Here is a 94254-nt window from a genome sequence, read left to right as displayed (position 1 = left end):
TTTGAGCTGGTCGCTTCYTCWCGTTCCGGGTGTTTGAGCTGGTCGCTTCTTCACGTTCCGSGTGTTTGAGCTGGTCGCTTCYTCACGTTCCGSGTGTTTGAGCTGGTCGATTCCCCACATCCCGCGTGTTTGAGCTGGGTGTGATCTGGGTTTGACCGAATCACCGGGAGTCTGATGCTGCCCGCTTGTCGGTGAGTCGCGAGGCCCGACGTCGGCACCCAGGCTGGGTGTCGACGTCTGGGCTTTCGCTCTTGTGCGGCTGAGGGAGGGTTTGGTTGAAGGGGGTGGGGTGTGAGGGAGGGTTTGGTTGAAGGGGGTGGGGTGTGAGGGAGGGTTGGGGTGTAGGGGGTGGGGTGTGAGGGAGGGTTGGGGTGTAGGGGGTGGGAGAATGGTGGAGGTGCCGGCTGCATGCCCCACCACCCCAGTGCTAATACAGCGGGGCTCCTCGGAACAGGATGCCTGCGCGAACCACTACGAAATGGATGACCCATGCCCTCGCCCTCCGGCTCCAGCACGCTGAGCAAGCCTGCACCCCGCTTCGCCTCGATCGGATCACCGTACTTCGGCATCATGCTTGCCGTCATGGCCGTGGTGCTGATCCTGTCCAATATCGGCGCCTCGAAGGGTGTGGTGCTCGGACCGATCATCACCGATGGCGGGTTCTTCCTGTTCCCGCTGGCCTACATCCTGGGCGATGTCATGAGCGAGGTCTACGGCTTCAAAGTGGCACGCAAGGCCATCATCACTTCCTTTGCCCTCTCGGTGTTCGCATCCCTCTGCTACTGGGTGATCATCATCCTTCCCGGCTTCAACGACGACTACGGAACCGCCAAGCAGGCCGCCATCGAGGGCGCACTCGGCCCGGTGCCGCAGATCGTGCTCGCGTCGCTGCTTGCCTTCCTGGCCGGCCAGACCATCAACTCGTGGATCCTTGTGAAGATGAAGGCACGCACGGGTGAGAAGAGCCTGTGGGCCCGCCTCATGGGCTCCTCGGTGGTGGGCGAGTTCGTGGACACCCTGATTTTCTGCAGCATCGCGGCGTCGGTCATCGGCATCACCGACGCCGGCTCGTTCGTCAACTACGTCCTGGTGGGCTTCGTCTACAAGACCGCCGTGGAGTTCCTGTTCGTGCCGGTCACCGTGCTGGTCGTCGGCTGGATCAAGAAGCGCGAGCCGAGCTACGGAGTTAGCTGAGTTCGCCGGAACAGCGCTGCGGACGCTAGGGCTGTGCGAGATCGCCGGACACGAGCGGCGATCTCGCACAGATCCCCCTTCCCGCACAGTCCAGGCGATCTCGCGAACCAGCACGAGGGCGGTCCTCGCGGCCGGCGTTGAGCTCACCGACGGAGGGCTTTCAGGACGCGCGCTTTGAACTCCTGCTCCTGAAACAGGTCCCGCCACTCCACCCGGATAAAGAACCAGCCGTCCTCGACGAGTGCTTTCTCCCGGCGTCGTTCCTCGAAGATCACACGATCCGTACGGGCGTACTTGAAGTACTTCACCTCTCCGTCGAACTCCAGGGCCACCTTCTCCTTCTTCCACGCAAAGTCCATCCGGTAGCGGCCGACCCGGCTTTGCACCTCTACCTGCGACTCGGGCATCGGCAACTTGAGCCGCTGGAGGAGATCACGGCACAGCGTCTCACCTGCGGATTCGGAGGCGGGGTCAGCATTGGCCAAGCATCTCCGCAGGGTCGTGACTCCTCGGCGTCCCGTTGAGGCACCGGCGCACGCCATCATGAGAAGCCTGTCGGCTCCGAGCCGAAGCGCATGATCCATGATGATCAGGGCCTGCGGGTAGCTCAGGGTCATGGCACAGTCCACCACCGTTCGTTCCAGGTCCGTTACGGGTAGGTACTCCACGGTGACGATCTGGGAGGCCGGCAACCGCAGCCTGTGGCCGCGGACATCCTTGCCAAGCCGGCCGCTGGAGGGGTTGGTGGGAAGAATGACATGGATCAGCTGGTCCACGTTCCATAGGAACAAGCCGTGCAGGCGGGCCGCGGAAGTATGGCTGTAGACGAAGTCCCCTTTGGACGTGACGAGCGTTCCGTGAGCATGCGCGTGAATCAGTTGTTTACCGCGGGCGTCGACGGGCTGTTTGTCCCACGCCGCCTTTCGGACGTAGCATCCCCGGCGTACACGGAGAAGCTCACCCCTCCGGACCAATCCGGCGATTGCGCGTGAACCAAGTCCCAGTTCGTTGAGTTGCTGTGTGCGCCACAGTGTTCCCAGTTGGGGGAGGGTCGGCATAAGTTTCTGGCTCATGTAACCAGCCTTGGCCGCGCGTCCGCCCCAAGACAGCCCCTGCTGCCGCTATGTGGAAAACGCTTGAGATCGCTGTAGTCATGCCGACGACGCGGGAGCTGTGCGAGGTCGCGGCTCAGCTCCAGGGATTTGGAACCGGACTAGCGATTTGGCACCGGTCCCGCGATCTCGGCGCGCCAGCGGGAGCGCGCCAGCGGGCGTCGGGCCGGGAGCGAGCGCAACCCCGGCCTACGAGTAGTAGCGCCCCAGCGTCTCGGCCTTGAACTCAAAGAAGTCCCCGGATTCGATGGCAAGGCGGGCATCGTCCACCATCTTCACCACGAACCGCTCGTTGTGGATGGAGATCAGCGTTGCCGAGATCATTTCCTTGGCCTTGAACAGGTGGTGGATGTACGCGCGGGAGTAATTCACGCACGTGTAGCAGTCACAGCCGTCCTGGAGGGGTCCGAAGTCCGTCTTGTAGCGGGCTCCCGACAAGTTGAAGCGCCCGAACGGAGTGTAGAACGCGGAGTTCCGGGCCACACGGGTGGGGGAGACGCAGTCGAACGTGTCGGCGCCGTTCTCAATGGCCGTAAAGATGTCGTCCGGCTCGGAGATGCCCAGCAGATGCCGCGGCTTGTCCTCGGGAAGTTCCTCGTTGCACCAGCGGACGATCGTGCCCAGGTTTTCCTTCTCCAGCGCACCGCCGATTCCGTAGCCGTCGAAGGGCATGGCACCGAGGTCCTGGCAAGCCTTGCGGCGAAGGTCCTCATACTGGGCGCCCTGGATCACGCCGAACAGTGCCTGGTACGGCTTGCCCACGCGGGACGCGGTCAGTGAAGCGTGCTCTTCCAAACACCGCAGCGCCCACAAACGGGTCCGCTCCAGTGACTCTTCCTGGTACGGCCGCGAATTTTGCAGCGTGGTGAGCTCGTCAAAGGCGAACATGATGTCCGCGCCGATCTGGTGCTGAACCTGCATGGAGATCTCGGGGGAGAAGCGGTGCCGGTCCCCGTTCAGGTGCGACTTGAACCAGACGCCGTCATCGTCAATGTGCGCCAGCCGCTCCTTGCCGGGAGCCACGGCGTCATCGGGGCCGGAAGAATCCACGTTCTTCATGTCGATGACCTTCTTGAACCCCGAGCCCAGGCTCATCACCTGGAATCCGCCGGAGTCGGTGAAGGTGGGCCCGGACCAGTTCATGAACGCGCCCAGCCCGCCGGCGGCGTCGAGGATTTTGGGCCCGGGCTGCAGGTACAGGTGGTAGGCGTTGGCAAGGACGGCCTGGGCGCCGAGCTCGGCGATGGACTCAGGCAGCACCGCTTTGACGGTGGCTTTGGTCCCGACGGCGATGAACGCGGGCGTCTGGATGGTCCCGTGCGGCGTGGTGATGGTCCCGGTGCGGCCCAGGAAGGCGCCGCCGTTGGCGTCCACTTGAGCGTCCGACGGCGAGCACGTCTCAGTCAGGCGCGTGCCCACCGAGAAGGAGAACTCGGATTGCCGGTCGGACAAACCGGGCAGCGCAGGGGAAGAAGCAGGAGCAGGAACTGAAGCTGGCACGCTACCAAGTGTGCCAGCTTTACCGTGGGTAACCTGCCCGGGTAAGGCTACTACCCGTAGTTTTCAGCTTTCCAGTTGTCCCACGACGAACGGATGTCCGCCAAGGTGTGGGCCCCCAGATCGTACGTGGAGGCAATCACCATGGAGCCGCCGTCGGGCCTTTTCTCCGGAATTGGCAGCTGCTCGGCGACGATCAATAGCCCATCCCCGTGCTCGGCGTAGCTGTGGACGGTGAGGCCAACCTGGTGCCGGCTCTTGAACCAGACCTTGCCGGAGATCTTCTCACCCGTCGCGAGGGTGAGCGAGTACTCCTCCCCAACGGGCGGCAAATCTCCGAGCCCCAGCTTCTCGATCGCGGGGCCGCCTTTGCCCGGCAGCGAGACGAAGTGCGTCCGCCGGTGCCCGTGCGGGTGCCGTTCCAGGGCGAAGCGCAGCTGGTGCAGGAACGTGAGCCAGCCTTGCGTGATGTCCTCGTCCCAGTCAGCCCACTCGGAATCGTGGTCAAGGGCGACCCTGGTGATTCTTACTTCCGTGCCGCCGGAGACGGGGTGGAGTTCAAAGATGTCCCCGCCGTTGACGGTGAGGCTGGTGTGATCGGGTCCTTCCACAACGTCCGTGTTGAAGTAGATTTGCTTGATTTCGTCGGCGAGATCGTCGGCTTCCCAACCGTGCCATTGGGCAACCAACGACGGTTCGCGCAGCATGGTCCAAACCTGCTGCGCATCGGCATTAACCACAACGCTCAGATTGTTCGTCATGGCCCCGAATCTACCGCCGTTGGCGCCCACATAACAGGTCTTGAATTTCCCGGAAAACGGCTTAGGCGCGGACCGATTCCAGTTCGTTTGCGATCCTTCGGGCCAGCTCGTCCTCGCCAATGGTCTTGGACCCGCCGTGGGCGCGCAGGAACATCAGCGCTTCGAGGCGCAGGAAGCGCCATTCGCGTTCGGCTTCGTGGTTGCCGTTGTCGATCGCGCGGAAGATTTCCTTGTCATAAAGGTTGGGTTCGTTGAGCGAGCGCTGCCGCACCCTGGCGTTGATCCGGGCCTTGAACGGGTCCTCTTCCTGGGACTCCGGTGCCCGGAGCAGCTTCTCGTAGACGGCGGCGCGTTCAGGCTGGCCGGCCTCGCGGCAGATGAAACTGGACAACGCCAAAGCACGCTCGATCGACGCCCACCGGTCCAGGTTTCCATCGAACGGCAGAACGTTCAGCAGATCCGCGACCTCCAAAGCGTGGTCCGGATCCCGCAGCACAATGCACAGATCGAATGCGAGGTTGCTGAGGTCCCGGAGGCAGCTTCCGGATTTGGTGTTGATGCCCTTCGCGAGCCGGTCTGCGAGCACTTGCACGCCGTTTTTGCCCTTGTGGTTGGCCGCGGCGGCGCTCACCACAGCTTCCGGGGTTCCTTCGGGTTCGGGAATGAGCGCGAGTTCTTCAGCACTCGGTCCGGTGTAGGCGGGCGGCGTTTCCGGGCGTGGAGGCACGACGACGGCGGGTCCGGCGGGAGCATCGGCGTCGGCTTCGGAGGAGGTGCTGGAGTCCGCAGCGTCGGCGTCGGCTTCGGAAGCGGTGCCGGAGTCGGGCCCGGGCGAGTCGGCCGTGCCGGCGTCGCCGGCGTCCGCGCTTGAGTCGGCCGGTGCCCCGTCGCCCACAGGAACACTGGACCCGACAGCGATCCGCACCGTGCCGCCGTCGTCCATTGCCAGGCGCAGCAAAGCGGCAACGCCGTAGTCATCGTTCTCGACGTCGATACTGACGATTTCCTGGGCCGGCCCGTCACCGGGTGGGAACACAAAATCCCCGGGCCGCAGGTCCCCAGCCTGCTTCTCTCTGTACTGCTGTGTGGCTGGGCTGTGAGTCATCGGAAGTCCTTTGGTTCTCTTGGGGTCCGCCGTCCAGTCTACAAAGACGCGCTGCTGCCGGGGCCGGGACCCGCTACAGGATCACGCCCGAGAATGCCAAAGCCTGCCGCACGAGGTTGCCCCGGCCGCCGTCGAATTCCTGCTGGACGTTCTCGCTCAGCACTTCCTGAGGCGTCATCCAGGTCAGTTCCAGGGCGTCCTGGCGCGGATCGCATTCTCCGGTCACCGGGATGACATAGGCCAGGGAGACGGCGTGCTGGCGGTCGTCCGTGAAGCCTGTCTGGGACGGCGCCGGGAAGTATTCGGCCACCGTGAAGGGGACCGGGCTGATGGGCAGCTGCGGGAAGGCCAGGGGACCGAGGTCCTTTTCCATGTGCCGTAGAAGCGCCGCGCGGATGGTTTCGCGGTAAAGGACGCGGCCGGAGACGAGGTAGCGCACCATGTTGCCATCGGCGTCGCCCTGCAGGAGCGTGCCAACCTCGTTTACGTATCCGAGCGGATCCAGCCGGACGGGGACGGCCTCCACGTAGACCATGGGGAGGCGGCCGCGGGCTTCGAAGAGGTCCTCATCAGAAAGCCAGCCTGGATACGGGTCCGGTGTACGTACGCTCATGGTTAAGTTCTACCGCATCCCCGGCCGAAGTTCCGTGGAGGCATTCCGGTTGCCGGGGCCGTTACGCTCTCGGCTGTATTACGGATGGGAGCCGGGGGCCTTCTCCACCACAATCGACGCCGGCGCGGAACCGCCCACGGCATCCGGATTGGCCACGTACAGGACGTCCTCGCTGATCCTCGCCTCGATGTCCGCTGCCTTCAGCCGTCCCAGCAAGGGTTCCAGGTCGCCGTCGTATTCGAACGCGAGGTCGCCGTTGGTGCTGTCCGCGCCGTGGATAACCCGCAGGACGCCGCCGTTCTTTGTGGTGAAGGAGGCCGATTCGTCGTCGTCGGCGCGTGGGCGTGCGCCGATGTTCCGGAGGTCGCCGGCGGCCAGGGCCACCAGCGGGCTGACCCAGGTCGCCACGACAGTGAGGGCGGGATCAGCGTCGGCGGACGTGGCCCAGGAGCCATCAGCGGCATGCGTGGCCGGGAAGGCGAAGAACTCGAATCCGTCGTCCGACGAGATCCGGACGGCAGGCCCGTCGGGGCCATGGTGGACTTCGGCCTGCGTGCCGTCGTCGTCGGTACGCCGCGCGAACTCTTCCAGGTCTCCTGCCTCGACGCTGAAGACCGTGCTGCCATCCAAGGGGTGTCCGTGCTCCACACGCCCCAGGGCGACGCGCCCGGAACCGGCGTCGAACTCCAACCAGTCACCGTCCTCGACGGTCACCACCAAACCCAGAACCCGCATGAGTACGGACCACTGTTCCGGACGGGACGTGTAATGGATGGGGCGTGCGCGCAACATTGGTCCTCCAGGTTCTGGGCGTCGTTCCAAGCCTATTCCGCGTGCCCGTATCGGGTCCCGCCCTTTCACCAGCAGAATGGGACCATGCCCATTGAGCTTGAGGAATTGGTAGTCAAAGACGGCACGGCCTGGCGCGCCTGGCTGGCTGAACACGCAGCAGAGAGCCCTGGCGTGTGGTTGATCCTGCACAAAAAGGGCGGCAACGTCACGGAACTGGACTACGACGCCGCCCTGGACGAGGCCCTGTGTTTCGGTTGGATCGACGGGCAGTCCAGGAGCCGGGACGCCGAAAGCTACTTCCAGCGCATGACCCCGCGGGGTCGCCGCAGCATCTGGTCCGCGCGGAATGTGGGCCATATTGCCCGGCTCGAAGCCGAGGGCAGGATGACCGACGCCGGCCGCGCCGCCGTCGACGCTGCGAAAGCCGACGGCCGCTGGGAGGCTGCCTACGCCGGCCCTGCCGACTCCGTGGTTCCGGACGACCTCGCCGCTGCCATCGCTGAAGTTCCCGAAGCACAGGCCATGTTCGACGTCCTCACGTCCCAGAACCGCTTCGCCCTGATCCACCGCACCAACCTGGTCAAGCGGGCCGATACCCGGGCGCGCAAAATCGCCGGGTTCGTGGAGATGCTGTCCCGCCACGAAACGCCTTATCCGCAAAAGAAAAAGCCGGCAACACCCCCGAAGCCCGCCGGCTAAAGCGTGGCGGCGGCCTCGAAAGTCATCCAGGCCTGCAGTTGGGTGGAAAGTTCGACGGCGGCACCCGCCGGATAGGTCTCGGTCGCCGGACTCAGGGGGTTGGGGGAGAAAAGCAACGGAGTGTGTCCTGTCGGCGTGCCGCGCACCAATTCCGGTGCTTCACGGCGGCCTGTCCAAAAGGCCCCGGCGGTGGCGAGGACCAGTTCGCGGGCAACCGTGCGCGCCTCCAGGGGAAGCCGTTCGTCCCGTCCCGCCAAAGCGAGGTAGCGGACCAGGATCCCGGTGAACAGGCCGCCGTCGCCGGTTCCATCGCCTCGGATCACCCGGGTGCCGGGAACCGTCAACTCCCGGTTAGTGGCCGCCACCAGCTGCGCTGCCCGTTCAAGGTTGTCCGGGCCGCCGAGTTCCAGCAGCGCCCCAAGAACCGGGCCTTGGTTGTAGGTGTACACGGCTTCCTCCAGGACGGGTTCACCGTTCCTGATCCGGATCCCGTCCTGATAAACGCCGCGTTCGGGATGAAGCAGCCTGGAATTGAGCCAGCCCACCAGGGCCTGTGCCCGCTCGCGGCGGCCGGTCCGGGCGAAATACAGGGCCACGGGTGCGGTAGCAGGTGTGTTTTTGAAGTCCCTCTTGGTACTCCAGAACGTCCCGCCGCCCAGGTCATCAGTGGACGCAGAATCGAACTGCAGCGTCAATCGTTTTTGGACGTAAGCATTGCGCCGGCGACCCGGCTTCCGGGTCTCCTCCGCGAGCCTTTCGAGCCTGAGCGTTGAGAGGGCGAGCCATGCCATGTCGTCGTAGTAGTGGTTCTCGAACCTGAACAGGTTCCTTAGCCGGATAGTGGTGACCAGCCGGGAAGCGAGCCTTCCGGCGCTCGGGCGGGACCCGCCGTCGAACCTTGTTTTCCTGGCGAGCTCCCGGCGACCCGTGTCCACCAGGCAATCCACATAATGTGCCTGCCACCAGTAGTGCCAGGGGCCCAGCAGGCTGCGGAGCGTGTTCCCCGGGATCCTGATGGCGCCGATGTGCGTGCCGGGCAGGAACAGCAGCCGCCGCCCGAAGCTGCGGGTCACGGAACGGGCTGCCTGGTCGGCGCGGCCGGCCCAATCGGCATCATCCGGGGTGGGGAGCGGTTGGTTGTCGAGGGCATCGTGCACGGGCATGGGAACAGCCTATCCGGGGACCGGGTGTGCACTGGCTCACAATTCCAGTTAACATGCATTAACGGATTTGGGTTCTGCATCAAGGAGGATGGATGGACATCAACGGCACGGTGGCACTGGTCACTGGAGGAGCTTCAGGTTTGGGCGCTGCCACCGCAAAGCGCCTGTTCGACGCCGGAGCATCAGTAGTCCTGCTGGACCTGCCCCAGTCCGCCGGCGAGGCCTACGCGGCGGAACTCAACGCCGGGAGCAGCGGAGGCAAGGCGGTCTTCGCTCCTGCGGACGTCACCAACGAGGCCCAGGTCCAGGCCGCCGTGGACGCGGCGACATCACTGGGGCCGCTGCGCATCGTGGTCAACTGCGCCGGTATCGCAACGCCGGGAAAGGTCCTCGGCCGGGACGGCGTCCTGCCCTTGGAGACCTTCAACAAAGTGATCCAAATAAACCTCATCGGCACGTTCAACGTGATCCGGCTGGCAGCTGCTGCCATGGTGGAAACAGAACCGGTGACCACCGGGCTGGGTGGTCCCGAACGCGGCGTCATCATCAACACCGCATCCGTGGCGGCCTTCGAAGGCCAGATCGGTCAGCCCGCCTACGCCGCCTCCAAGGGAGCGGTGGCTGCCATGACGCTGCCGCTGGCGCGCGAGCTGGCGCGCTCGCTGATTCGGGTGGACACCATTGCCCCGGGCATCTTTGAAACACCCATGATGGCCGGACTTCCCCAAGCGGCCCAGGACTCGCTGGGCCAGCAGGTCCCGCACCCCGCACGCCTGGGCCGGGCCGCCGAATACGCCAACCTGGCCGCGCACATCGTGGAAAACGCCATGTTGAACGGTGAAACCATCCGCCTGGATGGGGCCATCCGGATGGGCATCAAATGATGGGCGACTACAGCGGCACACCGGTAACGGCGGGATCCTCAGGTGGCACCCAGGCGTCAGCAGCGGATCTTCCCACAGCGGACTTCTTCGACTTCGAGTCGCTCCTGAGCGTCCAGGAACAGCGGAAACTCAACGAACTCCGGGCGTTTCTCGCCTCCGAGATCGCGCCGTACGCCGGGCAATGGTGGGAGAAAGCGGAATTTCCGGAGCATATCCTGCCGAAGCTAGCCGCGCTGCGGCTCAGCGCGCCGGCCCAGCGGGGGTATACCCATCTTTTCGCCGGCCTGGTCATCGCGGAGATGACGCGCGTCGACACCTCGATCGCCACTTTCTTCATGGTCCACCACGATCTCTTCGTCGAGTCCCTGTACGACTTCGGCAGCGACTCCCAGCAGGACCGCTACCTCGACGACGCCTCGAACCTCCGCACCACAGGCGCCTTTGCGCTCACCGAACCGGACCACGGTTCCGACGTCGCCGGTGGCATGGAAACCAGGGCCCGCCGCGTGGCACGCCCAGCGTCCGACGGCGGCGACTACTGGGTGCTCAACGGCGCCAAGCGCTGGATCGGCAACGGGACGTTCTGCGATTACATGCTGGTATGGGCCAAGGACGAAGCCGACGGAGCCGTGCGGGCATTCATCGTGGACGCTTCGTTGCCCGGCATCACCAGGAGCCGGATCGAGAACAAAATCGCACTCCGGACCGTGCAGAACGCCGACATCGTCTTCAGGGACGTGGAAGTGGCCGAGGCAGACAGGTTCTCAGGCATCAGCAGCTTTGCCGACACCAACCACCTTCTGCGCGGCTCCCGCATCATGGTCGCCTGGCAGGCGGTAGGCCAGCAGTTGGCCGCCTTCGACGTCGCCCGGCAGTACGCCGTCGAGCGCTTGCAGTTTGGAAAGCCGCTGGCCAGGTTCCAGCTCATCCAGCAGCACCTGGTGGAAATGCTCGGTAACGCGGTGGCCAGCATGGGGATGATGGTCCGCATAGCCCAACTGCAGGAGGATATCTTCACTGACGCGCAGGGTCTCCGGCACGGTGGTGCGGATATGGCCCAAGTGGCGCTCGCGAAGGCCTACTGCAGTGCGCGGATGCGCGAAACCGTGGCGCGGGGCCGTTCCATCCTGGGCGGGAACGGCATCGTCACCGATTACCGAATGGCCAAGATCTTCGCTGACGCCGAGGCAATCTACACCTACGAAGGCTCCTATGAGATCAACTCGCTGATCGTTGGCCGCGCCGTGACGGGCGTTTCTGCTATCGCCTAGGCCCAGGCCGGAGCCGGGGCTGCCTAGGCCTGGGGGACCTTCTCACCGGCCTCCACCCGGACATCGATCGAATTTCCCCGGACAGGCATGGGGCAGGTGCCGTATGGGGTGAAGGCGCTGGGGTAGTTGATGGCACGGTTGAAATCGATCACCACCGAGCCGTCAGGCCGGGGCCGGGGAATGAAGACCTTGCGCCACTCGTCCGTTGTGTCGCCATTGGTTTCATCGTGGAACGTGACGTTGAGCGCGCCGAGCTTCTCCGCCTCGGCATGGAGCCGGATCCCGTGCCCAATGCCGGGGACATGGAAAACAACCTCGCCCACGGAGCGGTGCACGCCGTCCACCAGGGGGTTGGCCGTTCCGATGGGGACGTCCTGGGGTTCTTCATACGGCTCGAAGCGGCCAGTGACCACCCAGTCAGGGTTGTAGTCGTAGGTCGGCACGCCCGTGAACTCTGTCAGGACCGGAGATGCGTCATCCCGGGTCCGGATGGCGTACTTGTCGGCACGCATGGCCAGCTCAACCACTACCTGCTTGCCGTCTGCGCCTCCGTACTGGACCCACATCAGGGATTCTTCGTCTTCCAAGACCGCGCTGATGGTGCCGTCCACCTTGTCACCGCTGGCCACCAATGTGAGGCCGTCTGCGGCGCTGGCAGTCAGAAATGCTGTTGTTCCGTCAGTGGACCAGAGCCCGGGCGCGAGCTCAACCTCGGACGGTTCTTCGGCCAGCCACTGGAAGGAGGTCAGGGTCAGCCAGCCATGCCCTGTGGAAAGCGCTGAGTTACGGCCCTCACGGAACCGCTCCCATCGGGCGATCCGCGGGTCGGTTGCTGTGGCAGATGAACTCATGGCTCTCCTTGGCTGGCCGTGGGGCGTTGGTGCACTTTCCTCAACCATGCACCGGGCTGCGGCATTCCCCGAATTCCTGTCTCCGGCACACGGCGTTGGAACGGCTCGCGCTGGCCCCCAACCCATGCCAGCGCGAGCCGCGTTTGATGGTCGATCCCCGGAGAGCCCGGGAACGATCCATCAGAGGGTGAGTGGCCGTACCGCGCATTTCATGACGCGATGGAACCCGGGGTCTTAGTTCGATTCGAAGAAAGAGACCACCGGGGCTTTGGAGGGGACGGCCGTTGATACTGCCGCCGTACCTCCTGCCAGTGGATAGAACTTGATGCGCGACGGCCTGAGGGCGCCGTCACCGACCTCCTCCATGGCTGTTCTGCATTTCATCACCCGGGCGAGGTTGCCTTCACTGAGCGGAAAGAGAACATGGACAGCGGAGTCCAAGTACATGGCTGTGGCGCCTGTTCCACCCAGTTGCGCCTTGACGACCTCCCCTATGAGGGCCAGCAACGTCCAGCAATGACTGCGGGTTTCCTGCGGGCCGGGAACCGAGATGACGGCCAGTGCGTGTGCCCCCTGACATTCAGTGGCGATCCCGGACACTTCATGGATGCGTCGCTGAAAATGGGCTTTGCTGGCCAGGCCCGTGTACACGTCGGTGCAGGAAATGGGCGGGGCCGTCTCAGCAACTTCCGCCCAGCCTTCTGCCAATGATTGGAGGGCATCGATGTCCAGGGATTGTTTGGCCGCAGTAAAAAGTGCCCTGAAATCCGTCATGGTCTCGCCGATGCTCACGCCGTTCCTCGCTCTGGCGGCGCCCAGGGATTTTGCTGAGGTTGCCGGAACCGCCGCGCTTGTGGCGAGGGATGTCACCACGGAGCGGACCTCCGGCTGAAACCAATCCGAGCGGAAACGCCAGCCGGCCTGATAGCTGGTGCTTTGCCATCTGCGCAGCAGAAGGTGCCGCGCAAAGGTGCATTCGCCCAGTGATTTTGTGCGGAACGATGTCATATTCGAGCAGTGCACTTTTCGGGCGTTTCGTGACGAAACAGCTCCAAGAGATCGTTGGTAAACATTGTGGACAAATTCGCGTCACGACTCCCGGGCGACCCCCACTTCATATGTATGGGCAGGGTTCATTACGTTTTGGGGGCGCTTAGATGGCACGGCGGTCACGCTCGAGCAACAAATCAAACCGCGGAGTCAACGACGATGGACATCTGATTGAGCTGGTCCGCAGCGGGGATATGTCGGCCTTTAACCACCTGTATGAGCGGCACGTAGCCATTGCCTCCACCGTTGCCAAGCGCAATGTGGACAATCCGAGCGATGCTGAAGATGTCGTGGCCGAGGCCTTCCAATCAGTTCTTCAGAGCCTGGTGGCCGGCAAAGGCCCGGACACATTCTTCCGGGCATATCTGTTGTCCACGGTGACCCGGTTGTCGCATCAGCAGAATCGTAAGAGCAGCAGGGTTGTTCCCAGCGGGGATGATTCGGTGCTGGACCAGACCATGGCCGAGCCCGATGCCGCCGTCCAGGCTTTCGAGTCGAGCACGGTGGCCCGGGCGTTCCGCTCATTGCCGGAACGGTGGCAGGCAGTCCTGTGGTACCTGGACGTTGAACGCATGAAACCGGCGGCTGTTGCGCCAATACTGGGAGTGTCGGCCAACGCCGTTTCCGCTTTGGCTGTACGAGCCCGTGAAGGTCTGCGGAGACAGTACCTGCAGTTCCACCTTGACGAAAAAGCCGAGGGCGCCTGCGCGGAGTTTGTCACGAAGCTCGGCTACTTCATTCGCGGCGGCCTCTCCAGCGGTGCCGAGGCCAAAGTCCGCGGACACTTGCGCGGCTGTGCAAAATGCACGGCAGCCCTCGCCGAGCTGAACGATGTCCAAGGAACCATGCGTGCCGTCCTTCTGCCCTTGATCACGGGCATCCCGCTTGCAGCATGGGTGGGGAAAGGTGCCGGACTTGGGATGCTGGGCGGGATTCTGCCGGTCAAGGGTTTCCTTGCCGTGCCTGCGCTTGCGCAGCCGGCGGTCATGGCACTCTCCACTGCTGCCGCCGTTGGATTGGTGCTCGGTGCCGTGGGAATCGTCGACCTCATTTCGCCCGATGCTTCATTGGAGCCCCGGGCCCTTGAAACCGGCGCTGTGCATGTGGATCCCAGTCCATGGCCCTTCACACCCCCGCCCCCACCTACACCCACTACCGCGCCCACACCTGCCCCTGCTCCCGTGGAAGAGCAACCGGTACCCGTCACTTCCCCTGAACCGGTGGCGACGCCTGCTCCGGTGCCGACGCCGTCCGCCGCCACCGCGCCCAAGCCGCCTTCGCCGTCGCTGGCCGTTGTCGGCGGTTCAGCGAAATGGGTCACTACGACGGATCGGAACGGCGCGAAGACTTCCAGCGTTTCAAGCTGGGATATCGCTTTCACCGCGTCAGGCACACAACCCCTGGGTAATGGCAAAGTCGTCATTGCGCTGGAAAACGGTGACCTGATCCAAGCCAGGTCCGTTGCGGCTCCTGATGGTTGGTCGTGTTCGGCAGCAAGTTCCAATGCTGTCTCCTGTGTAACGGATTCAGTCCAGAGGAGCGACCTCCACTTCCATCTGGAGTCCGCCCCCAAAGTGCCCAATACCGGCGGAGTGCTCAGGTACTCCCTCAGCGGCACGGGGCTCACGCCGGCCAACTTTGCCTGCGAGTACTGAGGGGAGTTGCGATGGTGCGGGTGTTGGTGACAGGCGTTGGCGGTTCGGCCGGGCTTTCTTTGTCCCGTCAGTTGCGGGACCAAGGACACTGGGTTTTGGGCGTTGACATGCGGCGGGTCCACGCTTCGGCGGCAGATGCTTTGGCAGTGGTTTCGCCAGTCGACGCACCGGCGTATTTGTGGGAGCTGCGCGGACTCGTGGCGGCCCACGGGATCGAGTTGGTCATCCCTACGGTGAACGCGGAGCTGCTCACCGCCTCGGTTGCCCGGGAAGGCTTCGCACCCGGGGTGGAGGTGCTGATCGCCGATCCGGCTCCGATGTCCATCGCGCACGACAAATACCTGACGATGGGATGCCTTGCCACCGCGGGGGTGGGAGTTCCCGATTTCGGGTTGCCGGGGGACTTCAGCTCCATGAACGAGGCCATGGCCAGGATGGGCGGATGCCTGGTGGTGAAGCCAAGGGTTTCGCGTGGTGGCCGGGAGGCGCGGGTGTTGAAAAGACACAGCGACGGCGGCCGGAACGCCGAACGGTTTTGGCGTTCCCTGGATGACTCCTGGCTTGTTCAACGCTGTGCCTCCGGAACCGGATACGCGTCAATGGTTCACAGAGATGGAGCAAGCCATGACCACGACACCCTTGTGGTGGTCCTGGAGAAATCCAAGCTCACCCGCGGACGTTCGGACAACGTGGTCCCGCTCAAGAGACTGGAAGCGTCGATGGCACCGGACGTGGCCAGGACGGCAGCGGCAGCGACTGAGGCGTTGGGGCTCACGGGCGCCGCTGCCATCGACATCCGTCGAATGCCTGACGGGCGCCCTGTGGTTTTGGAAGTCAATGCCCGCTTTGGTGCCAACAGTGCCTACGCGCCCGAGCTCCTGGAGCACGCCATGAGGCAGTACGCGGCCGGGCAGATGCTCCGGGGAGCCGTGTGACTGATTGCAGTCCGGCAGGCTGGCTGGAACGAGCTCGAACCAACCGGGTTGGGACCCGATGGCCGTCACGGAGCCCGGCCATAGTGCGTTACGGCCGGGAGGAGAAGCCCGTGCCAAATTTTGAGACGCATTCTTTGCTGGGGTCGGGGCCGGGTAAGATCCCGTAGGAAACAACAGTAATCCGGCTCACAGTATCCAGCGCAGTGTACGGGCCAAACCTGACCCCGAAGGTATGTATCCATGGTTCACACTGCCCATCAAGACACCGACCTCGCTGCAGAACTGCGGGCCGACGTGCGTCGCGTTTCGACTCTTCTGGGGGAGTCGCTGGTTCGGCAGCACGGTCCGGAATTGCTCCAGCTCGTGGAGCAGGTGCGTCTGCTGACCAAGGAATCGAAGGAAGCCGCGCGGGGCGGCGCGGATGCGACGGGTCCATGGAGCGCGCACGACGTCGTAGCCCAGGTCCGCGAGTTGCTCGCCTCCCTGCCACTGGACCAGGCGACGGATCTGGTCCGCGCCTTTGCTTTCTATTTCCACCTCAGCAATGCGGCCGAGCAAGTGCACCGCGTCCGGGGACTCCGCACCCGTCAGGAAAAGGACGGCTGGCTGGCCAAGGCCGTGTCCGAGATCGCCGGGCAGGCAGGCCCGCAGGTTCTCCAGGACGTCATCAATGAACTCGATGTGCGTCCCATCTTCACAGCGCACCCCACGGAGGCTTCGCGGCGTTCTGTGCTGGACAAGGTCCGCAAGCTCTCTGATGTCCTGGCCGAAGCTACGGAGGAAGGCACCTCGGCGAGGCGCCGCCAAGACCGCCAGCTTGCCGAAATCATCGACCAGATGTGGCAGACGGATGAACTCCGCCAAGTGCGCCCCACTCCGGTGGATGAAGCGCGCAATGCCATCTACTACCTGAACAGCATCCTCACCGACGCGATGCCGGAGATGCTGACTGATCTGTCCGAGCTCCTCGAGGAACACGGCGTGAAGCTGCCCGCAGCGGCTGCCCCTCTTCGTTTTGGTTCCTGGATTGGTGGAGACCGCGACGGCAATCCGAATGTGACGGCTGCCGTGACCCGCGAGATCCTGCAGCTCCAGAACCAGAATGCCGTGCGGATCAGCATTGCCCTGATCGATGAGCTCATTTCGGTCCTGTCCAACTCCACGGCCCTTTTCGGTGCCGACCAAGCGCTCCTTGATTCCATCACCGAGGACCTGAAGAACCTGCCGGGCCTGGACAAGCGCATCCTTGAACTGAACGCGCAGGAGCCGTACCGGCTCAAGCTGACCTGCATCAAAGCGAAGCTGATCAACACGGGCCGCCGGGTTTCCGGTTCCACGCACCACCAACCGGGCCGCGATTACGCCACCACGTCCGAGCTGCTGGCAGAGTTCGGCTTGCTCGAGGATTCCCTGCGGAACCACTCGGCCGGGCTGGTGGCCGATGGTGCCCTGGCGCGCGTTCGCCGGGCCATCGCCGCCTTCGGCCTCCACCTGGCCACCCTGGACATCCGTGAGCACGCCGACTACCACCATGACGCCGTCGGACAGCTTGTGGACCGCCTCGGTACCGAAAAGCCGTACGGCGAGCTGACCCGCGAGGAACGGTTCGCGTTTCTCGGTGCGGAGCTCGCGTCACGCCGGCCCCTCTCCGGCCACCCGATCAAGCTCGAGGGCACGGCAGATGGCACGTACGACGTTTTCCGGAGCATCCGCCAAGCACTGCACACCTATGGCCCGGACGTGGTGGAAACCTACATCATCTCCATGACCCGAGGCGCGGACGACGTCCTGGCCGCAGCTGTGCTGGCCCGCGAGGCCGGCTTGTTCGACCTCTTCGGAGCCAAGCCCCACGCCAAGATCGGTTTTGCTCCGCTGCTGGAAACCGTGGAAGAGCTGCGTGCTTCGGCGGAGATCGTGGACCAGTTGCTGTCCGATCCTTCGTACCGCGAACTTGTCCGCCTCCGCGGCGACATCCAGGAAGTCATGCTCGGGTACTCGGATTCCAATAAGGAGTCCGGTGTGATGACCAGCCAGTGGGAGATCCACAAGACCCAGCGCAAGCTGCGAGACATTGCTGCGAAGCATGGCGTGCGGGTGCGCTTGTTCCACGGCCGCGGCGGTTCGGTTGGCCGTGGTGGCGGACCTACCTACGACGCCATCATGGCCCAGCCGAACGGTGTGCTCGAAGGAGAGATCAAGTTCACCGAGCAGGGCGAGGTCATCTCGGACAAGTACTCGCTTCCTGAACTGGCCCGCGAGAACCTTGAACTGTCCCTGGCGGCGGTGATGCAGGGTTCGGCGCTCCACCGCACTCCGCGTACCTCCGAAGACGAGCGCGAGCGTTACGCCAACGTCATGGAGACCATCTCCGACGCCGCGTTTGCCCGGTACCGCAAGCTCATTGACGACCCCGACCTTCCTGCCTACTTCCTCGCCTCCACCCCGGTGGAGCAGCTGGGTTCCCTGAACATCGGATCACGTCCTTCCAAGCGTCCGGACTCCGGGGCAGGACTCGGAGGGCTCCGTGCCATTCCGTGGGTCTTCGGGTGGACGCAGTCCCGGCAGATCGTTCCTGGCTGGTTCGGTGTGGGCTCAGGGTTGAAGGCTGCCCGCGAGGCCGGGAACACCGGGCAACTCGTTGAAATGATGGACCGTTGGCACTTCTTCCGTTCAGTTATTTCGAACGTGGAAATGACCTTGGCCAAGACGGACATGGAGATTGCCGGACACTACGTTTCCTCCTTGGTCCCTGAGGAACTGCACCGCTTGTTCCACATGATCCGTGACGAGTACGAACTCACCGTGGCTGAGGTTGAACGGCTCACCGGTGAGATGGAGTTGCTGGACGCCCAGCCGACGCTGAAGCGTTCCCTGGAAATCCGCGACCAGTACCTGGATCCGATCAGCTACCTGCAGGTGGAACTTCTCCGCCGCGTGCGCGAGGAGTCGGTCTCCGGCGCCGAGATCGACGAGCGGCTTCAGCGGGCCATGCTCATCACGGTCAATGGCGTGGCAGCCGGCCTGCGCAACACCGGCTAGGCAGCCGCCGGACCGGAATGCTCCCTCACTTCCTGGTGGGGGAGCATTCCTGCTTAAGCGGGCCACGGGAGGGCGTTAGGGTGGTGGGATGCCGTCGTTCCAGACCAAGTTGAAGATCACTGGCCTCAAACCGGGCAACGCTCCGGAGTCCGTCATGGCCGCAGCGGTCGAAGCCTTGGAAACCCGCCACCACGTTGAAGCGAACCAGCTGGATATCGTGGGCGGCGTCCCGCAGATCAGCCTTCGTTTCATGGTGGATGCCCGGGACTATTCGGGTGAGAACGACGAAGCACGGACGTCGGCGTCGATGATGCGTGACGCCGTCGAGCGTGTTGCGGTGACCGGCAGCCTGTACGTGCTTCGCCGGAACCGGGGCCGCTGGTCGCCTGTCTAGGGCTGCAGGCCCTCTTCGGGCCGCGCTACGTCGCCGGGAGCGTCGCCGTCGAACGGTTCGTCCACGGGGGAGCGGGTCCCGCGCCGCCGGGTGACGATCAGGCCAGCAACCACGCCGATCACCAGGCCCACACCAACGCCGATGAGCGAGCTGGCCCAAAACGGCAGCTTGGTGGTGGAGCCGGTGAAGTAGCCCAGACCCACCTGCCACACAGCCCACAGGACTCCGCCCAGGCTTGCACACAATCCGAATCCGCGGACCGAAACGTTGGCAATCCCCGCTGCGGCCGACGTCGCGAGCCGGCCACCGGGGATGAAGCGCGCGCCGATAATGGTGCCGTAGGTGGAGGAGCGGCCGGCTCTGGCGATGGCCTCGTGGATGCCGCGGTGGACCCGCCGGCCCCATGACCAGCGGTCCAGGACATGGCTGATCCGCCGTTTGAACAGAAGGAAGACCGCCATGTCCCCGAGCCAGGATGCGAAAGCGGCCAGGAAAAGAATCAGCCAGAAGTTGGCGTGTCCATCGGCTGCGAGCGCTCCACCGGTGATGACCACCATTTCGGAGGGGATGGGCGGGAAGATGGCATCGCCCAGCACAATGGGGACGATCCACAGGTAGATAGCGGATCCCCATGTCTCCGGGGCAGTGATGTCCATGGGCACAAGGTACCGCACTTGCCGACCCCGCCGCGCGGGCGCGAGACTGTGGGCATGCGCATTGACATCCTGCACGGTGACATCACAACGCGTTCAGTGGACGCAATCGTCAATGCAGCCAATTCGTCGCTGCTCGGTGGAGGGGGAGTGGATGGGGCCATTCACCGGGCCGCCGGTCCTGACCTTCTTGATGCGTGCCGGGGGCTGAGGCACGCGGAATTGCCCGGCGGGCTGCCGGTTGGCGCGGCTGTCGCGACTCCCGGCTTCCGGCTTCCGGCACGTTGGGTCATTCACACGGTGGGCCCCAACCGGCATGCCGGAGAAACTGATCCGGCATTGCTTGGATCCTGCTTCCGCGAAAGCCTGAAGGTGGCGGCCGGACTTGGTGCCCGGTCCGTCGCCTTCCCTGCGATCAGCGCCGGAATCTATGGATGGGACGCCCGTCAGGTTGCCGAGGTGGCGTTCGACGCCGTCGGGTCGTTTGCGTCGTCGCCAGCGGAACGCGATACGGCTGCTGGTCCGCTGGAGTTGGTGGAGTTCGTGTTGTTCTCCGAGGACACGACGGCGGTCTTCCGGTCCGTATTCGACGCCTGACGCCGGCCACCTTGGGTTGCTTTAAGAGGGGTGGGCTTCGCTGAGTTCCAGCTGGCTCCGGTATTCCACGGGCTGCTTGGTGATGGGGTCCACGAAGGTGATGCCGCGTGCCAGGAGTTGGAGCGGCTTGCTGTAGTCGTCCGGGGCTTTGTCCAGCAGGTCCGGATAGAAGGCGTCATTAACGATGCCCAGTCCGAGCGAAGCCATGTGTACCCGCAATTGGTGTGTCTTGCCGGTGTGCGGCTCCAGCCGGTACAGCGCGTGCTGCCGGGGGCCGGCGTCGAACGTCCTTACCTGCTCTATGCGCGTTTCCGCGTTCGGTTCGCCGTCGATGACTTCGGCCAGCAGGTAGCTGCGGGACTTGGTCATGCGGTTGCGGACGGTGGCGGGAAATTCGACGGCGGGAAAACCTGCGGCAGGTGTCGCGGCGGACACGCACTCGTATTCCTTCCGGACCTGGCGCTTCTCGAAGAGGACCTGGTACTTGCCGCGCGTCTCTGGGTTGGTGGAGAGCAGGAGCAGGCCGGCAGTCATGCGATCCAGCCGGTGCATGGGGATGAGGTCCGGGAGATCCAGCAGGTTCCGCAGCCGGACCAGGGCGGATTCCTGGATGTAGGTTCCGCCGGGGGTGGTGGGGAGGAAGTGCGGTTTGTCCACCACGAGGATGTGCTCGTCCTGGTGGAGAATGTTGATCTCCACGGGCAGCCGGGTTTCCGGGGGCAGGGTGCGGTAGTACCAGATGAAGGTGTGGTCCTCCAGCTTGGTGCTGCGGGTCAGCGGTACGCCGCCTTCGCCCACGATTTCGCCGGCATCGAACCGGTCCTCGATGCCCTGGGGGTCGATGTGTCCCCAGCGGTGCATCATGTAGTCCATCGCGGTGACCCAGGGCCCCTCGTCCGGGAGGCGGAGGCGGGTCGCGTTCACGCCGTCGCGCACGGGGAGGGGGGATTGCATCACCGGTCAATTCTACTTTGCCTGCGTTGTGAGGCCTGCTTTGCGTCCAATTCGTGGCTGAAAGCGCGCAGAGGAGGCCCCACAACAGATGCCGCTTCCGAACATAAAAAAGTTCTTGACAATAAAAGTTGTCGGACGCCATGCTGTAAGCATGTTGGACATCGAAGTGATTGAGGACCCGGCGGCGGCGGAAGCTTCGCTGGACCCCATTCGGACGCGGATCCTCCAGGAGCTCGTCGAGCCGGCGTCGGCCACGCAACTGGCTGCCAAAGTCGGGCTGCCCCGCCAAAAGGTGAACTACCACCTCAAAGCCCTGGAGCGCCACGGCTTGGTGGAACTGGTCGAGGAGCGGCGCAAAGGCAACGTCACGGAACGGGTCCTGCGCGCAACGGCGGCCTCCTACCTGATCTCGCCCGTTGCCCTGGCTTCCGTCGCACCGGACCCGCGGCGGTTCTCCGACCGCTTCTCGGCGTTCTGGCTGTTGGCGCTCGCCTCCCGCACCGTCCAGGAGATGGGCAAGCTCATCTCCGGTGCGGCCCTGGCAAGGAAGAAGCTGGCCAGCTTCGCCATCGACGGCGAAATCACTTTCCGCTCCGCCGCTGAACGCGCGGCGTTCGCGGAAGAACTTGGGGTGGCGGTGACGCGCCTCGTGGACAAGTACCACGACGGCGGTGCTGCCGCGGTGGCGGGCGGCGGGCGCAAGCACCGGCTCGTCGTCGTCCTCCACCCCGCACTGAAGACCCCCTCGCAAACGGAAAAACCGGCAGATAAGGACCAAAGCAATGACTGACAACCGTAAATTCGAAATCGTGGCGGACACCGAGCTGCCCGGCACGCCCGAACGCGTCTGGAACGCCGTCACTGCCGACACAGCGGCCTGGATGTTCCCCACGGACCAGTGGCCCGCGGAGAAAACGGTGGAGGAGTACCCCACTCATTTGGTGTCGCGGATGGAGGGCCCCGACGGCTGGTTCAACCAGTTGGAACACGTCCTGGAGCCGTTGGAAGGTGGCCGCGCCAAGCTGCACTACGTCCACAGCGGGATTTTCGCCGACAACTGGGATGAGCAGTACGACGGCGCCAGCAAGCACACCCGCTTCTACCTGCACACCCTGGGCCAGTACCTGCAGTACTTCGACGGCAAGCCGGTGACGTTCACGGACATCCAGGCGCCGGCGGCGTCGCAGGTGCCGGATGGTTTCGTGCAATTGAAGAAGGCCCTGGGAGTCGACGGCACCGCTGCCGGGACTGCTGTTGACCTGGAGCTCGACGGCGTTGGGCGGCTGAGCGGCGAGGTGGACTTCTCTGATGAGAACTTCCTCGGCCTGCGGACGGCGGATGCCATGTACCGGTTCTTCGGCCGCAACGTTTTCGGGGCCCCGGTGGGGATGACCGTGCACGATTTCAGTGGTTCCGGAGATGCGGAGCTGACCGCGAAAACCTGGGGCGCCTTCCTGGAGAAAGTGTACGCGTAGGGTTCCCCTGTCCGGGGATTAGGGGGCCCAGGCGCGGGCCACCGATTCCAGGGCGGCTTCGTAAATGCCGGCCCAGTCGGTTTCCGGCGCATTCATCCGGGCCAGTTCCAGGCCCACCAGGCCGTGGACCTGGCCCCAGATAGCCATCGCCACCACCGTAGGGTCTCCGGCCCGGAGCCTTCCCGCTTCCTGTGCGGAGGTGACCGCCTCCACCAGGGGAAGCATCGAGTCGGAGGCGACTTCCGGCGTCGGAGTGCATTCAACGTACGCCGCCAGCGCGCCGCCGAACATCAGCCGATACAGCGCCGGGTGGTCCAGGGCCCAGGTCCGGTAAGCCCGGCCAAGGTCCAGCAGGCCGCCCGGAGCCGCCTGGCGCTGGGATTCGCCAAAGGAGCGGAAGCCGTCGTCGATGGCGGCCTGCAGCAACTGGGCCTTGCCGCCGAAAAGCGAGTAGATGGCCGAGGTTGACGTTTCCGCTGCCGTGGCGACGTCGCGCAGGGTGACGCGGGCGGGGCCCTCGCGGTCGACGAGTTCGGCCGTGACGGCCAGGAGTCTTTGCTGGACCAGATGGTCATGAACGATGGGTCTTGCCATGCCTTCCATTGTTTCATAACATCGTTTCATAACGTTGTTATGAAACCGGACCTGAGAGTCCACAAAGCGAAGGAATGTCATGGCACAAAAAGTCTTTCCCGGCCGCTTCACCGCGGACATCGGCCGCAGCGACGTCACGGTCTTCCTCATCGGCATGCGGGCCAACAAGTGGTGGAAGATGGGCCAGGTAGCCAAGGTTGCCTCGGCCATGCCCGCCATGATGCAACACCTCGCCACCAACCCCGACGCCGGCCTGCTCGGGAGCGAACAGTGGTTTGGGCGCACCACCATCATCCTGAGCTACTGGGAAAGCCCGGAACACCTACGGCGGTTCGCGGCGGACCGGGACTCGCCCCACCTTGGGCCCTGGCGGAAGTTCATGAAGGAGATCGCGGGCAGCGGCGACGTTGGCGTTTGGCACGAGACGTACCAGGTTCCCGCGTCCGGCATCGAAGTGGTGTACAACGGCATGCCGCTGTTCGGCCTGGCCAAGGCGACAACGCAGGTTCCCATCGGCCCCGGCACGAACACGGCCAAGCAGCGGATGGGTTCAGCCAAGCTCGCGGGGCACTAGGCGACCGCGACGGCGGTGGCCGGTCCGGTCTTGAGGGTGCGGCGGAGCTGGGGTGTTGCGTCGAGCCTGTCCTGGGCGGCGCGGAGCGCACCGACGGCAATCTCCAACTGAGCCGGGGGCAAGGTGTAGGGCACGCGCAGGTAGTGCTCGAACGCGCCTCCCACGCCGAAGCGCGGACCGGCGGCCAGGCGCACGCCGAAGTCAGGTGCCAATACCGTCAGGGCGGTGCTGCATGGACTCGGCAGCCGGCACCAAACAGTCAATCCACCCTTGGGCGTTTCCACCTCCCACTCGGGCAACTGCTGCCCCAGGAGTCGCAACAGTGATTCCCGGTTATGGCGCAGCTCCTCGAGGCGTGCGTCCAGGGGATCGGAGAACGACCTGATCAGGCGCGCCGCTGCCAGTTGCTCAACCACGGGGCCACCCAGATCCATGACGGTACGGGTCGCTATGAATCGGGCAACGAGGTCCTCGTCCGCCCGGATCCAGCCGGTCCGCAGGCCCGCCCAATGGGACTTGCTGAGCGAGCCGATGGAAACCACGGCGGTACTGAAGGCGTACATCGGAGCTGTGCGGACGCCGTCGAGGTTCAACCCGCGAAGCGTCTCATCAACAACCAGCACCGTCCCCGCGGACGCGGCCGCGCGGGCCAGTCGCCGGCGCTGCAGATCGGACATGATGCGCCCGGTCGGGTTGTGGAAGTCCGGAACGAGGTAGGCCATCGCGGGCCGCTGGTGGTTCATCATGGCCACCATGGCGTCGATGTCCCACGCCGGAGAGGTTCCCGCAGGCAAGGCGACCGGGAGGATCCGGCATCCTGCGGCACGGATGGCATCCAGTGCGTTGGGGTAGCTGGGGTGTTCCACCATGACCCGGTCCTGCTTGCCCGCCAGGGTGCGCAGCACGATGTTCAGCGCATGCTGCGCCCCGGAAGTGACAAGGATCTGGTCAGGGGTGGTGGGCACGCCTTCTGCCGAGTATTTGTCCGCGATCGCCTCGCGAAGGGCCGCTACGCCCACGGCGTCGTAACCGAAGCCCGGCAGGAGCGCCGGCAGCTCGGTGAGTGCCTCCGCGAAGGACCGGTGCACTGCTTCACCCGCCGCGGGCAAGGAGGCGTAGGCCAAGTCGAGGATACCCTCCGGTGCGGCCAGGCCAGGCATGCTCGCCGGCGTCGAGCGGAAGGGGATGCAGGTCCGCCCGCGGCTGCCCTGCCCGGCCGTGAGGAATCCTTGTTCCCGGAGGCTCGCGTACGCGGCCGTCACGGTGGTGCGGCTGACGCCCAGCGACTGGGCCAGCGCCCGCTCGCTGGGCAGCGCGACGTCCAGCGGGATGCGACCGTCCATCACGAGTAAACGCACGACGTCGGCGAGCTCGCGGTAGGCGGGCAGGACGCCGGCGTTCCACTGCCCCAGGAGGCGGAGGAGGGCGGTGGGATTCAGTGAGGGAGCCATAAGACCAGTATTCCAAACTGGCTATGGAATACAAGGCCAGTTTTCTTGGAGGATGGAGAACATGATGACCCGCAGAATCACTCAACTCCTGATCGGCCTGGCAATGTACGGCATTTCCCTGGCCATGTTCATCCGGGCCGGCCTTGGGCTGGACCCTTGGGATGTGTTCCACCAAGGCCTCTCCCAGAAGACCGGCTTCAGCATCGGCGTAGTGGTCATCGCGGTCAGCTTCCTGGTTCTCCTGCTCTGGATCCCGCTCCGGCAGATGCCCGGCATCGGTACCATCGCCAACGCGGTCCTGGTGGGCCTCTTCGCAGACCTTGGACTCTGGCTTATCCCGTCGTTCTCGCACCTCGGCGGGCAGATCGCCATGCTGGCCGGCGCCGTGATACTCAACGGCATCGCCTCCGCCTGCTACATCGGAGCCCGCTTGGGCCCCGGCGCGCGTGATGGGCTCATGACGGGCCTTGTCCGGCGCACCGGGTGGTCCGTGCGACTGGTCCGCACCGGCATCGAAGTAGTGGTCCTGGCTGTGGGGTTCCTGCTGGGCGGCTCCGTGGGAGTGGGCACCGTGGTCTACGCCCTGGCCATCGGTCCGATCGTGCAGGTCCTGCTGCCGAAGTTCATGGTCCCGGAGCGGCCAAAGGCAACGGCCCCCACGGAAGCCGTGGAGGCCGCAGCCGCTGCGTGAGCCTAGTCCTTGATGGCACCCATCGAGAGGCCGGACTGCCAGTAGCGCTGAAGGCTGAGGAACGCGACGATCAGCGGAATGATCATGAGCAGCGAGCCGGTAATCACCAGATTCTGGATCAACTCGCCGTTTCCAGCGGTGGAGCCGAGCTTGTTCCACTGGTTGATTCCGATCGTGAGCGGATACCACGCCGGGTCCTTCAGCATGATCAGCGGCAGGAAATAGTTGTTCCAGATGGACACGAAGGAAAACAGCAGCACCGTAACTGTGGCGGGGGCCAGCAGGGGGAAGGCGATCCGCAGGAAGATGCGAAATTCTCCGGCACCATCAATACGGGCGGCCTCGATCAACCCGGTGGGCACTGCCTGGTCCGAAAACACCCACATCAGGTAAAGACCAAACGGGTTGATGAAGGACGGAATGAGGATGGCCCACGGTGTATTCGTGATCCCAAGCTGGGCGAAGAGCAGGAACTGGGGGATGGCCAGGGCGATGCCGGGAACCGAAATCGACCCCAGTACGACGAGCAAAAAGACACGCCTGCCAATGAAATCGTGTTTAGCGAGCGCATAGCCGCCCAACGCTGCCAGGAATGTGGACACCACGGCACCAACCACCACGTACAGGACGGTGTTGAGGAGCCAGCGCGAGAAGATTCCGTCCTGGAACGTGAAAACCTGGACTACGTTGTCCCACAACGCGAAGCGGCCACCGAAGCCAAGCCCGAAAGAGGACACGAAGTCCTGTTGCGACTTGGTGGCGTTGATGACCAACCAGGCCATGGGCACAATGCAGTACAACGCGAACAGCCCGGTCACGAGGGTCAGCGTGAGGCTCTTTCTCGGGTTCGCCAACGTGTACAGCCTGCGCGGGCGTTGCAGGGATGGCCTTGGGGACGGCATGGTGGTGGCTCTTGCGGATGTGGCGGGGCTACTTGTTGAAGGCATTCTTCATTCCCTTGATTTGAACTGCGTAGGCGATGGCGATGGTGAAGACGGCCATGACCAGGGCAAGTGCCGCCGCGTATCCCTGCTGGGCACCAGTGAAAGCAAGGCTGTAGGCGTACATGTTCGGTGTGTAGTAGGACGTGATGCCGCTGTTGGAAACCAGAGTGGTGAGAATGTTGGGTTCATTGAACAGCTGGAAGGTACCGATAATCGAGAAGATGATCGTGACGATGAGAGAGCTCCGCAATGCAGGTAGCTTGATGTGCCTGACTATCTGGAACTCCGAGGCTCCGTCGATTGCTGCGGCTTCGTAGAGCTCACGGGGCACGGCCCGGAGGGCCGCATAGAAGATCAGCATGTTGTAACCCGTAAAGCCCCAGGTGACCATGACGCCGATGGAAACCATGGTCGTCTCAGGTGCGAATGGATTGAAATCGGTGCCTGCTGCCTTGTTGAGGCTTCCAATGAGTCCGTACCGGATGCCAAGCATGAATCCCCACATCAGGGTGGAAACGATCGCGGGAATGGCGTAGGGAAGGAACACAATGATGCGGAAGAACCTTGAACCGTGAAGCCGCAGGGAATCGATCGCCAGTGCCAGGGCAATGGCGCTGAACAGCATGATGGGGACTTGGATTGCGGTGAAGAGCACCACCCGGATCACGCCGTCGTAGAACTGGCTGTCCTGGAAGAGCTTGATGTAGTTGTCGAACCAAATAAAGACCTTCCCACCGATCAGCTTGTTCTGGAAAAGGCTGATGTAGGCCGAATAGCCAATGGGGACAATGAAGACGAAGAGGAACAACACGCTGAAAGGCGCAATGAATGCCAGTCCAATGTTCCTGCGTTTTGGTTTTCGGAGAGTTTGGTGATCGGCTACCACGTCTGAAACCGATGTGTCTTGGGTGAGCAGCTGTCGGCTCATGGAGGCCCTGCTTTCATGTTTCATCTGGTGTAACGGGATAGGTCCGGTGCCGCGGGAGCATGCATGCCCCCGCGGCGCCGGAGACCACTAACGGACCGAGAATCCTTGTTCGTTGCCGTAGGCGATGCTGCGTTGCTTCCAGGTCTCCAGGACTTCTGCCAGAGTTCCTTGCCTGCTGTCATAGAGGGGAGCGGATACGTCCTCGTAGCTGGTGCGTGCCCAGCCGAAGAATGGTGGGTACTGCCAGCCAGTGGCCACGTTCTTGGACGCATCAGCAAGGACCTGGTTGTACTTCTGGTCGCCGAAGAACGGGTTGGTGGTGCTCAGGAACTTCTCGTTGTTGAGGTTCGAGAGATTCGGGACAAAGGCGCCTGCATCAATTCGGGACTGGAGGCCGTCACCATGCGTGAAGTACTTGAGGAAGGCGTACGCAGCTGCCTTGTTTTGGGCGGCCGCCGGGATAGCCATGGCGCTGCCGCCATTTTCGGCACCGGACGTTTGCCCGGCCTCCCACTGGGGAAGCGGTGCCACTCGGAAGTTACCGGCCGCATTCGGTGCCCGTTCAGGAAGAGTTGATGTGAACCAGCCACCGATGAGCTGCGTGGCCAGGGTTCCCTCGTTCAGTCCGCGGTTCCAATCGTCGGACCAGTTGGTGATCTTCGTGTTGACGAGGTCTTCGTCCAGGAGTTTCTGCCAGAAAGCTACGGCACGGCTGCTGCCAGGGTCTTTGAAATCAATCGTGACGTTCGTTCCGTCAACCTTGAACGGTCGGCCGCCGCCCTCCCACATCAGCGACATAAGTACGAAGATGTCTGCAGAATCATTGGTGATGTAGTGGTCACCGCCCAGTGCGCGCACCTTCTTGGCTGCCTGATAGAACTCGTCCCACGTTGCCGGAGGCGCGGTGACTCCGGCCTGGGCAAGCACCGACTGGTTGTAGAACATCGCTGCGGGACCATAGTCGGATGGCAAGCCGTACGGCTTGCCATCGATCGTGACGTTGCCCCAGGCTGCCTCAACGTAATCAGAGGCAAGGTCCTTGGCCCCAAACTCCGACAGGTCAGTGAGTTTTCCCGGAATCGCGAACAGCGGGAGGGAGAAGTATTCGAACATTGCGATGTCCGGTACCCCGGATCCTGCCTGGATGGCATTGTCCAGGGCGGTGTACTCATCGGTCGACGAGCCTGCGTTCACCACATTGACCGTGATGTTCGGGTGGAGCTTTTCGAATCCTGCGACAGCTTCCTTGACCGTTCCATCCCAGCTCCACACCGTGAGCGTGATCGGCTTGTCAGTGGGAACCTCGGTGTTGGTCGAAGTACTTCCTCCTCCGTTTGAGCAGCCGGCAAGGGCCACGACTGATGCAGCGATCGCTGCCGCAGCCCTAAGACGTTTCTTCGGCATTGCATACTCCTTCGTATCGATGTTCTGCGACCAGGAATCGCCAGCGCAGTCATGGTCGCCCATGTACAACGTTGTACCTGGAGTGCAAAAGGAGGCAGGGCGGGCGACTTGTGGGCAGTTTTCCGCCACCTCTGGCTGCTTCGGGGCAGCACGTCTGATTTCGCAGGGAGATCACTGGGTGGGTACAACGTTGAACCTCATGCTAGGGCCGTCCGTGATGGACCGTCAAGGAAAAGCCGGAAAGTGCTTCAGAGCTATGATCTAGGCAGTGCCCCAGTCGGAGATCCTGCGGGGTGGGAAGGACGCGGATGAATGTGAATCCGACGATTCATGACGTTGCGCGCGCGGCAGGAGTCTCCATCAAGACGGTCTCCAACGTCCTCAACGACAACCCGAAAGTCGGCCCCGAAACCAGGCTCCGGGTCAGACGACTTGTCGACGAGATGGGATACCGGCCCAACCTGTCGGCCCGCGGACTCCGTTCCGGTAAGACGGGTGTCATCGGTCTCGCGGTTCCTTCCCTTCGCGAGACGTACTTTGCGGAACTGGCCGATTCGGTAATCCGCGCCGCTGCCAAACGCGGCCTGCGTGTAGTCATTGAGCAAACCAACGGAAACCGTGACCTGGAAATCGCAACGCTCTCAGGCGGCCAGATGCGGTTCATCGACGGGTTGCTTTTCAGTCCCGCTGCAATCGGTCAGCAGGACGTTGATGTTCTCGCTACGAATGACCCCTTGGTTCTCCTTGGTGAACGGATCTTCGGGGGTCCCACCGATCACGTGACAATGCACAACACCTCCTCAGCAAGGGCAGCCGTCGAGCATCTGCTCGGTATTGGCAGGACCCGGATTGCGCTTGTCGGGGCGCCTGAACAGCCGGCCGATGAAGCGAGCTCGGCGAACCTGCGCGAGCGTGGCTACCGTCAGGCGCTGGAGCACGCCGGTATCGGTGTGGATCCCCGGCTTGTGGTCCGGGGCGGTACCTGGCTTCGGGAAACAGGTGTGGCCGCCATTCGGCGGCTCCGCGAAGGCAATGTGGATTTCGACGCCGTGTTTGCCCTCAACGACACCCTCGCACTGGGTGTGCTGCGCGCCCTTGCCCAGGACGGCTTGCGGGTTCCCGACGACGTTGCCGTCATTGGGTTCGACAACCTCGATGAAGGCCGTTTTTCGCTCCCGTCCCTGACCAGCGTTGATCCCGGCAGGGACGAGATCGCCGATACCGCCGTTGCCCTGCTCGTCAACCGGATCCAGGAAAAAGACACTAAGGCGGCGCCTAAAACCGTGAAATCCGGATTCAGAATCGTCGAACGGGAGTCCACGGGTTTTGCGGACGGGGATGGCTGGCCAACCCCAGGCGTATGAGGGCAGACCTCCCGCCTAGCGGCACGCCCCCAAGTCCTCGCCGTAGCGCAACCAGTCCGGCAGGTCCCGGGCCAGCGCCTCACGGATGGTGGGCGATCCTGCGCTCCTCCAGTCGACGTCGTCGTTAATCTCGATCTCGTACTTCTTCCACTCGAACCAGTTGATCATTTTCAACTGCGGATACTTTTGGTGGGTTTCGGCGGAGAAGACCTGGCGCCACCATGCCTGCTTGACGTCCACCTCGGAGGCCCCGCTGCGGGCAGGAGTGAAGATCGCTGCGGTCTCCGGGATGGCCACAGGGCGGTTATGGTCCACACCGTATACCTGGTAGAAATCCGGCACGGCACTGTCGTTACCTGCTGTGCCGCTGTACGTGCCCGTGAGCATGGCCAGGAACTTGCCCGGTTCGGCAATGTCGTTGTTGCCCCAAGGCCGCTGGTTGCCCCAGTGGTAGAGCGAAACGCCCACCCAATCCACGGCGTCATCCCCCGGATAGTAGGGAGCGTAGGTGTCATCGGACATCGTGAGCGTGCCATCGTGGTCGGTGTCCAGCGCGGCAAAGTCCGGGGTGCCCGGACGGGCCGCGAACTGGCCACCCGTGAACGGATAGCCTCCGCCGTAGTTGGGCGCCCACATCATGGAGGTGCCGGGGGCTTGGGAATGAATGGCTGCCGCCACCTTCCGGAACACCTCCACGTAGTGGATCGGCTGCTGGCCCCACGAGTACCAGGAGCCGTTCATCTCATGCGCAAAACGCACGACGACGGGCGTCCCCTGATCGTTGATGGCCCGCAAGTCTGTGGCCAATTTCGCGATCACCTCATCGCTCATGGTCGCCAGGCCGCCGTGCGGCTCAAGGGTCAGGAGCAGCGCACCGCCTGTTGCCCGGACCTGGGTGACGGCGTTCGTGGTGTGGGACCACGTCTCGTCGTCGTAGGGGATGTCCGAGAACTGGACCACCACCGCGGGATCATGGCCGAGGTTTGCGCGGTGTTCGGCCAAGGTCTCTGAATCCCAATCCAGGTTGACCCCAAGAAGCACGCCATCTTTGGGAATGATGGATGCCGCATCCGCGGCCCTGCACAAGGACAACGCCTGGACGATGGGGACCACTTCCCTGGAAGCGAACCCCAAACCGGTGGCGGCCAGTGCTGTTACCACGACGGGAACAAGAAGGCTTGCACGCCTCCGTTTGCGGTCAGGATGGCCAGTGAAGGAAGGCGGAGCCGGCTTCTGGCGCGGCGGCCGTGGCGGAGACACTAATGTCCGGGCCATGTCAGCCCCAACCAAGAGTGCGTGGACGTCGGGTGAACACGTTGAGCCAGGCGAACCTGGACGTCAGGCGGCGTGCACGCACGAGTGTCCGACCACCGTCTACGGCTTCCTCGCGTGTCTCGTAGACACGGGCGACCTGCCCCAGATGGGCCTGGAGGCGGGTGGTTTCGAGCGCCAGGGAGTTACCGAAAAGGCGAAGATCTCCTCCGCGGGCGCGCAGGAAGTGCAGCACCTCCAGAAGACCGACGACGCCGGACGCGCCGATGGTGGTCACTGCGGTTACGTCGAGCAGGACCAGCACGGGCCCGTCGGTTGCTGCCTTGGCTGAGTCCTGCCGGATGGCCTGAACGGTTGCCGCGTTCAAAGCGCCGGTGAGGGTCAGGTCGACGTGCGCCAGTGATGTGGGGATGATGTTGTGGACACGGGAAAGTGTGGACATGGTGGTCGCTCCTGGCTGGGGGTTGGAACGGCGGTCGTGGGGAAAGGTAGCCGGTCAGCTCTCACTGTGCGGCGTTGTGATGTGCGGTGCTCAGGTGTGTGGCCCTGCGCTGTGCGGGGCTCCAGCGGAATCCGGCCCGAGGACCTCAACGAGTTCCCTGGGGACGGGCATGGGATCCTTCAGGTCATCTCCGGGACCCCGGTACCTTGCGGCGCCGATCACCACACTTAAAAGGGCCAGGTCCAAGGCCACCCAGGCAAGGGTGATGAGGGTGGGGTACAGGGGAGCTTCGCCGGTCGCTGCCCTGGCTATCCCTATGCCCGAACACAAAACCAGGACGGCCATGGCCCCGATCTGGAGCCGGACGTGCTGGAAACCGCGCCCAGTGGCCTGTTTGCTTTTGGCAGTGACCGAGAACGCCAGGTGTTTGCCCAGAAAGACGGCTGCCGCGCCGGAACACGTCGCCGCGATCCACGTGGGGAAAAGAGCAAAGGACCACTGCTGGCCGCGCCAGAGACCCTTGGCTCCGTTGCCCGCCACCTGGAAGAGCAGCTGGCAGGAAATGAAGAACGGCAGGAACAAACAGAAGAAGACCACGGGGCTGGCCGTGAGGGGGTAGGTTCCCGCGACCAGGAAAACCACCGGCGCCGCAATGTAGCTCAAGGCGGCGAAGCCGTTGAGGTAACTGGTCATGGTGCCCAGGTACATGAGGCGCTGTGCCAACGTCAGGCCGCGAAGGAACAGCGGATTGTCTTTGAAAAACACCTGCATGGTGCCGGCTGCCCAGCGGTGGCGCTGCGACAACATGGTGGACACGTCCTCCGGGGCCAGCCCGTGCACCAGCACTTCATGGTGGTAGACGCTTCCCCATCCCATGGCGTGAAGGTGCATGGCGGTTGCCATGTCTTCGGTGATGGTGGTGGTGTCCATCGGGTGGATGGCAAGTGCCTGGTCCGTGTGCGCCACATCCACCGATTCCAGCACCGCGTCAAGTTCAGGCACCACATCGTCCATGGCATCGGGGTTCCCCAACGCCGCAGCATGGAAGGAGACGCGGAGTTCGAAGGTGATTTCCGCCAGGACATCGCCCCTGCGGACCTGATGTTCCGCGCGGGTGATCGCCTCCAGCGCCTGCTCAACCACCGGCATGGCCGCCGGATGCCGCCTGCCCAGCTCGCCAAGGAGATCCTGCAACCGGGTGCGACCCCTGCGCAGGGCGCTCCATGTGTGTTCGGTGGCGGTCCGGGTGTAACGCGTCAGGCCCAGGGCCATGAGGGCTTCCCTGCGCAGGACAGCATTGGAACCGCAGAAGAACGCCGCATCCCACCCGTCCTTGCCCTGCTGGATAGGTCCGTAGAACAGCTCCGCCTGGCTGCCCAGGGGATCACGGTCCGGAACATTCCAAAAGTGCTGCGGCGTCTGGACGAACGCCACCTCTCCGGCATCAAAGTAGCCAAGGACACGGTCCAGGAACCGGGGTTCCGGGACTTGGTCCGCGTCCAGAATGGCCACGAATTCACCGGTGGTCATGGAGAGGGCATTATTGACGTTGCCTGCCTTGGCGAACCGCTGCCGGCCATCCCATTCGGGGCCCCGCCTGATGTATCCGACGCCGATCTGCCGGGCTGCCGTGGCGAAGTCACTGCGGTCGCCATCGTCCAGGATCCACGTTTCGTGCGGATATTCCATGTCCCTGGCCGCGATGGCCGTCCTGAGGACGAGGTCGAGCGGCTCGTTGTAGGTGGCGATGAAAACGTCCACGGTCCTGCCCGGCAGGGCAGGAGGGGGAGGCGGCCGCCGTCGTGCATTCCACATGGTGGCCGCGTACAACGCCGATTCGCCCAGGCTGTACGTTTCCGCCGCAACGAGGGGCAGGGAAATCCACCATGCGTCCCACGCAACGGTGCCCGACCAGCGCCAACTGATGTAGATCAATCCAAAGGAAACCACCAGGACGGCAAGGATCCTTACCAAAATCTGCTTACGAATGCCCATTTTTAGCCTCCGGGTAACTGCTGGGGAAAAGGCAAAGGCACGTCAGTCTGTCCGGACGCCGCTAGGCGAAAGTTGGGAAGACACGGCTGACGCGCCTGGAGCATGCATCGTCGATGCTCAGAGGAAGGAAATACGTTGCGAACGGAATTTACCTGTCCTTATCCCACTCTCGCCCGCTCACATTTCGTCGCCGTTACGGACTTGATAAGTAATTTCGCGCGGAATATTTCCTCGCAGTGACGTTTTGCGTGTCGCTACAAAAAGCCTTGCGTGCGTGGCGAAAAGGCGGTCAGAGTGGCAACCATGAAGCGAAGACTCATGCCTTTGGTGATGGTCATCGTCGGACTGGCCGTCTCAGCGACACTCATCGCTCCTGAACCGCCGGCGCTGGCAGCGGCCGGCATGCCGGCCCCCGGGGCGTTGGTGTGGAGCGATGAATTCAACGGACCCGCCGGAACAGCGCCCGACTCCGCCAAATGGGTCCACGACACCGGGGGATCGGGGTGGGGTAATGGCGAACTTCAGTACTACACCGCCAGCACGCGGAACGCCGCCGCCGACGGGCAGGGCAACCTTGCCATCACCGCGCGGCGGGAAAACCCGGCCGGTTATCAGTGCCATTACGGGGCATGTCAGTACACCTCCGCGCGCCTCTTGACGGCGGGGAAGTTCAGCCGTACCCAGGGCCGGTTCGAAGCCCGGCTCAAACTGCCCAAAGGAGAAGGAATGTGGCCCGCGTTCTGGATGTTGGGCGAGAACGTTTTCACTGATGGCTGGCCCAACAGCGGCGAGCTCGACGTCATGGAAAACGTCGGCAAGGAACCCGGGACAACGTGGGGAAGCATCCACGGTCCCGGGTATTCAGGTGCAAACGCCGCCAACGCCAGCTATACCTTGCCGCACGGTGCCGCGTTGGGGGACGCTTTCCACACGTTCACCGTGGATTGGGCGGCGGATTCAATCACTTGGTACATCGACGGGGTCCCGTACTCACACAAGACCAAGGCCAACACACCCGGGCCATGGGTATTCGACCACAACTTTTTCCTGCTGCTGAACCTGGCCGTGGGTGGTTATTGGCCCGGAGCGCCGGATTCAGGCACCACTTTTCCGCAGGCGCTCCTGGTCGACTACGTCCGTGTGTACGAGCTCGCTGCGGCTCCGTCAGCGGCTCCCGCCAGTGCCAGGATCCAGGGCTACGCGGGCAAATGCATCGATGTTGCCGGACGCCAGGCCACCGACGGTGCCCAGCTGCAACTGTGGGACTGTGAGGCGGCTGCCTCCGAACAATGGACGTTCGCTCCCAACGGCACGGTGCAGTCGTTGGGCAAATGCATGGACGTGGCCTGGGGTTCCACCAGTAACGGCGCCCGCGTCCAGCTGGCCACGTGCAACGGAAACGCCGCGCAGCAGTTCGTGCTGAACTCTGCCGGAGATCTGGTAAACCCCCAGGCGAACAAATGCGTGGACGTAGCCGACTGGTCGTGGTCGAATGGTTCACGCCTGCAGTTATGGGATTGCGCCGGGTCCGCCAACCAGAAATGGTGGCGGACGGTGTAGAAAACGTCCGACGGCGACGCGCAGCCAGCGCGGATCCGACGACTATTGCTGGGGCGGCTGGGGAGCTTCCTGGAGTAGTCGGCGCGGTTTGCATGGGGCGCGGCGCCGTCGCGGCGGTTGCCGCTGTGCCCGGCCGGGACGAATCCGACGTCTCCGGCCGGGCCACGGTTTCACGGCCAGGTGTCCGGGAAGTGGGCTGGCAAGAGCCGGTCTCCAGGGACTTGGTCTCCAGGGATCCGGGGCTTCTAGGGAGCGGGTTGGCAGCGCGGGCAGAAGTAGATGTCGCGTTCTTCGGTTCCGTCCGGTCCTGCCAGCAGGCCACGGCGGATCGTGGCGCCGCATCGCCTGCAGGGTTGGCGTTCCCGGCCGTAAACCCAGTAACCGGGACGCAGGGCTCGTGGGCCCAAAGTGGTCCGGCGGCCAGGTCCAAGGTTTTCGCCCAGGAGGCGTTTGGCGTCGGTGACGGTCTTGGCCAGATCCGGGACTTCTCCGACAGGCAGGGCCGGGTGGATGCCCGAAAGGTAGCATGCCTCGCAGCGGTAAATGTTGCCGATCCCTGCCAGTTTCCGTTGGTCCAACAAGGCGAAGCCGACCGTAACGTCCGGCTCGGCCTTCAGCCTGCGCAGGGCTTCTTCCTCGTCCCAGTCCGGCCCCAGGAGGTCGGGTCCGAGGTGTCCCACGATCTTGTCTTCCTCGGCGGTGGGCACGACTTCCAGGATGCCCAGGGAGAACCCGACCGCGTCGGCAGTTGCCGTGCGAAGGACGCAACGTGCCGTGTGGCCCGGCTTGGTCCATCGACCACCCGCCGGGTAAATCATCCAGTTACCCTCCATTTTGAGGTGGGAGTGGATGGTCAGTGCCCGGGGTTTCCTGCTGGCACCGGGCTCGTCGTCAACGGGGCCGGTCAAGCGCATGAGCAGGTGCTTGCCCCTGGGGACCACTTCGGTCATGGTCCAGCCAGTCAGGTTGAGGGTGGCGAAACGGGGCACGCGGAAGTCGGAAGCTGTGATGACTTTGCCCGCCAAGGCCTCGTTGAGCCGGTTGGCGGCCCGCCAAATGGAATCGCCTTCAGGCACGGATCCGTAGTCCCTTCGGAGTGGAGTAGGCCCCGGCGGACGCCAAAGCAGCGGCAATCGGGGTGTCCAGGAGGTCGTGGCCGTTGACTTTCTCCATGAAGAGCTTGTCTACGGCTCCGCGACGCACCACATCAACCAGCGCCTGGGCGGCAACAGCCAACACGGGCTCTTCCTGGTTGAAGGTGAGCAGCGTCTTGCCGCCGCGTTCGACGTAAAGGACCAGGGCGCCGTCGACCATGACCACCAGCGCCCCCGCCTTGCGTCCGGGCCGGTGGCCGGACCCGGCGTCGACGGACAGGGCCGGCCAAGGGAGCGCTGCACCGTACGGGTTCGCGGGATCGGTTGCGGCCAGTGCAAGGGCAACGGGCTCCGCCTTGGAGATGCGGGCGTCTTCGGTGAATGACCGCAGCCGGTCCACCGTCGCGGGGACGGCGAACTGGGCCGCTCCGAGGTGCTCGATGAAGTAACCGCGGCGGCACCGCCCGGCTTCTTCGAGCCGTGCAAGGACTTTATACATGAGGCCGAAGCCGCCGATGATGTTCTCCGCCATGACCGAACCGCGGGTCACCACACCGTACCTGTCCAGCAGCAGCTCAGCGGTGCCCCGGGCATGGATGGTGGGGTCCAGTTCGGGCGCAGGCAACGCCGACCACCGGCCCACAGCCGAGGGTGGCGCCGGTGCAACGCCGCCGCTAACCGAGCCGTAGCGTCCGCCGGTGAGACCGGGCGAGCCCAGCAGTCCGGTCCCGTGCGAGCGGCCAAGCCTGCTCATCCGCGGAGTCCTCGCCCTGGGGGCCTTGGCAACTTGCCGGTGGGCTGTCTTGCCGCCGGAGATCATGGCCCGCACGGGGGCGAAGGTATCGCCGGTGACGCGGCCGGCCCACACCAGGTCCCACAGGGCCGTCACGACGGCGTCGTCGCTGAGTACTGCGTCCATGCCGCCTGCCACTTCGGTAAGTTGCCGGAAGAAGTAGCCGCCTCCGGCGCTGAAGTGTTCCAGGAGCCGCTGCTGTGCGTCGCCCGGTTCAAAGTCAGGTGCGGGGTTGAGGGTCAGTTCTGCGGAATCGGCCACGTGCAGGCTGATCCAGCCGTCGTTTCCTGGCAGCGACCCGGCCCCGGACCAGAGGAGTTCCCCGGCCGCCATCAGTTCATCGAGCATGGCCGGTTTGTAGTCAGCCACGCGGCTCGCCAGCACCAGCGGTTCCCAGGCGGACGCGGGAATGGGTACTCCGGAGAGCTGGTCCACGGCCGTGATGATGCCGTCGAGTCCGCGGAGCGCCTGGCTGCGGGACTTTCCGGGGGTGGTCACGTTCTGCCATGCAGGAAGGAACCGTCCGTAGGCTGCTGTGTCCACGGGTTCCACTTCGGCGCGCAGCGCGGCGAGGGAACGACGCCGGAGCTTCCTGAGGACCTCGGCATCGCACCACTCGCTGGAGGGCGGTGCATCAAGGGTCATCAGTTCCGGTTCAACGGCTTCGGTGGGCTGCTCCGCCACAGCGTGCGGCCGGAACTCGCCTTCCACCACGCGGCCATCCCCGGCCAGGCGTTTCAGGGCGGTATTGACGACAGCGACGCCCAGCCCCAGCCTCGACGCTGCCTCCGCGGCAGTGAAGGGCCCATGGGTGCGGGCGTAGCGGGAAACGAGATCGCCCAGGGGATCGCTGACCGGTTCGATGAAGGCCAGCGGAACGCCCATGGGCAGCGGGACACCGATGGCGTCGCGGAGCCGGGCCGCGTCCTCTACCGCAGCAAAGCGTTCGACGCCGCCGATTGTCACCTTGAGTGCACGGTTGGCTTTCTGCAGCGCAGCAAGGTGGGATTCGGCGTCGGACACTGTGCCGTGGGGAGCGGCCGGAGGTGTTTCCTCAACGTGGTCCGGATCATCGGGGTCCAGCGGGTGGTCCAGCGTGGCCGGTTGCAGGGCAGCCTCCGGCTGTTCCATCCCTTGCAGCCGCTCGGCCACCTCGTCAACGCTGAGTGGGCCGAGGAGTCGCAGCAGGTCGGCGACTCCTTCCATCCCACGGACCCGGCGGTCCGGTGCAAGCCGTTGCAGCTCCATTTCGGTTGCGTCGATGACCGCGGCATCCAGGAGTTCGCGCAGTTCCACGCGGCCCAGGAGTTCGTTGAGCAGCGTCGAGTCCAGTGCCAGGGCGGCAGCCCGCCGCTCTGCCAAGGGGGAGTCGCCCTCGTAGAGGAACTGGGCTACGTATCCGAACAGGAGTGACTTTGCGAAAGGCGAGGGCTGCTGGGTGGTGGTTTCCACGATCCGTAGTTCGCGGCGCTCCACGGATGCTGCGATGTCTTTCAGCGCGGGCAGATCGTAAACATCCTGCAGGCATTCCCGCACCGTTTCGAGCACGATGGGGAAAGCGGGGTACTTCCGGGCGACATCCAGCAACTGGGCCGAGCGCTGCCGTTGCTGCCACAGGGGTTGACGCTTTGCGGGATTCTGCCGGGGGAGGAGCAGGGCCCTGGCGGCGCACTCGCGGAATCGTGAGGCGAACAGTGCGCTGCCACCGACCTCTGCCGTGACAATCTGTTCAAGTTCTTCGGGGTCGAAGAGGAACAGCTCAGCTCCGGGTGGTTCGTCCTCCATCAAGGGCACGCGGAGGACAATCCCGTCGTCAGCGGCCATGGCCGAGCCATCCAGGCCGTAGCGTTGCTGCAGGCGTTGTCCGACGGCGAGGGCCCACGGGGCGTGGACCGGCATGCCGAAGGGACTGTGCAGGACCACCCGCCAGTCTCCGAGTTCATCGTGGAAACGCTCCACCACCAGGGTCCGGTCACTGGGAACGATTTCCGTGGCTTCCTTTTGTTCCCGGAGGTATTGCAGCAGGTTGCTGGCGGCAAAGGCATCCAGGCCGCTGGCTTGGCAGCGTTCCATGGCGGGGGCATCATCGGCAGCTGAGAGTTCCCGGATGAAGGCGCCCAGTGCTTTGCCCAAATCAACAGGACGGCCCAGGGAATCACCCTTCCAGAAAGGAAGCTTCCCGGGCTGGCCGAAAGCGGGGGAGACCAGCACGCGATCGTGGGTGATGTCCTCGATCTTCCAACTGGTGGCACCGAGGGCGAAAACGTCGCCTACCCGGGACTCGTACACCATCTCTTCGTCAAGCTCGCCGACGCGGCGTCCGCCCTTCGCTGCGCGGGCAGAGGCCGTGGGTTCACTGCCGTCCGCACTGGCCGGGGAGGACGAGCCCTCAACTTCTGTGCCGATGATGTAGACGCCAAAGAGGCCACGGTCCGGGATGGTACCGCCGGAGGTTACCGCCAGGCGTTGGGCGCCGGGCCGGCCTTCGATGGTTCCTGCGTGCCGATCCCAGATGATGCGTGGCCGGAGCTCAGCAAATTCGTCCGAGGGGTAGCGGCCTGCCAACAGGTCCAAGGTGGCCTCGAACGCTGAGCGTGGAAGGCTGGCGAACGGCGCCGAACGACGCACCGTGCTGAACCACTCTTCGACGTCGATGCTTCCCAACGCCGTGGCTGCGACCGTCTGCTGGGCCAGGATGTCCAAAGGATTGGTAGGTATGCTCAGCCGCTCGATCTGGCCACTGAGCATCCGCTCGACGGTGACGCTGGTGTGCAGGAGGTCAGCCCGGTGCTTGGGGAACAACACGCCTTCGGAGATCTCGCCCACCTGGTGGCCGGCACGTCCCACGCGCTGCAGTCCGCTGGCCACCGACGGCGGCGATTCCACCTGGATCACGAGGTCCACGGCACCCATGTCGATGCCCAGTTCCAAGGAGGACGTGGCAACGACGCAACGCAGCCTGCCCGACTTGAGGTCGTCCTCGATCATGGCGCGCTGGTCCTTGGAAACCGAGCCGTGGTGGGCGCGGGCGAGGACAGGATCCGCGCCGGTGGTACTGCCTGCCTGGGCCATCATGTGCGCGGGGGTTGACGTGGAGGCGGGAACGGCCGGGTTGGGCTCGCCCGCGTTGGACTCGGGGGCCGCCCATTCCCCGCCTCCCACTGCCATCAACTGGCGTTCGGCATAGATCTCATTCAAGCGGGCCGTCAGGCGCTCCGAAAGGCGTCGGGAGTTTGCAAAGACAATGGTGGATTGCTTGGACAGGACCAGATCCACGATCTGTTCCTCCACATGCGGCCAGATCGACGCCTGCGGTTGCAGCCCTGACGCAGGGCCGGAATCGAACGCTCCGGCAGCACCCTGCAGGTCCGACATGTCCTCCACAGGCACAGTGACCGTGAGGTTCCAGTTCTTCTTTGACGGCGGAGCGACAATCTCGACGGGAGCCTGGCCGGCCAGGAACTGGGCCACCAACTCGCGGGGCTGGACCGTGGCAGAGAGCCCGATGCGCTGCGCGGGTTTGGGAAGCAACGCATCCAAGCGCTCAAGGGAGACAGCCAGGTGTGCCCCACGCTTGGTACCCGCAACGGCGTGCACTTCGTCAATGATGATGGTGTCCACTTCGCTGAGCGTCTCCCGGGCACGGGACGTCAGCATAAGGAACAGGGATTCCGGGGTGGTGATGAGGATGTCCGGAGGGTTGGTCAGCAGCGTGCGGCGATCCGCCGCCGTCGTATCTCCGGAGCGAACGCCCACCGTCACCAATGGTGCCGGCAATCCCAAGCGCTTGGCGGTCTGCGTGATGCCGATCAGCGGTGACCGGAGGTTTCGTTCGACATCGACACCCAGCGCCTTGAGCGGTGAGATATAGAGGACGCGGGTTTTGGTTTTCGGACGCTTGGCCCGCCCCTTGCCGTTCGCGGGCATGCTCTCCAGCCCGGGCAGCGTGTCAGTGGGGGTGGCGTGCAGTCTGTCCAGGGCCCACAGGAAGGCGGCGAGAGTTTTACCGGATCCGGTGGGCGCTACGACCAAGGCATGGGAACCCGAAGAGATGGCATTCCAGGCGCCGTCCTGCGCAGGCGTGGGCTCGGAAAAAGCGCCGAGGAACCATTCCCTGGTTGCCTGGCTGAAACGGCTGATGGCGCCAACGGACGTCTGCGGCTCCTGCATTCATCCATCATGCCCCACGGCTCCGACAGAATAAGCCGGAACCGTGGGGGAGCGGTCAAACAGCCTGGAAGGCAGTGACTGTCAGCAGCTTGATGCCGGCGTTGCTGCACGCATCGTGTTGTTCGGCGACAAACAGCGAGGCAGTGTCATTCGGCGGGTAGATGCGCAGCCCGGCCGCAGGAACCTTGGTGCAGTCGCCGTAGTTGCCCGCCTGCGTGTAGCGGATTTCCGCCCACGCCGACTTGCCCGGAGCCAGCTCGATCTTGGTCACCGGGGTGGTGGTTTCGCGGGTCGCAGGTTCGCCGATCGGTTCGCCATTGGCGTCTGCCGTCAGGGATACCCCGGCGAAGCCCTCAACAATGCACGGAGCCGTTCCCGAGTTGGTCAGGATCAGCTTCTCGTAGACGCTGCCGGCTGCTCCGCCGCCAGTGGCATCGGTGGCCGCAGTCAGGCTTGCGGCCTTGCACTGTCCAACGGCTGCAGGAGGCGCGGACGTGGTGGTCGGGGTGGGAGACTGCGAAGGCGTCGTGGAGGCCGTCGCGGAGGGGGAGGCCGACGTCGACGATGCCGAGGGAGTGGAAGAACTTGGCGGGGCACTGCTTGATTCCGCCGGGCTGGGGCTTGGCCCGCAAGCCGCAAGAAGCAGCAGCGAGGCGGCCGCCGTCGTCGTCACAAGACCGGTTTTGATGCGCTGAGTCCACATGGGCACCAGCCTTGCTTCGGCGGTGGCGCTAGTCAATTCAGCCACGGGTTACAGGGCAGATTGGCGCCCGGATCGTGATCTTCCGGGCGCCACCTGCACTGATTTACTTGGTGTCTGCCTTCACTGCAGCGGGCTTGGCCGAGCGGCTGCGGAAGAACGCCGCGCCACCGAGTCCGAGGCCCGCGATGCCTGCGATCAGGCCGGCCCAGCTCCGGGCCTGTGAACCGTCGTCGGTTACCGAGGACGCCTGCTCGGTGGAGACGCTGGCGGCAGCGTGGTGGTCTCCCGCAGCGTCCGCCGGGGTGATGGCGATGGCCGGAGCGGGCGACTTTAGGTCATCCTCGCTCTGGCCGTCCTTGGGAATCTCGATCCAGTCCGTTTTTCCCGTTTCGCACGTCTGGAACGTGGGGAAGTAGATGGTCTTGCCGGCAGCGTCAGGCAGCTTCACCGAGAGGACCAGGGCATCGCGCATGTGCGGATCCAGTGGCGCCTTGGCCGTGTACACGATCTGGCTGGTGCGCTTGGTGATCGATGTGCCGTCGTCCAGCTTCTTGGGCTCGGCGAGGTTTTCCGTCACCTTCTCCACGTTCCAGTTCGGGTTGACGGTGGGGGTTGCGTCGGTCAGTTCCTCGGGGAGGCTGATGGCAATCTTGGTGGTGCCGGACGTGCCGCAACCGTGGGGAACGCTGAACGTCAACAGAGCGTAGGAGTTTGCCGCGGTCTTGTTGGGGTCGACGCCGACGTGGGCCGACGCCCCTGCGATACCGGCCATCATCAGGGCAGCGGTTCCACCGGCAACGGCGGTAGCGGACAGGGTACGGCGAAGCGAGGACTTCTTCATGGGGTTGCCTTTCGGGTGCGCCAAGTGAGGGGGCGCTGGGGTACGGGTTTGGGAGCCCGTCACCGTGCAAGGCGTTTGCTGGCTTTGCAGCATTGGTGCTTTGCAGCTTGGGTGCCGGGCGGAACTAGCTAAGGACGACGACGGCGGGCGGGCCGCGGCGGCTGTCTTGCCTTAGGTTCCGCCAGGGGCGGGGGATGAAAACGTCAGGTGCGCCTACTGCGACAGGAGACGCACCGGCGTCGGGCCTGAACAGCAGCGTGGGCAGGGCAACCAGAGGTCGGAGCCACGCGGCCAGCTGCCAGAGCGCATCCTCGCCCTTGGCCAGGACGAGGGCAGACCCCAAGGTGGCCGCGACGTGCGCCATCAGCATCAGGACGCCCACGGTGGAACCAAGCTCGTGGGTATGTTCTGTCACCGTTTGCAGGGCAGGGTTCAGTGATTCGTTGCCGAGGTGGTGGGCTGTTCCTGGTGCGTCGGCAGCAACGGGCCCGAGGGCAGTGAAAGCCTCATGGAGTGCGAGTTGTCCTGCGCCAAGCAGCGCTGCCATGGTGACGGCGTTCAGCCGGAACCGGGTGGCCAGCGTGGTGGCCAGCGCCGTCAGCGCGAGCAAGGCCAGGAGCACCGGGGCCATCGGCAGCAATCCGCCGCCAATGACGTGGGCTCCGGCAGCCAAGCCAAGGATGACCAGCGCGATCGCGCCGGACCGCAAGGCGTGGAAGGGTGCCCGGGGCTGTGAAGTGCGCACGGGTCCTCCCTTTCTTCTTGCTTGTGTTGGCTTGTCGACGTGGACGGCAACGGCTTCGATTCTATCGGGAGTTCGGTGCCGGTCTGGTCCCGGATGGGTTCGCTGCCGCGTCTTGGGCGGCGGCTGCCGTCCGCCCCGCGATTGCACTGGCCGCAATGGTGATGAGCGCGCCCAAAAGCATCGCCGCGCCCTCGCCCGGTTGAAGAAGGTGCGACTGTGCGCCGATGGTCACGGCCGCCACGGGCACGCCGAGTTGGGATGCGGAGAGGACGGCCAGCGGCAGAGGCTGTCCAAAGAGCCGCATGGCGGCGTGAACCAAAAGGGTGCCTGCGCCAAGGCAGAGGCCCAGGAGAATCATTTGGGGGTTCGATCCGAGGTCGTTCAGGTTCAAGGACGCGCCAAGCCATACGAAGAAGACCGGTCCGAGGAAACCGTCACTCACTGCGAAAAGCTGATGGGCAAGCCGCCGGGGTTCACCCACGGCTGCCACGACAAGGCCAAAGGAGAAGCCGGCCAGCATCACGGACACGTGCCCCAAAACGGCCAGACCTGCCAAGGCAAACAACAAGGTCAACTGGATTCGTAGCTCCAGCGCGAACTTTCTGTCTTCGGAGACGTCGTGCAGGCGGCCGCGTGTGCCGCGGCGTTCCAAGGCGCGAAGGATGACGTACAGGAGCAGCGCGCTGACCGCTACCGCGGCGGCGCCCAGAGCTGCGCGGCCCGCGTTGGGCGGATCGACCGCCAGGGGGAGTGCCACGATGCAGGCTATGTCGGCTATCGCCACCTGGGCGGTCATGGTCAGTACCTTCGGTCCGCGCAGTCCCAAGGAATCGACGATCGGCAGCACCAAGGCGGCCGAAGACGACGCCAGCAACACGATGTACACGGGCGCATGGCCGGTTCCGAAAACGGCAGCGATCCCCAAACCCGTCACGACGGCCAGTAGTGCCGCGGCCCCCGCTCTGGTCGCGCCGCCGCCCACGGCGGCCCTGATCGCTTTGTCCCGTATAGGGACGTGCGTGCCGGCAACGAACATGATCAGCGCGAAGCCGACATCGGCCATCAACGTAAACGCAGGGTCCCCGGGGTCCACTGCCTGCAGGCCTGTCCGGCCAATGACGATGCCCGCCAGCAGTTGGCCCAGGACAACAGGCAAATGCCATTTCCGTGGCAACGCGAGCAGCGGCCCCAAGAGGGCCGCTGCCGAGATCAGGGCGAGCTGAAAGAATGTCAACTGCTTTGCCCGGGCGTTGCTTTGCGCCGCGGAGCGAAGGTCGGACCCGGCGGTGCCGGTACGCGGGCCGGATCGGCTGTGGACCTACGACGGCGGAGCTCGAGTTTCAAGCTTTCCTCACCTCGCGCCATGGCCCAGTGATGGTTCGCGGAGAAGGCCGGTTTGAGGAGCCAACTCAGTCTTCGAAGGAGGGGTTTGGCTGTGCTGACGCGCCAGTCGTAGGTGATGACAACTTCGGGGCCGTCGGTTTCGAACGTCCAGCGGCCGGTTCCATTCAGGTCGCCCTTGGCTGTGAGTGCGAAGCCGTCAAGGGAGACAGGTTCGGTGATGGTGAGCCGCCACCGCAAGGTGTAGGGGAGCCATCCCTTGGTGTGGAGGTCGAAGGAAGCACCCACGCCGTCGGGGCCTCCTCGGGCTACCGGTGTGACAGTGAGGTAGACCGACGGCCACCACTCGGTGAGGGTTCCGGCGTCGCCGAGGATGTCCACGACTTCCTCACGTGTGCCGGCCACTCGCCACACGGTGACGAACTCGTAGTCCGTGCTTTTGCCTTTTTGCTGTGATGACCTGGCCATTGCCGCCTCCACGGTCCGTGAGGTTCCGAGGGTGCCATGCGGCATCCGGCCTAAATCTACTCCTGGCCGCGGCGAAGGGTTAGATCCCGGCTCTTTGCCTTCGCGAAAGTCCCGAAACCTCGCCCCTCGACGCGCTATTTGCCGGTTTTCAGCAATTCGTCCATGTCGAAGAGGGCTTCAAGGAGGCCCGCGGTCTCGGTCAAAGGCTGATCGGATCGGCCACCGCAGTTTTCAACTGACTTGGAGTAGCGTTCCCCGCCGCTGTCCCGGATGGTGATTTTCGATCCCGTGCCTCCCGTGCAACCGGGTTTGGGTTCGCTGATCTTGGCGGCACGGGAGGGCAGGGTTTTTGCCGAGCCCAGGACCTGGGTCCACGTATCGGCTGGCATGACACTGGTTTCCTGGCCCAGCACGTCGCCATATGAGTCCACGGTGATGGATGCCTCGTTTTTCGAAGCTTTGATCACGTAGCTGCGGTGGTACTGGGGCGGGACGGAGCTGTCGCGGAAGCTGTACTCGACAGTTGTGGTGCCGGCATCCAACTGAAGAGGAGCGGAGCCGGCGCAGGATGTGGCCATTCCCGCACAGAAGACCGCCAATGCGGCCAACACGATGCGTCGACGCATGTGGATTCCCCTTGTTTCGATGGCGGCAGTGGCCTTTCCGAAATGGCTTATTGGTGGACGACCACTGCTCGAAAAATACACCACAAAGACGCTGAGAATACAGAAAACCCCCGGTTTCCCGGGGGTTTTCATTGGCGGTGACGGTGGGATTTGAACCCACGTTGGCTTTTACACCAAACAACATTTCGAGTGTTGCACCTTCGGCCGCTCGGACACGTCACCAACTGAAATAGGGTACCGGAGTCGGGGCCGGTTCCCCAAAACGGGCCCGCGGGAAGCCGTCGGCAGAACCACCCCAAGCCCCGCGAAAAAAGGTCAACTTCCATCCGAAGCGACCCACCGATAGATTCATAAGCATCATGACTATTCCTCACGATCAAGTGCACGAAGCCCACGCCTACTGGGTCACCAAGTCAGGCGATGGCGAACTACGCCCGGAGTCCCTGCCGCCGAGGCAAAAGGAAGAAGCCCTGGTCAGGACCCTGTACTCAGGAGTCAGCCGCGGAACCGAGCGCGTGGTCCATGAAGGCCGCGTCCCGGAGCGGGTCGCCGATCTGATGCAGGCTCCGCACCAGGAAGGCGACTTCCCCGGCCCGGTGAAGTACGGGTACCTGAGCGTTGGCACCGTCGAAGAGGGCCCGGAGGAATGGCGGGGAAAGACTGTCTTCAGCCTCCACCCGCACCAGGACTTTTACATCGTTCCCACCAGCCAGCTCACGGCTATCCCCGCGGACGTCCCGGCCCGCCGCGCCGTACTGACCGGCATCGTCGAGGTTGCCATCAATGCCCTCTGGGAAGCCGGACCGAGGCTGGGAGACCGGGTCGCCGTCGTCGGTGGTGGCTTGGTGGGTGGCGTCCTGGCGACGCTCCTGCGGAAGTATCCGCTGGGCCGTCTGCAATTGGTGGATGCCGACCCGGAGAAGCGCAACCTCGCCGAAAAGCTCAGCATCGAATTCGCCGAGCCTGAGGACGCGGCCAACGATAACGACATCGTCTTCCACTGCTCCGCCTCCAACGACGGCCTGAAGCTGAGCCTGCAACTGGCGGGTGATGATTCGGACGTCATCGAACTTTCCTGGTTCGCGGACAAGGAAGTCACCCTCCCGCTCGGCGAGGACTTCCACGCCCGCAGGCTGAACATCCGCTCCAGCCAGGTGGGCGCCGTCGCTCTCCCCAGGAGGCACCGGCGCAGCAACGCCCAGCGGCTTCAGGAAGCGGTCAACCAGCTCAAGGATCCGCTGTTCGATACCTTCCTCAGCAGCGAATGCCAGTTCCAAAACCTGCCCACCACACTTGTTAAGTTGTTCGAACGGCCCGGCGGTTTCTGCCATGTGGTCGCGTACCCAAACCCGGAGGATTAGTACATGTTCAGCCTGACCGTCCGACGCCACTTCATGATCGCCCACAGCCTTCCCCGCGAAGCGTTCGGCCCGGCGCAGGGCCTCCACGGGGCCACGTTCGTTGCCGAAGTCAGCTTCCGCCGCCAGAACCTCAACGACGACGCAATCGTCCTGGACATCGGCGCAGCAGGCGGCATCCTCGAGGAAATCCTTGAAGACCTGAACTACAAGAACCTGGACGAACACCCCGCGTTCAAGGGCAAACTTTCCACCACCGAGGCGCTCGCAAAGCACATCGCAGACGCCATGGCCACCCGGATCCAGGACACCGAAGACGGGCCTGCGCTCGCCGGCATCGATGTCGTCCTCCGCGAGAACCCCGACGCCTGGGCGGGCTACTCGCTGGAGCTTCCGGCCAAGTAAGTGCACATCCGCTTCCTGGTTCCGGGGAACGTCAGGCACGGCTCCGGCGGCAACAAATACAACGCCAAACTCGCCGAGCACCTGACGGCCCTCGGCGCCTCGGTTGAGACGGTAACCGTCGACGGCGACTGGCCGGTTGGCAGCCCGGCGGACCGGCAGCGGTTCGCGCAAGCGCTCGACGCCGGCACCACCGTGATTGCCGACGGCTTGGTAGCGAGTGGGGCTCCGGAGGAGATCGCCGGCGCGGTCAAGGCCGGAACCAAGGTCTGGATCCTCTCGCACATGGCATTGGCGGAGCACGGTGACCTTGAGTCGAAGGCGTTGGCGGCCGCGACCGGGATTATCTGCCCGAGCGTCCACTCCGCCGCTGAATTGCAGGCTAAACACGGCTCCCTGGACATAGCGGTGGCCACCCCCGGCGCCGAACCAGCAGACCTCAGCGCAGGTTCACAGCCCAAGCACATCGTTGCTGTCGCGGCGTTGCTGCCCAACAAGGACCAAGCACACTTGGTAGAGGCCCTGAGCCAGATAAAGGACCTGCCCTGGACCGCAGCGCTCATCGGTTCGGAGGAAGCTGACCCGGCGTACGCGGCCGAGGTGAGGGCCGCCGTCGAACATCACGCGCTGCAAAACCGCATCCGTGTCACCGGCGAGCTGACCGGCACCTCACTCGAAGAGCAGTGGCACCAAGCCGACCTCAGCGTCCTGCTTTCGCACTCCGAGTCCTTTGGGATGGTGGTGACCGAATCGTTGGCACATGGCGTCCCGGTCCTTGTCCGGCAAGGGACAGGTGCAGTGGAGGCGCTGGGCGGTACCGGGGCGGGCGCCGCGTGGGATCCCCGGGAAGCTCTCGCGGACACCCTCCGGAACTGGCTGACGGACGTCGAAATCCAAGGGACCTGGCATGAAAACGCCATCCTGGCCCGCGACAACCTTTCGGGCTGGGACAACACTGCGGCGATTGTTTTGAAAGCCGTCACAGCTTCGCCCTGATAACCGGGTGCAGAATGGGGCCATGACCAGCATCGCGCCTGCCGCAGACACCCTGACCCCTGAACGGCTCCGGGCCTGGGCCTGGCACAAGCAGGGCCTGGACGGTTCGCTCCAAGGCAAAACCTCAGAGGAAGTCTTGGACCACGCCGGTTGGGCCCGATCCGTAGGCGGCGCCAACCCGTACCTGACGCTGTTCGCCAGGGCAGGAACCAGTCGCGAACAAGCTGACAAGGACGTCAGGGCGCTCAGAATCCACGAACTCCCGACCGCCCGCGGATGCACGTATGTCCTGGGCCAAAGGGACTACCCGTGGGCTCTCCAGATCGGCCGCGACGCCGCGATTGCCCCGTTCAAGGTGCTGGCACGGCTCGGCGTGGAACGCGGCGAGATCACCCTCCTGGAGGGCGAAGTGGAACACGCCCTCAAAGAGTCCAGTGAGCCAATGGACCCCAAACAACTCAGGGACGTGCTGGGCGATTCGGTCCGGAGCCTGGGCGAGGAAGGCAAGAAGAAGGGCGCCTCCACCACGCTGCCCACCGCCCTTGGACTCCTGCAGGCGGAAGGCCGCATCCGTCGCGTCCCGGTCAACGGCCGCCTGGACCAACAGCGCTACGCCTACACGAATTGGGGCCTGCCGCCCAGCGATATGGACGACGACGGCGCCCGCCGCCTGCTGCTGGAACGGTACTTGCGCTGGACCGGGGGAGCGACGTTCAAGCAGACCCAGTGGTTCACTGCCTTTACGGTGGCCCAGAGCAAGGCAGCGCTCGCCTCCATTGGTGCCATGGAGGTGACCACGGCCAGTGGAGACGTGCTCTGGATGCTGCCTTCCGACGTCGAGCGTCTGGCGGACTTCGAAGAGCCGGGTGACGAACAAATCCAGCTGTTGGCAGGCACAGATTCATTGGTCCTCCACAGGCGCAATTCGGGGGACATGTTCGCTGATGGGGACAAGGGAAAGAAGGTCCTGGACACCACGCTGGCACTTCAGGCCGACCTGCCAGACCACCCCATCCTGGATCGCGGGCGGATCATCGGACTATGGCAATACGATCCCGGTAAGGAACGGATCGCGGCGTGGACTTTTGACGCTCCCACTGCAGCTGTGAGCCAACGGATCGCCGAGGTGGAGGCCTGGATCCGCGATGAACTCGGCGATTTCCGTTCGTTCAGCCTGGACTCCCCGGCATCACGTCAGGTGCGGATCGACGCGTTGGACGCGGCGGCAGGGCGGTAGGGCACCATCAGCCCGAACCGTACGGCCGGGTGATCGCCTCCAGGAAATGTCCGTCGGGGTCCGCGAAATAGATGCCGCGGCCGCCGTCGTTGTGGTTGATCTGTTGCCCTCGGGAACGTGCAGGGTCGGCCCAGTAGGGCACGTGTTCTGCGGTGATCCTGAGGAAGATCTGGTCGAACTCTTTTTCACTGACCAGGAAGGCGTAGTGCTGCGGTGTGATGTCCCCGTCCGCGCCCAGGAAATCCAGTGTCACGCCGTTCTCGAAGGACACCGTGACGAAGGACCACATGGGCTTCGGTGCCGGGAGCCCGAAGATCCGGGCAAGGAACTCTGCGGATCGCTGCTTGTCCGTGGCGTAGACGATGGTGTGATTGAACGAAACTGTCATGGCTTGCTCCCGTGAAGGAAGGGATCAGGATGGGCGGTGCTCTACAGCGTGTTCCGCCGGAGCGTGTCCTGCTGGAGCGCGATGCGAGGCGAAGAAGTCCTTGAGGAGCGCCGCACATTCTTGCTCGCGGACCCCGGCGTAGACCTCCACCCAGTGATTGAGGCGGCGCTCGCGGAGGATATCGAACACGGATCCCGCCGCTCCTGCTTTCTCGTCCCACGCGCCGAAAACGACGCGGGGAATGCGGGCCAGGACGATCGCCCCGGCACACATGGCGCACGGCTCCAGGGTGACCACCAACGTGCAGTCCTCGAGCCGCCAACCGTCGCCGCCTTCGCCGAATTCAAGCGCGTGCCCTTGCAGCGCGGCGGCCGCCTGGCGGATCGCCACCACCTCGGCATGGGCGGTCGGGTCACCGTGCGCCTCCCGTTCGTTACGTCCGGAACCCAGCACGCCGCCGTCGGGCCCCAGCACCACGGCGCCGATCGGGACGTCGTCGGTTTTCAACGCCAACCGGGCTTCGTCCAGGGCAAGGCCCATCCAGGCCAGGTGTTCTGCGTGATACGGCTCGGTGGCGCTCATGTCTCAATGATAGTTTTGGGGGATGCGCACACTCGTCGTGGACCACCCGCTGGTCGCTCACAAGCTCACCGTTCTGCGGGACAAGAACACCCCTTCACCGGTCTTCCGGCAACTCACCGAAGAACTGGTCACCTTGCTGGCTTATGAAGCCACCCGCGAGGTCAAGGTCCAGCCAGTAGAGATCGAGACCCCCGTCACCAAGACCATCGGCACGGCTTTCACCAAGCCCACGCCGCTGGTGGTCCCCATCCTGCGCGCAGGGCTGGGCATGCTGGAGGGCATGACCAAGCTGGTTCCCACRGCCGAGGTCGGCTTCCTGGGCATGGCCCGCGATGAAGAAACACTGGATATCATCACCTACGCCGAGCGCCTCCCCGAGGACCTTACCGGCCGGCAGATCTTCGTCCTGGATCCCATGCTCGCCACCGGCGGCACCCTGCGGGAGGCCATCAAATTCCTCTTCAAGCGCGGCGCCTCCGACGTAACCTGCATCTGCCTCCTCGCAGCCCCCGAAGGCCTGTCCAAGCTGGAAGAAGAGCTGTCTGACGCCAACGTGAAGATCGTCCTGGCCTCGATCGACGAGAAACTCAACGAAWAGTCCTACATCGTGCCCGGCCTGGGCGACGCTGGCGACCGCCTCTACGGCGTGGCTGGCTGACTCACACCCCTACCGGTTTCCTGACGGCCCCGTTAGCCTGTGGCGCATGGACTGGAAACTTGAACTGGTATTTGTCCCTGTGTCCGACGTCGACCGCGCGAAGGATTTCTACGTCAACAAGGTCGGTTTCAACGCCGACTTTGACGAGCGTCCCATGGACGGCATCCGCTTCGTGCAACTGACCCCGCCGGGTTCGGCCTGCTCCATCGCTATCGGCGAGGGCTTGTCAGATGCTCCTCCAGGTACCGCCCCTAACCTGCAGGTGGTGGTGAGCGACATCAACAAAGCCCACGATCAGCTCAAGGCAAACGGCGTGGACGTCAGCGATGTCGACATCCAGGACTGGGGCCACTTTGTGTACTTCGCCGACCCCGACGGAAACAAGTGGGCCCTCCAGTACTTGCCGCAGCGGCCGAACGGCTAAGTCACACAGCAGCACCACGTCCCGCGGGTGCGGCAGGATGGAACCATGAGCCATCCTGCCGAGCCTGCCTCCCCGCCGGTGCTGAATGCCCGTGCCGTCCTTTTCGACATGGACGGCACTCTGGTCGATTCCACGGCCATCGTGGAACAGGTGTGGCTGGAGTTCGCCCAACGCTATGGCCTGGACTTCGACGAGATCCTCCGCACGTCCCACGGCGTCCAGGCAGGCGATACTGTGCGCCGCTATGCTCCCGCGGGTTCCGACATGGAGGCGCTGACTGCCGAGCTCGGTGAAATGGAGCGGTCCCGGACGGACGGTGTGATCGCGCTRCCCGGCGCCGAAGCGCTCTTGGCTGGCCTGCCGGATGAGGCCATTGCGTTGGTTACCTCCGCAGACCGCATCCTGGCCGAAATCCGCATGCAGGCCGCCGGGCTCCCCATGCCGTCCACCACCGTCACCGCAGAGTCCGTCACCCGGGGCAAGCCGCATCCGGAGGGCTACCTCAAAGCGGCCGCGCTGCTGGGAGCCGAGCCGGCCGACGTCGTGGTTTTCGAAGACGCACCGGCAGGTATCGCGGCTGCGCGGGCCGCGGGGATGCGGACTGTTGTGGTGGGCGACGCAGGCGGCGGCCTTGAGCCTGGCATGTGGCGGATCCTGGACTACTCAGCCGTGACGGTCACCGTCGTGAAGGATGACGACGGCGGCCACCTCCTGACGCTGACCCTCTAGCTTTCAATTCGTACTGTTCCAGCCAGTTAACCGGGCGTAGGCTGTGCGCATGTCTGCGATGCCGGAGGCTTACGGTGCTGCATTGGAACGGGCCATGGTCCATGCCGGTGCTTGGCTCACGTCAGTGCCTACCCGCCCTGTCCGTCCTTCGTACGACGCCGACCAGGTGGCTAAAAGCATCCTGCCGCGGCTGCCTGATGAGGCCACCGATGCCGCCGAGGTAGTGGATGAACTCGCCGCTTTGGCTGAACCCGGCCTCATGGCCATCCAGTCCGGCCGGTTCTTCGGATGGGTCATGGGCGGGACCCTGCCCGCAGCCATGGCCGCCGATTGGCTCGTGTCGGCATGGGACCAGAACACCGGACTCCGCTTCGCCACACCGGCGGCGGCCGCCATCGAGGAATCCGCGGCTGCCTGGCTGCTGGACCTTCTCCACCTTCCGGCAACGTCCGACGTCGGATTCACTACCGGTGCCACCACCGCCAACTTCGTGGGCCTGGCAGCGGGACGACAGTTTTTGATGGATGAGGCAGGCTGGGACCTGGACTCGTTGGGACTCAACGGCGGGCCGCGCATCACCACTTTTGCCGGCAGGGAGCGCCACGCCGCCGTGGACCTGGCGCTGCGGTATCTGGGTTTGGGAGCATGCGTCCCTGTTGAAGCGGACCGGCAGGGAAGGATCATTCCCGAAGCTTTGGCTGCGGCCATGGATGAGCAGCCCGGACCGTCGCTGGTCTGCCTGCAGGCGGGCAACCTGCACTCAGGCGCTTTCGACCCGATGGAAGAAGCCATCGCGGTGGCCCACGACCGCGGAGCGTGGGTCCATGTTGATGGTGCTTTTGGTTTGTGGGCAGCCGTCAGCCCCACCCTGAGGCCGAGGCTGGCCGGCGTCGAGGAGGCAGATTCCTGGGCCACGGATGCCCACAAAACCCTGAACGTTCCCTATGACTGCGGATTGGCGATCGTCTCGCGGCCGGAATCCCTCCGCCGCGCGTTCAGTGTCCACACCAGCTACCTGATCGCCACGGAAACAGGCCTGGGGGATCCGTTGGAGAAGGTTCCTGAGATGTCCCGGCGCGCACGCGGCATCCCCGTGTGGGCTGCGTTACGGCAGCTGGGCCGCTCCGGTGTGATCGCCATGGTGGACAGGCTCGCAGCGAACGCACGGGCGTTGGCGGAAGGCCTGGCCGCTATCCCTGGGGTTGAGATCCTCAATGACGTGGTGTTCACCCAGGTGTCCGTGAGCTTCGGCAGCGATAACCGGACCCACAGGATCACGCAGCGGCTCATGGCCGAGGGGGCGGTGTGGATGTCCGGATCTTCCTGGCGCGGCCGGGAAATCCTCAGGATCTCGGTGAGCAACTGGACCACGGACGCCGGGGACGTTGCAGCGTCCATCGCAGCCGTCCGTGGCGCGGTTGAGGCGGAACCTGAAGAATAGACGCCCGTTACTGTGCCCTGGCCTGCGGCAGCTCAATGCTGTGGGGACGGTGGGCGGACTTCTGCCCGCGCAGGACGACGCGTAACCCTGCGGCCACCCGGGCGGCCAATCCCGTCAGAACCAGCGCGGTCAAGGCGCCCGGCAATAAACCGAGGGGATTGGACGTCAGCAGGACCACAACGACGAAGACCGCAGCCCACCCCAGGGCGCGAAGTACTCTGCCGGGAATACCGCTTCCCGTTTCCGCCACCGCACCGAGCTCCCTCCTAAGCTCACGGACGGGGACCCGTCCCCGGGCGAGGTCGCGCATCAACCGCGCCATACCGCGCAGATCGGCAAAGGCTGTCCGTACAACGTCGACGCTTGAGTTGGGATCGTCAGTCCAGTCCACGGGGACCTCGTGGACGCGCAAACCGCAGAGCTCAGCGTCGATCATGAGTTCAGTGTCAAAGAACCAGCGGTCGTCTTTGATGTAGGGGAGGAGCTTGCGTGCGGCGTCGGCCCGGATGGCTTTGAAAGCGCACTGGGCATCGGAGACGTGGGCGCCCATGAGGGTCCGCAGCAGGGCGTTGTAGCTGCGGGAAATGATCTGCCGCTGCGGGCTCAGGTTCGTGTGCGAGGCCGGTGACAGCCGGGTGCCGACAGCGACATCCGAGTGCCCGGAGAGCAGCGGGGCCAGCAAGGGTGCCAAGGCGGAAAGGTCCGCCGGCAGCTCGGCTTCCATGTAGGCCAGGATCGGCGAGGGCGAGTTTTGCCAGACCTGGCGGAGCGCGTTCCCACGGCCTCTGTCCTGGAAACGGACGACGAGAAGTTCGGGCAGTTCCCGGGCCAGACGCTCGGCTATCCGAAGCGTACCGTCCGTACTGGCGTTGTCGGCAACAGTGATCCGGAACGCGTGCGGCAGTGACTCCATGAGGTGGCTGTGCAACCGGCGGAGGTTCGCCTCTAGCCGCGCTTCCTCGTCGCAGACGGGCACGGTGAGGTCCAGGACAGGAACCCGGGCGGGGACGCCCACGCCCGGGTCCTGCGGGTGGTGGACTACGGTCCCTGGATCCGTGATGGTCATGGATCCAGAATGAAGGATCAGATTATGAACGCTTTAGGCGGAAGCTGTGACACTACTGTGAGCCCCGGCAAGCACCTGTGAAAACGAAAGAAGCCGCCCCGGTTCCCGCCATCCGCTCCAGTAAGAACTGAGGCAAACGGCGGAAGCCGGGGCGGCAATCAAACAGCTTGGCTTAGTACCAGTTGTTGGCCAGGTGGAAGGCCAGGGCAGCTGACGGGGATCCGTAGCGTTCCTTGATGTAGTTCAGGCCCCACTTGATCTGGGTCTGGTAGTTGGTCTGCCAGTCAGCGCCGGCAGAAGCCATCTTGCCGGCCGGAAGGGACTGGACAATGCCGTAGGCGCCGCTGGAGGCGTTGGTGGCAGTGGTCTTCCAGTTGGATTCCTTCTCCCACAGCGTGTTCAGTGCCGTCATTTCGGCGGCGCTCCAGCCGTAGCTGCCCAGAATGCTGGCGGCGTAGGCCTTGGCAGCAGCGGGGTCATCCACAGCCTTGGGAGCAGCTGCGGCGGCTGCGGCTTCTGCGGCGGCGGCAGCAGCGGCGTCGGCTGCCTGCTTTGCGGCAGCGTCAGCGGCGGCCTTTTCGGCGGCAGCCTTTTCTGCGGCGGCCTGGTCGGCTGCTGCTTGTGCGGCGGCGGCCTGATCGGCAGCGGCTTTGTCGGCGGCAGCCTTGTCAGCGGCAGCCTTTTCGGCGGCGGCTTTGTCAGCTGCGGCCTTGTCGGCGGCAGCCTTCTCAGCTGCGGCCTTCTTGGCTGCTGCGGCTTCCTCGGCGGCCTTGTTGTTGCTGGCCTCGGCGGCGGTCCGGGCTTCGGCCACGCGGCTTGCCTCAGGGAGAGTAAGAGCTGCGTTGGCGGCGGTTCCGAGCGATGCAACGCCCAGTGCAGCGGCGATAACGCCGGCTACTACGGACATGCGTGCACCGGACTTGCCGTCACGGGCTGCCTTCTTGAGGACTGACTGCGACTTGGTCGACGGGTTGTCGTTATGGTCGCGGTGACGCGCGGAAGGGCGCGTCTGATCGTTAAATTCAGACATGTGTGATTACCTCTCAGCGCCTGCGGAGTTAGCTGTCGGGTTCGGATGAGGTCATCCGGCCGCGCATCACGCTGCGGCTTCACCCCAAGGGCAGGCAATAAATGCCTGGGCCCGGAGACTCTGGGTCCCCCGTCTCTGCCTCGGAGAAAGTACGGACTCCGGGAAGTGGCAGAGCTCGGCGCATCCCGGATGTGGGCCAGTTGGGGCGACCCACCCTTTCGACGGTACAGGAGGTTTCCGCAGAAGTCACATTTAGGTAACAGAGATCACGACGACGGTGAGTCGCCTTGCCGGGATCGTTACAGTTGTCCGCCGCTCACGGTTGGAAGCCTCACGGCGAATTCAGTACGACCCGGACGGGAGGTCACTTCGACGCTTCCGCCATGCGCTTCAACTATTGATTCCACGATCGACAGGCCCAGGCCTGACGTTCCTTCCGACCCCGACCGCGCTGCGTCGGCCCGGGCAAAGCGGGAGAAGATCCGGCCTTGGAAATCGTCCGGAATGCCGGGCCCGTTGTCCGTCACGGTCACCACTGCACTGCCGTCAGCCGAGAGCATCACGCCGGTGACAACCGTAGTTCCGGGATCTGTGTGCTTTCTGGCGTTCGAGAGCAGATTGGCCAGCACCTGGTGGAGCTGCGTGGCATCGCCGCGGACGGTGATGGGTTCATCAGGCAACGAGAGCTGCCAAATGTGGTCCGGGGCCATGACCTTCTCGTCGCTCACTGTCTCAACCACAAGCTGGGTCAGGTCCACATCGGTGACCTTGACCGGTTGGCCTTCATCCAGCCGTGCAAGCAACAGGAGGTCCTCCACCAGCGTGGTCATGCGCTCGGACTGGCTTTGGACCCTGGCCAGCGACTTCCTGCCGTCGTCCGTGAAGTTTTCGGTCATCCGCAGCAACTCGGTGTAGCCGCGGATGGCGGTCAGCGGGGTACGCAGTTCATGGGAGGCGTCGGCGACGAACTGCCGCACCTTGGTTTCGCTTTCCTGCCGGGCCTCCAGCGCGCTGGATACGTTGTTCAGCATCTGATTCAGGGCGTAGCCGACGCTGCCTACTTCAGTGCCGGGATGGGAAGCCGACGCCGGGACCCGCACCGCAAGTGCCACCTCGCCGGCGTCGAGAGGGAGGCGTGAAACCTTGGTGGCCACTTCGGAGAGCTGCTCAAGCGGCCGCATGGTTCGCCGGATAATCACCGTGCCAACCAGGCCGATCACCACCAGACCGCCCAGCGATACCAGCACCATGGTCCAGACCAGGGACGCCTCGGCGGTCTGCTTGTCCGCCAGCGGCAGACCGGTCACGATCACGTCGTCGTAGTTTGTTGTCACGGCCACCAGGCGGTAGTCGCCGTTGGACAGGGAACGGTCCACAGGGCGGCTGTCCCGGGGGAGTGTCAGAAGTACCTGCTCGTCGGCGTCCGAAAGGGAGACCCTCTTGCCCTGGGCGTCGATCAGGCCTGAACTCCGAACAGTTGATCCGTCGATCCGGGCGTTCAGCGTCCCGGCGGCCTGGCCGCGGGCCTCCAGCGGATCCGGCCTCCCGGACGGTGCGTTCGGAAAGCTCGACGGCGGCCTACCGAACTCGTTCGCGCGGCTGGAGGCCTGTTGAAGCTGCTGGTCCAGTTGCTTGTTGAACACCGCGTCCATGGAGGCGTAGCTGACGATTCCGACGGCGCTGCAGATTGCCACCAGCAAGGCCATGGCTACCAGCACCAGGCGGGTGCGTAAATGCCAGGTGGAGGGATTGAGCCAGCTGCGCCGGGAGCTCCTGGCAACTCCTGAAAGGGTGCCCAATGCCTAGTCCGCGGGTTTGATGACGTAGCCGGCACCACGGATGGTGTGGATCATGGGTGGGTGGTTCGCTTCGATCTTCTTGCGGAGATATGAAATGTAGAGCTCCACGATGTTGGCCTGGCCGCCGAAGTCGTAGTCCCAGACGCGGTCCAGGATCTGGGCCTTGCTGACGACGCGCTTGGGATTTTCCATGAGGTAGCGCAGGAGTTCGAACTGCGTGGCGGTGAGGGTGATGTCCTCGCCGGCCCTTGTTACCTCCCGGGTGTCCACGTTCAGGGTCAGGTCTCCCACCACCAGTTCGGCGGTGTCCATGGCAGCGACGCCGGAACGCTGGACCAGCCGGTGGAGGCGGAGGAGGACTTCTTCCATGCTGAAAGGCTTGGTGACGTAGTCGTCGCCCCCGGCTGCCAAGCCAACGATGCGGTCCTGGACGGCGTCTTTTGCGGTGAGGAACAGCGCGGGAACTTCAGGGGCGAAGGCGCGGATGCGGTTGAGGACCTCCACGCCGTCGAATCCGGGCAACATGACATCGAGCACCAGCACGTCGGGTCGGAATTCCTTGGCAAGCTTCACCGCCCCGGGACCGTCGGCAGCCACAGCTACGGACCAGCCGGCCATGCGGAGACCCATGCTCATGAGTTCGGCAAGGCTGGGTTCGTCATCCACCACCAGTGCACGGATGGGGGACCCGTCAGGATGGGTGAGCTGGGGAAGGTTGTTGGTCATGGAGTGCGAGGAGGCCATGGGACAACTCTCTGTTCTGCTGGTTTGCCAGCGCTTTGCCGGTCCTGTGAAGACGCTGTGAAGTCAACACTAGCGAGGTGGGACCCGGCCCGGGGTGGCACTTGGTCCTGAAACCGGGGACGATTTCGCCGTCTCTACCAGATTCCGGACAAAAAATTCGAGAAGTTGCCGCCCGACGATTGGACAACAAGTGTTTCAGAACGTGAGATTCCGAATCAGCTGCGATCGCGAACACGAGAGTGCGAATCATGCCCGATCAACCGAAGAAAATTCACTGGAAGGCTAATATTTCTTCCTCGCAGCGAATGAAATGGCGTTCATTTTAGGGGTCCACGGAATTGTGATTTGCAGCACAATAGACCTCTACGTCTCAAAATGTGGACGGTTCGGCGCTTTGTTACTTGCGTGTTGCCATTGTTACGTTGCACACTTCCAATGTGAACAAGAACTCAACAGCACCTGCAGCCGCAGCAACCTGGTCCAGCACACCCGCTGGCCATGATGACCGCTGTTGTCGAATGCAAGCCTAACTTTCCACCCCAAGAAGTTTCAGGCATTCGCCCCCTAGCCCAGCGTTGGGCGCCCCTCCCCAAACTCATTGCGGGGACATTCAGCATTCGAAGCCGCGATGACGGCTATTCACTTTTGAGGTAAGCACTCCATGTCAGTTGCATCTGGATACGTCCACATCTCCGTCCGTAACGCCAACAAGGCCGCGTCGAACGCAGGGCTCCGCCCCGGTTTCGGCAACCGCCCCGGCTACGCCCCCGCCCAGCAAGGCGCCGGCCAGCAGGCTCCCGGGTACGTGCCGCAGGGCTACAACCCCAACTCCTACGGCCAGTTGCGTGCAGTACCTGCCGCCGAGCCGGCACCCATGACTGCGCCCACGCCGGTGATCGCCCAGTCGGACAGGCTGCGCCCCGTCGCCAACGACAACGTGGCCCGCGGTTTCGTGCTCTACATGGGTATTGACGAAGAGACCGCAGCTGCGGCTGGAACCTCCATTGCCAAGTTGGCCCAGGAAATCCGTGCCTACGCGCAGTCCTTGGTGACCGGTGCCGAGAGCTACGCGGCAGTGGCCGTCGCTCCCGCCGGGGCACCCGGGTCCGCGCTCGACGTCGTGCGTTCCACCTTCGGCGACCCCACCGTAGCCTCCCGCCAGCGTGCGGAAGCGGCACGTCCGGCACCGCAACAGGAAGCCCGCCCCTCAGGCGTGCTGATCGATCTTGCCCGTCGCGAAGTGCACCTGGATGGCGAGTCGTTGAACCTGACGTTCAAGGAGTTCGAGCTTCTCAACTACCTCGTCGAAAACGGCACCCGCACCGTGGGCCGCGACGAGCTGCTGGAAGGCCTGTGGCGCAACGCCRAAGAGGTGCCGAACGAGCGCACCATCGACGTCCACATCCGCCGCCTCCGCTCCAAGCTGGGCCGCCTGGCGAACACCGTGCGTACAGTCCGTGGACAGGGTTACCGCTTCTACGAGCACCCCGAGGTCATCGTCTGGGCCGCTCCGGAATACTCGATCTAATCTTTTGACTGCGAAAGCGTCCGCCCTCCAGGGCGGGCGCTTTCGCGTTGTCCGGCCAGTGAGCATGTGCGTTCGCGGGCTATAGGGTTGGGTCTATGAGTGACCATCACATCAAGCGGCTTGTGATCATGCGCCATGCCAAGGCCGACTGGCCCACGGGTGTGCCGGATCATGAGCGTCCACTGGAGGAACGCGGACACCGCGAGGCGCCGCTGGCCGGCAAGTGGTTGCTCGAAAACGGTGTTGTTCCGGACTTCATCCTCTGTTCCTCAGCCCTGAGGACGCGCCAGACCTGTACCTGGGTGTGCGACGAGCTCGGGGAGAAGGCGCCCACGCCCAAACTTGAGGACGGCCTGTATTCCGCCTCGGCCAACCGCATGCTGACGGTCATCAACCACGTGCCGGACACGGTGACAACGCTCATGGTTATCTCGCACATGCCGGGGGTGCAGGATCTCGCCATGCACCTGGCCTCCCGGGATTCGGATCACGACGCCTACATGGATGCCGCCACCCGCTACCCAACCAGCGCGTTGACGGTCATGGAAACGGAAAAGTCCTGGGCTGAGCTCGACGGGCAGGATGCGCGGCTGACGCACTTCACTGTGCCCCGCCACTAGCTGCCGCTATTCAGTCAATTCCTCAGCGGCCACTTCACGCAGCAAGCGGACAACGTGCCGGATGTTGGGGCTGGCCGTCATGGTCTTCCTGTACACGATTCCCACGGATCGCTGCTGGGCAGGCCTGACCACGGGAATGGCCACTACGCCGGGCGGCAGGGTAGGCCTGCCCAGGCGGGGGACCAGTGCAATCGCCACCCCCTGTTCGACCATGGCGATGTGGGTAGAGAAATCGGGATCGTAAACGCGAATGTCCGGGACGCGGCCCAGTCCGGCGAAGATCTGCAAAAGAGCCTCATTGCAGATGGCTCCTGCCGGGGTGCTGATCCACGTCTCGTCCAGCAGGTCTTCACGCTCGACGGCGGTACGCGCCGCAAGCGGGTGCGTGCTATTGACCAGGACATCGGCCTGGTCGATGCAGAGGTCCTCGTGCACGACGTTTTCCGGTATCACCAGCGGAACGGAGTTCCAGTTGTGGACTACCGCCAGTTCGGCTTCGCCCGATGCCACCCGCTGCACGGCTTCCCGGGGATCCTCCGCCAGGACGGTAATGTCCAGCGCGGAATGTGCGGCCGCCATTCGTCCGAGGACCGGTCCTACCAGGCCCCGGCAGGCCGTGGAGAAAGCCACCAACCGCAGCAGCCCAGACGGTTTGGCGGGATCGGCGAGGAGGGTTGCCTGGAGTTCCTCAAGTTCGCCCATGATCCGCCGGCCGTACCCTGCCAGCGCCAGCCCCCGCTCAGTCAGCAGCACTCCACGGCCGTTCCGCTCCAGGACGGCCACGCCTGTCTGCTTCTCCAATTTCTTGATCTGCTGGGAAACCGCTGAGGGGCTGTAGCCCATGACGTCCGAGGCGGCCACTACGGAACCGTGCTGTTCCACGGCGACCAATGCGCGCAAAGCCGAGATATCGATCATGAAGCAAATCTACTTGGTTTGTTGCTGAATTCAACGCTGGTGCTTCAAGGAAAAGGGCGTCAGAGTGTACTTGTGAACCTTCGCCACTCCTTCCTTGCCGTGCTTGTCGCCGTCCTCTGGGGCATCAACTTCGTCGCAATCGACCTCGGACTCCACACGAACGGCCGGGACGTCCCGCCGCTGCTCTTCGTGGCCATGCGCTTCCTCCTGGTGGTCTTTCCTTTCATCTTCTTCATCCGGAAACCGGACGTCAGCTGGAAGGCGATTATCGGCGTCGGGCTCTTCATGAGTGCCGGGCAGTTCGGTCTGCTGTACCTCGGCATGGCGCTGGGGATGCCTGCAGGCCTGGCGTCCCTGGTACTGCAGGCGCAGGTGCTGTTTACGGTGCTGCTCGCCGCGCGTTTCCTCGGCGAGAAGCCAAGCCGGAGGCAACTGGTCGGCGTGGCGCTCGGTATCGCAGGCCTGGCCGTCGTGGCGCTGGGACGCAGTGCCGTGGCGCCCGTGCTGCCGCTCATGATTGTGCTCGCGGCGGCATTGTCCTGGGCCGTGGGGAATGTGGTGGCGCGTCATTCCAAAGCTGCATCGGGCCTGGGGCTGGTGGTGTGGTCTGGCGCTGTGGTGCCGCTGCCGTTGGCCGGGTTGTCGCTGCTGGTGGACGGGCCCGGGGTCGTGTGGGGCACGCTCACGGATCTGCAGCCGGCCACCGTCCTGAGCGCGGTCTACACGGCGGTGTTTGCCTCGTTGGTGGGTTACGGCATCTGGAACCGGCTGTTGTCGCTGTACCCGAGCTCCGACGTCGTGCCTTTTACGCTGCTGGTTCCGGTGGTGGGCATGACGGCTGCGTGGCTGGTCCTGAACGAAATTCCCACGCCCACCGAAGTCATGGGTGGCCTGATCCTGCTGCTCGGCGTTGCGACGGCGGTGCTGGGAATCCCAAGGAAACGCCCGGATGTTCCCGTTGTGGGGCCCGCTCTGCGCGTCTAAACCTGGCGTAAGCGCGTAGAGCGGGCCTCGCAACGCAGGGGCGTTAGCGTTTGGGCGCTGCCTTGCGTTGGTTTGGAGCGTTCGACGCCGGCCGCTTGGCTGCCGTGGTCGGCGTCCGGGATGGTGAGGGGCGCTTAGGGGCAGCCGGCTTTGCAGTGCCCGCGGGGCGTTGGGCCGGCGCAACCGGACGCTTGGACTGCGTCGCCTTGCGGGAAGTTGGCGTGCGCGCTGCCGGCCGTTTCCTTGCCGCAGGGACGGGCCGTTTCGCGGGAGCTGCAGCCCGCGAACCAAACGAAGGCACCACGGCTCCGAGGAACATGACGGCCAGTGTTCCCACCCCGGCGGCCACCGCTAAGTAGAAATAGATGTCAGAGTCCTTGGTGCTCACCGCACTGCCCAAAGCGTTGGCATCCTGGGTGAACGCGATGCCCCACATCCGCAGGAAGGCGATGCTGCAGCCGATGAACAGGCTCGTTCCGATGGCGCCGAGCAGGATCACAAAGTACCGCCGCCGGTTGAAGACCTGGACCAGGGACGCCAGGTAGCAGAGCAGCACGCTGCCCAGGAACAGGTACAGCACCAATTCCTCGAGCACGACGGCTGCCATGACCAAGAGTCCCAGGGACACAAAGGCGGCCACCACCGCAAGCTTCCCGCTGTTCCCCATGTGACGCATGAGGTTAATCATCGCCGACCATGTGGCCGCGCCACGCCGTCGTACATTGCAGTTGCATACCGTTGCGGGGCCTGCTGAGCAGCCTATGAGCGCGTCATGCCACGCAGACCGGGCCTCACAACGTGCCTGAAGCTACTTGATCACGTAGCCGTGCATGATGGTCATCACTGCGGCCACGCTTTGCTCGCGGGTCCGCTCCGGATTGTACGTTTGCCGGTCCAGGCCCACCACGAAGATGGCCCCGAAGATGGCTGCTTCCAGGCTGCCTCGGACAATGCTCTGGTCAACCTTGTAGCCGGCGGCGACGCGCTCAACTGCGGAACCGATCACGGCCAGCAGCTCTGCGCGGAGTTCGGTGAACACAGCGCTCCACTCGCCGGGTGTCCGCCAGTTTTCGCTGACCCACAGCCGGGCGAAGGACGGGTAGTCGTCCATGAATTCCATGGCCTGTGCCACCATGTTCTTCATGGATTCCAGCGGATCACTGCTTTGCCCCTGGACGTCCTGGAGCCTAACCAGCATGATGTCCACGCCGTGCCGCAGGAGCTGCGCGATCAGGTCCGACTTGCTGCCGAAGTTGTAATACACAGTCCCCTTGGACACTCCTGCGGCGGCCGCGATCTCGTCAACCGTCACTCCCGCTGCACCACGTTCGCCGATCAGCTCCATGGACGCTTCGAACAGGCGCTGCTTGGTGGCGTTGGTGCGACCCGGGCGCAGTTTCTTTCCGGTATCGCCGGAATCGGATGGCTGGGTGGTGCTCATACTGCGATCTCCGGCTTCAGGGTCTTCAGAGTCCACATCTTGTGCTTGCGGACTGCCAGCGTGGACAGCGCCGCTCCGAGCAAAGTGTATCCAAGCAGGCCCAGAACCGTCGGCCAGATCATGCTGAGTTCACCGCCATAGATCAGGTGCCGCATGCCAGTGACGACGTAACCCATGGGCAGGACCTCGTGCACCACATGAAGCGGCATGGGGGTGGTCTGCCAGGGGAAGGTACCACCGGAGGAGACCAGCTGCAGGACCAGCAGGATCAGCACAACGAACTTGCCGGGCGTACCCATCAGCGCCACGATGCCCTGGATGATGGCACTGAACGCCATCACCGCGGCCAGCATGAACAGCCACATGCCGATCGGATGGGCCGGATTCAAGCCAAGTCCGAGGTCCACCACCAGGGTGAGGATGGTGGCCTGCAGCACCGAGACCACGAAGAACGGCAGCCAGCCTCCGACGGCGATTTTCCAGGCGGGGGCGTTCGACGCCAGGGCCCGCTGGGTGATTGGCCGCATGGCCTGGACCAGCATGAAGACACCGATCCACAGGGCCAAGGTCAGGAAGAAGGGCGCCAATCCAGCGCCGTAGGAACCTGCCTTCGCCTGGGAGACGTTGTTAACCGAAACGGGGTCGGCGATGACCTTGGAGACGTTGCTCTTTTGTTCATCGTTCGGGTTGGGGATCTCACCCGCACCCTTGGCGAGCTCCGTGGCCAGCGTGTGCGAGCCATCGGAAGCGGTCACTGCACCACTGGCAAGTTGTCCCGCGCCGTCGTCCAGTTGGCGGGCGCCGTCGTCGAGCTTTACTGCGCCGTCCAAAGCGGTCTGCTGGCCGGCGGCCAGGGTTGCTGCGCCGGAATTCAGCTGCCCGGCACCGGCCGCAGCCTGCGAGATGGCATCGGTCAGCGTCGGCGTGGCGCCGGCAAGCTTCTGGGCGCCTGCGCTCACTGCTGCCGAACCGTCCGAGAGCTGCTGGATCTTGGCCGCATCACCGGAGATCTTCGCCTTGGCATCGGTGACCGGGCTGGATGCTGCGGCGGCATCGAAATCTGCCAGGACCTTATCGGCCTGCTCCTGTGTCAGCACGCCCGCCGTGACGAGCCGTGCGTTCGACTCCACGACGCGGTTGCGCAGGCCCTTGTCGGCGGCGTCCAACTGTCCGACGACCTCCTGGACCTTGGCGTTCAGCTCCGCATTTCCAGCGGCCACCTGGGCTGCACCGTCCGCGAGTTTCTGCGAATCGGCAGGCAAAGTGGCCGTTTTGTTCTTCAATTCCGTGAGGCCGGAACTCAGCTGGCCGGCACCCGTGTTCAGTTGCACAGCGCCATCCCGCAGCTGGGTTTGGCCGGACACGAGCTGATCCGCACCGGTGACCAGCTGGCCGGTGCCCGTGTGGAGGGTCGCGGCGCCGTCGCTGAGTTTTCCGACGCCCGTGGCCAGCTCGGACGCGCCGTCGGCTGCCTTCACGATCGACGCGTGAATGGTGCCGAAACCGGTGAGGAGCTGGTTGGCCGTTTCCTCGCCTACTTCCTTGGCCACCGTCGAGTGCACGGCAGTGGTGAGTTTGTCCACGATGGTGCTCAGGAGGTAGTTGTTGGCGTCGTTGGTGGTGACATGGAGCATGGCCTGGTTTGCGGCGTCGAAGCTGCCGGGCGAGACCAGGTTTGCTGAGAAATCCTTGGGGATACGCAATGCGAAGGCGTATTCGCCCGTCCGGACGCCGGCGTCGGCTTCTTCCGCGCTGGAGACCTGCTTCCAGTTGAAGACATGGCCTTCTTCCAGGCTGTCGGCCACCTTCTTGCCGGCCTGCAGCTCGGTGCCGTCCTTCGACGTCGCTCCGGTATCTTCGACCACCAAGGCAGCGTCGATCTGGTTCAGGTTGCCGTACGGATCCCAGTTCGCGTACAGGTACACGGCGCCGTACAGCAACGGAACCATGGTCAGGGCGAGGATGGTCAGCTTGGGCAGGAGCCCGCCGGTCATGCGCTTGAGTTCGGAGCGGGCAAGCCGCAGAACAGTCACTTTGCAGTCCTTTGGAGGTTTTCGGTTTCAGGTTCTTCGGTCACGTCCGGCGTTGCGCCGGCGGCGTGCTTGGCTTTGGGTTCGACGGCCGGTTCGACGACGGCGGCTGGCTCGGCCGGTGCCGGCGCGGGCTCCGCTTCCGGTTCAGGGGGATGGGTCACTGAGTTGCCGATCACGGCTGCGGCGCCCGTCCAGTTGTCCGGGAGGGCACCGACGACGGCGACGACGGCAAGCGGCCGCCCGGCGTCGGCCGCCAATGCCTGGAGCCGGGGCAACCAGGTCTCAGGATCCGCGCTGTGTCGGTCGGGGGAGTCGATGACCAGGAGGTCCGTGGCAGGGTCTGCCAGGGCGAGGGCCGTCAGCAGTTCAAGGCGTCGGCCGGCGGGAAGTTGTTCGATCCAGAGGCCGGCGATGTCCTCGAAGCTGTTCACTTTGAGCCAGGGTTTGCTCAGCAGCGCACCGCGGTAGCGTCGCGGGATAAGGGAAAGGTCTTCGGTGACGAGGTCGCGGACGCTGAGGTGCTGCTCCGGTTCGTTGACTCCGGGGGAGTCCACCAGGGCGCTGGCAAGCCTGATCTTCTTTGTTTTGGTGGTGTTGTCCCAGCTGAGGACGCCGTTGCTGGGCTTCATGCGGCCGCTCAGGGCCAAAGCGAGGGCGGTCCGCTGGTCCTGGCCTTCCCCTGCAACCAGGAGGAGTTCGCCGCGGTGCACCTGGAGCGAGGTTGCCGGGAGGAGATCGTCCCGGCGGCCGTTGATCTGGAGTTGCTGTACGGACAGCACAATGAAGCCTTTCGCAGAACTGTTGTCTGCTGAAAGTCTAACTGAACTGACTGGTCAGTTCAAATAAGAATCAGAGGCCATACTTTTCCATAAGCCGCAGCCATACCTCGCTGATGGTCGGATACGACGGAACCGCATGCCAGAGCCGGTCAAGCGGCACCTCCCCAACGATGGCGATCGTCGCCGAATGGAGGAGTTCGGCGACGCCGGGACCTGCGAACGTCGCTCCCAGGATCACCTTCCTGTCCTCATCCACCACAATCTGGGCCCACCCCTTGTAGTCCGGGGAGTACAACTGTGAGCCGCTGACGTTGATGGGAAGTTCTACCCCCGTAACGTTCTTGCCCTGCAGGAGTGCCTGCTCAAGGCCCTGACCCACGGACGCAACCTCGGGGTCGGTGAAGACGACGCTGGGCACCGCGTGATCATTGGCGGTATGCGCCCAGGGGCTCCAAGGCTGCGGGCTGCCTTTCAGTTCGCCCTTGGCCCGGGCCACAATGGCGTCCCCTGTTGCCCTCGCTTCGTATTTGCCTTGGTGTGTCAGGAGCACCTTTCCGGCAGCGTCTCCGGCGGCATAGAGCCACGGTCCGTTGCTTTCGCCGCCGGATGGGCCCTCGACGAGCCCGCTGGCATCCGTCGTGAGCCGGAGCGCTTTGCCGTCCCGGGCTTCAAGGCCAACGCTTTCCAAGCCCAGATTGGCCAGGGCGGGATGCCGTCCTGAGGCGACAAGCAGCTGGTCGGCGACGAGTGTTTTGCCGTCGAGCGCCACGGTGATGGAACCGTCGTCGTTCTTCTCCACCTTGTGGACGTCGCTATGGAGGTGGACCGCGACGCCATCGGCGCGAAGGCCGGCCAGGACCAGGTTCGCTGCTTCCTCCGCGTAGCTGCTCAGCAGCCGCCCCCGCGCCACCAGCGTGACGTTGGAACCCAAGCGGGCGAATGCCTGGGCCAGTTCGACGCCGGCCACGCCACCGCCGAGGACGACGAACCGCTTCGGAACTTCCTTGGCTGCTGTGGCCTCCCTGGTGGTCCAGAAGGGTACGTCCTGCAGGCCTTCGATACCCGGGACGGTGGGCTTCGAGCCGGTGGCGACCACTACGGCGTGGTGTGCCTTGAGGGCGTAGCTGTTGCCGTCAAGCCCATCCACGTGAACCTCGCGGTGGCCGGTTATCCGGCCGCGCCCGCGAATCAGGTCAATGCCGGCGCTGTCCAGCCATTCAACCTGGCTGCCATCCTGCCAGTTGTTGGTGAACCAGTCCCGGTGCTTCAAAGCTGCGTTGGCATCAATAGTTCCGGTAACGGCCTCCGTCGCACCCGGAATTCCCTGGGCGGCATGGAGGACGCTGCCGGGGCGGAGAAGTGCCTTGGAGGGGATGCAGGCCCAGTACGAGCATTCGCCGCCAACCAATTCGCTTTCAATGATCACTGCCGAGAGGCCGCCCCGAACCACCCGGTCCGCCACGTTTTCCCCAACGGCGCCTGCGCCGATCACTATTACGTCGTATTCGCGGGAGCTCTCGGCAGTCATGGGGAAAGCCTACAACCGCTCCGCTGGCGTTGTGAGGGCAGGAGTTTTGCATTGTCCATATTTTGATATCCATATCTCAAAATATGGATTGATTGATTAGGCTGCCGAACATGAACGAACACCTGAGGCCGTTTGTTGATTGGAAGTGGTGTGCGGGGCGCCGTGAGGGCATCGTCCTGGCGGACACCCGATGGTATCTCGACGGCTCGTCCGGGAGGGACGAGTACTTGCGCGGGCATCTCCCTGGCGCGGTGTTCATCGATCTGGACCGCTGGCTATCCGGTCCGGCGTCCCCTGAGACCGGGCGAAACCCGCTGCCCGATCCCGAAGTGTTCGCCGAGGGGATGCGGGCCGCCGGTATCAATGACGCGGACACAGTAGTTGCCTACGACGACGCCGGTGGAGTCATCGCGGCCAGGCTCGTGTGGATGCTCAGGTCGACGGGGCACAAGGCAGCGGTCCTGCAGGGAGGGATGGACTCCCATCCAGGCCGACTCACCGATGAAACCGCGCCAAGGCCGCGAGGGAACTTCACGGCCCGGGCATGGCCGGCGGGCCATCTCGCCGACATCTCGGACGCTGCTTCCGGGAGGTACGTGACGGTGGATGCCAGGAACCGTGACCGTTTCGAGGGCAAACAGGACCCCATCGATCCTCGTCCGGGCCACATACCCGGAGCCGTCAACGTCCCTTGCCGCGGCAACCTCGACCCTTCCGGGCAGTTGCTGCCCGAACTCCGGATCCGTGCGAACTTCGAACGGGCAGGCATAAAGTCCGCAGACAACACCATTTCCTACTGCGGCTCCGGGGTGACTGCCTGCCACAACCTGCTGATGATGGAGCACCTGGGAATGGGCCGCGGCAAGCTGTTTGTCGGCGGGTGGTCCCAGTACGGACAGGCGCTGGATAGGCCGGTGGAGACGTCCTGGGGACAGGTTCGTGGAGATTCTGCTGGATCATCGCCGTCCCGAGCGGGGTAACCCACGCCATGTGGGGCACACACAGGGTGGGTCCACGGAATGATCCAGCAGAAAATGCAGCTACGCGTGCATCGCACCCTTGAACCAGCCCGTGATGCTGGCCGGGTGGGTGATGGCGGTCCCGACAACCACGGCGAAGGCGCCGGCGTCGAGGGCTTGGCGGGCCTGGGTGGGGGTGTGGATGCGGCCCTCGGCTATCAAGGGCTTTCCCAAGCCGGCAGAAGCGATCCGTTCCAGGAGCTCCAGGTCCGGCCCGTCGGTTTTGGGGCGCTCGCCGGTGTAGCCGGCCAAGGTGGTCCCGATCAGGTCCGCGCCCGCCTCAACGGCGGCGACGGCGTCGTCGAACGAACCGCAATCAGCCATGACCAAAGCATGGGATTCCGCATGGATTCCGGCGACGGTCCCGGCGAGGGAAAGCCCATCCGGTCGGGAACGCCGTGTCCCGTCAATGGCTACAACGTGTGCACCGGCATTGGCCACAGCGAGGGCGTGCCGCAGTGTGGGAGTGATGAAGACACCGTCGTGGCCGTCCTTCCACAGGCCAATGACAGGGACCTCGACGGCGGTGCGCGTGAACTGCACGTCGGCCAACCCCTGGACACGGATCGCCGCAGCCCCGCCGATCACGGCCGAAGCGGCCACCTGCCCGGTGGTCCGGGGATCGCGCATGGGCTCGCCCGGGTAGGCCTGGCAGGAGACGATCAGTTGGGCACGGAGGCCTTCGAGGCCTGCTGGAGTGAGGATCAAGATGTCTTCCTTACTGAAGGACGAATTTCGCAGCACCAACAATGGCAGCGCTGTTGCCGAGGGTTGCCCGGACTACCGGCACGGAAAGCAGCGGCGAGAGCAGTTCCCGGCGCAAGGCAATCTCCATGGGTTTCCACCAGAGGCCGCCCGCGTCGGCAAGGCCGCCGGAGACCACGACGGTTTCAGGGTCCAGGATATTAATGAGGCCACCGACGGCTTGCCCGGCGGCGGCAGCGCCGAGTTCAACGGCTCGGGCCGCGGCGAGAGTGCTCGCGGTGGCTGCGTCGGCGTTGCTGTCAGGTTCGGCCAGCGCGAACACGCCACGGGTGTCAGCGGCATCCAGGGCAGAACCCCCCAAGCGGAGGTAGGACTCGTGGATGGCAGGTCCGGAAGCGATCGCCTCCACGTGCCCGGCAGAGCCACAGACGCAGGCCAGGGGAACGCCGTCGAACGTGGCGTAAGGCGAAGCGAAGTGCCCTACATGCCCGCCGACAAACCGGTAGCCAAGAACAGGGGTGCCGTCCAGGACAAAGCTGCCTCCGACGCCGGTCCCGAAGGCCACCATGAGGGAACTCGACGATCCCGCGGCGGCACCCAGCCAGGCTTCGCCGAGGGCATGGGCGTGGACGTCGTTGACGGCACGCACGTCCAGGCCGAGGCGCGCCGACAGGCCGGCGGCCAGCGCCGTCCCGGCCCAGCCGAGGATGGCATCCGTTGCCGACACCACGGTCCCGGAAGCGGCGTCGATAACCCCTGCGGAGCCCACACCGACGCCGGACACGGTATGTCCAGCGTCGGCAGCGCGCTCCACCAAGCCCGCGATCAGCGCAGAGGTGGCGTCGAGGATCGCTTCACCACCTGCCCGGTTCAACGTCGGAATAGTCTCCGACATCAGCACAACACCAGCGGAGTCAACAACCCCGGCAGCGGTTTTGGTGCCGCCGAGGTCAACGCCGATCACGTGGGTCGCTTGGGCTAGGGGAGCGGTCATGAATGCTTAGACCAGCCCGTTCCGTTCAAGGATTTCGCGGATCGCAGCAGTCTCGGATTCATTCAGGGACAGCATGGGCGAGCTCATGGTGTTGGACTCGATCACGCCCATCACCTGCAGCGCGGTCTTGAAGGCACCCAGGCCGGCGGCACCGCCGGAGACGCGTCCGTTGGGGGTGTAGACGATCTCGAAGACGTCGGCCAAGCGGTCCTGCTCGCGGGCCGCACCTGCCCAGTCGCCTGCTTGCGCGGCGTCGAACAGGCGGCGGTAGCCTGCCGGGTCGACGTTGCCCAGGCCCGGAACAACGCCCTGCGCGCCGCCCAGGAGGGCGCCGTCCACCACAACTTCGTGACCGGTGAAGATGTCGAAGTCGGGGATGTCCTTGGCTGCGAGGAGCAGCTGGCGGAAGGAAACGTCGTCGCCCGAGGAATCCTTGACACCGGCAATGACGCCGTCACGGCCGAGGCGGACCAGGAGGTCTGTGGGCAGCTTGAAATGCGTGCGGACCGGGACGTCGTAAGCGAAAATCGGCTTGTCGATGGCGGCGTGGATGCTGCGGAAGTGCGTTTCGGTTTCCGCTGCGTTGCCGATTGCGTAGTACATGGAGGTGACTACGATCGCGTCAGCGCCCAGGTCAACCACCTTGCGCGCTTCTTCGATCACGCGGTTGGTGGTCTGCTCGTTGGCGCCCACGATCAGCGGAACCGCGCCGGCGTTGGCGTCGGCGATGGTGGAGACCACCAGCTCACGCTCGTCGTTGCTGAGGTACGGGACTTCGCCGGAGGAGCCCAGGACGAAGAGGCCGGACACACCGCCGTCGATCAGGTGCTTGGTGACGTTCTTCAGCGACGCGGTGTCGATGCTGCCGTCAGCGTGGCGGGGGGTGATGACCGGGGGGATGACGCCCTGGAACTGAGTGGACACAGAATTCTCCGTTGTTTGTAACTTGTGAAGGGAAAAACTAGATGTGAAGCAGGCTCGGCGCGGCGCCCAGCAGCTTCTTGGTGTAGTCGTTGCTCGGGTTGTCGAAGACCTGCGCGGCTGTGCCCTGTTCGACGATCTTGCCGAAGTACATGACGCAGATGCGGTCCGAGACGTACCGGACGGTTTGGATGTCGTGCGAAATGAACACCATGCCGAGGTTCAGCTGGGTCTTCAGGTCGGACAGCAGGTTCAGGACCTGCGCACGGACTGAAACGTCCAAGGCCGACGTCGGCTCATCCGCCACGATGATGTCCGGGTCCAGGGCCAGTGCGCGGGCGATCGCCACACGCTGGCGCTGGCCGCCGGAAACCTGCGACGGCGTTACTTCGGCCGCCGATTGCGGCAAGCCAACCAGCGCCAACAGTTCCTTGACCTTGGCGGCGCGTGATGACGCGTTACCGATGCCGTGGATCTGCAAAGGATCCGTGAGGATGTCCTGGATGGTCATGCGCGGGTTCAGTGCCGTTGCCGGGTCCTGGAAGACCACGGAGACGGAGCGGCCGAACTGCTTGCGCATGGCGGCGTTCCGTTTGATGGCAGGCTTTCCGTGGAACATGACCTGGCCCGACGTCGGCGGCTGCAGTCCCACGAGCACTGACGCGAGCGTGGACTTGCCGCAGCCGGACTCTCCGACGATGCCCACGGTTTCGCCGCGGCTGATGGTGAAGTCCACGCCGTCCACGGCTTTGACGATGTTCGGCCGGAACAGGCCACCGGTCCGTGCGTGGTGGTAGACCTTGACGTCCTTGAGTTCGATGACCGGCTTGCCGGTTGACTCGCTCATTTCGCGTCCTCCTTCAAGTGGCTGGCCCAGTAGTGGTCGGCATCGTCACCGTTTGCGGAGTCAACCGAAGAAACCGTGGTGAGGACCAGCTTCTGGTGGGGATCGGCGTCGGGTCGCAGTGAGCGGGCCGCGAAGCGGTCGCCCGTTGCGAAGTCCCGGGGCGACGGGACGGTGCCGGGAATCTGGTGCAGCCGGACGGCGTCGGCTTCGATGGAAAGGACGGCGCCCAGCAGACCCCGGGTGTACTCGTGTTTGGGGTTTTGCAGGAGTTCGGAGGCTCGTGCGGATTCCACCACCTGGCCGGCGTACATGACGGTGATGCGATGCGCCAAGGAAGCCACCAGCGCGAGGTCGTGGCTGACGAATACCATCGCGAAGCCGAGCTGTTCGCGCAGTTCGTTGAGGAGATCCACAACCTGCTTCTGGACGGTCACATCCAAGGCTGTCGTGGGCTCGTCGGCAACCACGATCTTCGGCGAACGGGACAGGGCCATGGCGATCAGCACACGCTGACGCTGGCCGCCGGAGAGCTCGTGCGGGTAGCTGGCGAGGGTCCGGACAGGGTCCAGCTTCACCATTTCAAGGAGCTCGGTGGGCGTCTTCCGTCCGCCGCGTTTGGTGAGCTGCTCCAGCTGGTCCTTGATCTTCATGGACGGGTTCAGGGAGCTCAGGGCGTCCTGGTAGACCATGGCAATCTGCTCACCGCGGAGGCCCTCGTACGCCTTGGGATTGCTGTGCTGCGTCTTGGCGTCCAGGAGTTCCTTACCGTCGAACATGATGGAACCGGTGACCTGGGCTGTTTTGGGAAGAAGGCCCATGACGGCCAGCGAGGTGATGGACTTGCCGCAACCGGATTCGCCCACCAGGCCCATCGTTTCGCCTTCGCGGACGGTGAAGGACACGTTGTCCACGATCGCGATGTCGCCGAAGCGGCCCGGGAAACGGATGGACAGGTTCTTCACCTCAAGGACGTTGCGTGCGCCGGCCGCAACCTGGGGGAGGCGGTCGGTGCGCTTCGCTTCGATGGCTGCCAGGAGTTCCAGCTCACGGTCCAGCAGGAGGTGTGGGTTCGCGGCAGCGAGTCGGACGTCGGTGAGCACGGCTGAAGTGGCCACATCAGAAGCGGATCCGTCACCGGAAGCCGCAAGGACGCCGTCGAGCTCATGTTCCTCAACCACCGAAGGCTGGGCAACTGAGGTTGCCACCTCAGTGTCAACGGCCACAACTGCGGCGGATCCGTCGTCGTCCTTTACTACGGGCGCACGGCGGAGTTTCGGGTTCACCATGGCGTCCGTGAGGCCCTCGGCGAGGATGTTCAGGGACAGAACTGTCAGGAGGATGGTCAGGCCGGCGAAGGTGGTGGCCCACCAGCCGCCGGACAGCACCAGATTGCGTCCATAGGAGATCACGTTGCCCCAGGACGGGGCGGGATCCTGCACGCCGGCGCCGAGGAAGGACAGGGAAGCCTCCAGGATGATGGCGTCTGCCACCATGACCGTAGCGAACACCAGCACCGGAGCGGCGGTGTTGCGGACGATGTGCTTGACCAGGATGTAGAAGCGTCCGGCACCGATCACCCGTTCGGCTCGGACGTAGTCTTCGCCGTACTGTGCCAGCACGTTGGCGCGGACCACGCGGGCCAACTGCGGGGTGTAGATGATGGCGATCGCGATGATGATGGTCGGGACCGAGTTGCCGAATGCTGCCAGCAGCACGGCGGCCAGGGCGATGCCCGGGAACGCCATGAGGATGTCCATGAGCCGCATGATGATTTCATTCACGGACTTGCTGGAGGTCGCTGCGAAGGAGCCCAGGAGTGCGCCGGCGAGGATGGCCAGGGCCACCGCACCGAGGCCGATCATCAGCGACGATTGTGCGCCGAACAGGAGCCGGGAGAAGATGTCTCGGCCCAAACGGTCGGTACCGAAGAAGTGCTCGGCGCCGGGCGGTGTGGCTGGAATGAAGGTTTCCAGCGGATCGTGCGGGGCAATGACCGGCGAGAAGACCGCGGCCAGGACAATCACGATGAGGAAGAGCAGGGCGATACGGGAGCCCCAGGGCAGGGCCTTGAAACGAATGCCCGGGGCACTTAGCCGTTCTGCGAGCTTGCTGCGCATGAGCTATACCGTCCTGATTCGGGGGTTGATGAGCAGGTAAAGAAGGTCCACCACGATGTTCACCAGAACGAAGGTGACGGAGATGGTGAGCACCACGCCCTGGACCAGGTTGACGTCCAGGTTGGTGATGCCGTTGAGGATCAGCTGGCCCATGCCGGGCAGGGCGAAGATCATTTCAATCACGACGGCGCCGCCCAGCAGGTAGCCGACGCGCAGTCCCAGCACGGTCACCGGGGTGACGAGTGCGTTGCGGAGGACGTTCTTGGAGACGACCTCACGGTAGGGGACACCATTGCCGATGGCGGTTCGGACGTAGTCGCGGTCCAGTTCTTCCACCATCGAGGTGCGGACCACGCGTATCAGCGAGGCGGACACGGGAATGCCGAGCGCGAGGGCCGGGAGGGCCATCGAGTTGAGCCAACCGCCGAAGCCGGATTCCGGCGTCGCAATTCCGCCCGAGGGGAACATCGGGTTCTCGCCGAGCGCGAACCACTGGATGAGCAGGATGCCCAACCAGAACGACGGCGTGGCGATCGCGGCGATGGAGAAGACGCGGACCAACTGGTCCTGCCACTTGTCGCGGTAGAGCGCGCCGAGGATGCCGAACGCCAGCGAAAGCACGATGGCGATGAGGACGCCCAGGAAAGTGAGCTGGAGCGTCAGTGGGAAAGCCGAGCCGATCATGGAAGCCACGGACTTGGCCGGCGGGGTGGTGGTGCCAAGGTCGAACTGCAGGAGCTTGCCGAGGAATCGGAAGTACTGCAGGACCAGGGGATCGTTGAGGCCATTGTCCTGGCGGTACTGCTGCTTCGCTTCTTCGCTGGCGCCGTCACCGAGGGCGGAGCTTGCCTGGTCTCCGGGAGCGGCCTGCAGGACGAGGAAGACGAGCAACGTGATGCCCAGGATCATCAATGGCAATGCTGCAAGCCTGCGGCCAAGCAGACGCAATATCGTGACCAATTTGTTCTCCGGTTGGTTGGTGGTGCTGGTTGCGGGGCCTGCTCTGCGGGCTCTGTGGGGGTTTTAGGCCGCAGAGCAGGCCCCGCAACGCGAGGGGTGCTTAGGCCGTGCGTCCGACGTCGATGAAGGACAGGCCGGTGGTGGGCAGAGGATGGAAGCCGTTGAGCTTCTTCTCGTCCCAGGCGCTGGGGAGCTGGCGGTGGAAGACCGGGTACAGGGGGACTTCGTCCGAGACCATGTCCACGATTTCGCCCACGATCTTCTTGGCTGCATCACCGGAGGCCTGGGAGCCCTTGTCCATGAGGTCCTGGAGTTTGGTGCGTTCCGGGGTGGTCCAGAACGCGCGCTTGTCCATCCAGGTTGCGCCGGAGTAGAACCAGCTCAGGAGGAGGTCCGCGTCGTTGCCGAAGACTGAGGGGTCGCCGGGTGCTGCGACCACGGAGTAGTCGCCCTTGCCCACGCGGTCGCTGTACAAAGCACCGGACTGGAGGCTCTTGACCGTCACCTTGACACCGGGGATCTTGTTCCAGGATTCGAGGATCAGTGGGGCCACATCCTTGACCCAGGCGGTGTCCGTGGTGAGCAGCTCGAATTCCAGGTTGGTGACGCCGGCCTGCTTCAGGAGGTCCGCGGCCTTGGAGGTATCAAAGCCATAGACGTTCTTGGCCTTGACGTAATCCGGGTGGCCTTCCTGGAAGTAGGACGTGGCTGCCTTGGCGTTGCCGAACAGTGCCTTCTTGATGATGGCTTCCTTGTCCAAGCCGTAGTGCAGGGCCTGGCGGACCAGCTTGTTGTCGAACGGTGCTTTGGCGCAGTTGAACATGAGGAACAGCAGGCCGAAGGACTGGACGGATTCGACCTTCACTTTGGACTTCAAACCGTCGACATCCAGGTACGGAACGTCCTCGATTGCCTGGACGCGGCCGGACTGGACGGCGGTGACGCGTGCTGCTGCATCGGAAAGGAGAAGCCAGGTCATGCCCTTTGCCAGGGCGGGCTTGGGGCCGTTGTAGTCGGCAAATGCCTCGAAGACGATCTTGTCGTCCTTGACGGCGGAGACCAGCTTGTAGGGGCCCGAGCCCACCGGCTTGGCGTCGAAGGCCTTCAGGTCGGTGGCGAGGGCCTTGGGGACTATCTTCACTACGGAGATGCGTGGACCGAAGCCCGGGAAAGCGTACTTGAGCGTGAATTCAACCGTCTTCTCATCCAGCGGCTTCACTGCCTGGATGAAGGGGATGAACTGGGAGAAGAGGGACTTGTTCGCCGGGTCCATGACGCGGGTGAAGGAGAAGGCAACGTCTTCGGTGGTGACGGGGGAGCCGTCGTGGAACTTCGCGCCGTCGCGGATGGTCACCTGGTAGGTGGTGTCGTTGACCTTCTTCGGGTCCGCTGCCGCCAGGGCGTTGTACGGCTGGCGGGTAGCCGGGTGCAGCTCGATGAGCCCTTCGAAGATGTGCAGGTTGGCTGCCATCGGGGTCGCACCCGAGGAGCTCAGGGGGTCGAAGCCTGTGGAGAGTGCATAGGAAATGCCTGCCTCGATGATGAGGTCCTTGTTCACTGCAGCTGTGTTCGTTGCGTTGCCGGTCGTGGTGCTGGCAGCGCCGCCGCACGCAGAAAGGGTTGCCGTGAAGGCGGCTGCTGCACCAACTGCGCCGCTCAGCTTCAGGAAGTTCCGGCGGCTGGCATCGTTGACCAGCGGCAGGCTTTGGATCGTCTTGCTCATAGGGTGCCTCACCATTCGAGTTTCGTGGGTTATCGGATGTAGGACGTCCGATGCTCGTATGGAAACTGTAAGGGCGGTCACAGCGGAACGTCAAGTGAGATTAAGCGGCCGGGGCGCAGTCCGCGCGCCTTGCGGTTATCCGGCTACGGCCGGTTCGTGGCGGAAATCTCAGGGATATCCGGGGAAATCGCACTCCACGTCTATCAGGGAGGTGGGACATCCGATATTGTATGTTGCGAGCTACTCATTCTGTGGTGAGCGCTAAGCTCGCCTCAATATTAACACCGCACCACTTCAAACCCTTGGGGCCGGTGCACGGCAAGGAGAAAGCCATGACAACTTCCGGTGTGGTTCCGCAGGCGCGGTTCAGCGCACAGGCCCGGCTGCGCGCATTGCAGTCGGACATTATGGAATTGATCCTTGAGCGCGAGCTTGAGGCCGGCGATCCCTTGCCCACGGAAAGCGAACTGTCGGTAGCCCTCGGTGTTGGGCGCAACACTCTCCGTGAGTCACTGAAGGTGCTCCAGGCGTTGGGCGTCATCGAAATCCGCCACGGGTTCGGGATGTTCGTCGCGCCGAGCAACTTCGACGCGCTCGCCGACGGGCTGACCTTCCGTGGCAGGCTCTCGCTGCGTCACCAGGGACTCGAAGCGCTGCAGTTGGTGGACGTACGCCAGGCCCTTGAGTCGGGACTGATTGGTTCCTCCATGGACGTGATGACCAAAGAGCAGTTGGCGTCCATCGAAGAATCGGTCAAGCAGATGGAGGAATTGGCGGGAGCCGGCGAGAACTTCGTTGCCGCCGACGCCGAGTTCCACCGACGCCTTTTCGAACCCCTCAACAACGAGCTCCTCATCAACCTCATGGGCGTCTTTTGGAAGGTCTACCGCAAGATCCACGTGGAGATCGGCCCGGGCAACGAGGACCTCGTCAAAACAGCAGCGATGCACCGCGACATCTACGCCGCCGTTGCCGCGGGGGACAAGGTAGCGGCCGCTGAGCTGCTCAACCGGCATTTCGATGGCATTCGCCGCCGCATCAGCGAGGCCGTCGGCGAGTAACGCACTCCACCCAAGGGCCGCCGTCGTACTTTCACCGGAAGTACGACGGCGGCCCTTGCCGTTAACGGCGCGGCTCAGCTTCGCGGGTCAGTGGCCGCGCCAGCCGGCGACGAGGACTGTCCGGAGGTAGTCGTAGCGGAAGTCGTTGATGTTCGGCAGCTCCGACAGGGAAGCGATGCGGTGGGGGAGTGCGGTGCCGGTCAGTGCGCCCACGCCGAACATATAGGCCCACTCGTGGAACCCCGGTGGTTTGTCCGGAAGGGCTTTGCGCATCACCTGGATGAAATCCCTGGCCATGGGATCGAAGTATTCGGCAAGGATTCCGCGGTCGCGGGCTGACGGGTCCGAGGCCTCCCGAAGGACGAGGCGGGCGAACAGCTTTCCGTCCGCGGTTTCCTGCGCTTTCAGGGTCGGCATCAGGAAAGCGTCCACAATGCGTTCGACGGCGTCGGCCGCCGAAGGATCCAACGCGAGGACCTGCCGGCGGCGTTCCTCATTGAGGTACTGGTACCGGGCGAAGACGGCCCTGTAGAGCTCCAGCTTGGTGGCGAAATGGTAGATCACCAGGGGTGCCGTCGTGCCGGTTTCCTCCGCAACCGCCCGCATGGTGGTGCTTTCAAAGCCGCGGTTGGCAAACATTTCCACCGCGACATCCAAGATCTGCTCCCGGCGGCGGGTTCCGGCGGTATTTCCCTGTACTTCCGTGGACATGAGTCCCACCTTATCGGCCTCCTTGCTGGTCGGAGCTGTGAGCGTTGACACAAATTGAATGGGTGTATAAATTCTATTCCAGCAGAAACTGAACGGGTGTCAAAGTTCTCTTTCTGTTCCGGGCAACGATGCCCCCATCGAAAGGGATCCCATGAAACGTGGAACCAAGTGGTTCATCCTTGTTGGGTCGTTCATCATTTATCTGTTTGATGCACTGGAAATCGCAGTGCTGTCGTTCGCGCTGCCGGCCATCAGTGCCGAACTGAAGCTGACCCCGGTTGCCGGCGGCCTCCTGGCTACCGCCACGCTGCTTGGCATGGGTTGTTCCAGCGTCGTGACCGGGTGGGTGGCCGACAACCGCGGCCGCCGCATCGCGCTCATCGGCTCCATGGCGGTGTTCGTTGCCCTGACGTCGGCGCTCTTCGTGGTGCCGAACTATGGCGTGTTCGTCGCCCTCCGCTTCCTGGCCGGCATAGGTCTTGGCGGAGTCTGGTCAGTGCTGTCCACGTACATTGTGGAGACCTGGCCCGCCGAACAAAGGGGGCGGGCCGTGGCGTTCGTGCTGGCCGCCTACCCCTTGGGCGGGGCGGCCGCGGCGCTGATTGCAGGCGCTTTCATGCCCGATTGGCGGCTCCTTTTCCTGGTTACCGGTTTGTCGGCACTGCTGCCCTTGCTCATGGTTGTGTTCTTCTTCCCCGAATCCAGGGCCTGGCTGGAAGAACGCGCACGGCAACAGAAGGGCAACGTCACCGTCAAAGAACTCTTCACCGGTACTTATCGCCGCCGCACAGTCATCGCCACCGTGGTGGCAGTCTGCGCATTCGTAGGTTTCTACGGAGCCTCAACGTGGATGCCCAGCTACCTCTACACCGAGCGGGGCCTCGATCCCCGGCAGGTCAGCCTCTTCATGACCATCCTCAACCTGGGCATGTTTGCCGGCTACATAGTGTTCGGCTGGATCGCCGACCGGATTGGCAGGCGCAACGCCATCCTGCTCTCCCTGGCCGGCACCGGACTGTTGATGCCGCTGTACGGCCTGGTCACCAACCAGTCGGTCCTCTTGTGGATGGGACCGCTGTACGCCTTCTTCATGACCTTTGCCGGACTTTTTGGTTCGTACCTCGGGGAGCTGTACCCCACCAGGATTCGTACCACCGGCGCCGGTTTCTGCTTCAACATCGGACGCGGAGTGGCGGCGTTCGCACCCCTGGCGATGGGTGGGATTGCAGCCTCCTGGGGATTCTCCACCGGGCTGATCCTGTCCGGAGCAGTCTTCCTGGCCGGTGCTGCCCTCATGCTGCTCCTTCCCCATACCCACCGCGGCGCCTCCACGGACAACTCCCCAACCCACTTCCATTTTGAGAAGGAATCCATCAAGAATGCCTGACCTGATAGACCTTTCCGTCAGCCTCCGAGCCGGTATCGCCTCTGATCCACCCGGAATGACGCCGCATATTGACTACTACACCCACAAGGAAACGGCCAAGGACCTGGTGTCCTACTTTCCGGGGATGGGCGAAGAGGACCTTCCAGGGGAAGAAGGCTGGGCCATTGAGCGCATCAGTGCCACGACCCATACCGGTACACACCTGGATGCTCCCTATCATTACGCTTCCACCATGGACGGGGGAGCGCGCGCCATCACCATTGACGAAGTTCCCTTGGAGTGGTGCTTCGGCCGCGGGGTGAAACTGGACTTCCGTGGATTCGAAGACGGCTACGTTGCCACGGCCGCCGACGTCGAGGCCGAGCTTCACCGGATCGGGCACGAGCTGGTCCCGGGAGACATCGTGGTGGTCAACACCTCTGCCGGCACCCGGTACGGCTTTGACGATTACCTTTCCAAGGGTTGCGGGATGGGACGCGAAGCCACTCTCTTCCTTACCAGCCGGGGCGTCCGCGTCACCGGCACCGATGCCTGGAGTTGGGACGCCCCCTTCATCCACACCGCCAAGCGGTATGCGGAATCCGGCGATAACACGTTGATCTGGGAAGGCCACAAAGCCGGGATGGAGATCGGTTACTGCCACATCGAGAAACTGCACAACCTGGAAGCGCTCCCGGCCACCGGGTTCAATATTTCGTGCTTCCCGGTGAAGATCCACGGAGCCTCCGCCGGGTGGACCCGTGCTGTAGCCATTCTTGATTCCGGGGCGGCCGCGTGAAATTCTTCAGACTTCTCATTGACGGCGTACCGCGTCTTGGCCAAGCCGACGACGACTTGGTGTCAGGCTGCCTGTACCCGGCAGGGCTCGATGCCTTCGACGTGCTGGACCGCCCCTGGACAGCAACGGAGGGTGAGCCCCTGGATTTCGCGGCGGTGGAACTGCTGCCTCCCGTCGTGGCTCCGACCATCCGGGACTTCATCACCTTCGAGCAGCACACCGTCGGAGCCCTGCGTTCAGTAGCCGCAGGGAAGGGTATTCCCTCCGCCTGGTATGACGCGCCGTCGTTCTATTTCACCAACCCGCACGCGGTGACCGGACACAACGCCACGGTCGCGATGGCTCCAGGTACCGGGCAATTCGACTTTGAGCTGGAGGTTGCGGCGGTCATTGGTGCGGACGGCTACAACCTCTCGGTGGAGGAAGCCGGCGAGCACATCGCCGGGTACATGATCCTGAACGACTGGTCCGCAAGGGATCTTCAGCGCGGCGAGATGACCGTGGGGCTGGGGCCGGCCAAGGGCAAGGACACCGCCACGTCCCTGGGCCCGGTCTTCGTGACCAAGGATGAACTCGCGGACGTTACTTCTGACGGCTTCTTGAATCTCTCCATGAGCGTTTCTGTCAATGGACGGGTTCTTGCCACGGATTCGCTGGCCAACATGGCGTGGACCTTCGCGGAGCTTGTGGCCTACGCCAGCAGGGGAACCTGGGTCCGTCGCGGTGACATCCTGGGATCCGGGACCAGCGGGGGCGGCTGCCTGGCTGAATTTTGGGGATGGTACGGGGCCATGACCCCGCCGCCGCTGGAACGAGGCGATGTTGTGAGCCTGACGGTGGAGCGTCTGGGTACTTTGACCAACCTTGTGGGCCGCGCGGCCCCTGTCCATGAGGTCCCCAAGGCCCGGCGGCGCGTGTACGCACCGCCGTTGCCGTTTATTCCGGACGCTTGAGCGGACGCCAAGGGCCGCCGTCGAATCTTCTGAAGAAGCCCGACGGCGGCCCTTGCGGTTTTCGGGACGGCTCGCCTGCCGCTGTTCCGGGCATAAAAAAGACCCGCACCGGCGAACCGGTGCGGGTCTTGATTTGTGCGCCCAAAGGGATTCGAACCCCTGACCTTCTGTTCCGTAGACAGACGCTCTATCCAGCTGAGCTATGGGCGCATTTCGCGTGATTCTCGGCGGTCTGTTTCTCTGACCCCCTCGAACCTCAATAAACTTTACAGAAGTTCATGTGAAGTTCCAAATCGAAAAGCTGTAATCTGCGCAACTAGACCGGTCTACGTGACCTTAGTCACTTAAAACGCCGCGTCCTCAATCCGAATCGTTGATTTTTAGGGGTTTTTACTTTTCGAGTAGGTGGATGTCCGATGTCTGACAGGGGAATGGTCTGGTCCGCGGCCCCTATCGTTTAGGACACACCACTGAACCCGAGGAAGGGAACCGCAATGGGCGATCTGGCGCGACTGCCGCTGCTTGAGAAGGCACCTACTACGCATGCACGCCTGCTGGCTTGGGTTGAGGAAGTTGCCGAGCTGACACAGCCGGACCGCATCCACTGGGTTGATGGCAGCGAAGCAGAAAACAAGAAGCTCACCGACGAACTCGTCGAGGCCGGCACGCTGAAGCGGCTCAACCCGGAAACGTTCCCGAATTCCTTCGCGGCGTTCTCCGACCCCGCTGACGTTGCCCGCGTGGAAGAGCAGACCTTCATCTGCTCCGAAAACGAACGCGACGCAGGCTTCACCAATAACTGGATGGCTCCGGCTGAGATGAAGCAGAAGCTGCGCGGCCTGTTCGCCGGCTCCATGCGTGGCCGCACCATGTACGTCATCCCGTTCGTCATGGGCCACCTTGACGCAGAGGACCCCAAATTCGGCGTCGAGATCACTGACTCCGCCTACGTCGTAGCGTCCATGCGCATCATGGCCCGCATCGGCACCGATGTCCTGGACCGCATTACCCAGACCGACGCATTCTTCGTTCCCGCCCTCCACTCGCTGGGCGCACCTCTGGAAGCCGGCCAGGCCGACGTCGCCTGGCCCTGCAACCCGGACAAATGGATCGTCCACTTCCCCGAAGAGCGCTCCATCTGGTCCTTCGGCTCCGGCTACGGCGGAAACGCCCTCCTCGGCAAGAAGTGCTACGCACTGCGCATCGCATCGGTCATGGCCCGCGATGAAGGCTGGCTCGCCGAGCACATGCTCATCCTGAAGCTGACCTCCCCCGAGCAGAAGACCTACTACGTCTCCGCTGCGTTCCCCTCCGCTTGCGGCAAAACCAACCTCGCCCTGCTGGATCCCACCATCAAGGGCTGGAAGGTCGAGACCCTCGGAGACGACATCACCTGGATGCGCTTCGGCAAGGAAGGCGAACTCCGCGCCGTCAACCCCGAGGCCGGCCTGTTCGGCGTCGCACCCGGCACCGGTTGGGGCACCAACCCCAACGCCATGCGCGCCATTGCCAAGGGCAACAGCATCTTCACCAACGTTGCCCTGACAGATGACGGAGGCGTCTGGTGGGAAGGTATGACCGAGGAAACTCCGGCGCACCTGACCGACTGGCGTGGCGAGTCCTGGACTCCGGACTCCGATACCCCGGCAGCGCACCCCAACTCCCGCTTCTGCACGCCGATCGACCAGATCGACATGCTGGCCGAAGAATACTTCAGCCCGGAAGGCGTGGAGCTGTCCGCGATCCTGTTCGGCGGCCGCCGCAAGACCACCATCCCCCTGGTGACCGAAGCCCGCAGCTGGTCCAACGGCATTTTCATGGGCTCCACGCTGTCCTCGGAAACCACTGCTGCTGCCGCCGGTGCCGTCGGCGTTGTGCGCCGCGATCCCATGGCCATGCTCCCGTTCATCGGCTACGACGCCGGCGATTACCTGAACCACTGGGTCAACCTGTCGGCCAAGGCAAACCCGGAGCGGCTGCCCAAGATCTTCCTGGTCAACTGGTTCCGTCGCACGGCCGAAGGCGGCTTCGCGTGGCCCGGCTTCGGGGACAACGCCCGTGTCCTCAAGTGGGCCATCGAGCGCCTCGAAGGCAAGGCCGACGCTGTGGAGACTCCGATCGGTTTCGTTCCGACCGGCGAATCCATCGATCTTGAGGGCCTGGACATGACCCCGGCCGAGGTTGAGGCCGCGGTTCGCGTCGATGCAGACGAGTGGGCAACCGAGCTGGCGTCCATCGAGGAATGGTTCGCTAACTTCGGCGAATCCCTCCCGGCGGCACTCCAGTCCGAGCTGGACGGACTCAAGACCCGTCTGGGCTAGACCTCTTAGGAACAACGGCGTTCTTAAGTGAACGACGACGGCCCGTCACCTTTCGTTGGAAAGGTGGCGGGCCGCCGTCGTGCTTGGTGTAGGAGTCCCTGGGCTGCAATTTTCCCTGGCGGTCCGCCGTTAGTTTGCGAGCCAGAGGTCCGGTCCAAAGACTTCGTAGTGGATCCGGGTGGCCGGAATCCCGGCGTCGATTGCTTCGTCGCGGATGGACTTCATGAAAGGGAGCGGGCCGCAGAGGTAAAGTGACGCGTCAGCCGGCAGGTCCATTTCGCGAAGGGACATAAATCCCTCCTTGGCTCCGGCGTGCGGCGTCTCCAGCCAGAGCTCGAGTTTGGCGTCGATCCTGGATGCGTCCTGGGTCATCTGGCCGCTGAGTGCCCAGTTGTCCATGGCCTTTTCGGCGTGGAGCACGATGACCTCGCGATCCGTGCCGGATTCGGCGAGTGAACGCAGGATGGATGCGGTGGGAGTGCAGCCGATGCCTGCCGAGGCGAGAATCACCGGTCCCTCGCCGTCCTTGAGGGTGATCTCACCATAGGGATTCGAGATTTCCAGGATGTCACCGGGTTCGACGTCAGCATGCAGGACGCTGGACACCTCACCGCCGTCGTTGAGCTTGGTGGTGAAAATCCGGCTGGTGCCGGCATCGCCGGACAGTGAATACTGACGGACCTGTCGAAGGCCGTCGGCGAGCGTCACTTTGACGCTGACGTACTGGCCCGGTTTGGCTTCGGTGACCGGGGTTTCATCCGCGGGTTCCAAGGTGAAAGTAATGGAATCCTTGCCCGCGGGTTCCTTTGCGACCACGCGCCACGGCATCCACATCCGGTCGTTTGCCTGGCTAGCGTAGAGGTCCTTCTCGAGCTTTATCAGGGCATCGGCCATGAGCCAGTAGACCTCGGTCCAGGCCTCGGCAATTTCCGGGGTAATGACGTCGGCCAGATCCGCCGCGATTGCTGCGAACAGGTGCTTGTAGACCACGTCGTACCGTTCCTCGGTGATGCCCAGGGAAGCGTGTTTGTGAGCGATGCGGGAGAGGACCTTCTCGGGCAGGGAGTCCGGGTTAGTGAGCAGGTGCGAGGCGAAAGCGGCGATGCTCCCGGCAAGTGCCTTCTGTTGTTCGCCTGAACGCTGGTTGGAGCGGCTGAACAGGCCGTCCAACAGTCCGGGGTGCGCGGTAAAGAGGCGGTTGTAGAAATCCGCGGTGATTTCGCCTATCCGGGATCCGACCAATGGCAGGGTGGCTTCAATAACGGGACGGGATTTTTCCGAGAGCATGGTTCTCCTGGCGGTCGAGGCCGGGCCTTCTGTCCGGCCGGATAAATACAGGCATTAGATATGCTTGTATTTACTCCAAGTTCTACACCTCGTAGAAATCATGTGCAAATTATGAAGCGGGAGGCTCCGTGAAGGCCTTTTGCGCGAGGCTATGGGCCGCTACTGCGCTGCAGGCATCCGGATCTCAGGCCGAAGACCGATTGACTGGAACACCGGGTTCATCTGCCGGGCGTGGGGAAGGGATGAGATGACCACCGCATCGAGCTCACGGTAGAACGCCTCCCTGGCGCGCGTCATGGCGTGACGGAGTCCGCACTCGGTGATGAGGGGGCAGTTCTTGGTGGGGGACTGGCACTCTGCCGGGTCCTGCCGGCTGTCCAAATGGCGCAGCACCTCGCCCACAGTGGCTTTCCGCCCGGCTTCGTTCAACCGGGACCCACCCAGCCGGCCTCGTTCGACGTCGATCAGCCCAAGTGAACGCAAACGGACCATGGCCTTGCTGACGTGGTTGTACGGAGTTCCAACAGCATCTGCCACTGCCTGGGTGGTCAGCAGTGCACCCTCGGGAGCTGCGGCCAACACCATGATGGCCCGAAGGCTCACATCTGCGAAGGCGTTGATTTTCATGGAATCAGTCTAGATCGTAGGTCTAGTCCACCCAGATGGATGGCTCGTGGGTGTCCGGTTCCATGGCAGCGAAGGTAAATCCCTCAGCTCCCGGGACATACGGAATGATGGCGGCCAGAACAGCACCATCACGGTGCTCCGCCGCGCCGTGAATGCCGTCTGAACCATGTTCGGGCAAACTGACATCGCTGACGATGGCAACCGCACGGTATTCATCACGGCCTTGGCGCAAGAGTTCGTGAAGATCGGTCAGCATCTGACCGGCATCGACCTGGCCATCCTCGTCAGGTTCCCCGGGAGTCACCATGACGATCCGGAGTTCGCCATCACTCCCGAGCGTGATGCCGAAGGGGAAGAAGCCGCCATTCTGTTGGAGATGCTCCTGGGCGGTTCCGAGGCCAGTGCCCAGGGTCTCCCGGAGCTCGCGGTCCTGGGCTGATTCTTCTGATTCTTCCGGCAGGGTGCTGTCGTTTGGTTGTTCGCTCATACTGACCACACCTGGGCCTGTGCGGGAACCACCGCTGACTCGCCGAAGGCGACCGTGCCGGATTCGCCGTCCAGCTCATAAGGCTTGACGATGTGCATTGACAACCCTTCGGAATGCTCGATGTGCAGTCTGACGGCGTCCAAAACACCGCCCTCCTCGAGCTTGATGCTGACGTCAGCCACGATGCAGGTTCCGCGCAGTGTGTCTTTCTCCAGCCGAAAGCCTTCGGTCATTAACTGGATTGCTTCGGAGGAATCCAGTTCGTCATCCTCGTTGGGCTCCAAGTAGGCCATGCGGTGCGCTACCTCGCCGGAGAGATCGGTGCTTGCGCCGTATGGGGCCAGGACTCCGTTCCTGGACAGCTGATCCTCGGCGAACGGAACTGCGACACCCACAAGCTTGAAAACATCCTGGATGGCCTGCTCCGAAAGTCCTTGGTGCCACCATTCCTCCGCGGGTGAGGCCGTGTCGCCATTCCACAGGTGGGCAGCCTGGGCCTCGACCCGGGGTTCGCTGAATGTGGGGTGCTTCAGGAATTTCTTGCGGGTGAAGTCCACCCGGATGAGCTGGGCAATGCCACTGCGGTGTTCGGCCCAGAGGTGGAGCGTGTCCTCATTCTTGCCCGACTCCGGATCCAATACAGCGACCATCGCGAAGAGGTTTTCGGCATAGCCCGAAAAGAGATCGACGGTCAGCTTAACGGATACCTCCGGGTCCGAGGGCATGGTCCCCCGGATTTCCTGGGGGACCTCGCCGCGGTGGACGGCGCCCTCAGCGTCGAGCATGAAGACGAACGGGGCGAAGCTCTTGTTGAGGACCAATTGAGCGTCGGCCAGTTTCAAGGCCTCGGCCACGACAGCGGCCAATTCGGATTCGGGAGAGGTCCGTTCCTCGGGCGAAAGCTGCGTCACGGCTGTAAGCCTAGCCGCGTACCAGCGCCAGGACGCGGTCGCGGATCTTCTCCATGGTGGGCTGGTCCTTGGCCTCGGCGTTCAACCGCAGGAAGGGCTCGGTGTTGGACGGGCGGAGGTTGAACCACCAGCTGCCGTCCTTCGCGGTGAAGGTGCTGCCGTCCATGTGGTCGATCTCGATGTCTTCGCTTTCAAAGTCGACGCGGACACGCTCTACGGCGCCGGCTTTGTCTTCGATCTCGGAGTTGATTTCGCCCGACGAAACGTAGGGTTCGTATTGGCGGCCGAGTTCGGAGAGCGGGCCGTCCTGCTCTCCGAGGGCAGCGAGTACGTGCATGGCTGCGAGCATGCCGGTGTCTGCGTTCCAGAAGTCCCTGAAGTAGAAGTGCGCGGAGTGCTCCCCGCCGAACACCGCTCCTTCTTCCGCCATGACTGCCTTGATGAAGGAGTGCCCCACACGCGTCCGGACGGCACGGCCGCCATCCTTTGCCACGAGCTCGGGAACGGCCTTTGAGGTCAGGAGATTGTGGATGATGACTGGAGTTTCTTCCCCGGCCTTCCGTGCCCGGGCGATCTCGCGGYGGGCAACCATGCCGGTGATGGCCGACGGGGACACGGGCTCGCCCTTTTCGTCGATCACGAAGCAGCGGTCGGCGTCGCCGTCGAACGCCAGACCGATGTCCGCGCCGTGTTTGACGACCGCCGCCTGGAGATCGCGGAGGTTTTCCGGTTCCAGCGGGTTGGCGGGGTGGTTCGGGAAGGAACCGTCCAGTTCGAAGTAGAGCGGGATGATCTCGAAGGGCAGGGCCGGGAGCAACTTGTCTCCCAGGACGGCAGGGGTGGTGAGGCCGGCCATGCCGTTGCCGGCGTCGACCACGATCTTCAGCGGCCGGGAACCGGAAAGGTCCACCAGCTTGCGCAGGTACTCGGAGTAGTCCTTCAAGACATCATGGACACCGATCTCGCCGCGCGTCGCTGCGGACGGGATGGTGCCTGCGTTCAGGTACTGCTCCGCGAGTGCCTGGATCTCTTTCAATCCGCTTTCGGAAGAAATGGGTTGGGCGCCGGCCTTGGCCATCTTGATGCCGTTGTATTCGGCGGGGTTGTGGCTGGCGGTGAACGTGGCGCCGGCTGCATTCAGGGCGCCGCATGCGTAGTAGAGCTCATCGGTGGAGATCAGGTCCAGGAGTTGTACATTGGCCCCACGCGTGGCCGCGCCGTTGGCGAAGGCCTGGCTGAACTCCGGTGACGAAGGACGCATGTCGCCACCGACCAGGACAGTTTCGCCCTCAAGGCCCAGGACGTCGATGAAGGCAGCGCCGACTGCCTCGACGATTTCAGACGTGATGGATTCACCCACGATCCCCCGGACGTCGTACGCCTTGAAGGATGCCGAGAGGTCGAATGTCTTGTTCTGCTCGCTAGTCACGGGCTCAATCCTACTGTGGCTACCCAGCACGGCATGAACCGGGGGCCTCCCCACGTGGATAGCAGTCATCCACCGGCTGTTTATCCACATAGCTGATCTGCTCCGGTCTTGCTGTCAGGGGCGACTGGAATACTGGGGTCATGGCCAACAACTCCCCAAACACTGCCGCTCCCGTGCAATCGACAACCCAGCAGGAGGCGCTGGCTTGCCTTCGCGAACTTGTAGGCCACCCTGAGGCGCAGTTCCACGATGGCCAGTTCGAAGCGATCGAGGCTTTGGTGGATGCCGGCCGAAGGGCACTCGTGGTCCAGCGCACCGGCTGGGGAAAGTCCGCCGTCTACTTCGTTTCATCCTTGCTCTTGCGCCGCAGGGGAGCCGGACCGACCCTGATCGTCTCACCCCTGCTGGCGCTCATGCGTGACCAGGTGGCCGCCGCTGCGCGTGCAGGTGTCCGTGCTGTGGCCATCAATTCCGCCAACGCCCTTGAATGGGACACAGTCCTGGCCCAGTTGGCGGCAGACGAGGTCGACGTTCTCCTCGTGTCTCCCGAGCGCCTGACCAATCCGTCCTTCCGGGAGAACCAGCTTCCGGAGCTTATCCGGAGGACAGGGCTTCTGGTGATCGACGAAGCCCACTGTATTTCCGACTGGGGACACGACTTCCGGCCCGATTACCGCCGCATCTCCGACCTCATCGCCCAGTTGCCGGAGACTGTTCCAGTCCTGGCAACCACTGCTACTGCCAACTCCAGGGTGGTCCATGACATTGAAGAGCAGCTCGGCGCAGGAGTGCTGACCATCCGCGGGGGCTTGGGGCGGGAGTCGCTGCGTCTTGGGGTCCTCAATCTCTCCGACTCCAAGGACCGGCTGGGCTGGCTGCTGACCCACCTTGCAGACATGCCGGGGAGCGGCATCATTTATACGCTCACCGTCTCTGCGGCCGAGGACACTGCGCGGTTGCTTGCCGGAGCCGGACACAACGTGCTCTCTTACACAGGCAGGACCGATCCCGCTGACCGGGAACGGGCAGAGCAACTGCTCAAGGACAATCAGGTGAAGGCGCTGGTGGCAACCTCTGCCCTGGGCATGGGCTTCGACAAACCCGACCTCGGCTTCGTGATCCACCTTGGGGCGCCATCATCACCGGTCGCCTACTACCAGCAAGTCGGCCGCGCGGGCCGTGGCGCCGCCAATGCCGATGTACTGCTCCTTCCTGGGTCGGAAGACCGCGAGATCTGGCAATACTTCGCTACGGCATCCATGCCGTCCGAGGAGAAGGCAGCGGCCGTGCTGGCTGTCCTCGGCGATGCCGGCACAGCCATGTCCACCGTCGCATTGGAAGCCCGCGTGGACCTTCGCCGGACGCCACTGGAATTGCTCTTGAAGGTTTTGGCGGTGGATGGCGCCGTCGAGCGCGTTGGCGGCGGTTGGCGGTCAACCGGCCGGCCATGGAATTACGACGCCGAACGCTATGCGCGCATTGCCGAGGCGCGGGTGGATGAGCAGGATTCCATGGTGGTCTACCAGGACACGGCCGGTTGCCGGATGGAGTACATCACCTCGGTGCTTGATGATGAAACTGCTGCCGCCTGTGGACGTTGTGACAACTGTACGGGCCGATGGTTCCCTGTGGATGTGGCGGACTCGGCGGTGGAGGCGGCAGATCAGACTCTTCGCCGGGCAGGAATCGCAATAGAGCCGCGCCTTCAATGGCCCAGCGGAATGGACCGGCTCGGTGTTGCCGTCAAGGGAAAGATCAAACCCGACGAAAGCGTTGCAGAGGGACGTGTCCTGGCCAGGCTGACAGACCTTGGCTGGGGCGGCGCCCTCCGTGAACTGTTTGCTGCCGGTGCGCCGGACCGGGCCGTAGATCAGGGGATGCTGCAGGCATGCGTGCAGGTCCTGAGGGAGTGGTCAGGCGCCGAGGGCGGAACGCCGTGGAGCGGCGTCGGACGCCCGGTGGCTGTCGTCAGCATCCCGTCGCGAAGCAAACCGCAACTCGTGGATTCGCTGGCCCAGGGGATAGCCGGAATAGGCAGAATGCCGTACTTGGGGCAGCTGCAGCCGGCTCACGGTGGTCCAACCGGCGCGCGTGGCGGCAACAGCGCCTACAGGCTCGCCGGCGTTTGGGATCGGCTGGTGGTCGGGCCTGAACTTGCCCAGGCTCTTGCCGATATTGGGAGCCAGCCTGTGTTGTTGGTGGACGATCTGGTCGACAGTCGCTGGACGATGACGGTATCGGCGCGGGCTTTGCGGCAGGCAGGCGTAGCAGCGGTCCTCCCACTTGCGTTGGCGCAAGCGGGGTAGCGGAAGGTAGGAAAGCGTCATTTTGTGATCGCTCCCACACCTGGTCTATAGGATCGAGGAAACGCCCCCTGCTGCCTTCGTGGAGCACCAGCGACGAACTTGGACCGGAGCCATGACCACAAGACCCAGCGCAGGCATCGAAGAAGCCAGCGAGACCAGTTGGCGCCCCCGCTTGGCCTTGTTGGTGGCCGCGACGTTTTTCATGGAGTTCCTTGACGGGACTATCCTGACCACCGCTATTCCGAGCATTGCGTCCGACTTCCGAGTCGCACCGGCCGACATCAACATCACCATGACGGCCTACTTGGTGACGGTCGCGATGGGAATCCCACTGAGCAGTTGGCTCGCTGAACGGTTCGGCGCTCGCCGGATCTTCTGCCTGGCCATAGCCGTTTTCACCATTGCTTCCCTGCTCTGCGCCGTGAGCACCGACCTGACCATGCTCACACTCAGCCGGGTGGCCCAAGGGATGGGCGGGGCCATGATGGTTCCTGTCGGGACACTGGTGGTCCTGCGGGGTACGCCGAAATCCGAGCTCCTCCGGGCAACGGCCTATCTGGTTTGGCCTGGGCTCCTCGCGCCGGTACTTGCGCCGATGGTCGGTGGCGCCCTCACAACGTTCCTTTCCTGGCATTGGATCTTTCTCATCAACGTCCCGCTGGGCCTGGCAGCCTTCATCGCTGCACTTCGGCTGGTGCCTCGGACGCAATTCGATGGAAAGCGCCGCCTTGACTGGTTCGGGCTGATGCTGACCACCCTTGGCGTCGGGGCGTTGGTGGTGGGGCTGGAAACCTTGGGCGGCCATGCATCCAATGTCCTCGCTGTAGTGGTGGTAACCGCCGGAGTGCTGTCCTTGGCAGGGGCGGTCTGGTGGATGGGGAAAGCAAAAGTTCCGCTGTTCAACCTCAGCGTCTTCGGTACCAGGACTTTCCGGGCGACCTCAACCGGTGGCTTCATCTACCGGCTGACCATCAGTTCGGTCCCCTTCTTGTTGCCCCTGATGTTCCAGGATGGATTCGGCTGGGACCCGCTGAAGGCCGGCGTCATGGTGGCGGCAGTCTTCGTCGGCAATATCGGGATCAAACCTGCCACCACGCCGCTAATCAGGCGCTTCGGGTTCAAAGCCGTGCTTGTCTTCGCGTCGTTCGCTTCCGCCGTAACGTTCGCTTTGTGCGCGTTCCTTGACGCCCAAACACCGGAACCGCTGATTTTCGCTTTGCTGCTGTTCAGCGGAGCCTTCCGCTCCATTGGTTTTTCCGCCTACGCTTCGGTGCAATATGCGGACATCGTCCCGGGGCAGCTGCCCTCGGCCAACGCCATCTCGGCAACCC

86 protein-coding genes, 2 tRNA genes and 1 riboswitch (1 of these 89 running past the window's edge) are annotated in these 94254 nt (G+C 63.9%); of the genes, 34 read left to right on the top strand and 54 right to left on the bottom strand.

The window, feature by feature from the left end:
• Nucleotides 1-489 precede the first annotated feature (489 nt).
• Nucleotides 490-1194, top strand: coding sequence for a queuosine precursor transporter (locus AB4Y81_RS13040; protein ID WP_018778021.1), 705 nt, complete (start codon nucleotides 490-492; stop codon nucleotides 1192-1194).
• Nucleotides 1195-1337: 143 nt separating this feature from the next.
• Here the strand turns inward: AB4Y81_RS13040 and AB4Y81_RS13035 are convergent, their stop codons facing one another.
• The 6 genes from AB4Y81_RS13035 to AB4Y81_RS13010 all read right to left on the bottom strand — a co-directional run bounded on the left by AB4Y81_RS13035 (nucleotide 1338) and on the right by AB4Y81_RS13010 (nucleotide 7074).
• Nucleotides 1338-2267 carry a type IV toxin-antitoxin system AbiEi family antitoxin domain-containing protein gene (locus tag AB4Y81_RS13035; protein WP_079581575.1) on the bottom strand — a complete coding sequence of 310 codons (930 nt, stop codon included), beginning with the start codon at nucleotides 2265-2267 and terminating at the stop codon, nucleotides 1338-1340.
• Nucleotides 2268-2495: 228 nt separating this feature from the next.
• A complete protein-coding gene (gene tgt, locus AB4Y81_RS13030) occupies nucleotides 2496-3806 on the bottom strand; it encodes a tRNA guanosine(34) transglycosylase Tgt (protein WP_441996045.1) in 1311 nt (436 codons plus the stop codon).
• Nucleotides 3807-3856: 50 nt separating this feature from the next.
• Nucleotides 3857-4564, bottom strand: coding sequence for an SRPBCC family protein (locus AB4Y81_RS13025; protein WP_210077436.1), 708 nt, complete (start codon nucleotides 4562-4564; stop codon nucleotides 3857-3859).
• A gap of 61 nt (nucleotides 4565-4625) precedes the next feature.
• Nucleotides 4626-5669 (bottom strand): DUF6707 family protein, encoded by a 1044-nt coding sequence (locus AB4Y81_RS13020; protein ID WP_441996044.1) that lies wholly within the window; start codon nucleotides 5667-5669, stop codon nucleotides 4626-4628.
• A 73-nt stretch (nucleotides 5670-5742) separates the two neighbouring features.
• Complete coding sequence (locus AB4Y81_RS13015; RefSeq protein ID WP_018778016.1) at nucleotides 5743-6282, bottom strand: NUDIX hydrolase family protein; 540 nt, start codon at nucleotides 6280-6282, stop codon at nucleotides 5743-5745.
• Between the two features lie 78 nt (nucleotides 6283-6360).
• The gene (locus tag AB4Y81_RS13010) at nucleotides 6361-7074 is read right to left on the bottom strand and encodes a hypothetical protein (RefSeq protein WP_441996043.1); all 714 of its coding nucleotides are present in this window, start codon (nucleotides 7072-7074) and stop codon (nucleotides 6361-6363) included.
• Nucleotides 7075-7158: 84 nt separating this feature from the next.
• On the opposite strand from AB4Y81_RS13010, the gene AB4Y81_RS13005 reads away from it, so the two are divergent.
• Nucleotides 7159-7773 (top strand): YdeI/OmpD-associated family protein, encoded by a 615-nt coding sequence (locus tag AB4Y81_RS13005; protein ID WP_441996042.1) that lies wholly within the window; start codon nucleotides 7159-7161, stop codon nucleotides 7771-7773.
• On the opposite strand, the gene AB4Y81_RS13000 is transcribed toward AB4Y81_RS13005, so the two are convergent.
• Nucleotides 7770-8936: a glycoside hydrolase family 76 protein gene (locus AB4Y81_RS13000; protein ID WP_441996041.1), complete on the bottom strand. Its 1167-nt coding sequence runs from the start codon at nucleotides 8934-8936 to the stop codon at nucleotides 7770-7772. The genes AB4Y81_RS13005 and AB4Y81_RS13000 overlap by 4 nt on opposite strands.
• A 92-nt stretch (nucleotides 8937-9028) precedes the next feature.
• On the opposite strand from AB4Y81_RS13000, the gene AB4Y81_RS12995 reads away from it, so the two are divergent.
• The gene (locus tag AB4Y81_RS12995; protein ID WP_039239682.1) at nucleotides 9029-9820 is read left to right on the top strand and encodes an SDR family NAD(P)-dependent oxidoreductase; all 792 of its coding nucleotides are present in this window, start codon (nucleotides 9029-9031) and stop codon (nucleotides 9818-9820) included.
• Entirely contained in the window at nucleotides 9820-11091 is a 1272-nt protein-coding gene (locus AB4Y81_RS12990) for an acyl-CoA dehydrogenase family protein (RefSeq protein ID WP_441996048.1), read from the top strand. The genes AB4Y81_RS12995 and AB4Y81_RS12990 overlap by 1 nt, the downstream gene beginning before the upstream one ends.
• Nucleotides 11092-11114: 23 nt before the next feature.
• On the opposite strand, the gene AB4Y81_RS12985 is transcribed toward AB4Y81_RS12990, so the two are convergent.
• On the bottom strand, nucleotides 11115-11942 hold the full coding sequence (locus AB4Y81_RS12985; RefSeq protein WP_441996040.1) for a DUF1684 domain-containing protein: 828 nt from the start codon (nucleotides 11940-11942) through the stop codon (nucleotides 11115-11117).
• Nucleotides 11943-12176: 234 nt separating this feature from the next.
• Nucleotides 12177-12950: a hypothetical protein gene (locus AB4Y81_RS12980; RefSeq protein ID WP_055976873.1), complete on the bottom strand. Its 774-nt coding sequence runs from the start codon at nucleotides 12948-12950 to the stop codon at nucleotides 12177-12179.
• 149 nt (nucleotides 12951-13099) lie between these two features.
• Between AB4Y81_RS12980 and AB4Y81_RS12975 the strand changes: the two genes are divergently transcribed.
• From AB4Y81_RS12975 to AB4Y81_RS12960, 4 genes are all read left to right on the top strand, one after another.
• Nucleotides 13100-14647: a sigma-70 family RNA polymerase sigma factor gene (locus AB4Y81_RS12975; protein WP_441996039.1), complete on the top strand. Its 1548-nt coding sequence runs from the start codon at nucleotides 13100-13102 to the stop codon at nucleotides 14645-14647.
• Between the two features lie 11 nt (nucleotides 14648-14658).
• On the top strand, nucleotides 14659-15582 hold the full coding sequence (locus AB4Y81_RS12970; protein ID WP_441996038.1) for an ATP-grasp domain-containing protein: 924 nt from the start codon (nucleotides 14659-14661) through the stop codon (nucleotides 15580-15582).
• 240 nt (nucleotides 15583-15822) lie between these two features.
• The gene (gene ppc, locus AB4Y81_RS12965; RefSeq protein ID WP_110504971.1) at nucleotides 15823-18621 is read left to right on the top strand and encodes a phosphoenolpyruvate carboxylase; all 2799 of its coding nucleotides are present in this window, start codon (nucleotides 15823-15825) and stop codon (nucleotides 18619-18621) included.
• Between the two features lie 88 nt (nucleotides 18622-18709).
• The gene (locus AB4Y81_RS12960; protein ID WP_416429506.1) at nucleotides 18710-19015 is read left to right on the top strand and encodes a hypothetical protein; all 306 of its coding nucleotides are present in this window, start codon (nucleotides 18710-18712) and stop codon (nucleotides 19013-19015) included.
• Here the strand turns inward: AB4Y81_RS12960 and AB4Y81_RS12955 are convergent.
• A complete protein-coding gene (locus AB4Y81_RS12955) occupies nucleotides 19012-19671 on the bottom strand; it encodes a DedA family protein (protein WP_441996037.1) in 660 nt (219 codons plus the stop codon). The two genes, AB4Y81_RS12960 and AB4Y81_RS12955, sit on opposite strands and share 4 nt — an antisense overlap.
• Nucleotides 19672-19725: 54 nt before the next feature.
• Here AB4Y81_RS12955 and AB4Y81_RS12950 point away from each other — a divergent pair, with 54 nt between their 5' ends.
• Entirely contained in the window at nucleotides 19726-20265 is a 540-nt protein-coding gene (locus tag AB4Y81_RS12950; RefSeq protein ID WP_026267204.1) for an O-acetyl-ADP-ribose deacetylase, read from the top strand.
• 21 nt (nucleotides 20266-20286) lie between these two features.
• Here the strand turns inward: AB4Y81_RS12950 and AB4Y81_RS12945 are convergent, their stop codons facing one another.
• Nucleotides 20287-21219 carry an RluA family pseudouridine synthase gene (locus AB4Y81_RS12945; protein WP_416429556.1) on the bottom strand — a complete coding sequence of 311 codons (933 nt, stop codon included), beginning with the start codon at nucleotides 21217-21219 and terminating at the stop codon, nucleotides 20287-20289.
• Between the two features lie 151 nt (nucleotides 21220-21370).
• Here AB4Y81_RS12945 and AB4Y81_RS12940 point away from each other — a divergent pair, with 151 nt between their 5' ends.
• Together AB4Y81_RS12940 and AB4Y81_RS12935 are read left to right on the top strand one after the other, a co-directional pair.
• Nucleotides 21371-22009: an ArsR/SmtB family transcription factor gene (locus tag AB4Y81_RS12940; RefSeq protein ID WP_055977153.1), complete on the top strand. Its 639-nt coding sequence runs from the start codon at nucleotides 21371-21373 to the stop codon at nucleotides 22007-22009.
• On the top strand, nucleotides 22002-22694 hold the full coding sequence (locus AB4Y81_RS12935; RefSeq protein WP_055976859.1) for an SRPBCC family protein: 693 nt from the start codon (nucleotides 22002-22004) through the stop codon (nucleotides 22692-22694). The genes AB4Y81_RS12940 and AB4Y81_RS12935 overlap by 8 nt, the downstream gene beginning before the upstream one ends.
• A gap of 18 nt (nucleotides 22695-22712) precedes the next feature.
• Here AB4Y81_RS12935 and AB4Y81_RS12930 read toward each other — a convergent pair whose 3' ends face one another.
• Entirely contained in the window at nucleotides 22713-23288 is a 576-nt protein-coding gene (locus AB4Y81_RS12930; protein WP_231949127.1) for a TetR/AcrR family transcriptional regulator, read from the bottom strand.
• A 79-nt stretch (nucleotides 23289-23367) separates the two neighbouring features.
• On the opposite strand from AB4Y81_RS12930, the gene AB4Y81_RS12925 reads away from it, so the two are divergent.
• Nucleotides 23368-23862 carry a DUF4188 domain-containing protein gene (locus AB4Y81_RS12925; protein ID WP_275777888.1) on the top strand — a complete coding sequence of 165 codons (495 nt, stop codon included), beginning with the start codon at nucleotides 23368-23370 and terminating at the stop codon, nucleotides 23860-23862.
• Here the strand turns inward: AB4Y81_RS12925 and yczR are convergent.
• Entirely contained in the window at nucleotides 23859-25313 is a 1455-nt protein-coding gene (gene yczR / locus AB4Y81_RS12920; protein WP_441996036.1) for a MocR-like transcription factor YczR, read from the bottom strand. The two genes, AB4Y81_RS12925 and yczR, sit on opposite strands and share 4 nt — an antisense overlap.
• Before the next feature lie 61 nt (nucleotides 25314-25374).
• Between yczR and yczE the strand changes: the two genes are divergently transcribed.
• Nucleotides 25375-26004: a membrane protein YczE gene (gene yczE, locus AB4Y81_RS12915; protein WP_026267203.1), complete on the top strand. Its 630-nt coding sequence runs from the start codon at nucleotides 25375-25377 to the stop codon at nucleotides 26002-26004.
• 2 nt (nucleotides 26005-26006) lie between these two features.
• Here the strand turns inward: yczE and AB4Y81_RS12910 are convergent, their stop codons facing one another.
• From AB4Y81_RS12910 to AB4Y81_RS12900, 3 genes are all read right to left on the bottom strand, one after another.
• On the bottom strand, nucleotides 26007-26951 hold the full coding sequence (locus AB4Y81_RS12910) for a carbohydrate ABC transporter permease (RefSeq protein ID WP_079581565.1): 945 nt from the start codon (nucleotides 26949-26951) through the stop codon (nucleotides 26007-26009).
• Nucleotides 26935-27876 (bottom strand): carbohydrate ABC transporter permease, encoded by a 942-nt coding sequence (locus AB4Y81_RS12905; RefSeq protein WP_144027627.1) that lies wholly within the window; start codon nucleotides 27874-27876, stop codon nucleotides 26935-26937. Before AB4Y81_RS12905 ends, AB4Y81_RS12910 begins: the two co-directional genes overlap by 17 nt.
• Before the next feature lie 87 nt (nucleotides 27877-27963).
• The gene (locus AB4Y81_RS12900; RefSeq protein ID WP_018777993.1) at nucleotides 27964-29280 is read right to left on the bottom strand and encodes an ABC transporter substrate-binding protein; all 1317 of its coding nucleotides are present in this window, start codon (nucleotides 29278-29280) and stop codon (nucleotides 27964-27966) included.
• Nucleotides 29281-29588: 308 nt separating this feature from the next.
• On the opposite strand from AB4Y81_RS12900, the gene AB4Y81_RS12895 reads away from it, so the two are divergent.
• Nucleotides 29589-30644 carry a LacI family DNA-binding transcriptional regulator gene (locus tag AB4Y81_RS12895; protein WP_018777992.1) on the top strand — a complete coding sequence of 352 codons (1056 nt, stop codon included), beginning with the start codon at nucleotides 29589-29591 and terminating at the stop codon, nucleotides 30642-30644.
• Nucleotides 30645-30659: 15 nt separating this feature from the next.
• On the opposite strand, the gene AB4Y81_RS12890 is transcribed toward AB4Y81_RS12895, so the two are convergent.
• From AB4Y81_RS12890 to AB4Y81_RS12880, 3 genes are all read right to left on the bottom strand, one after another.
• Complete coding sequence (locus tag AB4Y81_RS12890) at nucleotides 30660-31919, bottom strand: glycoside hydrolase family 26 protein (RefSeq protein WP_431230129.1); 1260 nt, start codon at nucleotides 31917-31919, stop codon at nucleotides 30660-30662.
• Nucleotide 31920: 1 nt separating this feature from the next.
• Nucleotides 31921-32358, bottom strand: coding sequence for an STAS domain-containing protein (locus tag AB4Y81_RS12885; protein WP_431230130.1), 438 nt, complete (start codon nucleotides 32356-32358; stop codon nucleotides 31921-31923).
• Between the two features lie 90 nt (nucleotides 32359-32448).
• Nucleotides 32449-34353 carry a glycosyltransferase family 2 protein gene (locus tag AB4Y81_RS12880; protein ID WP_110504985.1) on the bottom strand — a complete coding sequence of 635 codons (1905 nt, stop codon included), beginning with the start codon at nucleotides 34351-34353 and terminating at the stop codon, nucleotides 32449-32451.
• A gap of 303 nt (nucleotides 34354-34656) precedes the next feature.
• Between AB4Y81_RS12880 and AB4Y81_RS12875 the strand changes: the two genes are divergently transcribed.
• A complete protein-coding gene (locus AB4Y81_RS12875) occupies nucleotides 34657-35913 on the top strand; it encodes a ricin-type beta-trefoil lectin domain protein (RefSeq protein ID WP_431230131.1) in 1257 nt (418 codons plus the stop codon).
• A gap of 245 nt (nucleotides 35914-36158) precedes the next feature.
• Here AB4Y81_RS12875 and AB4Y81_RS12870 read toward each other — a convergent pair whose 3' ends face one another.
• From AB4Y81_RS12870 to AB4Y81_RS12830, 9 genes are all read right to left on the bottom strand, one after another.
• A complete protein-coding gene (locus AB4Y81_RS12870) occupies nucleotides 36159-36989 on the bottom strand; it encodes a DNA-formamidopyrimidine glycosylase family protein (RefSeq protein WP_416429514.1) in 831 nt (276 codons plus the stop codon).
• The gene (locus AB4Y81_RS12865; protein ID WP_431230132.1) at nucleotides 36982-41970 is read right to left on the bottom strand and encodes an Lhr family ATP-dependent helicase; all 4989 of its coding nucleotides are present in this window, start codon (nucleotides 41968-41970) and stop codon (nucleotides 36982-36984) included. Before AB4Y81_RS12865 ends, AB4Y81_RS12870 begins: the two co-directional genes overlap by 8 nt.
• 55 nt (nucleotides 41971-42025) lie before the next feature.
• Complete coding sequence (locus AB4Y81_RS12860) at nucleotides 42026-42673, bottom strand: DUF4232 domain-containing protein (RefSeq protein ID WP_193591151.1); 648 nt, start codon at nucleotides 42671-42673, stop codon at nucleotides 42026-42028.
• Between the two features lie 103 nt (nucleotides 42674-42776).
• Nucleotides 42777-43514 (bottom strand): YcnI family copper-binding membrane protein, encoded by a 738-nt coding sequence (locus AB4Y81_RS12855; RefSeq protein WP_018777984.1) that lies wholly within the window; start codon nucleotides 43512-43514, stop codon nucleotides 42777-42779.
• 124 nt (nucleotides 43515-43638) lie between these two features.
• Complete coding sequence (locus AB4Y81_RS12850; RefSeq protein WP_055976844.1) at nucleotides 43639-44259, bottom strand: hypothetical protein; 621 nt, start codon at nucleotides 44257-44259, stop codon at nucleotides 43639-43641.
• Between the two features lie 61 nt (nucleotides 44260-44320).
• A complete protein-coding gene (locus AB4Y81_RS12845) occupies nucleotides 44321-45493 on the bottom strand; it encodes a cation:proton antiporter (protein ID WP_275777903.1) in 1173 nt (390 codons plus the stop codon).
• Entirely contained in the window at nucleotides 45490-46068 is a 579-nt protein-coding gene (locus AB4Y81_RS12840; protein ID WP_441996035.1) for an SRPBCC family protein, read from the bottom strand. The genes AB4Y81_RS12845 and AB4Y81_RS12840 overlap by 4 nt, the downstream gene beginning before the upstream one ends.
• A gap of 134 nt (nucleotides 46069-46202) precedes the next feature.
• Nucleotides 46203-46694 carry a hypothetical protein gene (locus tag AB4Y81_RS12835; protein ID WP_441996034.1) on the bottom strand — a complete coding sequence of 164 codons (492 nt, stop codon included), beginning with the start codon at nucleotides 46692-46694 and terminating at the stop codon, nucleotides 46203-46205.
• 132 nt (nucleotides 46695-46826) lie between these two features.
• Nucleotides 46827-46916, bottom strand: a tRNA-Ser gene (locus tag AB4Y81_RS12830).
• Between the two features lie 137 nt (nucleotides 46917-47053).
• Between AB4Y81_RS12830 and AB4Y81_RS12825 the strand changes: the two genes are divergently transcribed.
• Genes AB4Y81_RS12825 through AB4Y81_RS12810 form a run of 4 tightly spaced genes read left to right on the top strand, consistent with a single transcriptional unit; the run spans nucleotide 47054 to nucleotide 50687 of the window.
• Nucleotides 47054-48055: a zinc-dependent alcohol dehydrogenase gene (locus AB4Y81_RS12825; protein ID WP_039239698.1), complete on the top strand. Its 1002-nt coding sequence runs from the start codon at nucleotides 47054-47056 to the stop codon at nucleotides 48053-48055.
• A gap of 3 nt (nucleotides 48056-48058) precedes the next feature.
• Complete coding sequence (locus AB4Y81_RS12820) at nucleotides 48059-48457, top strand: 6-pyruvoyl trahydropterin synthase family protein (protein ID WP_018777978.1); 399 nt, start codon at nucleotides 48059-48061, stop codon at nucleotides 48455-48457.
• On the top strand, nucleotides 48458-49450 hold the full coding sequence (locus AB4Y81_RS12815; protein WP_441996033.1) for a glycosyltransferase family 4 protein: 993 nt from the start codon (nucleotides 48458-48460) through the stop codon (nucleotides 49448-49450).
• 22 nt (nucleotides 49451-49472) lie between these two features.
• Nucleotides 49473-50687 carry a DNA glycosylase AlkZ-like family protein gene (locus AB4Y81_RS12810; RefSeq protein WP_441996032.1) on the top strand — a complete coding sequence of 405 codons (1215 nt, stop codon included), beginning with the start codon at nucleotides 49473-49475 and terminating at the stop codon, nucleotides 50685-50687.
• 7 nt (nucleotides 50688-50694) lie between these two features.
• Here the strand turns inward: AB4Y81_RS12810 and AB4Y81_RS12805 are convergent, their stop codons facing one another.
• Nucleotides 50695-51075, bottom strand: coding sequence for a VOC family protein (locus AB4Y81_RS12805; RefSeq protein ID WP_064722613.1), 381 nt, complete (start codon nucleotides 51073-51075; stop codon nucleotides 50695-50697).
• A 24-nt stretch (nucleotides 51076-51099) separates the two neighbouring features.
• On the bottom strand, nucleotides 51100-51657 hold the full coding sequence (locus AB4Y81_RS12800) for a nucleoside deaminase (RefSeq protein ID WP_441996031.1): 558 nt from the start codon (nucleotides 51655-51657) through the stop codon (nucleotides 51100-51102).
• A 22-nt stretch (nucleotides 51658-51679) separates the two neighbouring features.
• Between AB4Y81_RS12800 and upp the strand changes: the two genes are divergently transcribed.
• From upp to AB4Y81_RS12780, 4 genes are read left to right on the top strand one after another with little or no spacing between them, the layout of a single operon-like run.
• Nucleotides 51680-52315 carry a uracil phosphoribosyltransferase gene (gene upp / locus AB4Y81_RS12795; protein WP_441996030.1) on the top strand — a complete coding sequence of 212 codons (636 nt, stop codon included), beginning with the start codon at nucleotides 51680-51682 and terminating at the stop codon, nucleotides 52313-52315.
• 46 nt (nucleotides 52316-52361) lie between these two features.
• Nucleotides 52362-52739 carry a VOC family protein gene (locus AB4Y81_RS12790; protein ID WP_018777972.1) on the top strand — a complete coding sequence of 126 codons (378 nt, stop codon included), beginning with the start codon at nucleotides 52362-52364 and terminating at the stop codon, nucleotides 52737-52739.
• Nucleotides 52740-52784: 45 nt separating this feature from the next.
• Entirely contained in the window at nucleotides 52785-53468 is a 684-nt protein-coding gene (locus tag AB4Y81_RS12785) for an HAD-IA family hydrolase (RefSeq protein ID WP_189076135.1), read from the top strand.
• Between the two features lie 49 nt (nucleotides 53469-53517).
• On the top strand, nucleotides 53518-54909 hold the full coding sequence (locus tag AB4Y81_RS12780) for a pyridoxal phosphate-dependent decarboxylase family protein (RefSeq protein ID WP_431230140.1): 1392 nt from the start codon (nucleotides 53518-53520) through the stop codon (nucleotides 54907-54909).
• Nucleotides 54910-54916: 7 nt separating this feature from the next.
• On the opposite strand, the gene AB4Y81_RS12775 is transcribed toward AB4Y81_RS12780, so the two are convergent.
• From AB4Y81_RS12775 to AB4Y81_RS12760, 4 genes are all read right to left on the bottom strand, one after another.
• The gene (locus AB4Y81_RS12775; RefSeq protein ID WP_441996029.1) at nucleotides 54917-55975 is read right to left on the bottom strand and encodes a glycosyltransferase; all 1059 of its coding nucleotides are present in this window, start codon (nucleotides 55973-55975) and stop codon (nucleotides 54917-54919) included.
• Nucleotides 55976-56147: 172 nt separating this feature from the next.
• Nucleotides 56148-57005 (bottom strand): hypothetical protein, encoded by an 858-nt coding sequence (locus tag AB4Y81_RS12770; protein ID WP_018777968.1) that lies wholly within the window; start codon nucleotides 57003-57005, stop codon nucleotides 56148-56150.
• A gap of 5 nt (nucleotides 57006-57010) precedes the next feature.
• A riboswitch (cyclic di-AMP (ydaO/yuaA leader) is annotated at nucleotides 57011-57172 on the bottom strand.
• A gap of 132 nt (nucleotides 57173-57304) precedes the next feature.
• On the bottom strand, nucleotides 57305-58804 hold the full coding sequence (locus AB4Y81_RS12765; protein ID WP_039239705.1) for a sensor histidine kinase: 1500 nt from the start codon (nucleotides 58802-58804) through the stop codon (nucleotides 57305-57307).
• A gap of 3 nt (nucleotides 58805-58807) precedes the next feature.
• A complete protein-coding gene (locus AB4Y81_RS12760) occupies nucleotides 58808-59548 on the bottom strand; it encodes a response regulator transcription factor (RefSeq protein ID WP_018777966.1) in 741 nt (246 codons plus the stop codon).
• A gap of 661 nt (nucleotides 59549-60209) precedes the next feature.
• On the opposite strand from AB4Y81_RS12760, the gene AB4Y81_RS12755 reads away from it, so the two are divergent.
• Nucleotides 60210-61076: a winged helix-turn-helix domain-containing protein gene (locus AB4Y81_RS12755; protein ID WP_441996028.1), complete on the top strand. Its 867-nt coding sequence runs from the start codon at nucleotides 60210-60212 to the stop codon at nucleotides 61074-61076.
• 95 nt (nucleotides 61077-61171) lie between these two features.
• Nucleotides 61172-61696 carry a SixA phosphatase family protein gene (locus tag AB4Y81_RS12750; RefSeq protein WP_039239709.1) on the top strand — a complete coding sequence of 175 codons (525 nt, stop codon included), beginning with the start codon at nucleotides 61172-61174 and terminating at the stop codon, nucleotides 61694-61696.
• A gap of 6 nt (nucleotides 61697-61702) precedes the next feature.
• On the opposite strand, the gene AB4Y81_RS12745 is transcribed toward AB4Y81_RS12750, so the two are convergent.
• A complete protein-coding gene (locus AB4Y81_RS12745) occupies nucleotides 61703-62614 on the bottom strand; it encodes a LysR family transcriptional regulator (RefSeq protein ID WP_441996027.1) in 912 nt (303 codons plus the stop codon).
• 72 nt (nucleotides 62615-62686) lie between these two features.
• Between AB4Y81_RS12745 and AB4Y81_RS12740 the strand changes: the two genes are divergently transcribed.
• Entirely contained in the window at nucleotides 62687-63598 is a 912-nt protein-coding gene (locus AB4Y81_RS12740) for an EamA family transporter (protein WP_441996026.1), read from the top strand.
• 43 nt (nucleotides 63599-63641) lie between these two features.
• Here AB4Y81_RS12740 and AB4Y81_RS12735 read toward each other — a convergent pair whose 3' ends face one another.
• From AB4Y81_RS12735 to AB4Y81_RS12715, 5 genes are all read right to left on the bottom strand, one after another.
• The gene (locus tag AB4Y81_RS12735; protein ID WP_441996025.1) at nucleotides 63642-64265 is read right to left on the bottom strand and encodes a hypothetical protein; all 624 of its coding nucleotides are present in this window, start codon (nucleotides 64263-64265) and stop codon (nucleotides 63642-63644) included.
• Between the two features lie 141 nt (nucleotides 64266-64406).
• Complete coding sequence (locus AB4Y81_RS12730; protein ID WP_018777961.1) at nucleotides 64407-65039, bottom strand: TetR/AcrR family transcriptional regulator; 633 nt, start codon at nucleotides 65037-65039, stop codon at nucleotides 64407-64409.
• Nucleotides 65036-67072 carry a YhgE/Pip domain-containing protein gene (locus AB4Y81_RS12725; protein ID WP_018777960.1) on the bottom strand — a complete coding sequence of 679 codons (2037 nt, stop codon included), beginning with the start codon at nucleotides 67070-67072 and terminating at the stop codon, nucleotides 65036-65038. The genes AB4Y81_RS12730 and AB4Y81_RS12725 overlap by 4 nt, the downstream gene beginning before the upstream one ends.
• Nucleotides 67069-67851 carry an ABC transporter ATP-binding protein gene (locus AB4Y81_RS12720; protein ID WP_441996024.1) on the bottom strand — a complete coding sequence of 261 codons (783 nt, stop codon included), beginning with the start codon at nucleotides 67849-67851 and terminating at the stop codon, nucleotides 67069-67071. Before AB4Y81_RS12720 ends, AB4Y81_RS12725 begins: the two co-directional genes overlap by 4 nt.
• A gap of 70 nt (nucleotides 67852-67921) precedes the next feature.
• Nucleotides 67922-69379: a dihydrolipoyl dehydrogenase family protein gene (locus AB4Y81_RS12715; protein WP_039239720.1), complete on the bottom strand. Its 1458-nt coding sequence runs from the start codon at nucleotides 69377-69379 to the stop codon at nucleotides 67922-67924.
• Between the two features lie 110 nt (nucleotides 69380-69489).
• Here AB4Y81_RS12715 and AB4Y81_RS12710 point away from each other — a divergent pair, with 110 nt between their 5' ends.
• Nucleotides 69490-70359, top strand: coding sequence for a sulfurtransferase (locus AB4Y81_RS12710; protein WP_441996023.1), 870 nt, complete (start codon nucleotides 69490-69492; stop codon nucleotides 70357-70359).
• Between the two features lie 60 nt (nucleotides 70360-70419).
• Here AB4Y81_RS12710 and AB4Y81_RS12705 read toward each other — a convergent pair whose 3' ends face one another.
• From AB4Y81_RS12705 to AB4Y81_RS12675, 7 genes are all read right to left on the bottom strand, one after another.
• The gene (locus tag AB4Y81_RS12705) at nucleotides 70420-71106 is read right to left on the bottom strand and encodes an N-acetylmannosamine-6-phosphate 2-epimerase (RefSeq protein WP_018777956.1); all 687 of its coding nucleotides are present in this window, start codon (nucleotides 71104-71106) and stop codon (nucleotides 70420-70422) included.
• Nucleotides 71107-71116: 10 nt separating this feature from the next.
• Nucleotides 71117-72097, bottom strand: coding sequence for an ROK family protein (locus AB4Y81_RS12700; RefSeq protein WP_441996022.1), 981 nt, complete (start codon nucleotides 72095-72097; stop codon nucleotides 71117-71119).
• 6 nt (nucleotides 72098-72103) lie between these two features.
• A complete protein-coding gene (locus tag AB4Y81_RS12695) occupies nucleotides 72104-73021 on the bottom strand; it encodes a dihydrodipicolinate synthase family protein (RefSeq protein WP_018777954.1) in 918 nt (305 codons plus the stop codon).
• Between the two features lie 37 nt (nucleotides 73022-73058).
• Nucleotides 73059-73865 carry an ABC transporter ATP-binding protein gene (locus tag AB4Y81_RS12690; RefSeq protein ID WP_018777953.1) on the bottom strand — a complete coding sequence of 269 codons (807 nt, stop codon included), beginning with the start codon at nucleotides 73863-73865 and terminating at the stop codon, nucleotides 73059-73061.
• Nucleotides 73862-75982 carry a dipeptide/oligopeptide/nickel ABC transporter permease/ATP-binding protein gene (locus tag AB4Y81_RS12685; RefSeq protein ID WP_441996021.1) on the bottom strand — a complete coding sequence of 707 codons (2121 nt, stop codon included), beginning with the start codon at nucleotides 75980-75982 and terminating at the stop codon, nucleotides 73862-73864. Before AB4Y81_RS12685 ends, AB4Y81_RS12690 begins: the two co-directional genes overlap by 4 nt.
• Before the next feature lie 3 nt (nucleotides 75983-75985).
• Nucleotides 75986-76942, bottom strand: coding sequence for an ABC transporter permease (locus AB4Y81_RS12680; protein ID WP_035733684.1), 957 nt, complete (start codon nucleotides 76940-76942; stop codon nucleotides 75986-75988).
• Between the two features lie 100 nt (nucleotides 76943-77042).
• Complete coding sequence (locus tag AB4Y81_RS12675) at nucleotides 77043-78665, bottom strand: ABC transporter substrate-binding protein (RefSeq protein ID WP_441996020.1); 1623 nt, start codon at nucleotides 78663-78665, stop codon at nucleotides 77043-77045.
• A gap of 332 nt (nucleotides 78666-78997) precedes the next feature.
• Here AB4Y81_RS12675 and AB4Y81_RS12670 point away from each other — a divergent pair, with 332 nt between their 5' ends.
• Nucleotides 78998-79726 (top strand): FadR/GntR family transcriptional regulator, encoded by a 729-nt coding sequence (locus tag AB4Y81_RS12670; RefSeq protein ID WP_018777949.1) that lies wholly within the window; start codon nucleotides 78998-79000, stop codon nucleotides 79724-79726.
• A gap of 87 nt (nucleotides 79727-79813) precedes the next feature.
• On the opposite strand, the gene AB4Y81_RS12665 is transcribed toward AB4Y81_RS12670, so the two are convergent.
• Nucleotides 79814-80437 (bottom strand): TetR/AcrR family transcriptional regulator, encoded by a 624-nt coding sequence (locus AB4Y81_RS12665; RefSeq protein WP_441996019.1) that lies wholly within the window; start codon nucleotides 80435-80437, stop codon nucleotides 79814-79816.
• A gap of 151 nt (nucleotides 80438-80588) precedes the next feature.
• Here AB4Y81_RS12665 and AB4Y81_RS12660 point away from each other — a divergent pair, with 151 nt between their 5' ends.
• From AB4Y81_RS12660 to AB4Y81_RS12650, 3 genes are read left to right on the top strand one after another with little or no spacing between them, the layout of a single operon-like run.
• Nucleotides 80589-81824, top strand: a complete 1236-nt coding sequence (locus AB4Y81_RS12660) for an MFS transporter (RefSeq protein ID WP_441996018.1) — start codon at nucleotides 80589-80591, stop codon at nucleotides 81822-81824.
• Nucleotides 81817-82602: a cyclase family protein gene (locus tag AB4Y81_RS12655; protein ID WP_189076124.1), complete on the top strand. Its 786-nt coding sequence runs from the start codon at nucleotides 81817-81819 to the stop codon at nucleotides 82600-82602. The genes AB4Y81_RS12660 and AB4Y81_RS12655 overlap by 8 nt, the downstream gene beginning before the upstream one ends.
• Nucleotides 82599-83555 (top strand): fumarylacetoacetate hydrolase family protein, encoded by a 957-nt coding sequence (locus AB4Y81_RS12650; RefSeq protein ID WP_441996017.1) that lies wholly within the window; start codon nucleotides 82599-82601, stop codon nucleotides 83553-83555. The genes AB4Y81_RS12655 and AB4Y81_RS12650 overlap by 4 nt, the downstream gene beginning before the upstream one ends.
• A gap of 136 nt (nucleotides 83556-83691) precedes the next feature.
• On the opposite strand, the gene AB4Y81_RS12645 is transcribed toward AB4Y81_RS12650, so the two are convergent.
• A tRNA-Arg gene (locus tag AB4Y81_RS12645) sits at nucleotides 83692-83765 on the bottom strand.
• A 284-nt stretch (nucleotides 83766-84049) separates the two neighbouring features.
• Between AB4Y81_RS12645 and AB4Y81_RS12640 the strand changes: the two genes are divergently transcribed.
• Nucleotides 84050-85876 carry a phosphoenolpyruvate carboxykinase (GTP) gene (locus AB4Y81_RS12640; protein WP_018777944.1) on the top strand — a complete coding sequence of 609 codons (1827 nt, stop codon included), beginning with the start codon at nucleotides 84050-84052 and terminating at the stop codon, nucleotides 85874-85876.
• Nucleotides 85877-86005: 129 nt separating this feature from the next.
• On the opposite strand, the gene AB4Y81_RS12635 is transcribed toward AB4Y81_RS12640, so the two are convergent.
• The 5 genes from AB4Y81_RS12635 to AB4Y81_RS12615 form a co-directional block, all read right to left on the bottom strand.
• Nucleotides 86006-87163, bottom strand: a complete 1158-nt coding sequence (locus tag AB4Y81_RS12635) for a globin domain-containing protein (RefSeq protein ID WP_441996016.1) — start codon at nucleotides 87161-87163, stop codon at nucleotides 86006-86008.
• A gap of 159 nt (nucleotides 87164-87322) precedes the next feature.
• Nucleotides 87323-87790 (bottom strand): RrF2 family transcriptional regulator, encoded by a 468-nt coding sequence (locus AB4Y81_RS12630; protein ID WP_018777942.1) that lies wholly within the window; start codon nucleotides 87788-87790, stop codon nucleotides 87323-87325.
• Nucleotides 87791-87812: 22 nt separating this feature from the next.
• Nucleotides 87813-88277 carry a hypothetical protein gene (locus AB4Y81_RS12625; RefSeq protein WP_039239729.1) on the bottom strand — a complete coding sequence of 155 codons (465 nt, stop codon included), beginning with the start codon at nucleotides 88275-88277 and terminating at the stop codon, nucleotides 87813-87815.
• Nucleotides 88274-89188 carry a hypothetical protein gene (locus AB4Y81_RS12620; protein WP_441996015.1) on the bottom strand — a complete coding sequence of 305 codons (915 nt, stop codon included), beginning with the start codon at nucleotides 89186-89188 and terminating at the stop codon, nucleotides 88274-88276. The genes AB4Y81_RS12625 and AB4Y81_RS12620 overlap by 4 nt, the downstream gene beginning before the upstream one ends.
• Before the next feature lie 10 nt (nucleotides 89189-89198).
• Entirely contained in the window at nucleotides 89199-90617 is a 1419-nt protein-coding gene (locus AB4Y81_RS12615) for a phosphomannomutase/phosphoglucomutase (RefSeq protein WP_441996014.1), read from the bottom strand.
• Nucleotides 90618-90757: 140 nt separating this feature from the next.
• Between AB4Y81_RS12615 and AB4Y81_RS12610 the strand changes: the two genes are divergently transcribed.
• Both AB4Y81_RS12610 and AB4Y81_RS12605 read left to right on the top strand, forming a co-directional pair.
• Nucleotides 90758-92923 (top strand): RecQ family ATP-dependent DNA helicase, encoded by a 2166-nt coding sequence (locus AB4Y81_RS12610; protein ID WP_416429534.1) that lies wholly within the window; start codon nucleotides 90758-90760, stop codon nucleotides 92921-92923.
• Between the two features lie 112 nt (nucleotides 92924-93035).
• On the top strand, nucleotides 93036-94254 hold the 5' portion of the coding sequence (locus AB4Y81_RS12605) for an MFS transporter (RefSeq protein ID WP_275777998.1). 221 nt of this gene lie beyond the right edge of the window; the window shows 1219 of its 1440 coding nt (coding positions 1-1219); its start codon is at nucleotides 93036-93038; its stop codon lies off the right edge, out of view.

The sequence above is a fragment of the Paenarthrobacter sp. TAF1 genome (genome assembly GCF_052113825.1).
GTDB lineage: Bacteria > Actinomycetota > Actinomycetes > Actinomycetales > Micrococcaceae > Arthrobacter > Arthrobacter nicotinovorans.
This window is presented reverse-complemented; position numbering and strand designations above follow the sequence as displayed.

What these genes read in the sequence shown, in the direction of transcription:
- AB4Y81_RS12690 (WP_018777953.1), bottom strand. Translation starts at nt 73,865, where the DNA reads ATGAGCGAGTCAACCGGCAAGCCGGTCATCGAACTCAAGGACGTCAAG.
- AB4Y81_RS12995 (WP_039239682.1), top strand. Translation starts at nt 9,029, where the DNA reads ATGGACATCAACGGCACGGTGGCACTGGTCACTGGAGGAGCTTCAGGT.
- AB4Y81_RS12835 (WP_441996034.1), bottom strand. Translation starts at nt 46,694, where the DNA reads ATGCGTCGACGCATCGTGTTGGCCGCATTGGCGGTCTTCTGTGCGGGA.
- AB4Y81_RS12700 (WP_441996022.1), bottom strand. Translation starts at nt 72,097, where the DNA reads ATGACCGCTCCCCTAGCCCAAGCGACCCACGTGATCGGCGTTGACCTC.
- AB4Y81_RS12900 (WP_018777993.1), bottom strand. Translation starts at nt 29,280, where the DNA reads ATGCCGAAGAAACGTCTTAGGGCTGCGGCAGCGATCGCTGCATCAGTC.
- ppc (WP_110504971.1), top strand. Translation starts at nt 15,823, where the DNA reads ATGGTTCACACTGCCCATCAAGACACCGACCTCGCTGCAGAACTGCGG.
- AB4Y81_RS13010 (WP_441996043.1), bottom strand. Translation starts at nt 7,074, where the DNA reads ATGTTGCGCGCACGCCCCATCCATTACACGTCCCGTCCGGAACAGTGG.
- AB4Y81_RS12875 (WP_431230131.1), top strand. Translation starts at nt 34,657, where the DNA reads ATGAAGCGAAGACTCATGCCTTTGGTGATGGTCATCGTCGGACTGGCC.
- AB4Y81_RS12820 (WP_018777978.1), top strand. Translation starts at nt 48,059, where the DNA reads ATGTTCAGCCTGACCGTCCGACGCCACTTCATGATCGCCCACAGCCTT.
- AB4Y81_RS12960 (WP_416429506.1), top strand. Translation starts at nt 18,710, where the DNA reads ATGCCGTCGTTCCAGACCAAGTTGAAGATCACTGGCCTCAAACCGGGC.
- AB4Y81_RS12955 (WP_441996037.1), bottom strand. Translation starts at nt 19,671, where the DNA reads ATGGACATCACTGCCCCGGAGACATGGGGATCCGCTATCTACCTGTGG.
- AB4Y81_RS12665 (WP_441996019.1), bottom strand. Translation starts at nt 80,437, where the DNA reads ATGTCCACGGAAGTACAGGGAAATACCGCCGGAACCCGCCGCCGGGAG.
- AB4Y81_RS12945 (WP_416429556.1), bottom strand. Translation starts at nt 21,219, where the DNA reads ATGCAATCCCCCCTCCCCGTGCGCGACGGCGTGAACGCGACCCGCCTC.
- AB4Y81_RS12925 (WP_275777888.1), top strand. Translation starts at nt 23,368, where the DNA reads ATGGCACAAAAAGTCTTTCCCGGCCGCTTCACCGCGGACATCGGCCGC.
- AB4Y81_RS12825 (WP_039239698.1), top strand. Translation starts at nt 47,054, where the DNA reads ATGACTATTCCTCACGATCAAGTGCACGAAGCCCACGCCTACTGGGTC.
- AB4Y81_RS12775 (WP_441996029.1), bottom strand. Translation starts at nt 55,975, where the DNA reads ATGACCATCACGGATCCAGGGACCGTAGTCCACCACCCGCAGGACCCG.
- AB4Y81_RS12780 (WP_431230140.1), top strand. Translation starts at nt 53,518, where the DNA reads ATGTCTGCGATGCCGGAGGCTTACGGTGCTGCATTGGAACGGGCCATG.
- AB4Y81_RS12940 (WP_055977153.1), top strand. Translation starts at nt 21,371, where the DNA reads ATGTTGGACATCGAAGTGATTGAGGACCCGGCGGCGGCGGAAGCTTCG.
- AB4Y81_RS12865 (WP_431230132.1), bottom strand. Translation starts at nt 41,970, where the DNA reads ATGCAGGAGCCGCAGACGTCCGTTGGCGCCATCAGCCGTTTCAGCCAG.
- AB4Y81_RS12855 (WP_018777984.1), bottom strand. Translation starts at nt 43,514, where the DNA reads ATGAAGAAGTCCTCGCTTCGCCGTACCCTGTCCGCTACCGCCGTTGCC.
- AB4Y81_RS12675 (WP_441996020.1), bottom strand. Translation starts at nt 78,665, where the DNA reads ATGAGCAAGACGATCCAAAGCCTGCCGCTGGTCAACGATGCCAGCCGC.
- AB4Y81_RS12985 (WP_441996040.1), bottom strand. Translation starts at nt 11,942, where the DNA reads ATGAGTTCATCTGCCACAGCAACCGACCCGCGGATCGCCCGATGGGAG.
- AB4Y81_RS12935 (WP_055976859.1), top strand. Translation starts at nt 22,002, where the DNA reads ATGACTGACAACCGTAAATTCGAAATCGTGGCGGACACCGAGCTGCCC.
- AB4Y81_RS12640 (WP_018777944.1), top strand. Translation starts at nt 84,050, where the DNA reads ATGGGCGATCTGGCGCGACTGCCGCTGCTTGAGAAGGCACCTACTACG.
- AB4Y81_RS13040 (WP_018778021.1), top strand. Translation starts at nt 490, where the DNA reads ATGCCCTCGCCCTCCGGCTCCAGCACGCTGAGCAAGCCTGCACCCCGC.
- AB4Y81_RS13000 (WP_441996041.1), bottom strand. Translation starts at nt 8,936, where the DNA reads ATGCCCGTGCACGATGCCCTCGACAACCAACCGCTCCCCACCCCGGAT.
- AB4Y81_RS12730 (WP_018777961.1), bottom strand. Translation starts at nt 65,039, where the DNA reads ATGAGCACCACCCAGCCATCCGATTCCGGCGATACCGGAAAGAAACTG.
- AB4Y81_RS12905 (WP_144027627.1), bottom strand. Translation starts at nt 27,876, where the DNA reads ATGAGCCGACAGCTGCTCACCCAAGACACATCGGTTTCAGACGTGGTA.
- AB4Y81_RS12750 (WP_039239709.1), top strand. Translation starts at nt 61,172, where the DNA reads ATGAGTGACCATCACATCAAGCGGCTTGTGATCATGCGCCATGCCAAG.
- AB4Y81_RS12635 (WP_441996016.1), bottom strand. Translation starts at nt 87,163, where the DNA reads ATGCTCTCGGAAAAATCCCGTCCCGTTATTGAAGCCACCCTGCCATTG.
- AB4Y81_RS12885 (WP_431230130.1), bottom strand. Translation starts at nt 32,358, where the DNA reads ATGTCCACACTTTCCCGTGTCCACAACATCATCCCCACATCACTGGCG.
- AB4Y81_RS12805 (WP_064722613.1), bottom strand. Translation starts at nt 51,075, where the DNA reads ATGACAGTTTCGTTCAATCACACCATCGTCTACGCCACGGACAAGCAG.
- AB4Y81_RS12625 (WP_039239729.1), bottom strand. Translation starts at nt 88,277, where the DNA reads ATGAGCGAACAACCAAACGACAGCACCCTGCCGGAAGAATCAGAAGAA.
- AB4Y81_RS12735 (WP_441996025.1), bottom strand. Translation starts at nt 64,265, where the DNA reads ATGGGGAACAGCGGGAAGCTTGCGGTGGTGGCCGCCTTTGTGTCCCTG.
- AB4Y81_RS13020 (WP_441996044.1), bottom strand. Translation starts at nt 5,669, where the DNA reads ATGACTCACAGCCCAGCCACACAGCAGTACAGAGAGAAGCAGGCTGGG.
- AB4Y81_RS13015 (WP_018778016.1), bottom strand. Translation starts at nt 6,282, where the DNA reads ATGAGCGTACGTACACCGGACCCGTATCCAGGCTGGCTTTCTGATGAG.
- AB4Y81_RS12970 (WP_441996038.1), top strand. Translation starts at nt 14,659, where the DNA reads ATGGTGCGGGTGTTGGTGACAGGCGTTGGCGGTTCGGCCGGGCTTTCT.
- AB4Y81_RS12895 (WP_018777992.1), top strand. Translation starts at nt 29,589, where the DNA reads ATGAATGTGAATCCGACGATTCATGACGTTGCGCGCGCGGCAGGAGTC.
- AB4Y81_RS12890 (WP_431230129.1), bottom strand. Translation starts at nt 31,919, where the DNA reads ATGGCCCGGACATTAGTGTCTCCGCCACGGCCGCCGCGCCAGAAGCCG.
- AB4Y81_RS12880 (WP_110504985.1), bottom strand. Translation starts at nt 34,353, where the DNA reads ATGGGCATTCGTAAGCAGATTTTGGTAAGGATCCTTGCCGTCCTGGTG.
- AB4Y81_RS12760 (WP_018777966.1), bottom strand. Translation starts at nt 59,548, where the DNA reads ATGGCCTCCTCGCACTCCATGACCAACAACCTTCCCCAGCTCACCCAT.
- AB4Y81_RS12990 (WP_441996048.1), top strand. Translation starts at nt 9,820, where the DNA reads ATGGGCGACTACAGCGGCACACCGGTAACGGCGGGATCCTCAGGTGGC.
- AB4Y81_RS12790 (WP_018777972.1), top strand. Translation starts at nt 52,362, where the DNA reads ATGGACTGGAAACTTGAACTGGTATTTGTCCCTGTGTCCGACGTCGAC.
- AB4Y81_RS12715 (WP_039239720.1), bottom strand. Translation starts at nt 69,379, where the DNA reads ATGACTGCCGAGAGCTCCCGCGAATACGACGTAATAGTGATCGGCGCA.
- AB4Y81_RS12800 (WP_441996031.1), bottom strand. Translation starts at nt 51,657, where the DNA reads ATGAGCGCCACCGAGCCGTATCACGCAGAACACCTGGCCTGGATGGGC.
- AB4Y81_RS12980 (WP_055976873.1), bottom strand. Translation starts at nt 12,950, where the DNA reads ATGACATCGTTCCGCACAAAATCACTGGGCGAATGCACCTTTGCGCGG.
- AB4Y81_RS12860 (WP_193591151.1), bottom strand. Translation starts at nt 42,673, where the DNA reads ATGTGGACTCAGCGCATCAAAACCGGTCTTGTGACGACGACGGCGGCC.
- AB4Y81_RS12975 (WP_441996039.1), top strand. Translation starts at nt 13,100, where the DNA reads ATGGCACGGCGGTCACGCTCGAGCAACAAATCAAACCGCGGAGTCAAC.
- AB4Y81_RS12910 (WP_079581565.1), bottom strand. Translation starts at nt 26,951, where the DNA reads ATGCCTTCAACAAGTAGCCCCGCCACATCCGCAAGAGCCACCACCATG.
- AB4Y81_RS12670 (WP_018777949.1), top strand. Translation starts at nt 78,998, where the DNA reads ATGACAACTTCCGGTGTGGTTCCGCAGGCGCGGTTCAGCGCACAGGCC.
- AB4Y81_RS12930 (WP_231949127.1), bottom strand. Translation starts at nt 23,288, where the DNA reads ATGGCAAGACCCATCGTTCATGACCATCTGGTCCAGCAAAGACTCCTG.
- AB4Y81_RS12610 (WP_416429534.1), top strand. Translation starts at nt 90,758, where the DNA reads ATGGCCAACAACTCCCCAAACACTGCCGCTCCCGTGCAATCGACAACC.
- AB4Y81_RS13005 (WP_441996042.1), top strand. Translation starts at nt 7,159, where the DNA reads ATGCCCATTGAGCTTGAGGAATTGGTAGTCAAAGACGGCACGGCCTGG.
- AB4Y81_RS12950 (WP_026267204.1), top strand. Translation starts at nt 19,726, where the DNA reads ATGCGCATTGACATCCTGCACGGTGACATCACAACGCGTTCAGTGGAC.
- AB4Y81_RS12630 (WP_018777942.1), bottom strand. Translation starts at nt 87,790, where the DNA reads ATGAAAATCAACGCCTTCGCAGATGTGAGCCTTCGGGCCATCATGGTG.
- yczE (WP_026267203.1), top strand. Translation starts at nt 25,375, where the DNA reads ATGATGACCCGCAGAATCACTCAACTCCTGATCGGCCTGGCAATGTAC.
- AB4Y81_RS13025 (WP_210077436.1), bottom strand. Translation starts at nt 4,564, where the DNA reads ATGACGAACAATCTGAGCGTTGTGGTTAATGCCGATGCGCAGCAGGTT.
- AB4Y81_RS13035 (WP_079581575.1), bottom strand. Translation starts at nt 2,267, where the DNA reads ATGAGCCAGAAACTTATGCCGACCCTCCCCCAACTGGGAACACTGTGG.
- AB4Y81_RS12655 (WP_189076124.1), top strand. Translation starts at nt 81,817, where the DNA reads ATGCCTGACCTGATAGACCTTTCCGTCAGCCTCCGAGCCGGTATCGCC.
- AB4Y81_RS12685 (WP_441996021.1), bottom strand. Translation starts at nt 75,982, where the DNA reads ATGCGCAGCAAGCTCGCAGAACGGCTAAGTGCCCCGGGCATTCGTTTC.
- AB4Y81_RS12840 (WP_441996035.1), bottom strand. Translation starts at nt 46,068, where the DNA reads ATGGCCAGGTCATCACAGCAAAAAGGCAAAAGCACGGACTACGAGTTC.
- AB4Y81_RS12770 (WP_018777968.1), bottom strand. Translation starts at nt 57,005, where the DNA reads ATGTCTGAATTTAACGATCAGACGCGCCCTTCCGCGCGTCACCGCGAC.
- AB4Y81_RS12745 (WP_441996027.1), bottom strand. Translation starts at nt 62,614, where the DNA reads ATGATCGATATCTCGGCTTTGCGCGCATTGGTCGCCGTGGAACAGCAC.
- AB4Y81_RS12660 (WP_441996018.1), top strand. Translation starts at nt 80,589, where the DNA reads ATGAAACGTGGAACCAAGTGGTTCATCCTTGTTGGGTCGTTCATCATT.
- AB4Y81_RS12710 (WP_441996023.1), top strand. Translation starts at nt 69,490, where the DNA reads ATGAACGAACACCTGAGGCCGTTTGTTGATTGGAAGTGGTGTGCGGGG.
- AB4Y81_RS12810 (WP_441996032.1), top strand. Translation starts at nt 49,473, where the DNA reads ATGACCAGCATCGCGCCTGCCGCAGACACCCTGACCCCTGAACGGCTC.
- yczR (WP_441996036.1), bottom strand. Translation starts at nt 25,313, where the DNA reads ATGGCTCCCTCACTGAATCCCACCGCCCTCCTCCGCCTCCTGGGGCAG.